The sequence below is a fragment of the Lentzea aerocolonigenes genome (assembly GCF_000974445.1).
In the GTDB taxonomy this organism is placed as follows: Bacteria; Actinomycetota; Actinomycetes; order Mycobacteriales; family Pseudonocardiaceae; genus Lentzea; species Lentzea aerocolonigenes.
On record NZ_BBOJ01000023.1, the window covers coordinates 1 to 111,866 of the forward strand.

The window sequence follows — 111,866 nt, forward strand, 5'->3', positions numbered from 1 at the left end:
ACGAGATTGAACAGATCATCGAACCGGCGACCAGGTTCCTCGGCCGCCCAACGGTGCAACTTGGCCTGGATCTCCAGTACCCGGCGCTCCGCCCTCAACAGGGTCAGCTCGTCCGGTTCACGGGTATTCACCCGCGCCCTCCCGGCATTCCAGCATCCTCCGATTGCAGAATCACTGGTCCCCTTCGCCATGTGCACGCCTCTCGCGTGCTCGGACTACTACGGAACCTCCGCCCCATCCGGTGACCCTCAGCCGGCAACGAGCCTGCCCCAGCCTCCAGGCTGGATACCTGAAGCCGGGGCGGCCACGGATGGTTCCCACGTTCACTCGATGTTCGATCAGCCCGGCAGGCACCCAGCTCTACCCCGGCAGCATCGCCACGCCTACGCCGCAGACCTTCAGCGAGGCCTCCACGCCGACCATGAGAAACGGCCATGGAGTCGGCTGTTTCACGAAACAACAGCCGCGCACTGCACCCCGGCCCATATCCGCCAGATTGGAGCCGGTTCCACTCTTACGGGGCGTCAACCACTGGTTCGCTCACGCTGCACCCTCGGGCCTCGCTAGCCGGACCCGCACCATCTGGCAGTGCTGGCACGTCCCGGCGTTGTCAGAGCTGCTTCCCGCCCTCCCCGGCGTTCCCCAGGTCAGACTGCTCCCAGCTTCACCCAGCCGCTGCGACGACCAGACGGCAAGGGCCTCTCACCCTCACTCGAACATCAAGCGCCTCGTGGCGCACTTCGTGGACGTAGAACAGACATTCCGGGCGAGCCGGACGGTTCATGATCGCCTGACGGTCGATCCGGAGCTGAACGTACTTCTCGATGTCCTCAGGGGCGGCATGCCCTCCCTCGGTGAACAGGGCCCGCGCGTACTCCGGAGTCTGGATGAGGCCAGGCATCGTCAAACCGTCGAAGCTGGTGATCTTCTTGGCTGTCGCTTCGGCCATGGCCACGGTGCGCAGGTTGTCGGACACCTGCACCACGTACGGGTCGAAGGCGTAGCGGTATCGCTCGCGGAACTGTTCGAAGTAGACGCTGTCGCGCCCGCACGTCATCAGGTAGTGCACGAGGTCGATCTCGCTCGCGCGCGCCTTGCCGTTCTCGATGTTGGAGACCTTGCTCGGGTCCCAGCCGAGTTGTTCCGCGAAGGCGAAGCCCGTCAGCCCGGTGAACTTCTCGCGGAGCCGGCGCAGTTCGTCGCCCAGGTCGCGGCTGTAGGCGGTGGAGGTGATCGCAGTCATTCGTCCGACGGTAGGCATTGGCCCTCCTCCACGAACCAGCTCATTGGGGTGAAAACGAGTGCCCGCAAGGCAGGCCGGACGGTGGCGGGCGAGCGAAGGGCAACGGGTAGGAGGTGCGCGCGGGACGGTGGGTGCACGGCGGCCAGACGCGTACCGGGTAGGGGGCGGATGCCGGACAGTGAGCCGACGCCTGGCAGCGACTCAGTGCGTGGGTGCGCAGCGCGGCGCGGGTTGAGGGGCGGGCGCAGGTTGGGAGCCGGGCGCGCGTTGGAGGCCGGGCGCGGGTTCGGGCGCGCGTTGGGGGCCGGGCGCGCGTTGGGGGCCGGGCGCGCGTTGGGGGCTGGGCTCGGGGTGGGGTCAGGCGGGGACTGGCCACCTGGTGTGGGGTGTGGGGTTGGTTCTTGGGGTTCGGGTTGGGTCCAGCCAGGTGGGCGGGGTGAAGGTCGGGGTGCCATGGTGGAGTTTCACCTCCCACTCGCTTTGGTGGATCAGGGTGTGGTGGTGGCGGCACAGGAGAGTCGCGTTGTCGATCGACGTCGGGCCGCCGTTGGCCCAATGTCTGATGTGGTGGGCGTCGCAGTGCTTGGGTGGGCGGTCGCAGCCCGGGAAGGTGCAGCCACCGTCTCTGGCGACCAGCAGGCGGCGGATCGCGGTGGGGAAGGTTCGGGTTTTGCGGCCTATGTCCATCTGCTCTGAGCGGCCGCTCAGGACCACCGGGATGACTCCGGCGTTGCAGGCCAGGCGGCGGACCAGCTTGGCGGGGACTGACTCGTGGGTGTCCAGCGTGGCCACGCCTGTCGCGGAGGCCAGGTCGGCGTAGGGCATCGTCAGCGTCAGGGTCACCGGCTCGCCGCCGTGTTCTGGGAGGCGGTCGGCGCGCAGCATCAGGTCGATCAGGTCGGCGAAGGCGTCGCCGTCGCGTTTGGGGCGGGTGCGCGGGTCGGGGCCTTCGGCCGGGGTGGTCGGGCGGGGTTTGGCCAGGGGGTCGATCATCGCCTCGAACTTCGCGCCGGTGATCTTGTCGAGGCTGGCGCGCACCTCCAGCTGGTCGCCCTTCCACTGCAGGCGCAGCCGGTTGACCGGGAGCTCCGGTTCGGCCTCGCCCGGCTCCGGGTCGTTCTGGAACAGCCGGTAGGCCAGGTCCCTCGCGAACGACTTCACCGCGCGGGGCTCGTGCTCGCGGGCGTACTCGACCAGGGGGCGCTCCGCTTCGGGCGGCAGGCTCTTCATCGCCTTGGCGACCGCCGAGACGTGCTCGCCGGACAAGGCTCCCTCTGCCACCGCGGCGGCGGTGACGGGCAGTTCGGGCTCCAGCACCGAGCCGGTCGGCGTGACCTCACGGGTCAGCAGCCCGGCTCGCGCGAGCCACTGCTGCGCGGTCGTCAGGTCCCAGCGCACGGCGTGGCGCAGCACGTCGGCCACATTCCGGTAGCCCAACTCGCTCGCGGCGCCGCGCCGTTCCAATTCGGCGATCTTCTGCATCATCGCGTTTTCGAGAACACGAATTTCCACCACGTCACCGACGACTGCACTCAGCAGTTCGTCGGTGCCCAGGAGGCGGAAGTCCGGTTCGCTCATGCGTTCGACATTACCGCAAGATCACGACTAAAACACACGTCAGGCGTCACACGATCGGGCGAACAAACGCGACAGGTGGCCATAGGGTCCGTTAGTACGCATCTCTCTAGACGTAACGCACAAACTAGCAACCGCGCACGGCACTAAAGCGCGAAGCACGCAAAGAAACCACACCCCGCAACCACCCAAGAAAAGGGACCACAGAAATCCGGGCCGGCACACGCCCGACGAAGGAGGGCATGTGCCAGGCCGGCGAAGCCGTCCAAGCACAACTTGAGACACTCACGCGCGTGAGGACACTCCTGTGGTGCGGCGCCATGAACGCCGTCTGGCTCGGCACCATGGCGTATCTCGCCCTCGACGATCCCACCAACTTCGACCTCAGAGCCCTCGCCGGCGCCGCCGCGGCCTGGCTGCTCGCCACCGCGGCGAGCTGGCTGCTGTTCCGGGGCGCCAAGGACGCGAAGTGGTGGCAGCTGGCCGTCTGGACGTTCCTGGTGTCGATCGTGGCGTTGGTCTTCGTCACGATCAGTGCCGGATTCGTGGCGCCGCCCCCGCCCAGCTGACATGATCTCGCGAAGCAACAAGGTCTGGGGGGACCAGAGATGCAGCCAACGCCTTTTGCGCCACCACCGTCGCCGCCCGCCAAGAAGGGCACGCCGCTCCTGCACTGCGCCGCTGGAGCTTCGATCTGGTACGTCGCCTGGATCGTGACGGTCGTCGTCGCCAACGTGAGAACCCAGTCGGAATGGGACAACCTGGTGCCCGCGCTCGTCATCGGCGGGGTGTTCTGGGTGATCACCACGGTCGTCACGTGGCTGATCCTGATGCGGGCGAAGCTCGCGCCGTGGGTGCTGATCCCGCTGACGATCCCGGTCTACCTCGTGGTGTGGATGGTGATCTACGGGATCATCGGCGCGATCAAGAACATCTACCTGATGCTCTTGTACAACAGCTGACGCGTCAGACCGCCAGCAGGGCGCTGACCTCGCGGCCCGCCAGACGGCTGCGTCCACCCAGGGCCGCGATCTCCAGCACCACCGACACACCCGTCACGATGCCGCCGGCTCGCTCCACGAGCGTGCAGGCGGCTTCGGCGGTGCCACCGGTGGCGAGCACGTCGTCCACCACGACGACGCGCTGGCCCGGCTGGATGGCGTCGGCGGGCAGCTCCAGCGACGCCGTGCCGTACTCCAGGTCGTACGCGACCGAGTCGGCGACGACCGGGAGTTTGCCCGGCTTACGCAGCGGCACCACGCCGTAGCGCCAGCCGTAGCCCAGGGCAGCACCCAGGAGGAAGCCGCGCGACTCGATGGCGGCGATCACCTGGGTGCTGTCGTCGATCTTGTCCTGCAGGGCGTCGACCACGGCGCGCAGGGCGTCGGGGTCGGCGAGAACCGGCGTGAAGTCCCGGAAGACGACCCCTGGCTTGGGGAAGTCCGGGACTTCACGCATCAGTCCCAGAGCACGATCCAATTTCAACGCTGGCGCTTTCCGGTCGGGCGGCGGCGCACGTCACCGGCCTTGGCGGTGCGGTGAGGCACCGACGCGGCGGCGGCGAGCGCCTCTTCCTTGCGCAGGTCGGCGGCGAGGGCGTCCTCGTCGACCGACTCGATGCCCTCGGCCACCTGCGGGCCGGAGGCCTTGGCGCGGCGGGCGGCCACGCGCTTGGCCTGCGCGATGTACTTCGGGTCGCGCATCTTCAGGTCCACCAGGACGGGCGTGGCGATGAAGATGGACGACAGGGCGCCGACGAACATGCCGACGAGCTGGACGAGCGCCAGGTCCTGGAGCGTGCCGACGCCCAGGATGCCGACGCCGACGACCAGCAGGCCGATGACCGGCAGCAGCGCGATCAGCGAGGTGTTGATCGAGCGCATCAGGGTCTGGTTGAGCGCCAGGTTGGCGGCCTCGCCGTACGTGCGGCGGGTCAGGCCCAGCAGGCCTCGGGTGTTCTCCTTGACCTTGTCGAACACGACGACCGTGTCGTACAGGGAGAAACCGAGGATGGTGAGCAGACCGATGACCGTCGCCGGCGTCACCTCGAACCCGATGAGCGAGTACACGCCCGCGGTGATGATGACGTCGTGGAAGACGGCGACGAGCGCGCCTACGGCCATGCGCCATTCGAAGTAGAACGCCAGGAACAACGTGACCGCGATGAAGAACCAGAACAGGGCCCACAGTGCCTTGCCGCTGATCTCACCGCCCCACGACGCGGAGACGGCGCTGTCGGAGATCGCCGTCTGACCGCCCTGCGGCGACGTGTCCTGCGCGAGGGCCGTCTTGAGCGTCGCGACCTCGGCGACGTTCAGCGCGGGCGACTTGATCTGGATGGTCGCGCTGCCACCGGAACCGACGGCCTGCACGGCGTTCGGCTTCTTGCCGGGCAGTGCCTTCGCGTACGAGTCCTCGACGGCCTTCGTCGAGATCACCTGGCCGGACTGCGAGACCGACGGCAGCGAGATCTTGGTGCCGCCCTCGAAGTCGATGCCGAGGTTGAACTGCTTGAAGACCATCGAGCCGATGCAGACCAGCAGGATGATGCCCGAGATGATGTACCAGCGGGTGCGCTTGCCGACGATGTCGAAAGCGCCGTTGCCCACGTAAAGGCGCGTGAACACGTTGCCCATGTCAGGCCTCCTTCACGGCGGCGGTCTTGCCGGTCACGGCGGCGCGGTGGGCCGCACCCTCGCGCGCGGCGCCGCCCAGGCCGGACAGGTTCGGGTTGGACAGGAACTTGGACTTCGACGCCATCGCGACCAGCGGGTGCGTCACGAGGAACACGACCACGAGGTCGAGGACCGTCGACATGCCCAGGGTGAACGCGAAGCCCTTCACCTGGCCGACCGCGATCACGTACAGCACGGCGGCGGCGATGAAGCTGACCGCGTCGGCGGAAAGGATCGTGCGGCGCGAACGGACCCATGCGCGCGGCACGGCCGAACGGAACGTGCGGCCCTCACGCACTTCGTCTTTCAGTCGTTCGAAGAAGACGATGAACGAGTCCGCGGTGATACCGATGGCGACGATGAAACCGGCGATGCCCGCGAGGTCGAGCGTGAACCCGATCCAGCGGCCCAGCAGCACCAGCACCGCGTAGATGATCACGGCCGACAGGCCGAGCGACAGGATCGTCAGCAGGCCCAGCAGGCGGTAGTAGAACATGCAGTAGACGAAGACCAGCGCGAGGCCGATGCCACCGGCGATCAGACCGGCCTTGAGCGACTGCAGGCCGAGCGTCGGGGAGATCGTCTGGGCCTCGGACGAGTCGAAGGACAGCGGCAGCGCGCCGTACTTCAGCGTGTTCGCGAGGTTCGTGGCTTCCTTCAGCGTGAACTTGCCGCTGATCTCGGTGGAACCGCCCGTGATGGCCGACTGGATGGTCGGCGCGGACATGACCTCACCGTCGAGCACGACCGCGACGGCCTGCTGGACGTTGGCGGAGGTGAACTTGGCCCACTTGGAGCCGCCGTCGCTCTTGAAGCTCAGGTTGACGACGTAGCCGGTGCCGTTCGGGTTGTTGTTCGCGGCGGCGTTGTCGATGTCCTCACCCGTGAGACGGGTGTAGTTCGTGTAGTCGTCAGCCTTGGTCTGCGTGTCTTCCTTGGGCTGCACGGCCGGTGCCAGCGTGTACTTGAACTCGCCCTTCTCGTCACAGGTGACGAGCGGCTTGTCCAGGTCGTCGTTGCCGCGCAGCGGGTCGGCCTTCGAGCAGTCGAGCAGGAGAGCGGCCTGCTGGAGGATCTGCGGGTCCGTGGCCTGGCGCAGGGCCTTGGCCTCCTGGATCTCCTTCGCGACCTTCGGGTCGACGTTGGAGGGGGCGGACGGGGTGGAAGTCGGAGCGCTGGAGGACGACGGCGCGGTGCTGCTCGACGGCGGCGTGCTGGACGGCTGCGCGGCCAGGTTCGGCGCGGGGCGGCCCTGCGGAGCGTTGCTCGACGAGGGGGTGCCCGCGCTCTGGCTCTGCGGCGTGGACGGCGGCGTGCTCGCACCGCTGGACGGCGCGGTGCTCGACGAAGTCTGCGGCTGGACGGGCGTGCCCGCCGGGACCGGCTGGCCGATGACCTTGCGGAACGCGAGGCGAGCGGTCTGGCCGAGGCCCTTCGCGCCTTCGCTGTCCGCGCCGGGCACGGTGATCGTCAGGTTGTTGCCGTCTCGCACGACCTCGGCACCGGACACACCGAGACCGTTGACGCGGACCTCGATGAGGTCACGCGCGCGGTTCAGCGAGTCCTCGCTGGGCTGCTTCCCGTCTTCCTGACGCGCGGTCAGCGTGACGATGGTGCCGCCCTGGAGGTCGATACCGAGCTTGGGTTTGGCCGAACCGTTCCCGGTGAAGAACACCAGGGCGTAAAGAGCGACCACGATGAGGACAAAACTCGCCAAGTACTTCGCGGGGCGAATTTGCCCGGCCGGAGGTGCCACGATCCGTCCGTCTCCTAGTAGCGATGGTTTCCGAGCGCGCAGCGTAACGCGCGCCGCGTGAGCTGCGCGTCACTACCTGGAGTTGGCGGATTTCACAGTTGCCAACTCCAGGTAGCCGAGCTTATGTGGTTACTTCTTGGCGTTGTGGTCCAGGGGCTCGGCGACCTGTGCGGTGGTCGCGGGCTCCTCGTCCTCCTCGACCTTGTCCTCGACGACGGCCTCGTCCGTGTCGACGACCTTCTCGCGGATCGCGGCGCGCAGCCAGCGCGTGACGACACCCTCGGAGATCTCGATGTCGATGGTGGTGTCGTGGCTCGCGTCGGCGACGGTGCCGTAGAGACCAGAAGTCGTCATGACCTTGTCCCCCGGCTCGAGCGAGCTCTGCAGCTGCTGCTGCTCGGCCATCGCCCGCTTCTGCTTGCGCGCGCTGAGGAACAGCGGCACGGCCAGCAGAACCAGAAGCAACGGGAACATCAAAGACGAAAGGTTGCCCATCATTCTCCGATCAAGTGGACATGCCTAGACGCACGTCCGATATGTCCAGGTGCTTTCACCGATTGTGCCAGGTCACCACAGTTGATCACCGGCGGGCGGTTCCAGCCCCAGGTGGTGCCACGCTGCGGGCGTCGCCACTCGGCCGCGTGGTGTCCGGGCCAGCATGCCAGCCCGCACCAAATACGGTTCGCACACCTCTTCCACGGTGGTCGGTTCCTCACCGACCGCGACCGCGAGCGTGGACACCCCGACCGGGCCGCCGTTGAAGCTCTTGACCAGCGCCGACAGCACCGCCCGGTCGAGCCGGTCGAGGCCGAGCTGGTCGACGTCGTAGACCTCCAGCGCCTGCTTGGCGATCTCCTCCGTGACCCGGCCGTCGGCCCTGACCTCGGCGAAGTCGCGGACGCGGCGCAGGAGGCGGTTCGCGATCCGTGGGGTGCCGCGGCTGCGTCCCGCGATCTCGATGGCGCCGTCGTCGTGGAGGTCGACGCCGAGGATCTTGGCGCTGCGCTTCACGATGAGGTCGAGCTCGTCGGCGCTGTAGAACTCCATGTGGCCGGTGAAGCCGAAGCGGTCGCGCAGCGGCCCGGTGAGCGCTCCGGACCTCGTCGTGGCTCCCACCAGCGTGAACGGTGCGATGTCGAGCGGGATGCTGGTCGCGCCGGGGCCCTTGCCGACGACGACGTCGACGCGGAAGTCCTCCATCGCGAGGTACAGCATCTCCTCGGCGGGGCGGGCCATGCGGTGGATCTCGTCGATGAACAGGACGTCGCCCTCGACCAGGTTGGACAGCATCGCGGCGAGGTCGCCCGCGCGTTCGAGGGCGGGGCCGCTGGTGATGCGGATGGCGCTGTTGAGCTCTTTCGCGATGATCATGGCCAGGCTGGTCTTGCCCAGGCCGGGAGGGCCGCTGAGCAGCACGTGGTCCGGGGCGGTACCTCGTCGCATGGCGCCGTGCAGGACGAGTTCGAGCTGCTCGCGCACCCGCTGCTGGCCGACGAACTCGTGCAGGTCGGCCGGTCGGAGGCTGGTCTCGACGTCGCGCTCGGCCGGCGCGGCGAAGGGGCTGAGCTCGTCCTCGGTCACTTTCGCCCCAGGGTCGCGAGCGCGCGGCGCAGGACGGCGGAGGTGGACTGGTCCGGGTTGTCGGCGAGGACGCCGTCGACGGTCTGCTCCGCGGCCTTGGCCGGGAAGCCGAGGCCGAGGAGCGCCTCGACGACGTGGTCGCGCGTCTGGCTGTGCGAGGGAGCGGCGGGTGCCGGGAGGGCGCCGACCTTGTCGCGGAGCTCGATGATGAGGCGTTCCGCGCCCTTCTTGCCGATGCCGGGAACCTGCGTGAGGACCGTGATGTTGCCTTCGGCGAGGGCGTGGCGGAGCTTGTCCGGTTCGAGGACCGCGAGCGTCGCGAGGGCGATCCGCGGGCCGATGCCGCTGACCGTCTGGAGCAGGCCGAACAGCTCGCGGGCCTCGGCGTCGGCGAACCCGAAGAGGGTGAGGCTGTCCTCGCGCACGACCAGCGTGGTGGCGAGGCTCGCCTCCTCGCCGCGGCGCAGCGTGGCGAGCGTGGTCGGGGTCATCTGGACGGCGAACCCGACGCCGCCCACCTCGACGACGGCGTGGTCGAGGCCGACGTGCTGCACCTGGCCGCGCAGTGACGAGATCACCTGGTTCCTCCGGGATTCACGGGCATCGACCCTAGTGAGTGCGGCCGACCAGGTCGGCGAGGGTGCGCGCTCGCGCAGGCGTCCCCTCGCAAGGGGGACCCCTTGCTTTCATTCTTCCAGCCGGCCCTGACAATTTCAGCGAGCGCTGAAGCCACCGCGCTCATCACGGCGCCGTCCGCCGCGCCGCTTCGGCCAGCTTGGCCTTGTGCACGCGGGCGAGCTCCGCCGCGCGTGCCTGCGCCTCCTCCATGCGGTTGCGCATCGGCGCGCGCCAGTGGTGGCAGATGGCCAGGGCCAGCGCGTCCGCCGCGTCCGCCGGCTTCGGCGCCACCTTCAGGCCGAGCAGTTTCGTCACCATCGCGGTCACCTGCGCCTTGTCCGCGCGGCCCGAGCCCGTGACGGCGGCCTTCACCTCGGACGGCGTGTGGAACTCGACGGGCAGGTTCCGTTGTGCGGCGGCCAGTGCGACAACGCCCGACGCCTGTGCGACGCCCATGGCCGTGCGGACGTTGTGCTGGGCGAAGACCCGTTCGATGGCGACGACCTGAGGCTCGTAGCGGTCGAGCCACTCGCAGACGCCGACGTACAGCTCGTGCAGGCGCACGGACAGAGGAGCGTCAACGGGTGTGCGCAGGACGTCGACGGCGACAGCGCGCACGGTCCGGCCCGGTCCGCCGTCGACCACGCCGAAGCCGCACCTGGTCAGACCGGGGTCGACCCCGAACACCCGCACAACAGCTCCCCGGATCGCTGAACGAACAACAGTTCGAACCATATCCGGTGCACGCACGGGCGACTCGCACCGACACGGTTCGACAAGTCCGCACCGCCGTCACTACGGTGATCGGGTTTCGATCACGGGAGTGCGCGGTGAAGAGGTTCTGGCTCGTGGCCGGGTGCGTCGGCACCTTCATGGTCATCACCATCCTCGCCGCTCTCACCGCGCCGCGTGAGGTCGGCGTCGCGATCGACAAGGTCGTGCAGCTCGTGTTCGCCGTGGCGGCTCTTCTGGCGTATGCGAAGAAGCGCGACGGCTGGATGACGGCGGCGATGACGAGCCTGACCGTCGGGCTGTCCGCGTGGATCTGGGGCCAGCAGATCCTGGGCGTGCAGCTGCCGACGTCGACGATCGCGCCGCTCGGGTTCACGCTCGTGCCGGTCCTGTGCCTGGCCGCGGTGGTGGTGAAGGCGCAGAAGCGCCGCGCGGACGACCTGTTGCCGAACTACCGCAGCCGCACCGTCGTCGTGCTCGACGGGTTGATCGTGATCGGGTCGCTGTTCGTGCTGACGTGGGTGTCGGCGCTGGAGTCGCTGACCCGCGCGTGGGCGACCGAAGGGCCCGGTTTCGCCACGGTCGTCGCGCATCCCGCCGCGTACCTCGTGCTGCTCGTGGCGATCGTCGTGCTGTCGTGGACGCATCAGCCCGTGCGTCAGTGGCCGATGCTCTTCATCGCACTGGCCGGTATCGCGCAGTCGTCGTCGGGCTGGGTATTCGCGTTCTACATCTCCAAGGGCATCACGGCGATCCCGGCGACCGCGGACATCGGGTTCATGCTGTGCCCGGCGTTCTTCTTCCTCAGTGCGCTGGCACCGGCCCGCAACCTCCAGGCGACGCCCGGCCGCATGCGGACCGCGGACCTGTTGCACCTGTTCGTGCCGTACGTGCCGCTCGCGATCACCGGACTCTTCGTCCTGTGGAACACCGCGACCGGCGGCCGCCTCAACCCGGTCGAGATCTACGTCGGGCTCGCCGTCGTGTGCTTCGTGATCGTGCGTCAGCTCGTCACGATGATGGACAACGTCCGTTTGATGGACCAGCTCCGCGTCTCTCGTGAGCAACTACGGCACGAGGCGACGCACGATCCGTTGACCGGTGTCGCGAACCGTTCCCTGTTCCGCGAACGGCTGGAGCGCGCGCTGGCGGTGCAAGACCGCGCACAGCCGTTGATCCTGTTGTTCATCGACGTCGACGGTTTCAAAGCGGTCAACGACAACAACGGGCACGCCGAGGGCGACATGGTCCTGCGCAACGTCGCCGCACGGCTGGAGAACAGCGTGCGCGCGGAGGACACAGTTGCGCGGCTCGGCGGTGACGAGTTCGGTGTGCTGATCGACGGCGGGGACGCCGAGGAGATCGGCGAACGGCTGCTCAAGGCGTTGGCTCATCCGCACGAGGTGCAGGGCAGGGTGCACCACGTGCATCGGTGTGGCACAACGGTTCTCGCACGACCCCGCGGTCACCGCCGACGACGTGCTCGGCGCCGCGGACGCCGCGATGTACACGGCGAAACGGCTCGGCAAGGGCATGGTCGTCGTGCACGGTTCACCGCTACCGGAGATGACGTGACACCAGAGCAGTTGATCAGCGAGCTCGGCCTGCAGGAGCTACCTGTCGAGGGCGGGTACTTCGCGCAGACGCACCGGTCGGACGAGGTGTCGGCGATCGCGTACCTGTTGCGCAGGCCCGACTTCTCCGGCATGCACGTGCTGAAGCACCTGGAGATCTACCACTTCCACGCCGGGTCGCCGTTGCGGATGGTGTTGCTGCACCCGGACGGTTCGGTGACGCAGCCGGTTCTGAGCGCGTCGAACCCGCAGGTCGTCGTGCCCGCGGAGGTGTGGCAGGGCAGCGCGCCGGATGGTGAGTGGTCGTTGGTCGGCACGGTGGTGGTGCCGCCGTACACCGACGACATCGTCTCCTTCGGGCAGGCGGACGACCTGTGCGCGCGTTATCCCTCTCACGCCGCGGAGATCAAGGCGTTGTGCCGCTTCTAGGCCGCGTCCTGCGAGTCCGTCCGGGGCTCGTAGGACGCGGCCTAGGATCTCTGGAATGGCGCTTGTCCCGCTCAACGGCATCGAGCTGAACGTCCAGACCGAGGGAGCCGGTGACCTCGTGGTGCTGATCATGGGCACCGGCAGTCCCGGCCGCGTCTGGCGCGCCTACCAGGTGCCCGCGCTGGTGAAGGCCGGCTACCGCGTCGCGTACTTCGACAACCGGGGCATCCGGCCGTCGTCGGAGTGCGCGGACGGCTTCACGGTCGACGACATGGTCGCCGACACCGCGGCGCTGATCGAGCACCTGGGCGGCCCGGCGCACGTGGTCGGCACCTCGCTCGGCGGCCGCATCGCCCAGGAGCTCGCGCTGGCCCACCCGGCGCTCGTTCGCTCGGTGGTGATGATGGCGACCACGGGCCGTCCCGAACCGGCGCAGCGGGCGTGGTCGCAGGCGTTGTGCGACCTGTACGACAAGGGCACCGAGGTGCCGGTGGCGTTCTACGCGGCGGCGTCGCTGATCCGCAACCTGTCGCCGGCGACGCTCGCGAACCCGGCCGCGACCCGCGACTGGTTGCAGCTGTACGAGTTCGCGGGGTCGTCGCTCAGCGGCGGTGAGCGCGCCCAGCTCGCGTTGCACGACTACGAACCGCGGCTGGACGCGTACCGGAAGATCTCGACGCCGGCGCTGGTGGTCGGGTTCGCCGACGACGTCGTCCTGCCACCCCGCCTGTCACGCGAGGTGGCGGACGCGATTCCGGGTGCCCGCTACGTCGAGGTCGACGGGTGCGGGCACATCGGGTACCTGGAGCGGCCGGAGGAGATCAACCGGCTGCTCGTCGAGTTCATCGGTCGAGGCTGAACTCGTCCGTCGTCCCGCCCGCCAGCAGCACGTCGAGGTGGCCGCTCACCACGTACGTGCCGTGCGGTGTGCGGGCCGCGGTGGTCGGCGCAGTCGGCCACGAACTCTCGGATTTCACCTGCCACGTGCGAGGGTCGAGCACGGTGACCGCGTTCTTCCCCGGCGCACCGAGGTTGTTGGTGACCACCACGAGACCCTCGCGGGTGAGCGTCAGGCCGTCCGCGCCCACGAGCTTCGGGGCGGGCAGTTGCTCGACGTGGCCGCGGGTGACCTTGAACAGGGTGCCGTTCGTGTAGTTGCCGGTGACGGCGAATCCCCTGGGGTCCCAGACGATTCCGTTGTTGCCGATGGCCGCTGCGAGCCGCGGGTCCGAAGCGAACGCCGAGACCTCGCCCGAGGGCGACACCTGCCAGATCGTGTCGCCCGCCGGGCCGGTGACGTAGGCGTTGCCGGACGGGTCGACCGCCACGTCGTTGGCGCCGCCCGGCACGTCCACGAACCGCAGGGCGCGGCCGGTGCGCAGGTCGAAGATCCCCAGCCCGGACTGGCCGGGTACCGACTTCTCGCCGAAGCCGATGTCCCCGTAGGCGACGAGCAGCCTGCCGCGGTCCACCTGGATGCCGAACGTCGACACCATGCGCGTGCCCGTGACCAACGGCCGGACGCGGCCGTTCGTGCCGACGAGCGACACCGTGCCGTGGCGCACTGAGCTGACGAGGAACTGTCCTCGGGTCGGATCCCACTGCACGCCTTCGGGGTGCAGCGACGGCGACGAGGCCTCGATGTGCCTCGGTGTGGCCGACGCCGTGCCCGTCAACAGCAACAACGCCGCCATGACGGCTAGCGCGATGCGCATTGCTTCCCTCCAGTAAGAGCACTGATTGCTATCAGAGTCCTGATATCTATCAGTAGTCTTACCACACTTCTACGATGGGTGGATGCGCAGCGGTGATCGGATCGGCGGAGACATCAAGCGCGCCGAGATGGAGCTGATCGCCGCGAAGTCGGCGGCGGTGAAGCCGGCGGGCCTGACCGCACCGCAGTACTCGGCGCTGCTCGCACTGAGCGAGCACCCCGGCGCGCCCGCGGCGGAGCTGGCGCGGTTGTGCCTGGTCACGCCGCAGACGATGACGACGATCCTGCAGAACCTGGTCGCGCTCGGGCTGGTCGAGCGGACGCCGCACCAGTGGCAGCGCAACGTCCTGGAGAACCGGCTGACCGAGGCGGGCCACGCGAAGTTCCGCGAGGCGGACCAGGACGCGGTCGCGGTGGAGCAGAAGCTCGCGGACGCGTTCACCGACGAGGAACGTGCGCAGCTGCGCACGCTGCTGCAACGGTGTTCAGAGGTCTTAAAAAGTTCTTACCGGACGAGCGGGTAGCGGCCGGATGGCGCAGTCTGAGTGACGCCAATCACTCAGGGAGGTCCCGTCATGACAGACCTAGGAAGCCTGCGCGCCGCCTTCTCCGGAACCCTGCTCACGGCGGACGACCCCGCGTACGAGGACGCGCGAGCCGTTTTCAACAGCGCCGTCGAGACGAGACCGGCGGTCATCGCCCAGTGCGGCAGCACCGACGACGTCAAGGAAGCACTCGCTTTCGCCCGGCGTGCGGGGATGCCGGTGGCGGTGCGCAGCGGCGGGCACAGCGTGGCGGGCGCGAGCCTCGTGCAGGACGGACTGGTGCTGGACATGCGCGGGATGAACGCCGTCTCGATCTCGCCCGACGGCCGCAGCGCCGTGGTGGGCGGCGGAGCCACGTGGGGCACGTTCGACCGCGTCGCGCAACGCGCCGGTGCCGCCACGACCGGCGGCAGGGTCTCGACCACGGGTGTCGGCGGGCTGACCCTCGGCGGCGGGTCCGGCTGGCTCGAGCGCAAACACGGACTGGCGTGCGACAACCTGCTCGCCGTCGACCTGGTGCTCGCCGACGGCAGGACGGTGACCGCGAGCGAGACCGAGCACCCCGACCTGTTCTGGGCGTTGCACGGCGGCGGTGGCAACTTCGGCGTGGCCACGTCGTTCACGTTCCGGCTGCACCCGCTGCCGGAGTTCTCCTTCGCGCTCATGCTGTGGCCGGCCGAGGAGGGCGAGGCCGCGACCCGTGCCTGGCGCGACTTCGCGGACACCGCCCCGGAGGAGATCGGCGGCGCCGCGCTGTTCATCACCGGGCCGCCGGAGGACTTCGTGCCGCCCGAGCTCGTCGGCAAGCCGTGCTGCGGCGTTCTCGTGACCTCGATGGGCACCGCCGCCGAGCTCGAAACCCTCATCGCCCCGCTGGCGGCGCTGGAGCCGCGCGCGCTGGTGCTGACCGACATCCCCTACGCCGACCTGCAGTCCATGTTGGACGATCCGCCCGGCTTCCGGAACTACTGGTCCGCCGAGTACCTGCGGTCGTTGCCCGACGAGGCGGTGCACGCGTTCTGCGCCGCCGCCGAACGGATGATCACCCCGTCGCCCTCCCAGCACATCATGCTGCCGTGGGGTGGCGCGGTCGCCCGCAACGCCGCCGACTGGCCGATGGCCAACCGCGACACGCCCTGGGTCGCACATCCGCTGGGACTGTGGGAGAACCCCGCGGACGACCAGCGGGCGCGGGACTGGGCACACCACCTGCGCGACGTGCTGGCGCCGTGGACCACGGGCGCGGTCTACCTCAACTTCATCGGCGACGAGGGCACGGACCGCGTCGTCGCCGGCTACGGCAGGCAGAACTACGACCGGCTCGCCGGGATCAAGGCCGAGTACGACCCCGGCAACACGTTCAACCGGTGGCACAACATCACGCCGGCCAAGGTCAGCAGCTGACGCTCAGCGGTGGGCGGCCTGACCGGTGGGCCTGATCAGGATCTCGTTGACGTCCACGGTGGACGGTTGCGAGACGGCGTAGAGCACCGCCCTCCCGACGTCCTCGGGCGCCAGCTTGGGATCGGCGGCCCTGGACGCGGGAACGGCGTCGGTGTCGACGAGTCCGGGCTGAACCACGGTGACCCGCACCCCGGTGCCCACCGCTTCGGCCCGGATCGCCTGCGCCAGCCCGGTGATCGCCCACTTGGTCGCCGAGTAGAGGTTGCCCGGCCGCACCCCGCGGCCGGCGGCGGACCCGGTCAGCACCAGGTGGCCGCCGGACCGCAGCAACGCGGGCATGGCCGCGCGGGCGGTGAACGCGGGCCCGCACACGTTGGTGACGACCATGTCCGTCCACTCCGCCGGCTTCGCGCCCGCCTCGGACACGAACGACGTGTCGAGGGAAACGCCCGCGTTCGCGAAGACAACGTCGATGCGCCCCCACCGCGATTCCACTCGGGACATCAACTCCTGCACGGAGTCCCACGAGGAAACGTCACACTTCGCGTCCCACCCGCGGTCTCCGACAGATTCTTCTGCCGAACGCGAGGCCCTGACCACGCGGTAGCCCGCGTCGGCCGCCAGCGAGGCGGTGGCCGCCCCGATGCCGCGGGACGCGCCGGTCACGACGAAGACCTGTTCCATGATCCAACCCTAGTCAGGGAAGTGTCAGTGCCGCCTGTTTTGATACCGCGCATGACTTTGAACCGCAGGTCCGTGTTCGGACTGGGTACCGTCGCGGCCGCGACGGCCGTGCTCGGCTCCAACGGTGCAGCACACGCACAGGAAGACGCGGAGGTCGAGATCGAACGCTCACCGACCACCGCGGACCGCTCGCGCAAGCGGGTGGCGCAGATCTACCGGCGGCAGACCCGCAAGGCGAAGGGCACGTGGTCGTCGCTGATCACCATCGCCGACCTCGACGGGACGACGAAGGCCGCCGTCGACGAGAACGCGGACAAGGTCGTCGAGGCCTACAGCGTGAACAAGATCGCCGTCGCGGTCGCCGTGCTGGACAAGGTGGACCGCGGCCTGATCAAGCTCGACCAGACGGTCACGGTGTCGGCCGCCATCGTCATCCAGGACACCGACGGCATCTTCGCGCTCGACGGCGCGTACCCGAGCGAGGTCACCGTCGGCCACGCGCTGGCGAACCTGCTCACCGTCTCGGACAACACCGCGGTCCGCCTGTGCGGCCTGGTCGTGCCGGCGCTGGAGCTCAACGAGATCCTGCGGTCCAAGGGCTTCGTGCACACCCAGGTCGTCCCGGTCGCGAACCCGAACCGGTTCTTCCTCGGCACCACCACCGCGCGCGAGACGCACACGCTGCTGCAGAAGCTGGTCGACGGCCAGCTGCTGTCCGCCGCGTCCACCGCGTACCTGCTGAACATCCTGCGCGCGACGGCGAGCTTCACCGACGGCGTCCGGCTGAACCTGACGACCAACGAGCGGCTGCGCGTCGCCACGAAGGCCGGCTGGTTCGACGACGGCCGCAACGAGGCCGGGATCATGTTCAGCGAGGACAACCGCGCGATCCTGGTGTACTCGATGTTCGCGTCCGGCGCGTTCGCCGGCGACAAGGCCACGAACGACGCCGACTTCAGCACCACGCACCCGGCCGTCGGGGCCCGCGCGGAGCTCGGCCGGTCCATGTTCGACGCCGTCATCAAGATCACGACCACGAAGCCGAAGCACCGTGCAAAGGTTTACAGGTCCGTCAACGGCGGCTGATTTCTGAGATTTATCTGAAATCTGGACCAAAGAGCACTGGTTTTCGGATATACAGGCACCAACGCCGGGGTCGGTCGTCGCCGCCGTCGACGACCGGCTTCCCCGCGTTCTCTACAGCGCCGGTTCCACAATGGCGTGGTACCTGCGTGAAACCTCCTCGATCACCTCGTCGAAGTCCGCCGCCCAGATGTCGGCGTTGAAGATCTCCACTTCGACGTCTTTCGAATATCCCGTCGCGGCGACCTGCCTGGTCAACCGGTCGAGGTCGATGTCGCCCTCTCCCGGATAACCGCGGCCCAGCAACACGTCCGCCGGCACCGGCGTGAGCCAGTCGCACACCTGGTACGACGCGATGCGCGGTCCCGCGCGCACGATCTGCGCGTCGAGGTCGGGGTCCCACCACACGTGCAGCGCGTCGACGACGACACCGACCGACTCGTGCCGCTCCGCGATGTCCAGCGCCTGCGACAACGTCGAGAGCACGCCCCGATCGGCACAGAACACGGGGTGCATGGGTTCCAGCGCCAGGGTCACGCCCGCTTCCGCCGCGTGCACCGACAGTTCGGCGATGGCGTCCGCAACGCGCTGACGTGCGCCGATGAGGTCCTTGTCGCCCGCCACTCCCCCGACGACCACGACGAGGGTGTCGGTGCGCAGCGCGGCGGCCTCGTCGATGGCGCGGCGGTTGTCGTCGAGCGCGGCACGGTTGTCGACGGCCGTGACGAACCCTCCGCGGCACAGCGACGACACGCGCAGACCGGCGTCCGCGACGAGTTTCGCCGTGCGGTCGAGACCGTGGTCCGCGACCGGTTCACGCCACAGCCCGATGGACTCGATGCCGTGCCGGACACAGCCCTCCACTGCCTCGACGACCGTTGCCCGTTTGATCGTGGCCTGGTTCAACGAGAGGCGAGCCATTGCCGCCACCGCCGTTCCGCGAACTCCGGTTCGATCACGCCGGCGATCTCCGCCAGTCGTTTCGCCTCGGCCAGGTGCTCGACGCTGCGAGCGGATTCCAGACCGTCGAGCAACGCGAACCGTTCCTGATGTCCCGCGAGCCACGCCAGGAACACCACACCGGTCTTGTAGTAATAGGTCGGCGCGCTGAACAGGTGCCGCGACAACGGAACCGTCGGCGCCATGATCCGGTGGAACTCCGCGGTGTCGCCCTCGGCGAGTTTCCCCAGGGCAATCGCTGCCACCGGCGCGATCGGGTCGAAGATCCCGAGCAAAGCGTGGCTGTAACCCTCGTCGTCGCCCGCGATCAGGTCCGGGTAGTTGAAGTCGTCGCCGGTGTAGCACTTCACGCCGGTGGGCAACGCGCGCCGCAGCCCGATCTCGTGGTCCGCGTCGAGCAGCGAGACCTTCACGCCGTCGACCTTGTCCGGCCGCGACGCGATGATCTCCAGGAAGTTCCGCGTGGCCTGCGGGATCTCCGCGGCACCCCAGTAGCCCTCCAGCGCCGGGTCGAACGCGGTGCCGAGCCAGTGCAGGATCACCGGTTCGCTGACGCGGTCGAGCAGGGTGCCGTAGACCTTCTCGTAGTCCTCCGGCCCGCGCGCCGCGGCCGCGAGCTGACGTGAGCACATCAGCACGGGCTGTGCGCCCGCCTCCTGCGCGACGTCGAGCTGCTCCAGGTACGCCTGCAGCACGTCGTCCAGGCCGGCCTCACCCGTGAGGTGGTCGGTGGCGACGCCCGCGCAGATCCGCCCGGTCTTCTCGGCGGCGCTGCGGCGGATCAGCTCGGCCGCGGCCGGCCAGTCCAGGCCCATGCCGCGCTGCGCGGTGTCCATCGCCTCCGCGACACCGAGGCCGTGCGACCACAGGTGGTGCCGGAACGCCAAAGTCGCGTCCCAGTCCACCGTGCGTTCGTCCTTCGCCACGACGTGTGCCGCCGCGAACACGATGCGACTAGACATCGGCGATCTCCACCCGGCGACCCTCCGAAGAGGACTGCAGACCCGCGGCGGCCAGCGCGACGCCCCGTGCGCCCGCGCGGAAGTCGTGCGGGAACGGCGCGCCCTGGTAGACGTGCCGCAGGAACTCCGCCCACTGCACCTTGAAGCCGTTGTCGAAGTCCTCGTTGTCTGGCACCTGCTGCCACTGGTCGCGGAACGGGTGCGTGACCGGGAGGTCCGGGTTCCAGACGGGCTTCGGCGTGACGGCGCGCGGCTGCACGAAGCACTCCCGCAGCCCCGCGACCGCGCTGCCCTCGGTGCCGTCCACTTGGAACTCGACGAGCTCGTCGCGGCGCACCCGCACGCACCAGGACGAGTTGATCTGGGCGATGACGCCGTTCTCGATCTCGAAGATCCCGTACGCGGCGTCGTCCGCGGTGGCCTCGTACGCGTTGTCCTGCTCGTCCCAGCGCGTGGGGATGTGCGTGACGGCCTTCGCCGTGACCGCCTCGACGCGGCCGAAGAGGTCGTGGAGCAGGTAGCTCCAGTGGCAGAACATGTCCGAGACGATGCCGCCGCCGTCCTGCGCCCGGTAGTTCCAGCTCGGGCGCTGCGCGGGCTGCCAGTCGCCCTCGAAGACCCAGTAGCCGAACTCGCCGCGCACGCTCAGGATCCGGCCGAAGAAGCCGCCGTCGATCAGCCGCTTGAGCTTGCGGATGCCCGGCAGGTAGAGCTTGTCCGCGACCACGCCGTGCCGCAGGCCCTTCTCGTCGGCCACGCGCGCGAGCTGCAACGCCTGCTCGACGGTCTCGCTGACCGGCTTCTCCGTGTAGACGTGCTTGCCTGCCTCCAGCGCCTTGGTGATCGACTCGACGTGCTTCGAGGTGACCTGCGAGTCGAAGTAGATCTCCACCGAGGGGTCCGCCAGCGCCGCGTCGAGGTCCGTGGTCCAGCGCGCGAGGTCGTGCCGTTCCGCGATCTCCTTGAGCTTGTCCGCGTTGCGCCCGACGAGCACCGGTTCCACCTTCAGCACGGTCCCGTCCCGCAGCCGCACGCCCTCGTCGCGCAACGGCAGCAGGGAGCGGACCAGGTGCTGGCGGTATCCCATCCGCCCCGTGACGCCGTTGACCGCCACTCCGATGGTCCGAACCGCCATCACACCTCCCTGGTAGCAGCGCTGGAAAGCGCTTTCCCGCCACGCTAATCGCGGTACTTGACGGCCGTCAACCTCCGCGCGAGTTAGTCTCAGCGCTCACATGCACGTTGACGGAGGTGGTCGTGTCCGCCCGACAGGTGACACTTGCCGAGGTGGCCAAGCAGGCAGGTGTGTCGCTGGCGACCGCCTCGCGCGTGCTCAACGGCAGCACGCGGCAGGTGAGCGAGGAGCTGAGCGAGCGCGTCCTGCGCACCGCCGAGGAGCTCGGCTACGTGCCGAACGCCTCCGCGCAGGCGCTGGCCCGCAACTCCAGCTCGCTCGTCGGACTGGTCGTCCACGACATCACCGACCCGTACTTCTCGTGCATCGCCGCGGGCGTGACGCGGGTGGCCGAGGAGGCCGGGCTCGTCGTCGTGCTGGGCACGACCGGCCGCAGGCCTGAGCGCGAGGTGGAGCTGCTCTCCACTCTCCGTGCGCATCGGGCCCGTGCGGTCGTGCTGGCCGGTTCACGGACCACGGACCGTGCGGCACAGTCGCGGCTGGCAGCGGAGATCGACGCGTTCACCGAGCAGGGCGGACGTGTCGCGTGCGTGTCGCAGGCGAAGCTCGGCACCGACACGGTCGTTCCCGGCAACCGCGCGGGAGGCCGGGCGCTGGCGCGGGAGCTCGCCGCGCTCGGGCACAAGAAGTTCGCCGTGCTGGGTGGTCCCGCCGACCTGGTCGTGGCACGGGACCGGCTCGCAGGGTTCAAGGCCGGGCTCGCCGACGCCGGCGTCGCGCCGCCACTGGTGATCAACGGCGCGTTCACGCGGGACGGCGGGTACGAGGCCGCGCTGGAGCTGCTGGCGTCGAAATCGCGCGCCACCTGCGTGTTCGCCGTGACCGACGTGATGGCGATGGGCGCGATGGCCGCGCTGCGCGAACGCGGCGTACGGGTGCCGGAGGACATGTCGATCGCCGGGTTCGACGACATCCCGACCCTGCGCGACACGGTTCCGGCGCTGTCGACCGTGCGGCTGCCGCTGGAGGAGATGGGCGAGATCGCCGCAGGTCTGGTGCTGGACGCGGGTGGTGACGAGGCCCGCACCGTCCGCGTGGCGGGCGAGGTGGTGCTGAGGGCGTCGACCGGTCACAATTAATCTGGCCAACAATTAGCACCGTCTGGCTGTTCACGTACTTAGTCATGAGGAGTTGAGCCGTCCCCATGGGGTCTGGCCCAGGCTGGCATACCAATCCGGTCCCTAGCTGCCACGTTCTTCGGGGAGCGCGCAGGTGACCGGAATCCTTCTGAGCGTGCTCGGTCTGCTCGCCGTCGTGGCGCTGACGGCCGGCACCTTCATCGCGGTGGCGGCGGAGTTCTCGCTGACCGCGCTGGAACGCAGCACCGTCGAACGCCACGTCGCCGAGGTCGGTGACGCGAAGGCGCGGACCATCGACCGGGCGCACCGGACGTTGTCGTTCCAGCTCTCCGGCGCCCAGCTCGCCATCACGCTGACCACGCTGATCACCGGTTACATCGCGGAACCGGCGATCGCGTCGCTGATCGAGCCGGGGCTGACCGCGGCCGGCGTGCCGCACGCCTTCGCGGTCGGCCTGTCGCTGGCGCTGGCGCTGGCGATCGCCACGGCGTTGTCGATGGTGTTCGGCGAGCTCGTGCCCAAGAACCTGGCGATCGCGAAGCCGCTGGAGACCGCGCGGGGCGTGGTGAGCTTCCAGGCGGCGTTCTCCACGGTCTTCCGCTGGTTGATCAACTGGATGAACAACTCGGCGAACTGGCTGGTCCGGCGCTTCGGGGTCGAACCGGTCGAGGAGCTCGCGTCCGCGCGGTCGCCGGAAGAGCTCGGCGCGCTGGTCCGCACCTCGGCCGAGCACGGCACGCTGGACCAGGGCACCGCGGTGCTGCTGGACCGGTCGCTGCGCTTCGGCGACCGGACGGCGGGCGAGCTGATGACCCCGCGCGTGCGGGTGGAGGCGCTGCGGGCCGACGCGACCGTCGCGGACCTCGTGCTGAAGGCGCGGGAGACCGGGTTCTCGCGGTTCCCGGTGCACGACGGGTCGCTGGACGACGTGCGCGGGATGGTGCACGTGAAGCAGGCGTTCGCGGTGCCTTCCGCGTTGCGCGGGTCGACGCCGCTGTCGGCCGTGACGCGCCCGGTGCACTCGGTGCCGGAGACGCTGGAGGGCGACGCGCTGCTGGACCGGCTGCGGGCCTCCGGGTTGCAGGCGGCGCTGGTCGTCGACGAGTACGGCGGCACGGCGGGGCTCGTGACGCTGGAGGACGTCGTCGAGGAGATCGTCGGCGACGTGCGCGACGAGCACGACCGCGGTGAGACGCCGCCGGTGCGGTCGCTGGGCAAGGACAGCTGGCTCGTGTCGGGTCTCCTGCGCGACGACGAGGTGGCCGAGGCGACCGGGTTCCACATGCCCGAGGGCGACTACGAGACGTTGGCGGGGCTGGTGCTGGCACGGCTGGGGCGGATTCCCGACGTCGGTGACGAGATCCGGGTCGACGGGTGGCGGGTGACCGTCATGCGGATGGACCGGCACCGCGTGGCCGAGCTGCGGGTGGTGGCGTCGTCGTGAACTTCCTCGTCGTCGTGTTGTTGCTGGCGGGCAACGCCTTCTTCGTCGGTGCCGAGTTCGCGGTGATCACCGCGCGCCGGGACCGGCTGGAGGCGTTGGCGGACAAGGGTTCCTCGCGGGCCCGGACCGCGATCAAGGCGTCGCAGCAGCTGCCGTTGCTGATCGCGGGCGCACAGCTGGGCATCACGTTGTGCTCGTTGGGGCTGGGTGCGATCGCCGAACCCGCGCTGGCTTCTGTGCTGGAGGGGCCCCTCGGCGCCGTTGGGCTGCCGTTGGCCGTGGTGCACGGTGTGGCGTTCGCGGTGGCGTTGGTCATCGTCGTCGCGTTGCACACGATCCTCGGCGAGATGGTGCCGAAGAACCTCGCCATCGCCGGTCCGGAACGGGCCGCGGTGTGGCTGGTGCCGGTGCACTACGGGTTCTCGCGGATGATCTCGCCGGTGCTGGCGCTGTTCACCGCCGCGGGCCGGTGGATCCTGCGCCGGTTCGGGGTGGAGCCAGTGGAGGAGCTGGAGTCGGCCTACACCCCGGACGAGCTGGCGCTGCTGATCGGCCAGTCGCGTTCGGAGGGGCTGCTGGAGGACTCCGAGCACCGGCGGCTCAGGCAGACGTTGTCGTCCGCCGAACGCACGGTGGCGGACGTGCTCGTGCCGCTGGACCGGCTGACGACGGTGTCCGCGTCGCCGACCGTGGGCGAGATCGAGGCGGCCGTCGCGGCGACCGGGTTCTCGCGCTTCCCGGTGCTGTCCGACGCTGGCCTGGTCGGGTATCTGCACGTCAAGGACGTGCTGGACCTGGAGGGCGCGTCGACGCCGGTGCCGAGGGCGCGGGTGCGCGGGTTGCCGGAGGTGCCCGCGGACGCCCGGCTCGACGAGGCGCTGGCGGCGTTGCGCCGGGCCCAGTCGCACCTGGCGCGCGCGGTCTCGGCCGACGGTGCCGTGCTGGGCGTGGTGGCGTTGGAGGACCTGCTGGAGGAGTACGTGGGCACCGTGCGAGACGGCACCCACGTCCGCTGGGTGTAGCCGGTGTGTGTGCCTGAGGCCCTGTCGACGGTCGGAGCGCGGCGCTGACCGTCTCAGGAGGACAGTGAGGCCTTCACGGCGCGGGTGCGCTCGTCGGCGAGCACCTCTTCGTCACCGTTCTCGATCGCTTGCAGCACCTGGGAAACGACGTCCTCTGGCGAGATCTTGGGTCCAGTCTGGGCGGCCGCCATGTCCGTGTCGATGAAGCCGGCGTGCACGGCGATGACGTTGGTTCCCTGCTCCCGCAACGCTTCCCTGGTCGACTTGGTCAACGACCAGGCCGCCGCCTTGGACGCCGCGTAGCCGCGCCAGGCCGGTCGTCCGAGGAACGACAGGATGCTCAGCACGTTGACGAGCGTGCCGCCGCCGTTGGCCTTCAGCACGGGTGCGAACGCGTCCGTCGTGCGGACGATCCCGAAGAAGTTGACCTCGAACTCCGCCTTGATGCTGTCGACGCCCTCGCCGGGGATGAGCACACCGGCGTTGTTGACCACGATCGAGACGTCGCCGAGCTCCTTGGCCGCGGCCGCGACGGACGCGTCGTCGGTCACGTCCAGCTGGACCGGGATGACGCCCTCGTCCACCACGGACGCCGGGTTGCGCGCACCGGCGTAGACCTTCGCGCCGCGCCTCGCGAACTCCAGCGCGAACGCCCGTCCGAGCCCGCGGTTGGCTCCCGTCACCAGCACCGCCGCACCGTTGAAGCTCATCGCTACCTCCTAGGTTGGATTTCCCAACCCACGTTAGCGAGGTAAGTTGGATTTGCCAACTCACTGCTAGGATTGGTCACATGGCACCTCGAACCTGCTCCGTGGCGAACGCGCTGGAGGTCGTGGGCGAGCGCTGGTCGCTGCTGGCGTTGCGCGAGGTCTTCTTCGGCAACACGCGCTTCGACCAGATCGCGGCGAACACCGGCGCGTCCCGCGACGTCCTCGCCGCGCGGCTGAAGAAGCTGGTCGCGGCAGGCGTGCTGGAGAAGCACCAGTACTCCGACCACCCGCCGCGGCACGAGTACCACCTGACGGACGCGGGCCGTGCGCTGCACCACGTGCTGTTGATGCTCAAGGAGTGGGGCGACGCCTACGTGACGGAGGGGCCCCTCCCGCTCGTATACGAGCACTCGTGCGGACACGTGCTGGAGCCACGCGTGGTGTGCGCCGCGTGCGGCGAGGAGGCGACGATCGAGTCGCTGAGCCGCGCACCTCAACCCACCCACTAGGTTGTGCACCATGAGTGAGGACGACGAGGACGAGTTCGCCGAGGACGACGACTTCGAGGACGAGGAAGACCCGGACGACCTCTTCGCCGTCACGCCCGAGCCGCGCACGGTCTGCCACCTGTGCGGGGGCGCGAGCTACATCGCGGCGCCGACGCTCGCGATCATCAGCGGTGCGGCGCGGACCGTCGACAACGGGCGGGAGTGCCCGCACTGCAACGGCGCGCGGACGTTCACCGGGCTGGTGCCGCCGCTCTAGCGCCTGTGGTCAGGCGGGCGGCCACCCCGTGGCACGAGCCTTGCGGTGCCACTCGACGAAGTCCTCGACGCTCAGGCGCGCCACCTCGTCGGCGATGACGTCCAGGGGCAGGTCGGCGGCCCGCTTGAAGCGCACGCAGGCCTTGCCCATGTCGAGCTTCTTGCCGGTCGCCGCCCACCTGGCGCGGAACGACTCCTCGCCGTCACCCATCACCGTCATCAGGTAGACGGCGCAGTAGTTCTTCTGGGCGGCCAGAGCCGCGTACATGAGCGGCTTCTTGTTGTAGGTGGGGCCGCTCACCTCCAGCGGCACCGAGTAGGTGATCAGTCCCCAGTCCATGACCTCCGCGTAGCCGTCGGGGAGGTTGGCGAGGATGACGTCGCGCACAGCCTCCACCTCCGCACGCCGCTCATCAGGCAGTTCGGCGAGGTACTCCGCGACCGTGGAAGCGTTGCTCTTCACCATGCGCGTACGGTAATCGCCCGTGGAGGTCCTGACCCGAGCCGAATGGCACCAATTGCGCGAAGATCACGTTGCGCGCATGCGCCGGTTCACCGGGCCGCACCAGGAGCGGAAGCTTCGCAAGGAGAAGCACCCGGTCATGGACTTCCTCTTCACGTACTACAGCCATCGGCCCGTGCGGCTCGAACGGTGGCACCCAGGACCAGGGATCGTTCTGGAGGATGCGGCGGAGTACCTGGAGTTTCCGCACTACAAGGCCACCCCCGACGGTGTGACGCTCGACGTCGAGAGCTTCCTGGAGCAGCGGGCGAAGACGCTCGAGTTCGTCCAGGCGCTGCTCACGGCCACGCTCAGCAGGCCGGCGCGGCTCGGGTGCTTCGGGCTGCACGAGTGGGCGATGGTCTACCGGCAGCAGCCCGACGAGGTCCGGCACAACGCCTGGCCGTTGCGCCTGGGCAGCGACGGGACCGACGCCGTGGTCGAGTCGAGCAGGATCCAGTGCGGGCACTTCGACGCCTTCCGGTTCTTCACGCAGCCCGCACGTCCGCGCAACACCCTCCAGCCCACGCGGGAGGACCAGGTGGCGAACGAGCAGCCGGGGTGCTTGCACGCGAACATGGACCTGTTCAAATGGGCGTACAAGCTGGAGCCCGCGACTCCGTCCGACCTGGTCGCCGACTGCTTCGAGCTGGCGGCGGACGTGCGGGAGCTGGACATGCGGGCCTCCCCCTACGACCTGGCGAAACTCGGCTACGGGCCGGTGCCGATCGAGACCCCGGAGGGCCGTTCGGAGTACGTGCGGCGGCAGGCGGCGTTCGCTGAGCGGGCACAACCGTTGCGAGAACGGCTCGTGTTCGTATGCCAGTCGATACTTACAGTGACTTCACTTCGCTGACCGAGTTCACCTGTTAGCGTGACTGGCGGTCGTCGGGGGCCGCTGAGTAGTTGTGAGGGATCGATGTCTCGACACCGCGCCCTGCGGGCGAAGGTGAAGCGTGGGATCGCCAAGTGGCCCGTGCTGATCGTCGTGTTCGTCGTGCTGATCGGCCTCGGCTGGCTCGCCCTGTCGTGGGCAGGTGGGGTGCTCGAGAGGCGTTCCCAGGCACTGGCGCAGAACTGCAGCGAGGGTGACTCGGTGCTGCGCGTCGCCGCGACGCCGAGCATCGCCGGCGCCGTTGCGGATGTGGCGCGCGCGTACAGCGCGACACGGCCCGTTGTGTACGACCACTGCATCGCGATCGAAGTGACGTCTCTGGACTCCTCCGCGGTGCTGGACGGCCTGACGACGACCTGGGACGAGTCGAAGCTCGGCAAGCGACCCCACGCGTGGCTCCCCGACTCGACGCTGTGGGCGAACCGGCTCACCGCGCTCAACGCCAAGCTGGTCGGCGCGGCACCCAAGTCCGTCGGCACCTCGCCGGTGCTGCTCGCGGCTCCCGAGGCCGCCGCGCCGGTGCTGAAGGACTTCCGCTGGTCGGACATGCCCGAGGTCACGGACTGGAGCAAGCTGGGCCAGTCCTGGGGCCGGTTCAGCGTCGCGATGCCCGACCCCGCCGCGAACACCGCCTCCGCGCTGGCGATCCAGGCGGCGCTCGCCGACGGCAAGGGCCCGGTCACGGCGGAGTCGCTCGGGTCGGAGGCGTCGAAGGCGAAGCTGACGAAGCTGGCGGCGACGGTGCCACCGGAGGTTCCGGCCACGACGCGCGACGCGTTGGGACGCCTCGGCGACACCGCGACGGTCAACGCGGCCGGGTTCTCCGTGACGCCGGTGTCCGAAGTGGACCTGTTCAAGCACAACACCGGCAAGGACGCGCCGTCCAAGCCGCTCGTGGGCGTGCTGCCGGCGGGCCCCGCCCCGATGGCGGACTTCCCGTACGTCGCACTGGGCGGCGCCGAGGTCGGTGAGGCGGAACAGCGTGCGGCGCAGGCGTTCCGCGAGTTCATGACCCAACCGGCGCAGCAGGCCATCCTCGCGCGCGGCGGGTTGCGCGTCGAGTCCACTCAGGACCGCCCGTCGCCCTCGCCGGGCGTGTCCTGGTCCGCCGTGACGGAGACCCTCGTGGCCGCGGACGCGACGACCGCGCAGCAGATCTCCTCGGCCTGGGCGTCGGCGGACCGCGGCGGTCAGGTCGTCACGGTGCTGACGGACGTCTCGACGTCGATGAAACCCAGGCTGGACAAGGTGAAGGCGGCCCTGCGCGGCCAGGTGGACAGATCGGTGTCGGGGTCGTTCGGGCTGTGGGAGTTCGCCCGCGACCTCGACGGGTCCAAGCCGTACAAGCAACTCGTCGCGACCGGACCGGTCGCGGACAAGCGCGAGGCGTTGCGCAAGTCCATCGACGGGCTCAAGACCACTGAGGGCTCACAGCTCTACAGCGCGCTGGCGGCGTGCTACGAGGCGGCGCACGACGGTTTCGTGGCCGGGCGGGTCAACCGGGTCGTGGTGATCACCGACGGCGCCCCGGACGGCGGGATCGATCTGGCCGCGCTGAAGTCGCAGCTGCACGGGACGGATCTCGCGATCAGCTTCATCGCCATCGGCAACGACGTGGACAAGGGCGCGCTGACCGACATCGCGGAGACCACGGGCGGCAGCGTGTCCGTCGTGGAGAACGCGGACGGGCTCGACGCCGCGCTGGGCCAGGTCCTGTCGACGAAGGCCTGACCCGGCGGATCCCTCTCAGGCGGCGTTGAAGCGGTCGGGGTCCGGGCCGGTGCGGGTGCCGTTGTCCAGCTCCGCGATGACCGTCATGTCGTCCTGCGCCAGCTCGAAGTCGAAGATGTCGATGTTCTCCTTGATCCGGTACGGCGTGACGGACTTCGGGATCACCACGTTGCCGAGCTGGACGTGCCAGCGCAGCACGATCTGGGCCGGGGTCTTGCCGTACTTCTCGGCGAGGCTCGTGATGTCGGGCTTGTTCAGCAACGCGCCCTGGGCCAGCGGTGACCACGCCTCGGTGACGATGCGGTGGGTGACGTGGACCTTGCGCATCTCCTCCTGCTGCAGCAACGGGTGCAGCTCGATCTGGTTCACCGCCGGGGTGGTCGGGAACTCGTCGAAGAGGCGCTGCAGGTGTCGCGTGTGGAAGTTCGAGACGCCGATCGCGCGGACCCGTCCGTCGGCGTAGAGCTGTTCGAACGCGCGCCAGGTCTCGGTGTAGAGCTCGCGTTCTGGGGTCGGCCAGTGGATGAGGTACAGGTCGAGCACGTCGCGGCGCAGGCGGCGCATGCTCGCGTCGAACGCGCGCAGCGTCGCGTCGTAGCCCTGGTCGGAGTTCCACAGCTTGGTCGTGATGAACAGGTCGGGGACGCCGGCGATCGCGTCGCCGACACCGGACTCGTTGCGGTAGGCGGCCGCCGTGTCGATGCTGCGGTAGCCGGCTTCGATCGCGGTCGTGACCGCACCGGCCACCTGGTCCTCCGGCACCTGGAAGACGCCGAAGCCGAGTTGAGGGATCCGTACTCCGTTGTTCAACGAGATCAGCGGAACCATGCGCGTAGCTTCGCACCGTTGTAGAGGTCTTGCATCGCCTTGACGGTCTCGACGAGTTCGTGTCTCACCTCATCAGGTGCCAGCACCTCCACGTCCGCGCCGAATTTGAGCAGGTCAGCGATGGCGTGCCGGGTCGACTCGGTCGGGAAACCGAACTCCTCGCCGGGCTCGGGTGCCGCGTCTCGAATGACGCGCGCCTGGTGACCGCTGAGCAGGTACTGGGTCTTGTCGAGCCCCGCGCGCGTCATGCGGACCGTGATGCGCTCGCCGTACATGCGGGCCTCGAACTGCTCCGACCACTCGGCCCAGAACGCGGCGAGGTCGAAGTCCGCCGGTCGTTCGAAGGTGTCCGGAAGCGCGTCGAGCGACAGCACGCGGGACACGCGGTAGGTGCGGCCGCTGCCGACGAAGTACCAGGTGCCGGCCTTGAGCACGAGGCCGTACGGGTCGACCTCGCGTTCGACGGTCTGGTTGCCCCACCGCTGGTACGTCATGCGCACCCGGCGCTGCTCCCACACGGCGTCGGCGATCGTGGCGAGGTGCTCGGCGGGCTCGTCGCCGCGGAACCACGTCGGGGTGTCGAGGTGGAACCGCCGACGGATCTGCTCGGCCCGCGTCCGCAGCTCGGTCGGCAGTGCGGCGAGGAGCTTGAGCTGGGCGGCGGCGGCGAACTCCTTGAGCCCCAGCTCCTCCGCGGGGCCGGGGAGGCCCGCGAGGAACAGCGACTGCGCCTCGCCGGTGGTGAGGCCGGTCAGGCGGGTGCGGTAGCCGTCGACGAGCTGGTAGCCGCCGGTGGGGCCGCGGTCGGCGTAGACGGGGATGCCGGCGGCGCCGAGGGACTCGATGTCGCGGTAGATCGTGCGGGGCGAGACCTCGAGCTCGGACGCCAGCTCGTCGGCCGTCATCCGGCCCCTCGCCTGGAGGAGCAGGAGCACCTGCATGAGACGACTCGACTTCATTCGTTAAACCTGACATGAACTGTCAGGAACTTCCAGCAGAGTGGTCCGCATGAAGGCAACCGGAACCATCGAGATGAAGAGCTGGGACGAGAACACCTGGGACGGCCGTCCCTACAAGGAGGTCGAGGGACGCAAGCTGACCGAGGCGCACGTCCAGTTCGCCTACACCGGCGACGTGACCGGCATCGGGAACTGCCGCTACCTCATGTCCTACGGGGACACCGTGTGCTGGACGACCGCGATCGAGGAGATCACGACCGACGACGGCACGCTGGTGCTGCGGCACGTCGGCGCGTACCGCGACGGCGTCGAGGGCGTGATCGAGATCCTGGACGGCACCGGCGCCTACGCGGGCGCGCGAGGTGCGGCGACGGTCGACTGGGCGGAGGATGGCAGCGCCACCTACACCCTGGAGTACGAGGTCTGACGATGACCAACGCCCCGCTCTACGACGCGGCCAAGCACCGGATCACCGAGCTGGTCCGGGGCAGCGACCCGCAGACGCCCGTGGCGGCGACGCCCGGCTGGTCGGTCAAGGACGTGGTAGCGCACCTGGCCGGGGGCCTGCGCGACTTCGTGGACCGCCGGTTCGACGGGGTCGAGTCGGGAGAGTGGGGCGAACGGCAGGTCCGCGACCGGCGCGACAACTCCCTGGACGACGCGTTCGCCGAGTGGGACGCGAACCGCTCGCTGGCCGAGCCGTTGTTCGACTCCCCCGTGGGGTCCGTGCTGATCTCGGAGGTCGTGCAGCACGAGCACGACCTCCGTGCCGCGCTCGGAGCTCCCGGCGACCGGGACGGCGTCGCCGTGCGGTCCGCGTTGACGAAACCGTTGCAGCAGCTCGACCAGCGGATGCGGGAGAACGACGTGCCGGCGTTGCGGATCACGCTGGAACACGGGGACCGCGTGCTCGGGCACGGCGAGCCCGCCGGGACGTTGCGGACCACGTCGTTCGAGCTGATGCGGGCGATCGGCGGTCGGCGGTCCGCGGACCAGATCAAGGCGCTCGACTGGGACGGGGATCCGGACGTGTGGATCTCCTCGCTGGCTTTGTTCGGACGGCACCGGCCGGAGCCGTTCGAGGAGTAACTTCCTGCGGCGTGAACGACTGGCTGACGGACACCCGCGATTCCTACGACACGGTGGCGGTCGACTACGCCGACCAGACTCGCGAACTGCTGGACGGGCTGCCGCACCTGCGGGCGGCGCTGCGGTTGTTCGCGGAGGAGGTGCGCGGGCCTGTCGCGGACGTCGGCTGTGGACCCGGCACCATCACCGCACGTCTGCACGAGCTCGGGGTGGACGCGTTCGGGATCGACCTCTCCCCCGCGATGATCGAACTCGCGCGGGAGGCCCATCCCGGCCTGCGGTTCGAGGTGGGGTCGATGACCGAGCCGCTCAACGTCTCCGTGGGAGGGATCATCGCGTGGTGGTCGTTGATCCACGTGCCGGACGAGCTCGTGCCGACGGTGCTGGGGCACTTCCGGGAGGCGTTGCGCCCGAACGGGTTGCTGCAGCTCGGCTTCCACGTCGGCGACCGGACGAACCTGAAGACGCGGGGCTACGGCGGGCACCCGATGCGCGTCCACGTCCACCTGCGACCGCCGGAGCGCGTGGCGCAGTGGCTGCGGGAAGCCGGCTTCACCGTGGAGGCGCAGTGGTTGCTCGGCGAGGACGGGGCCGTCCTCTTCGCACGGCGCGGGTGAGACCATCCGGCGGTGTCACAGGACCAGATCTGCCAGCGGTGCGGTGAAGCCGTCGAGCTGGCCGCCGAGGACTTCGAGCTGTTCGAGCGGATGCACCCGGACTGCTTCCACTACGCGTTCGAGCACGACCTGAACAAGCCGGGCCTCGCCGAGACCGAGGACTGCGGCGACCCCGCCTGCCCCGCCGCGCTCTGAAAACGCCACGCGGGGAGCTTTCGTACGCTCCTGGCGTACGAAAGGCCCCCGCGTACCGTCAAAACAGGGTCAGCTGTTGTAGGCCGAGAGCGGCGGGCAGGAGCAGACCAGGTTGCGGTCGCCCTTCGCGCCGTCGATTCGGCGGACCGGCGGCCAGATCTTCGGAGCAGCGGTACCGGCCGGGAACACGGCTTCCTCGCGGGTGTACGGGTGGTCCCAGGAGCCCGTGGTCACGCAGGCCGCTGTGTGCGGGGCGTTGCGCAGCGGGTTGTCCTCGACGGGCCACTCGCCCGCGCCCACGCGGTCGATCTCGCGCTTGATCGCGATCATGGCGTCGATGAACCTGTCGATCTCCGCCAGGTCCTCGGACTCGGTCGGCTCGACCATCAGGGTGCCGGCGACCGGGAACGACATCGTCGGGGCGTGCAGGCCGTAGTCGGCGAGACGCTTGGCGACGTCGTCCACCGTCACGCCGGTGGCCTTGGTGATCGGGCGCAGGTCCAGGATGCACTCGTGGGCGACGAAGCCGCCCTCGCCGGTGTAGAGGACCGGGTAGTGCTCGTCCAGCCTGCGTGCGACGTAGTTGGCGGCCGCCACGGCGGTCAGGGTGGCGCGGCGCAGGCCGTCGCCGCCCATCATGCGCACGTAGGCCCACGAGATCGGCAGGATCGACGCGGAACCCCACGGGGCCGCGGAGATCGGGCCCACGCCCGTGGCAGGCCCGGCGGTGGGCTGGAGCGGGTGGTTCGGCAGGAACGGCGCGAGGTGCGAGCGCACGCCGATCGGGCCGACACCGGGGCCGCCGCCACCGTGCGGGATGCAGAACGTCTTGTGCAGGTTCAGGTGCGAGACGTCCGAGCCGAACTTGCCGTAGCGCGCCAGGCCGATCAGGGCGTTGAGGTTCGCGCCGTCGACGTACACCTGGCCGCCCGCGTCGTGGACCAAGCCGCAGACCTCGCGGACGGTGTCCTCGTACACGCCGTGGGTCGACGGGTAGGTGATCATGATCGCGGCCAGGTCGTCCGCGTGCTCGGCGACCGTGGAACGCAGGTGGCCCATGTCGATGTTGCCCTTGTCGTCGCACTTCACGACGACGACGCGCATGCCGGCCATGACGGCGGACGCGGCGTTCGTGCCGTGGGCGGACGACGGGATCAGGCAGACGTCACGGTCGGCGTTGCCGTTCGCGCGGTGGTACGCGCGGATCGCCAGCAGACCGGCGAACTCGCCCTGCGAACCGGCGTTGGGCTGCAACGACACCGCGTCGTAGCCGGTGACCTCCGCCAGCCAGGCCTCCAGGTCGGAGACGATCTTCAGCAGACCCGCGGCGTCCTCGGCGGGCGCGAACGGGTGCAGCGTCGAGAACTCCGGCCAGGTGATGGACTCCATCTCCGCGGTCGCGTTCAGCTTCATCGTGCAGGAACCGAGCGGGATCATGCTCCGGTCGAGCGCGACGTCCTTGTCGGACAACGCGCGCAGGTAGCGCAGCAGGGCGGTCTCGGAGCGGTGCGCGTGGAAGACCGGGTGCGTCAGGTAGTCCGACGTGCGGCGCAGGTCGGCGGGGATGCCGTCGGCGGTGTCGGCGTCGATCGCGTCCACATCGGACCCGGTGACCCCGAACGCCTCCCACACCGCGACGAGGTGCGCCCGCGTCGTCTTCTCGTCGCAGGCGATGGCGACGACGTCTTCGTCGACCTTGCGGAGGTTGATGCCGGCCGCACGGGCCTTCTCGACGACCGCCGCGGCCTCACCGGGAACGCGGACCTGGACGGTGTCGAAGAACTCGCCGTGCACGACGTCGAGACCGGCCTCGCACAGGCCCGTGGCGAGCACGGTGGCCAGGCGGTGCACGCGGGTCGCGATGGCGCGCAGACCCTCGGGACCGTGGTAGACGGCGTACATGGACGCGATCACGGCCAGCAGCACCTGCGCGGTGCAGATGTTCGACGTGGCCTTCTCGCGGCGGATGTGCTGCTCGCGCGTCTGCAACGCCAAGCGGTAGGCCAGGGACCCGTCCGCGTCGACGGAGACGCCCACGAGACGGCCGGGCAGCTGACGCTCCAGGCCGGACCGGACGGCCATGTACCCGGCGTGCGGGCCGCCGAAGCCGATCGGCACGCCGAAGCGCTGGGTGGTGCCGATGACGACGTCCGCGCCGATCTCGCCCGGCGCGCGCAGCAGCGTCAGCGCGAGCAGGTCGGCGGCGACGACGGCCTGCGCACCGGCGGCGTGGATCTCCTCGATCAACGCGGCCTGGTCGCGCACCACACCGGACGCGCCGGGGTACGACAGCAGCACGCCGAAGAAGTCGCCGCCCAGGCCGAGGCCCTCGATGCCCTGCGAGAGGTCGGCGACGACGATCTCGATGCCCAGCGGCTCCGCGCGCGTCTCGATGACGGCGAGCGTCTGGGGCAGCGTGTCGGCGTCGATGACGAACTTGTTCGACTTGGACTTGCCGGCACGGCGCACCAGCGTCATCGCCTCGGCGGCGGCGGTCGACTCGTCCAGCATGGACGCGTTCGCGACCGGCAGGCCGGTCAGGTCGCCGACCATGGTCTGGAAGTTCAGCAGCGCCTCGAGACGGCCCTGCGAGATCTCCGGCTGGTACGGCGTGTACGCGGTGTACCAGGCGGGGCTTTCGAGGACGTTGCGCAGGATCACGCCCGGCGTGACGGTGTCGTAGTAGCCGAGACCGATCATCTGCGTCATCGGGCGGTTCCGCGCGGCCAGCTCACGCAGCTCGGCCAGCGCCTCGGTCTCGGTCGCCGGGACGGGCAGGTCCAGCACGAGGTCGCGCTCGTGGATGGACGACGGCACCGCGCGCTGCGCCAGCTCCTCCAGCGACCCGACGCCGATGACGTCGAGGATGCGCGCGAGTTCGGCGGGGCGCGGACCGACGTGGCGGTCGGCGAACGGGGTGCCGTGCTCGAGAGCGGCGAGCGGAATGCGGTCCTGCGTCATCAAACGCCTCCGGGGGCTGCGGGCACACGTGTCCTGGTGCCCTCCCCGCTCTGTCCGTACCCCGAAGGGCGCCTGAGAGGTTCACCCGCGACTGCACGGGCTTTCACCGTCGGCGGGATCCCACTTGCGGCGGGATCCACTTTCCAGAGGCGTCTCGCTCACGCGGTCCTGGATGCCTGAGAGGTTCCCGGGGAGGGACTTGCTCCTTCGGCGCCGGGCTTCACGAAATCCCGGTCTCTCCCGCCTGAGTTCAGCGACTACCCGCGAAGGATACCCGCAGGCAGCCCCACTAGTCCCCAGGGACGCGACCTACGTCTCAACGGCGAGATCCCGCAGCACCCGGCCGACGGGGTCCAGCAGGTCGTCGCGCACCGCGACCAGCAGGTGCGCGGTGCCCACCGCTTCCCCGCGCCGGGCCGCGACGAGCTTGGCACCCTCGATGAACCGCTCGATCCCGGCGCCGGTCGCGGCCGGCAACGTGGCCGGGTCCACCCCGGCCGCCCGCAGCGCCGCCGCCCCGCCGGAGGAGAACTCCGGACGGAGACGCCGCCCGGAAGCAGTCACTTGGTGGTCGACCACGAGCACCGCCGCCACCAGGTCCGCCGCCGTTTCCTGACGCCCAGCGGCCACCGCGAGCCTGGTCGCCTCCATTCGCACGACGTTCAGCACCGGTCCGCCCGTGCTCTGGCGACGCAGGACCAACCGCGCCAGCCACCGCATGGTGCCGCTACCGGACTCGCCCTCCAACGCCCCCGCCTGGCGCAGCAGCCACACCGCCGAACCGTCTTCCGGTTCCGCGGCCTTCCGCACGGCTTCGATCGTGGCCTCGACGTCCACCCGCAGAACGCCGAACAGCTCGGCGGCGCGTCCGGACGGCAGTGACAGCAACGCCACCGAGAGATGGGTCGTGGTCAGCACGCCGTCGCCGGCCTCTGCGATCGCCGCTCGCAAACACCCGTCCAAGGCACGACTCACCGGCAGCACGGACTCGCTGTGAGTCACGGACTCGGTGTGAGTGTGGTGGTGGGCAGTGCGCATCAGCGCGGTGACGTCCGGACCGGACACGGCCGCGCCACCGTCGTCACCGGTCCAGCCTCCGGCCATCGCCCGTGCCCGCACCGACTTGACCCCCAGCCTGCGGCCGCGGCCGATCGAGTCCGCCAGGGCGATCAGCAGGTGCTCGGTACCGACGAAGCCGGACTCCAGCCGCGACGCCTGCCGCACCGCGTCGGCCAGGACCTTCAAAACCTGCCAGGAGGGTGTGCACGTCATGTGCTCGACGCTAGGGAACAGCGCGATCCGCACGCTTCCGCCGACCGGCCACACGGGACGGCCGGTCGGCCATGATCCTTCAGCCGGTGGCGCGCTCGCGGCGGCGGCGGGTCAGCTCGTCCTCGGTCATCGGAGCGATCTCGACGCCGTCCGCACGTTCGGCCGGGAACTCGTGGATGGTGCCGCTGATCTCGCGCATCGCACCGCTCACGGCGATGCCGAACACGCCCTGACCGCCCTGCAGGAGGTCGACGACCTCTTCCGGCGAGGTGCACTCGTAGACGGTCGTGCCGTCCGAGAACAGGGTGATCTTCGCCAGGTCCTGCACGCCGCGCCGGCGCAGGTGGTCGACCGCGACCCGGATGTTCTGCAGCGAGACACCGGTGTCCAGCAGCCGCTTCACGACCTTGAGCACCAGGATGTCCTTGAAGGAGTACAACCGCTGGCTGCCGGAGCCGTGTGCCATCCGTATCGTCGGAGCGACGAGTCCGGTCCGGGCCCAGTAGTCGAGCTGCCGGTACGTGATGCCCGCGATCTGGCACGCCGCGGGCCCCCGGTAGCCGACGAGTTCGTCCGGCAGCGAGGAGTCCGGGAACAGCTCACCCTGCTGCCCGGATTCGGCCCGAACGGGCGCTTCCTCGACCACGCCTGCCTCCCCTCGGAACGGCCACGAAAGTCGAGGCCGTCAAGCCGCTGCGTCAGCTCGCGCGAACCAGCGACGTCCACTCGAGTTCGACGGTAAGACCGGTCCGAGGGCAGGTCAACGCGACGCGCGGGGAGTGTCGACCCTCAACCTCAGGTAGAGAGTCATACCGTCACCCGAAGTAGGACGTTCAGGTGACGTTTAGTGATCGTTTAGCGGCCGAACCGGACGGAAAGTAGCCCAAAGGAGCGACACTCGAGCGGAGTACTGCGGTTCCAAACAAGACGGACAGCGACACACCGCGAAACTCAGGTGTCAGCACCCCGGAAGTCCTCGGGTGAGACCGAGTCGAGGAACTCGCGGAACTTCTCGACCTCGTCCTCCTGCTCGTCCGGGATGATGAGGCCGGCCTCGGCCAGCACCGACTCCTCGGCGTGGATCGGCACCCCCACCCGCAACGCCAGCGCCACCGAGTCCGAGGGCCGCGCGGACACCCGCACGTCGCCGTCGAACACGAGCTCCGCGAAGAACGTGCCCTCCTGCAGGTCGGTGATCCGGACCTGTTCGAGGTTGCGCCCCAGTGCCCCGATGACGTCCTTCAGCAGGTCGTGCGTCAACGGGCGGGCAGGGCGGACACCCTGCTGTTCGAGCGCGATGGCCGTGGCCTCGACCGAGCCGATCCAGATCGGCAGGTACCGCTCGCCCTCGGTTTCACGCAGAAGAAGGATCGGCTGGTTCTGGGGCAGCTCCACCCGTACGCCGACGACGCGCATCTCGCTCATCGGGCCTCGCCTCCCTCTATGTCGTTCGGGAGTACCCGGATTCACACCCGAGCATCCCCCGGCGTACGTGTTCGACGCTACCCGCCAAGCGGGCCGTGTGCTCAATCGTTGCGGGCAGATCGTGATCAAGACTGCATCAGCCGCCGACAGGTCAGGACTGACGTAACCCCGCTTTTACCAACAACGTGTGCAACGAGGTGAACAGGTCGGCCAATTCCCGGACCGTCTCGGGATCTGAGAAGGATTTCAGCAGAACCACCTCGTGGTCCGCTGCCGCGCGAACCGCGCGCAGGTGTTCGCGCTCGACGCCGAGTCCGGTCATCGTCCGGATCGTGCGGAGCACGGTGATGTCGTCGGTGGTGAAACGGCCACCGGGGCCGGGGCGCAGCAGGCCGTCGCGTTCCAGCTGGGACAGCTGCTCGGCACTGATTCCGGCCTGGGCAAGCAGATCGATCCGGGACACCGAAGTGGAGTCGGCCCGGACCGTGTCGAGCTGCTCGCGGATCACCTTGAGCGGCAGGTACCTGTCGCGTTGTGCGGACAGCACGAACCGCAACCTCTCGACGTCCGCCACGCTGAACTGGCGGTAGCCGGAGGCGGTGCGTGCCGGGCGGACCAGCCCCTCCGCTTCCAGGAAGCGGATCTTGGAGATGGTGACCTCGGGGAACTCGGGGCGGAGCTGCGAGAGCACCGCCCCGATGCTCAGTCCCCCACGTTGTGGCCGCCCGGCCGTCACGCGTCAGGCTCCCGCGGAGCCAGGACCCGTCAGGAAGACGAGACGGAACTTGCCGATCTGGACCTCGTCGCCGTTCGCGAGGACGGCCTGGTCGACCGGCTCGCGGTTGACGTAGGTGCCGTTGAGGCTGCCGACGTCGATGACGACGAACTCGCCGCTCTCCCTGCGGAACTCGGCGTGGCGGCGCGAGACCGTCACGTCGTCGAGGAAGATGTCGCTGTCGGGGTGGCGCCCTGCGCTCGTCGTGTCGCGGTCCAGCAGGAACCGGGAACCGGCGTTCGGACCGCGCTTCACCACGAGCAGCGCGGAACCGGCGGGAAGGGCGTCGACGCCGGCAACGGCCGGCTCCTGTGCGGGCGCCTCGGCGCCTTCGACCTCTGCGAGGAAGTCCGCCCGGAAGACGGAGGTCCGCTCCGGGGACTGCTCCGGCGGAACGCCTGGGCCGTCGTTCGTGCTCACCTGAGCTCTCCTCCTGCTGCTGGATCCGTCACTTCCGGTAAAACCTATCGCGTTCGGGTCGCCACCCGAGGAGCGGCTCCCCTTCCGGCCGAAGATCCGGCGAAAGATCGACGTCACTCCTTCTCCACCAACGCCTTGTACCCGTCCGCGTCCAGCAGGCCTTCCAGCGCTTCGGGGTCGTTCAGCCGGATCTCGACCATCCAGCCCTCGCCGTACGGGTCGGTGTTCACCGAGTCCGGGGCCTGCACCAACGCGTCGTTGATGGCGACGACCTCACCGTCGAGCGGCGAGTAGAGGTCGGACACGCTCTTGGTGGACTCGACCTCACCGAACGTGTCGCCCGCGGAGACGGTGTGGCCGACCTCGGGCAGCTGGACGAAGACGACGTCGCCGAGCTGCTCCTGGGCGTAGTCGGTGATGCCGACGCGCACGGTGTTCTCGCCCGTGCTGGCGACCCACTCGTGCTCCTCGGTGTAGCGAAGCTCCTCGGGAATCAACTGACTGCGCTCCTCGTGCTGAACCTGTATGGAGTGATCTTTTCACGCGGCCTTGCCGGGAGTGACCCGCAGGGCCAGGAAGAACTGGTAGACGTACAGCAGCGCCGACCACAGGTAGAGCGCTCCGCCCCAGGCCGTGAACGCGTAGGCGAACGGCTGCGCGGCCTGCGCCCAGCCGGAGTCGCCCTGCGCGAGCAGCAGCAGGGGGAACGCGTACAGCAGGTTGAAGGTCGCGGCCTTGCCCAGGTACGTCACCTCGAACGGGCCCCAGCCCCGTCCGCGCAGGATCAGCAGGCAGATGCCGACGACGATCTCTCGCCCCACGAGCACGAGGGCGATCCACAGCGGAACGATGTCCCTGACCACGAACGCCACGAGCGTGCAGAACACGTAGAGGCGGTCGGCGGCGGGATCGAGCAGCGCGCCGAGCTTGCTCATCTGGTTGAGCCAGCGGGCGAGCTTGCCGTCCAGCCAGTCGGATAGCCCCGCGAAGACGAGGACGAGCAGCGCCCAGCCGTCCGCGCGGGGTCCGAGCAACAGGTACAGGAAGAGCGGAACACCGGCCAGCCGCAACACGCTGAGCAGGTTCGGAATCGTCAGCAGGCGATCAGCCGGATCACGCACACCCGCACTCTAAACGAGTGACTGCGCACGGGCTGCCGGATGGCGTCACGGCACGCGGTGCGACTGGTTGCGGGTCTGTGCGGGGCGTTCGTTTCTTACACGTGAAATCTCAGGCTGTGCGGGTGAGTGTCCAGCCCTGGCGCTGCATCTCGGCGCCGGTGATGGCGTGCGGGCGACCGCGGTCGTCACGTCCCACCCAGCGGGCGCGGAAACCCTCGAGCACGTAGGCGTGCCCCCGGCTCCAGACGACGCTGCAGGGCGTCGTGGGCAGCTCTTGTGCCTGCTGCGGCTGGGTTTCCATGGCGGTTCTCATTTCAGTCCCTCCGTGACATCAGGGATGTCGTGCACCGGGGCTCCGGCGTTATCCCTGGAAACGAATTCTGTCCGACTGTGGTTCAGAACACGTGTCCTGTTTGGGTCCTTAGCGTTAACTGGATCAAACCGCGCGCCGAGCTGATCGGCGGTGAAGCGCAGGGGATGAACGGGTCCTTGCCTGTGCAACCGTTCGTCGTACGCCGTCGACCGCACGGCGTCCTCCGGGGATCGGCAGGGCCTAACCTCGACGGGTGGACGAGGTGAAATTCGGTGGCGAGCTGATCACCCGGCTGATGGACCACCTGTGCGAACGGCTGCCGGGATGCCGGGGCGCCGGGCTCAGCGTGTGGCCGGACGGCGCGGTGATCAGGGCGGTCGGCGTGGCCCGCGAGCTGGACCAGGCCCAGGTCGACGGGCAGGAAGGACCGCTCGTCGAAGCCTCCCGCGACGAACGGCAGGTGACCGGTCAGGTCGGCGGCCTGGACGTGGTGGCCGTGCCGGGGAGCTGGGGCGACGGCGGTCCGGTGGTGCTCACCGTCTACCTCGACCATCCTCCGCACGTCGAGGACCTCAAGGCCATCGAGGAGATCGAGCCCCTCGTCGCGACCGCCGCCGCGGTGGTGGAGTTCTGCGCGGGCGAGGTGCTCAGGGCTGACCAGATGGTGCGGATGGTGCAGCACCGGCGCTACATCGAGCAGGCGAAGGGCCTGGTGATGGGGGCGAGGCCCTGCCCTCCAGGGGATGCCTTCGAGCTGCTCGTGCGGGCGAGTCAGCACGCCAACGTCAAGCTCCGGGACATCTCGATGGCGCTGGTGCTGGTGGCCAGCGGGGAGTTGGAAGACGCCGACGACGTGACGATGCCGCCGCAGATCGCCTTCGACACGGCGCGGCGGCTCTGGGGCGCGGTGAATTTGTGAGACCGCACGTTTGAGCCAACCATTGTTCGGGTACAGCCTGCTCGATCTGTCCTGTCGAGCGGTCTCTCCCGTACGGTGAGGCCGCAGCGGTTGAGCCAGCAGCCGCGTCGGGGCCGCTGCAGTGGCGGCTCCCTGTCGTGCGAGGGAGAACATCGGTGACTGTGCAGGACCCGCGAGCGGAGCAGACGATCGAGCTGTCGGTGCGGCAGCCGGCGCCCGGTGTCACGGTCCTCGCCGTGTCCGGTGAGGTCGACATGGTGTCCGCGCCCGCGCTGCGCGACGCCCTGGTGAACGGCCTGGGCGACGGTGGCACGTTCGTCGTGGACATGACCGGCGTGACCTTCCTCGGTTCCGCCGGGCTGGCCGTGCTGGTGGAGGCGGCGAGGCTGGCCCAGCAGGCGAACGCGACCCTCAAGGTCGTGGCGACCGCCCGGGCCGTCACGAGGCCGCTGGAGGCCACCGGGCTGGGCGAGGTGTTCAGCGTCCACGGATCCGTGGAGTCGGCCCTGGGCTAGCGCATCTTGACGGTGAGGCGGTTGCCTGCCGACCTGAGCGCGTCGGCGACGGCGAAGAGGGCGTCTTCCACTCCGCCCTTCTCCGCACCGAGCTGACTCAGATCGACGGTCAACGGCACCGTGCCGCCCCGCGCGGCCGTGGTGAGCGTGCGGCGCAGCGACGGACCGGCCTCGACCGGCACGTTCCCGCGCACGACCGCTACGACGCCGGAGGAGGTCTCGTGGACCCGCACGTCGCACTCGGGTGCCGCCCGGCTCGGGGGCACCACCGGCGAACGCGCCCTGCGCAGGCGGACGGTCGTGCCGCGTGCCCCGCGGTCGATCTCGACGGAGTCCACGCTCTCCCGCATGAGCAGGAGTCCCCGTCCGCGCATCGTGAGCGCGGGAGGCGGCACGCGCCACTGGCCGTGGTCGGTGACGTCGACGCTGACCGCGCCGTCGGGATCGAGGTGCGCGCTCACCTCGACGGTGCCGCGCGCCGGTCCGGGATAAGCGTGTTCGACGGAGTTGTTCACCGCTTCACTGACGGCCAGGACGAGGTCGCTCGCCTCGTCCTCGCCGAATCCGCTGTCCTGCAGCCATTCGCGCAACTGGTGCCGCACCGGCGCCACCTCGCGTGCGTCTGCGGGGAAGCGGAGGGCCAGGAAGTCTTCTCGCACCAGCACAGCGCTCCTCCCCTTTGGTTGCCTCTGACAGGTGACTTCCCGGGCCCACGAGCCAATACACGTGTGAAATGAGATCGATTCGGGTACGGCAATGACGTGCCGGCCTTCAGCAGAACGGACTACGAGGTGGGTGTGACGCAATTGTCAGGGGTCGAACTGCGGATGGCCGCGGATCCCACGCAGCTGTCCATCGTGCGCGCGGTCGCCGCGGACATCGCGATGCGGCAGGACTTCGACCTCGACTCGATCGAGGACCTGAAGCTCGCCGTGGACGAGACGTGCTCGACGTTGATCACGCTGGCGGCCGAGGACGCCATGCTCAGCTGTCACTTCGCGGTCGACGGCGCAGGAGCGGTCCACGTCCGCGCCAGAGTGCTCGCGAAGTCCGCGGCTGGTCCCGACGAGGGCAGCTTCGGCTGGCGCGTGCTGACCGCGCTCGTCGACTCCGTGCAGACCAGAGTCGAGGACGCCGAAGGGTTCGTGGTCCACATCGACCTCGTGAAGTCTTCGGCAGGGGCGGTGGATGCGTGACGGGCTCGGAGGAGGCGACCAAAACCTCCCCTGGCGAGGAGAAGAAGTCCTCGCAGGGCGGTGACTACGACCACCTGGCCCCGTTGTTCGCCGAGCTCGCGCAGACCCCTGCCGGTCCTGCGCGGGACACTCTGCGGGACCGGCTGGTCACCGAGCACCTCCCGGTCGCCCAGCACATCGCACGCCGGTTCGGCCACCGCGGCGAACCCCACGAGGACCTGGTGCAGGTCGCGACGGTCGGCCTGATCAACGCGGTCGACCGCTTCGACCCGGACCGCGGCAGCGACTTCCTGTCGTTCGCGGTACCGACGATCATGGGCGAGGTCCGGAAGTACTTCCGCGACTCCAGCTGGTCGGTCCGCATGCCCAGACGGCTCAAGGAGCTGCACCTGGCGATCAACGCGGGCACCTCGCGCCTGTCGCAGTCGCTCGGACGCGCGCCCACGCCGTCGGAACTGGCGGAGCACCTCGGGCTGTCGCGCGAGGAGATCCATGAAGGACTCGCGGCCGGAAACGCTTACCAGAGCGCGTCTTTGGACGACATGCTGATGTCGGAGGACTCGTCGATCTCGCTCGGGTCGACGATCGGCGAGGAAGATCCCGAGATCGCGATGATCGAGCAGCGGGAGGCGTTGCACCCGCTGCTGCAGAAGCTCCCCGAGCGGGAGCGCAAGATCGTGATCATGCGGTTCTTCGGCAACATGACGCAGACGCAGATCGCGCAGAAGGTCGGCATCTCGCAGATGCACGTCTCGCGGTTGCTCGCGAAGACGTTGCGGCAACTGCGAGACGTGCTCGAAGAGTAGTTCTACGACGCCACGCGGACGCGGCGCCGGGCAGCAGCGATGATCTGGCGCCGCTCGTCCTCCCCCATGCCGCCCCACACGCCGTACGGCTCCTGGGCCTCCAGCGCGTGGGCGCGGCACTGTTCCAGCACCGGGCAGTGCCCGCAGATCGCCTTCGCCTTCTCCTCCCGCGCGGCCCGCGCGTAGCCCCGTTCGTTGTCCGGGTGGAAGAAGATTGCGCTGTTGCGGCCTCGGCACAGACCGTGCATCTGCCAGTCCCACACGTCGGTGACCGGCTTGGGCAGACGGGTCGTGCAGGTCATCGCGACTCCCAAGAACGAGGGCGGAAGAGTTGCGATCACTGCGTACCCGTGGTCTGACCAGGGATAAACCTTCTACAACCGTTCAGGTGCCCCAATACCCAAAAGAGACAGGCCCAGGGTGAGCACTCGTGAGGTCAGGGTGAGCAGGTGCAGGCGCGAGTCCTGCAGCTCCTGCGACTCCGCGGTCGCCACCGGGCAGTTGTTGTAGAACGTCGAGAACGCCGTGGCCGTCTCGAACAGGTACGTCGTGAGCTTGTGCGGGGCCAGCTCGTCGATCGCGGCCTGGATCGCCGTGGGCAGCTGGAGCAGCTTCAGGGCGAGGTCGCGCTCGGCCTGTTCCTGGAGCACCAGGGGCGCGTCCGCCGGGGCCTCGCGGCCGACCTTGCGGCCGATCGAGAGGATGCGGGCGTTCGCGTACTGGATGTAGACGGACGTGTCGCCGGTGGTGGCGAGCATCTTCTCCCAGGTGAAGACGTAGTCCTTCTCCCGGTCGTTGGAGAGGTCCGCGTACTTCACCGCGCCGAGGCCGATGGTGCGGGCGAGCGCGTCCTTCTCCGCACCCTCCACTTCGGACGTTTCGGGCATCACCTTGTAGGAGTTCTCGACGGCCTCGTCGAGCAGCTCGATGAGCTTGATCGTGCCGCCCGCGCGGGTGCGGATCGTCTTGCCGTCCGAGCCGAGGATCGTGCCGAAACCGGTGTGCACGGCGGTGTGGGCGTCGTCGAGCCAGCCGGCCTGCTTCGACGTCGCGAAGATCATCTGGAAGTGCTGGGCCTGCGGCGTGCCGACCACGTAGATCAGCTGGTCCACCTTGCGGTCGCGCACCCAGTAGCGGACGGTCGCGAAGTCCGTGGTGGCGTAGCCGTAGCCGCCGTCGCTCTTGCGGATGATCAGCGGCAGCCGGTCGCCGTCGCGGTTGGTGAAGCCAGGCGGGAACACGCAGAGCGCGCCGTCGCTGGTCTCGACGAGGCCCTTCTGCTGCAGTTCGGTGATCGTGTCGGCGAGGTAGGGGTTGTAGAAGCTCTCGCCGTAGTTGTCGTCCGCGGACAGACCGATCTCGAGCAGCTCGTAGACCTGGTTGAAGTGCCGCTGCGACTCCCCCACCAGCTCGTGCCACAGCGCCAGGGTGTGCTCGTCGCCGCCCTGCAGCAGCACGACCCGGCGGCGCGCGCGGTCGGCGAAGCCCGGTTCGTTGTCGAACTTCTGGCGGGCCTGCTGGTAGAACGCGTTCAGGTCGCTGATCTCGTGGTCGGTGCCGTGGCCCTCGTCGGTGAGGTGCTCGATGAGCATGCCGAACGGGGTGCCCCAGTCACCGAGGTGGTTGTGCGGGATGACCTCGTGGCCCGCGAACGTCAGCAGGCGGCAGAACGCGTCACCGATGATCGTCGAGCGCAGGTGCCCGACGTGCATCTCCTTGGCGACGTTCGGGCTGCTGTAGTCGATCGCGATGCGCCGCGGCTCGTCCGTCGTCGGCACGCCGAGGCGGTCGTCGCCGAGCAGGGCGGCGGCCTGCTGCTCCAGCCACTCGCGGCGCAGCTTGAGGTTGATGAAGCCGGGGCCCGCGATCTCCGGGGTCTCCAGCGCGTCGGCCGCGTCGAGGTGCTCGACGATGAGCGCGGCGACCTCGCGCGGGTTGCGGCCGACCTTCTTGGCGAGGCTCATCGCCACGTTGCACTGGTAGTCGGCACCGTCTCGGTTGGACGGTCGGATCAGCGCTTCCTCGGCGGTGATGTCCACGTCCAGAGCGGCGCGCAACGCCCGCGCGACCCGCTGGCCCAGTTCGAGCCCGACATCCCCACGCAGCACTGAGCCCACCTTCCTGAAATCCGGCTGAAGAGTTCCAGTATCTCACCAGCGTCCGAGCAGCAACGCGCCCCCGCCCACGAGCGCCGCCGCGCTGACCACGCCGAAGAGCGTCACCCAGCCCAGGGCGGGCACGCCGGTGAGCCACGCGAGCTGGTCCGCGTCGCTGCGCGGGGCCTGCCTGCGCCAGCGCTTGACCTGGAGCTCCCACACCGGGCGCACGCCACCGAGCAGCAGGAACCACGCGAAGACGTACGCGGCGGTGTCCCTGACCTCAGGCGTCGCGTAGAAGGAGACGAAGAAGAACACGGCTCCGGTGACGATGATCGACAGGACGCCGAAGACGTTGCGGATCATGATCAGCATGGCCGCGAGGAAGCCGATGCTGATCCACAGCATCAGCTGGATGTGCTCGTTGGTGATGAGCACGGCGGCGCCGAAGCCGAGCAGGGACGGGGCGATGTAGCCGGCCAGCGCGGTGAGCACCATGCCGGGGCCGCGGGGCTTGCCGCGCGAGACGGTGAGGCCGCTGGTGTCGGAGTGCAGCTTGATGCCGCTGAGGCGGCGTCCGGTCAGCACCGCGACCAGGGCGTGGCCGCCCTCGTGAGCGATGGTGATGACGTTGCGGGTGACCCGCCAGATCCCGTGCAGGGCGACGGCCAGGAACGCGGCCAGCGCGGTGCCCCACGTGATCAGCACCTCGTGGGTCAGCAACTCGGAAGGCATCGAGACATCGAAACAGACGCGCCGTGAGAGCCGCATGTGGGCTCTCACGGCGCGTCCGGGAACACTCAGTGCTTGATCTTGTCCTTGCTCACGCGTTCGGTCTTCGGGTCGACGACCGCCTGTTCCTTGGTGATCGGCTGGGTCGTTCCGGTGCTCACCGTCGGATCCATCTGCTCGATCCGCCGGTCGTCGGAGTCGCGGAACGCCGCCGAGCGCTGTTCGGGCAGGACGGGCTCGTCCTCCTCCTCGATCAGCTTGCGGCGCGCGGGCAGCACCGCGAGCAGCAGGCCGAAGAGAGCGATACCGAGGTGCAGCCAGTTGTCGTTCGTGTTGACCGCCAGCGGGTTGCCCGCCCACTCGAACGGGTTGCGGGCGAGCACGCCGGTGATCATCAGACCCCACACGAAGAGCGCGCCGTAGCCCAGGAACAGCAGCCACCCGAACATCCGGGCGAGGCCCGAACCGAGAGCCATGAGCAGGCCGAGCACGCCGACGGCCACGTGCACCAGGTTGTGCAACGGGTTCACGGAGAACCCGAGCACGAACGAGTGGGTGGACCAGTCGCCCACCCCCGTGCGGGTGAAGCCCACGACGCCGAACACGATGAACGCGATGCCGGCCAGGGCGGCCAGCACCTGCACCGGTTGCAGACCGGCGACCTTGACAGTGACGCGGTGGGTCATGACGCCCTCCAGGCTCCGTTCTTGTCGCCCGGCTGACTACCCCGGCTCGGCCTGGGCCAAACCGTTCAGCGACACGTCGGGCATGCCGCTGCGCACCACCACGACGTTGCGCTTGCCGAGGTGCACGACGCGCGCCCGGGACGGGTTGACCAGGAGGGTCGTCTCGGCGTTCTGCTCGTTGTAGGCGCGGACCTCGACGTGCGTGCCGCGTGCGGCGGCGTTGCGCAGGGCCGCGGCGAGCGTGTCCAGGTTCCACGGCTTCACCAGCCGGAACTGGAACTCGTCGACGCCCAGCACCGCCCACACCTCGGTGGTGGTGGGTGGATCGGTCGGGTTCATGCGGACTCCTCGTGGTGGGCTCCGGGGCGCCGTGCCCACCGCTCGGCGCCCCGGAATTCTGTGGCGGGCTCGTTGCCCTTCAAGGAGAACTCAGGCGCATCCCCGCGCACATCTGTCGCAATACCTAGGTTTGGTCGCGGGCGATGCGTGCGGCCTCGGAGCGGTTGCCGGCGCCCAGCTTCGCCAGTACGTGGGAGACGTGCAGACCGACCGTGCGCACGCTCAGCACCAGCTCGCTGGCGATCTCCTTGTTGGTGCGGCCCCATCCCAGCAGTTCCAGGACCTCGCGCTCGCGCGGCGTCAGCGTGCCGAGACGGGGTTTGTCCTCGTGCAGCAACGGAATGCGCTGCCGGCGTGCCGTCCTGGCGATCATCCTCGTCAGCGGCAGTGCGCCGAGACGGTGCGCGGCCCGGTCGGCGTGGCGCAGCGCTTCCGGTTCGCCGCAACGGGTTCGCGCGTACGCGGCCTGGTACGGCATCTTCAGCCGGTCCCACTCGGCGGCGATCTCGCGCCACGAGTCCCGCCCGGCCTCCGCGAAGGCGACCCGGCGCCACACCTCGTCCTCCTGGCCGCGCGGCACGGGCAGGCGGGCCAGCAGTTCCTGTTCCGTCGCTCGCGGATCGTCGAGTCTGGTCACCCTGCCGGCCGCGGTCTGGAGGTCGTGTGCGGCGCCGAGACCTTCCGCGCACAGTCGCAGCACCTCGCCGTGGGTCAGCGCCTCCGGCGGGTCGTCAACGGCTTCCCTGCACAGTTCGACGGCGGCGCGGTGCTGCCCCTTCGCCCTGGCCGCGACTGCCCTGGTGTGGGCGCACTGGGCGGCGAACAGGGCGTCCGGCCCGTCGAAGGTCTTCTCGGCCTCCTCGATCAGGTCGTCCGGGTCCCTGCCGCGCAACGCCGCGGCTTCCGCCTTGCACAGCAGGATTCGCGCGGCCTTGTTGCCGGGGACGGCGTCCGGGACGTCGAGCGCGTCGAGCTCCCGCCACCGTCCGAGCGCGAGCAGGCTGGTCGCGAGGTTGTAGCGGATCACCGCGCTGAACGTCGGCGCGAGACCTTGGATCCTCAGCCGTGTCAACGCTTCCTTGCCGATGCGCGCGCTGCGTTCGTGTCGCCCTGCACTGCCGAGCACGTACGTCAGGTTCCCCACGGCTCTGGTGAGCTCACGGATGGAACCGCTGCGATGCGCGGCCGTGCGCGCGTCTTCCAGCGTCGCGATGCCACGGTCCACATCGCCGAGGAACGCCTCACACACACCTCGCACGCTCAACGCATACGCACGAACGGCGTCGTCGTCCGTCTCGATCGACTCGAGCTGCCGCACCGCCCGCGCGTGCTCGCCCTCCGACATGAGCCAGCTGGCCTCGGCGACGGCGATGCGCGCGACCATCGGCCCTTCGGCCAGTCCCTTGGCCTCCAGGAGGGTTTCGAACGCGGCGGCCCGGTCGCCCAGCACGAACTGGCAGTCCCACAACAGGTACAGCAGCTCGCACCGGTCGTCCGTGGTCGCGAGTGCCTTGCGCAGCTCCGAAGCAGCGTCCTGCGGCCTGCCCTCCCACCGCAACGCCTGCGCTCGTTCCAGCGCTTCCCGCACGTTCCGTTAGGAGGCACGGCGCGTGCGTCAGATACGGCCCTTGCGCCCGATGCTCGCGTACGCGCCCGGCACCATGCACGGCGCTTCGATCGACAAGCCCTCCATGAGCTGCTCGACGGGCGCCGGATGCGACACGACGAGGAACCCGCCGGCGGGCAACGCGTGCCGGTAGCGGCGCACGACCCGGCCCGGCCCGGTGGCGTCGTCGACGTACCTCAGGACGTCGACCATCAGCACCGCGTACGGCTCGCGCAGGTCGAGGTGGGACAGCACGCCCGGATGCCGCAGCACCTGCTCGGGCCGGCGCAGGTCGGCCTCCACCGCGCACGTCCGCGGCTCACCGCGCAGCAGCCCGCGCGCGAACGCCACCGTGACCGGGTCGCAGTCGACGTAGACGACACGGGCGTCGGGCAGCGTCTGGTGCGTGGCACCGCACGTCGGGATGCCCGAGCCGAGGTCGAGGAACTGGCGCACGCCCGCCGCCCAGCAGTGGCGGACGGCGTGGCGCAGGAACGTCCGCTGCGCCCGCGCCACGAGCGGCAGCTCCGGGTCGATCCGGACGGCCTGCTTGGCGAACGCCCGGTCGGCGGCGTAGTTGTGCGCGCCGCCCAGATAGAAGTCGTGGATCCGTGCGGCGTTCGGCCGACGTACGTCGACCTCGTAGCGTGCGAAGGCGGGGACCGCAGCCATTCGCAGAGCGTAACTGGCGCCTAGACCATTCGGGCGAAGTTTTGGGAAGATTCTTTGGGTCCGTCTGAGCTGGACCGTGGTGCGGGAGGGCCCGGTCCACCCCACTGAGACCGGGCCACGTAGCGCGTACGGGGATCGAACCCGTGTTTCCGGATTGAGAATCCGACGTCCTGACCACTAGACGAACACGCCGAGAACGAGCATTGAGACACAAATGCTCGCAGAAGAGAGAAGAAAGTGAACTAGCAGGTCACAGCTTTGAGGGCGCTCCGGCCCATTCCTCTGCAGCAATCATGGAACAATGATGACGGGCACTGCGGGAGTCGCGCAAAGGAATTAATCGAGCCACATCAGCGCGAACCACAGGGAAGCCCTCGCGTCGGCCGAACCAAGATCACGACTGAGCAGTCGTTCGGCGTGCGAGATTCGGTGCCGAACGCTGTTGCGGTGCACGCCGAGCACCGTCGCGGCCCGGTCCCAGCTGCCGTGCTGCCCCAGCCAGACCCGCACCGTCTCGACCAGCTCGGGGCGTCCGAGTAGCCCGGCGAGCTCGCGGCGGGCGAACGCGCGGGCGGCGACGGGATCCACGAGGGCGGCGAGTTCGGTCGCGGGGAAGGCGGGTTCGCCGGTGGCGAGGGCACGCCGCAGCAGCACCAGGGCTTCGGCCGCGGCGCTGTCGACCGCGGACTCGGGTACCGCCGACGAGACCCCGACCGGCCCGGACACCTCGACCCCCGCGGGCACCAGCGCCAGAAACCCGTCCCCCTCCTTCGACACCAGCGGCCCGTACCGCTGCGCCAGCACGTCGTAGTCCGCCCGCGACCGTCCCGCCACCACCCGGTACGGCCCCGGCCCCAGCACACCGCCCACCCCGGACACCTGCGACCGCAGCAATGCCGACGCCGCGAGCCGTGCGATCTGCCCGCGTTCGCTCTCCACGTCGCGCCGCAGCAGCCCGAGCAACGCGAGCGCGACCGCGACGACGGCCCGTTCGGCGGCCGACAACGGCGCCGGTCGCCGCACCACGAGGACCGCGGCCTCGACCGGATCGAGCGTCACGTGGTCTTCACCCACCTGGGCGGAAGCCGAACGAGGTCCCGACCCGGACGCCACCCGGCCCACGAGCGGGGCGACGTCCTCGGGTGCCGCCGCCTGGTCCACCAGGTCGGCGCGGCAGTTCAGCACCACCGCCAGCGTCGTCAGCACCGACTCGACGGGACGGACGCGGGTGGCGGCGCGGGTCAGGGCGCGCTGGCTGTCGGCGAGCATGCGCTGCTCCCGCACGGCGATCTCCGCGAGCAGTGCGCCGAGGGCCTGCGACACCGCGAGGAACGGCGTCGACGGCGGCACCTCCAGCAGCGGCATCCCCTGTGCCGCACAGGCTTCCACCAGCGACGACGGCACCGTCGGGAACTCCGGCTCCACCCCGAACCCGATCGCCGAGACACCCCTGGACATCAGTCCGGCGACGTAGGAGGGCACGTCGGCGGGGAACCGCACGCCGGCCGTGAGCAGCAGCTCCTCGCCGACCAGGTACGGCGTCGGGTCCTCCAGTTCGGACACGTGCGCCCAGCGGATCGGCCGGTCCAGCGCGTCGGCTCCACACAGGACGGTCAGCCCGAGATCGACTCGCGCGACGAGATCCCTCAGTGGGACGGTTTGCACAACCATGGCCCGCTGATTGTGCAGAACGACCACTTACCAGCGCCAGTGCGCGTTCCTACTGTGACCTGCAACCCAAGGAGGTCGCACAGTGGCTCTCGACTACGCGGTGATCGCCGCCTACGTGCTCGGCATGATCGGCATGGGCTGGTGGGGCATGCGCCGCGCCACCAGCAAGAGCGAGTACCTGGTCGCCGGACGCAGGCTCGGGTTCGGCATGTACTCCGGCACCATGTCGGCCGTGGTGCTCGGCGGCGCGTCGACCATCGGCGGTGTCGGGCTCGGCTACAAGTTCGGCATCTCCGGCGCCTGGATGGTGTTCGCGATCGGCCTCGGCATCCTGCTGCTGAGCGCGTTGTTCGCGCGCAGGATCGTGCGGCTCAAGGTCTACACCGTCTCGCAGATGCTCGACCTGCGCTACGGCGGCAACTCCAGCACGATCTCCGGCCTGGTGATGGCCGCGTACACCCTGATGCTGACGGTCACGTCCACGATCGCCTACTCGACCATCTTCAACGTCCTCTTCGGACTGCCGAAGAGCGTCGGCGTGATCATCGGCGGCAGCATCGTCGTGCTGTACAGCGTTCTCGGCGGCATGTGGTCGATCACGCTCACGGACATCGTGCAGTTCATCGTGAAGACCGTCGGCATCCTGTTCCTGCTGCTGCCGATCAGCCTGGCCACGGCGGGCGGGTTCGACGGCATCCAGCAGCGCCTGAACGACCCGGCGCTCTTCGAGGTCGGCAACATCGGCGTCGACACGATCGTCACCTACCTGCTGATCTACGTGTTCGGCCTGCTGATCGGCCAGGACATCTGGCAGCGGGTGTTCACCGCCAAGTCGCCGAAGGTCGCCACCTGGGGCGGCATCACGTCTGGTGTCTACTGCCTCGTCTACGCCGTCGCCGGTGCGCTCATCGGTCTCGCGGGCAAGGCGCTGTACCCGAACATCGCGAACAAGGACGAGGCCTTCGCGACGATCGTGGAGAACCTGCTGCCGACGGGTGTGCGCGGCCTCGTGCTCGCCGCCGCGCTGGCCGCGATGATGTCCACCTCGTCCGGCGCCCTCATCGCCTGCGCCACGGTGGCGTCCAACGACATCTGGCGCCGCAGGACCGATTCCGACGTGCACAACAACCGGATGTTCACGCTCGTGATCGGTGTCGTCGCGATCGCCATCGCGGTGGCGTTGAACGACGTCGTGGCCGCGTTGACCGTCGCCTACAACATCCTCGTCGGCGGCCTGCTGGTCGCGATCATCGGTGGCCTCGTGTGGAAGCGCGGCACCCGGCTCGGCGCGATGGTGTCGATGGCGGTCGGGTCGCTGACCGCGATCGGGTTCATGGTGTTCGTGGACGTGTACGCCAACGAAGCCATCTACTACAGCCTCGGCGCGTCCCTCGTGACGTACGTGGCGGTCAGCCTGGCGACGCCCGCCACGTCACCCGAGGTGCTGGCGAACTGGGACCGCAGGGTGGCAGGGGAATCCAGCGAAGAGGAACTGGTGAGCGCATGATCGGCCCCGTCGACTCCTCGCAGGTCCCGCGCTACGCGGGCCCGGCGACCTTCGCCCGGCTGCCGCGCCTCGACCAGGTGGCGCACGCGGACGTCGCGGTCGTGGGAGTCCCGTTCGACACCGGCGTCTCGTACCGGCCGGGCGCGCGGTTCGCGCCCTCGGCCGTGCGGGAGGCGTCCCGGCTGCTGCGTCCCTACCACCCCGGTCTGGACGTGTCGCCGTTCGAACGCGTGCAGGTCGCGGACGGCGGGGACGTCGCGGTCAACCCGTTCCACATCGGCGAGGCCATCGAGACGATCGAGGGTGCGGCGTCGGAGCTGCAGGCCGAGGGCACGCGGCTCGTCACGATCGGCGGTGACCACACGATCGCGCTGCCGTTGCTGCGGGCGGTCTCGCGGATCCACGGACCGGTGGCGCTGCTGCACTTCGACGCGCACCTCGACACGTGGGACACGTACTTCGGCGAGCCGTACACGCACGGCACCCCGTTCCGGCGCGCGGTCGAGGACGGCATCCTGGACACGGAGGCCATCTCGCACGTCGGCACGCGAGGTCCGTTGTACGGCAAGAAAGATCTCGAGGACGACCGGCGGCTCGGGTTCGGCATCGTGACGTCGTCGGACGTGATGCGGCGGGGCGTGGACGAGACGGTGGACGCGTTGCGGCAGCGGATCGGCGACCGGCCACTGTACGTGTCGATCGACATCGACGTTCTGGACCCCGCGCACGCTCCCGGCACCGGAACGCCCGAGGCGGGCGGGATGACCTCGCGCGAGCTGCTGGAGATCCTGCGGGGGTTGCGGGGGCTGAACCTGGTCGGCGCGGACGTGGTCGAGGTGGCACCGGCGTACGACCACGCGGACATCACGTCGGTCGCGGCCTCGCACGTGGCGTACGACCTGGTGAGCTTGATGGCTCTGAAGGAGGGCGTGTGACTCGCAACGGTGGCGACGTCGTCGTCGAGACGTTGGAAGCCCTTGGCGCGCACACCGTGTTCGGCATTCCCGGCCAGCACGCGCTGGGGCTCTTCGACGCGCTTCGCCGGTCGGACCTGAGGTACGTCGGGTCGCGGACCGAGGTGAACGCCGCGTTCGCCGCGGACGGCCACGCGCGGATCACCGGTTCCGCGACTCCGTTGCTGGTGTCGACCGGGCCCGGCGCGTTGCAGACGCTGGCGGGGTTGCAGGAGTCGGCCGCGGCTTCCGCGCCGGTGCTGGGGATCTCGTCGCAGATCCCGTCGGCCGGGCTCGGTGGCGTGCGCGGTGGGTACCTGCACGAGCTGACCGATCAGCTGGCGTCGTTCCGGGACGTCGTGAAGCACGCGCGGGTGGTGCGGCACGCGTCGCAGATCCCGTCCGCGCTGGCCGAGGCGTGGGAGATCGCGCTGACCGCGCCGTTCGGGCCGGTGTGGGTGGAGATCCCGCAGGACGTGCTGCTCGGGCCGGCCGGTGTTCCGCCGGTGACCTCGGTGTCGTGGTCGGTGCGCGAGCTGCACCCGCGGGTGGAGCTGGTCGAGGAGGCCGTCCGGTTGCTGGACGGCGCTTCCCGGCCCGTGATCCTGGCCGGCGGTGGTGCTTTGAGGGCTTCCGACGAACTGCGGGAGCTGGCGGAGAAGCTGCGGGCGCCGGTCGTGACCACGTTCGGCGGCAAGGGGAACTTCGGCTGGGACCACCCGCTGTCCGCGCAGTCGTGGCTGGAGGACTGGCACACCACGGAGTTCCTGGCCGACGCGGACGTGCTGCTGGTCGTCGGTTCGGGGCTCGGCGAGCTGTCGAGCAACTACCGGGCGTTCCGGCCGCGCGGTGCGGTGATCCAGGTCGAGGCCGATCTCGGCAAGCTGGAGTCCAACTACCCGGCCCTGGGCATTCACGCCGACGCGCGGCACGCGTTGCGCGCGTTGACCGCCGGGGTGACCGCTCGCGACGCGGACGGTGTCGCGGAAGAACGCGTGAAAGCGTTGCTGGGCAAGGTCCGCGAACGGCTGGCGGCGCAGGAGCTCGACCTGGAGCAGCAGGTTCTCGGCGCGCTGCGGTCGGCGGTTCCGGACGGCACACCGACCTGCTGGGACATGACGATCCTGGCGTACTGGGCCTGGTCGGCGTGGGATCCGCGCGGTGGCGCGCAGTTCTCCGCCCAGGGCGCGGGCGGTCTCGGCTACGGCTTCCCCGCCGCACTGGGCGTCGCGGCCGCCGTCGACGGACCGGTGCTCGCGGTGTCCGGTGACGGCGGCGCGATGTACGGCATCTCCGAGCTCGCCACGGCGGCTCAGCACGGTTCGCGGGTGGTGTGGCTGATCGTCGACGACGGCGGCTACGGCATCCTGCGCGAGTACATGACCGACGCGTTCGGCCAGGCCACCGCCACCGAGCTGGCGCGGCCGGACTTCGTGGCGCTCGCCGAGGCGTTCGGGGTGCCCGCCACCCGCAGCACGCCCGAGTCGCTGCGTGAAGACCTCGCCGAGGCCTTCGCCGGGGACGGACCGCACGTGGTCGTGCTTCCCGCCGTGTTGCGCATGTTCGCCCCCACGCACCTGGAGCACACGTGATCGTCGCGAACTTCATCAACGCCAAGTCTATTTCCGCTGGTGAAACCTCGCCGTTGGTCGATCCGGCGACCGGTGAGGAGTTCGGTCGCGCCGTCGTCTCCCGGACAGCAGAGGTCGACGCCGCGGTGCGCGCGGCCGAGGCCGCCTTCCCCGCGTGGTCCCGCACGACTCCCGGCGAACGCCAGCTGGCGTTGCTGAAGCTGGCCGATCTGCTGGAGGCCAACGCTTCGGAGATCGCCGACGCGGAGATCCGCGAGACCGGCAAGATCGCATCGGTCGTGTTCGGCGAGGAGATTCCGCAGTGCGTGGACCAGCTCCGGTTCTTCGCCGGTGCCGCCCGCGCGCTGGGCGCCGCCGCCGCGAGCGAGTACATCGCGGGCCACACGTCATACCAGCGTCGTGAGGCCGTCGGCGTGATCGCGCAGATCACGCCGTGGAACTACCCGCTGATGATGGCGGTGTGGAAGATCGCCCCGGCACTGGCGGCGGGCAACACCGTGGTGCTGAAGCCAGCCGACACCACGCCGTCGTCGTCCGTGCTGCTGGCGTCGCTCGCGGCCGAGGTCCTGCCGGCGGGCGTGTTCAACGTCGTGCTGGGCGACCGCGACACCGGCCGCCTGCTGGTGGAACACCCGGTTCCCGCCATGGTCTCGCTGACGGGCTCCACCCGTGCCGGTGTCGAGGTGGCCCGCAGCGCCGCCGCGACCGTGAAGCGCACGCACCTAGAACTCGGCGGCAACGCGCCGGTCCTGGTGTTCGACGACGTCGACGTGGCCGCGGCGGCGGAGGGCGTCGTCGGCGCCGCCTTCTACAACGCGGGCCAGGACTGCACGGCGGCCTCTCGCGTGCTCGTGCACTCGGCGGTGCACGACGAGTTCGTCGCGGCACTGGCGAAAGCGGCGTCCGCACAGGTGCCCGGCACGGACTTCGGCCCGCTGAACAGCCAGGCCCAGCTCGACCGCGTCCTCGGCCTGCTCGCGCGCTCCACCGCAACAGTCCACTGTGGAGGAAGGCAGCACGGGACTGCGGGTTTCTTCCTGGAGCCCACCGTGATCTCCGGGGTCGGGCAGGACGACGAGCTGGTCCAGGAGGAGGCGTTCGCGCCCGTGATCACCGTGCAGTCGTTCGCGGACGACGACGAGGCCGTCGCGCTGGCCAACGGTGTGCCGCAGGGGCTCGCGTCCTCGATCTGGACCCGTGACACGGGCCGGGTCGCGTCGCTGAGCGCCCGGCTCGACTTCGGCATCGTGTGGGTCAACACGCACGGGCTCGTGGCGTCCGAGATGCCGCACGGCGGGTTCGGCGCTTCCGGCTACGGCAAGGACCTGTCGCTGCACGGCCTGGAGGACTACACGCGCGTGAAGCACGTGATGATCGCGCACTACTGAGGTTGAACGTTCAGGGTGATGCGACGGACCGGTAGCCGGGACGACCGGACCGTTCCTGACCGTCCAACCTCAGTGGTGATCTGCACTTGAAGCTCGCGGTGTGCGCGGTGGACCGTCAGAGCTCGAACACCAGCCGTGCGGGCACTCGACCGTTGAGCACGTCGTCGAAGGACTCGTTGACCTCGTCCAGTGCGCGTGTCTGCGTGATCACCCTGGTGCGACCGGCCGCGTGCAGGGCGAACACCTCGGCGAGATCCGCGCGGGTACCCACGATCGAGCCGATGACCGAGATGCCGCCGAGCACGGTCTCGAAGATCGGGACCGTGATCGCGGCGTCGTCCGCGGGCAGCGCCACCATCACCAGCCGGCCGCCGCGGCGAAGTGACTGGAACGCCTGGGCGAACGGCTTCGGCGACGCCGCCAGCACCACGGCCACGTCGGCGCCGCCGACCTCGCGGATCGCCTCGACCGGGTCGGTCTCCGCCGCGTTCACCAGGTGGTCCGCGCCGAGTTCCGCGGCGAGGTCGAGCTTGCTCTGTTCGACGTCGACGGCGGTCACGAGGCCTCCGACGAGTCTCGCGTACTGCACCGCCATGTGCCCGAGGCCACCGATGCCGAACACCGCGACGCGCTCCGCGGGCACCACCCTCGCCACCTTGATGGCCTTGTAGGTGGTCACCCCCGCGCACGTCAGCGGCGCCGCGTCCACCGAGGACACCGCGTCCGGGACCTCCACGACGCCGCGGGCGTGCGCGAGGGCGTATTCGGCGTAGGCACCGTCGACGGAGTACCCGCTGTTGATCTGGCTCTCGCACAGCGTCTCCCAGCCGGACACGCAGTACCGGCAGTCCCCGCAGGCCGAACCGAGCCACGGAATGGCGACCCTCTTGCCCACCCAGTCGTCCCCGACACCGGCGCCGACGCTCTCGACGCGACCGATTCCCTCGTGACCGGGGATGAACGGGGGCTGCGGCTTGACCGGCCAGTCCCCGTGCGCCGCGTGGATGTCGGTGTGGCAGAGCCCTGACGTCTCGATCCGCACCAGCAGCTGGCCGGGACCGGGCTGGGGAATCGGCAACTCCTGGATCTCCAACGGCTTGCCGAAGGTGGTGACGACCGCTGCTTTCACCGCGGTTTCCTTTCCTCGAAGGGAAGTTCACGTTAGGCACGCGGAGGCTGCGAAGACGCTGCAACCGGCCGCGGTCGAGCGGGTTCGTCCACCAGGCCGCGGGCACGCGCCGCCGCGGCCCCGTGCGCGGCGGAGCCTCGCGGCAGCTGCGTGGCGAGGGCCTGCCACGCGGTGACGTCGGCGGCGCCCCAGCCGGCGCTCACCCAACGGCGCAACAGCCCCGCGTCGCCACTGGCCAGCACGGCACCGCGCAGCTGCTGCTCGAGCGCCGTGCGATGGTCCCGGACGAACGGAGCCTCCGACGAGGGCAGCAGAGGTCCGTCGTAGATCGCCATCGCGTCGTGCACGCTTCCCTCGGCCAGCAACGTGCTCATGACGGTGAAGTCCGCGCTCACCGGACGGCGCAGCGCGTAAGGACGTGAGTCGAGCAGCTCGTCACCGAGGACCGCCCGCAGTCGCGACATCTCGGCCCGCACGGTCGACATGCCGAGGTCCACTTCGGACAGATCGACGGCGAGGCGGCCCGCGGACCGGCCGCCCTGCGCCAGCGCGAGGACCACCAGGATCTCGCTGTGCCGCGGGCTGAGCGTCCGGACGTGTCCGTCGACCTCCAGCACGGCCTCGTCCCTGCCGAGTGCCCGGATCCGCACACCGGGCCGGGCCTTCCTCCCGCGGCCGATCAGCTCGGTCTCCGCGGCCCTGGCCGCCGCCCGCACCAGGGCCAGGGCGTAGGGGCTCGCGGCGCTCTCGTCACCGGTGATGTCCACGACACCGACGATCCGGCCGCTGCCGGGATCACGAATCGGTGCGGCGGAACACGACCACGGGTGCGCCACCTCGTTGTAGTGCTCGGCGGAGAAGACCTGCACCGGCTGCCGCAGGACGAGGGCGGTGCCCGGTGCGTTGGTGCCCGCCGAGGACTCCGACCAGCCCACTCCCTCGGCGAAGTTCATCCGCTCCGCCCGGTCGAGGGCACCGGTGCGCCCGCGGACCCACAGCAGCGTCCCGCCGGCGTCGCTGATCGCGAAGACGTGCCCGCAGTCGTCGGCCGGATCACGGAGCAACGCGTCGAACACCGGCAGCACCGGCGCCAGCGGATGCCGCGCGCGGTAGTCCGCCACCTCGTCGGCACCCATCCGCGCCGGAGGCAGCCGTCGGTCGTCACAACTCACGCGCGCCGTGGCGCACCGCCGCCACGAGCCGGCGATCATCGGGCGGACGAACGGGAGAACGGTCTTCGTGCACACGAACAGCTCGTGTGCCTTCCGCAGCGCCGACGTCGTGTCCACCCCTACATCCGACTCCTGGCGGGGCCCGTGCGCTCAGGGTCGAACGTCGCTCGCTGGATGACCGGAAGACCCTCTCGGCCACGGTGGAAGGCCGGGAAGTGACGGTCAGCCGAACCGTGACGCGCTCTTGACCTCAACTCAGGTTGAGCTCCTAGCGTCGATCGCATGTTCGCGATTCGGCAGTACGAGTTCGGTCCGGCGGAGAACCTGCGCTTCGAGGAGGTTCCCGACCCGGAACCCGCCGCCGGGCAGGTCCGCATCACCGTGGCGGCCGCCGGCGTCCACCTCGTCGACACCACGATCCGCAAGGGCGGGTTCGGGCCCGTCAACTTCCCGATGACGCCCGGACGTGAGGTCGCCGGCGTCGTCACGGCACTCGGCGGCGGCGTCGAGGCCGAGTGGCTGGGCCGCCGGGTCGTCGCGCACCTCGGCCAGGCCAACGGCGGTTACGCCGAGCTCGCCGTCGCGAACGTGGAGGCGTTGCACGCGCTGCCGGACGACGTGTCGTTCGAGGCCGCGGTCGCGATGATCGGCACCGGGCGGACCGTCGTGGCGGTCCTGGACACCGCGAAGCTCACCGCGGACGACGTCGTGCTCGTGACGTCGGCGGCGGGTGGCATGGGGGCGCTGTTCGTGCAGGAGGCGCGCAACGTCGGTGCGCGGGTGATCGGTCTCGCGAGCGGCGAGAAGCTCGACCACGTCGTGGACAACGGCGCGGACGCCGCCATCGACTACACCCGGCCGGGCTGGGCGTCCGGCCTCAAGGACATGACCGTCGTGCTCGACGCCGTCGGCGGTGAGGTCGGCGAAACAGCGTTGCGGACGCTCGGGCCCGGTGGGCGGCAGATCATCTACGGCTGGGCGTCCGGGGAGATGACGAAGATCAGCACGGAGGCGTTGTTCGCCAACAGCCTCACCGCGACCGTCGCGCTCGGGCCCGGCCTGCTGCGACGCGGGCTGCGGGTCCTGGAAGAGGAGTCGATGGCGGGCCTCGCGAGCGGGCGGTTCGTGCCGTCGATCAACCCGCCGTTCGCGCTCAGCGACGCAGCGAAGGCCCACGAGGCGCTCGAATCCCGTGCCACCGCGGGAAAAGTGGTGCTCAAGCCGTGAAGAAAGGGCCGCTTCCGCGCACGGAAGCGGCCCCTTCACCCCTCGGTCACGCCTGAACCGGCACCTCGACGAACTTCTTGCCCGCGAAGTTCTCGACCAGCACCGACTTGACGTCGTCCGGCGCCACCAGCGCGGCTCCGTCCAGGTTCGCACCCTCGGCGGCGCCCTTCTTGGACACCACCCAGGAACCGGCCTCCTGACGGCTGCCGTCCTTCGCCACGACGAAGATCCGGCACTTCTCGCCTTCGGGAATGCCGTTGACCGCGATGTTCGTCCGCACCCAGCCCGCCGCGGGGATGACCTTCACGGTCATCGACGCCTTGGTCACCGGGTCGGTGAACGTGGCGAGCTTGGTCCCGGCCGGATCCGGCGCCACCGTCGGTGTGGGAAGGGCCGTCACATCGGGTGACGTGGCCTTGCCGACGAAGACACCGGCGCCGAGCACCAGAGCGGCCACCACGGCCGCCGCGGCACCGAGAGCGAACTGACGACGCCGTGCGACGCCGCCTCGTTCGGCACGCACCTGGCGCAAGGTGCGCTGCAACAACAGATCGCCGCCCTCGGGCGGCCCGTCCAGCATCGCCTCCGGCGGCACCTCGCCGAGGTAGGCCTCCATCGCGCGGAGTTCCTCGAGCTCACGCGTGCAGTCGGGGCAGGACGCCAGGTGCTGGTCCATCTCGCGCACCTCCTGCTCGTCCATCGCTCCGAGAACGTAGGCACCGAGCAGCTGCGGGTCGTGCTGCGTGGTCATCCGGTCACCCCCTTCAGTGCGACCTGTTGACCGACGAACGTCTCCCTCAGGGCTCGCAACGCGTAATACGATCTTGATTTCACCGTGCCCGGTGGTACCCCGAGCGCTTCCGCCGCCTCCGTCACGCTGCGGCCGCGGAAGTAGATCTCCATGAGCACGTCCCGGTGGTCGCTCGACAACCGGTCCAGCGCCTCCAGCACCACCACCGAGTCGACGACCTGGTCGGCGTGGTCGCGCTCGATCGGTGGCGTCGCCGGTGACTCGGCCACCTCCTGAGGACGCGCGGCCTTCGCACGCACCCGGTCCGTGACGATGTTGCGCGCCACCGTGAGCAACCAGCCGCGCACCGATCCCTTGCCGTTCACGAGGGCGTCGGGATGGCGCCACGCTCGGACGAGGGTCTCCTGGACCACGTCCTCGGCAGCCGCCCGATCGCCGGTCAACCGCGTCGCGTACGCCAGCAGAGCCCGACCGTGCTCCTCGTAGAGCGATCGGATCAGCGCCTCGTCGGCCGCGGTCTCCCGTTTGCGGGAGAACAAAGCCGCCATCCACCCACTCCTCCCCGCCCGCGAAACCACCTGCGAGCGTCCTGTTCAAGACCTCAGCCGACACACGAGCAAAAGCGGGCTTCGGTTCAACGAGGTTTCGACGAAAAAAGATTGGAGGATGTTACTGCCGTCAGCGGGACCGGTTGAGCTGCCCGACCAGTTCGGCCATCAACGTCTCCGGCATCACGTTGATGAACATCGCGTGGTCGGTCGCCGGGTCGCGCATCTCCTCGGGGAAGCTGTCGATCGCGAACGGCCGGCCTGCGGGAACGTCGTAGCCGACGATGACGTGCAGGCGCGGGATCGGGAACGTCTTCGGCGGGCAGATGCCATCGGCCGACGGAAAAACCACGTGCGTGCGGTGGGACGCGCTGTCCGTGTTGTTGCCGTCCCAGCAGCTGCCGAACTCGAAGCTGCGCAACGTGGTGGCGCGCCCGCACAACGGATATTTCGTCGTGTAGCGACCCGGTTTGTCCGTGCAGCCCCACCGCGCGCGAACGTTCGGGCCGTAGTCGTTCGTGAACGCCGCCGGATCGCCGGTGATCATGCGCAGGAACCGCGGCATCGGCAGCACTGCGCTCACCGGGCTGCCCTCGTACCGGATCTCGACGCTCTTCGGTTGCAGCACCACGCCCGTGTTGCCGTGGACGCCGCCGCCTGGGGCGTGCGCGTCGTGGCCCGTGCCGTCGGTCAGGCGCAGCACCGGCCAGTAGTAGGTGGAGCGGTCGTTTTTCTCGCACGTCGTGGGCGCGGCCGCGAGAGAGTCGTTCGTCGAGTTCGCGTCTGCCGACTTGTTGCCCACGTACTCGTGTGTGTGGTGCGCGCCGAACGGGAGGCCCGGTGAGACGACCGGGTTGTCCGCGTTGAGGTGCCGTTCCTCGTTCGTGCCGCAGCGGATGACGAAGCTCGGCGTCACCGGATCGGTTCGCACCTGATCGAGCTCGCTGACGTACTGGTCGGCGCTGGACGTGCTGCCGCAGAGCACGACTACCGAGGCCACGAGCACGAGAACCGCGACCGCCGCGACTGCGAGCGTCAGCGGTTTGGTCTTGGCCACGGCTACAGCTTGCCAAGCGGGCCAGGCGGGCAACAGGTGGCACGTCTCAGTTCGAGCGTTCGAGGTTGCTGATCGGAGGGTCAGAATTCCACCGTCGAGTGGAAGGATGTCGTCAATGACCAACACCATTCCCCGCTTCCACCTGGCGGTGCCGGTCACCGACCTGGGGAAGGCCCGCGCGTTCTACGGAGGTGTGCTCGGCTGCCCGGAAGGCCGGTCGAGCGACCGCTGGATCGACTGGAACCTCTACGGCCACCAGTTCGTCACGCACCTGGTCGACGGGCCCGGCCCCGAGGTGGCGCACAACCCGGTCGACGGTCACGACGTGCCGGTGCCGCACTTCGGCGTGCTGCTCACCGAGGAGGCGTTCCTGCTGCTCGCGGACAAGCTGCAGGCGGCGGGCACGGAGTTCGTGATCGCGCCGTACCGGCGGTTCGCCGGGCAGCCCGGCGAGCAGTGGACGATGTTCTTCCGCGACCCGTCGGGGAACGCCATCGAGGTGAAGGCGTTCGCCGACGACTCACAGGTCTTCGCCACCTAGCTGGCCGTCACCAGCGGCCGGCGGTCGTGGTCGACCACGCTGACCCGGGCCACGTCCCCCGCCCGCACCATCGCGGACCCGGCCAGCGTCACCTCACCGTCGTGCGCCCTCCACGAGCCGGCGGTGAAGTTCCTCCCGTCCTTCGTGTGCACGACGAGCCAGCAGGCTTCCCCGTCCTGCATGCCGTCGACGGTGGCCACGAGTCTCAGGCCGCTCTCGGTGTCGGTGACCTGCACGGCCAGGTGGGCGCCGGCCGACGAGGTCCCCTGCAGCAGCGCGTCGGCGGTCTCGCCGACGCCCAGGCCCTGTCCCAGCCAGACGCCCCCGGCGAGCACGCCGGCGACCACGAAGGTCGACGTCACGGCCGTGATGCGCCCTCGGCGTCGCACGGCCTGATGTCTTTCCTCGCGAACCGTGCCCAGCGTGCGCAGGAGCAGGTGGTCCGCGTTCTGCGGAGGGCCGTTCAGCGCGGCCTCCGGTGGCAGTTCTTCCATCAGCATGGTGTCGATCTCGTTCAACTCGTTGGTGTCCAGGACGTTCGGTGCCATGCGCTGGCGGACGCGGCAATGGACACGGTCACGCGGAACGATGCACTCATTTTCCCCTTCTTCAGTCCCGCGCCAGTTGCGGTGACCGACACCCTCAAAACGAGCCTGCGAGGAAGTTGGTTCAACGCAGATACAACGACGTTGCTCAACCCACAGGAGACGGTTGACCTGGGCCTCCGACAGCTTCTAGGGTCTCGTATATGATGTATGACCGGGCGGAAGCGCCTCCCGCCTCTCGCACGGACTTCGTTCTGGAATCGATCAAAGAAGCGATTCTCAACGGAAAGCTGAAGCCCGGTCAGGCGCTCGTGGAAACAGATCTCGCGGCCGCGTTGAAGGTCTCGAAGACTCCGGTGCGCGAGGCGCTCAAGACGCTCGCCGGATCGGGGCTCGTCGTGATGAGCCCGTACAAGGGCGCCGCGGTCCGCACGGTCGACGCCGCCATGGCCGCCTCCGTCTACGACGTGCGCATGCTGATGGAGCCGGAGGCGTTGCGCCGCGCGATCGGGCTGGGCGCCTCCTTCGACGACGCCGCGCTGGCGCTGGAGGACGTCTCCGACCTGGCGCGGCGGTCCCTGGCCAACCGCCGCTTCCACCGCGCGCTGTACGCCGGGTGCGGCAACCCGTTGATGATCGAGATCCTGGACGGTCTGCGCGACCAGGCCGCGCTGATCACCGTCGCCGGGTGGGGCATCTGCCCGACCTGGGACGACGAGGCCGCCGAGCACCGCGCGATCCTCGCCGCCGCCGTGCGGGGCGAGGCCGGCCACGCCAGCGAACTACTCCGCCGCCACATCCAGACCTTCGCCGACCGAGTAGTTGAGGAGCTTCCCGATGGCGTTCGATGACCTCTCCGAACAGCTCGCGTCCGTCGTGGCGATCACCGTCACACCGTTCGACGCCGACGGCGCGATCGACGAGAAGAACTACGCCGCGGTCGTGGACCGGATGGTCGAGGGTGGCGTTTCGGTCGTGACGCCGAACGGCAACACGAGCGAGTTCTACACGTTGTCCGCTCTTGAGACCGAGCGCGCGCTTTCCATCACCGTGGACACCGTCGGCGATCGTGCCGCGATCATCGCCGGGGTCGGGCACGATCTCGCGAGTGCGGTGACCGCCGCGAAGTTCGCCGATCGCGCCGGTGCTCAGGGCGTCATGATCCACCAGCCCGTGCACCCGTACGTGTCGCTGGACGGGTGGGTCGACTACCACCGGGCGATCGCGTCCTCCGTGCCCGAGCTGAGCGTGATCCTGTACGTGCGGAACCCGCGGATCGGCGGCGCGCAGATCGCCGCGCTGGCGGACGCGTGCCCGAACGTGGTGGGCGTGAAGTACGCGGTGCCGGACCCGGTGCGGTTCGCGTCCGTCGCGCGCGATGCCGGGCTGGACCGGCTGACGTGGGTCGCGGGGCTGGCCGAGCTGTCGGCGCCGGGGTACTTCGCGGTCGGGGCGACGGGGTTCACGTCCGGGCTGGCGAACGTGGCGCCGCAACTGTCGGTGCAGTTCTTCCGCTGTCTTCAGGCCGGCGAGTTCGGTGCGGCGATGGAGATCTGGGAGTTCATCCGCGGGTTCGAGGAGCTGCGGGCGTTGAACGAGTCGGCGAACAACGTGTCGGTGGTGAAGGAAGCGTTGGCACAGCTCGGGTTGTGCCGGCGGGACGTGCGTCCGCCCGCTTCGGTTCTGTCGGAGGCCGACCGTTCTGCCGTTGGTGTGTTGCTGAACTCGTGGAGCCTGCTGTGACGTTGCGCAGCAGCGAGTGGTTCGACGGCGAGGGGTTGCGGGCGTTCTCGCACAACGCCCGGATGCGCCAGCTGGGCATGAACCCGTCCGAGCACCTCGGCAAGCCGGTCATCGCGATCCTCAACACGTGGAGCGGCATCAACCCGTGCCACATGCACCTGCGGGAGCGGGCCAAGCAGGTCGAGCGCGGTGTGTGGGAGGCCGGCGGTTATCCGTTGGAGTTCCCGGTTTCCACGTTGTCGGAGACGTACCAGAAGCCGACTCCCATGCTGTACCGGAACATGCTGTCGATGGAGACCGAGGAGATCCTGCGGTCGTACCCCGTCGACGGCTGCGTTCTGATGGGCGGCTGCGACAAGACCACGCCCGCGTTGCTGATGGGTGCCGCTTCCGCCGGTCTGCCCACGGTTTTCGTTCCCGCGGGACCGATGCTGCGGGGCAACTGGCGTGGCGAGAAGCTCGCGTCGGGCACGGACATGTGGCGGTACTGGGACGAGAAGCGCGCGGGGACGATCTCTTCTTCGGACTGGGCAGAGATCCAGTCCGGGCTGGCCCGCTCCCCCGGCACGTGCATGACGATGGGCACGGCGTCGACGATGACCGCCGCCGCCGAGGCGCTGGGACTCACTTTGCCCGGTGCGTCGTCGATTCCGGCGGTCGACTCGGCCCACCACCGGATGGCGGCGGCGTCCGGCCTGCGGATCGTCGAGATGGTGCGCGAAGGTCTGACGATCGGCGACGTGCTGTCCGCCGAGGCGTACGAGGACGCGATCCGGACCGTGCTGGCGCTGGGCGGCTCGACGAACTCGTACATCCACCTGATCGCGATGGCCGGGCGGTCGCAGATCCCGTTGTCGCTGGACGACTTCGACCGGTTGTCCCGCGAAGTCCCCGTGCTGGCCTCGGTTCAGCCCGCCGGATCGTTCCTGATGGAGGACTTCTACTACGCCGGCGGGCTGCGCGGATTGCTGTCGAGGTTGCGGGACTCGTTGCACCTCAAGCGGATCACGGTGACCGGGCGGACGTTCGGCGAGGACCTCGACGGCGCCGAGGTGTACGACTCGGCGGTGATCCGGACTCTGGACGACCCGATCTCGGCCGAGGGCGGACTGGCTGTGCTGCGCGGCAACCTGGCTCCTGACGGTGCGGTGATCAAGTACGTGGCGGCAGATCCGTCGTTGTGGCGGCACACCGGGCCCGCCGTGGTCTTCCACGGCTACAAGGACTTGCAGGCACGGATCAACTCACCTCTGCTGGAGGTGACTCGTGACTCGGTGATCGTGCTGGCCGGGGGCGGCCCCAAGGGCGGGCCCGGCATGCCGGAGTACGGGATGCTGCCGATCCCGGACAAGCTGCTTCGAGAGGGAGTCCGGGACATGGTGCGCGTGTCAGACGCGCGGATGAGCGGAACTTCTTACGGCGCTTGCGTTCTGCACGTGGCACCGGAGGCGCACGTCGGTGGGCCGTTGGCGCTCGTGCGTGACGGCGACCTGGTGACGTTGGACGTCGAGGCGCGCGTGTTGCGCGTGGAGATCTCCGACGAGGAGATGGAACGGCGTCGTGCCGTGTGGACCGCACCGCCGCCGAAGTTCGAACGCGGCTACGGTGCCTTGTACTACGAGCACATCACGCAGGCCAACGAGGGCTGCGACTTCGAGTTCCTGTCACGCCCGGGAGTGAACCCCGAACCCAACGCCCACTAGCGCCTCCCGCTGCCAGTCGTCCGTCCCGTTCAGCTGACTGCGCAGATACGCCGTGGTGAGCCGCTGCACGGTCGCGACCCGCTCGGGGCTCTCGTCCGTGGTCTCGGCGACGTCGTACCCGGAGACGCCGCCGAGCCCGTGCTCGCCGCCTTCGAGGATCAGCAGCTCCTTCGGGCCGGGCGACAGGTGGAACGGGTCGGTGTGCCACTCCGGGCCGTTGGTCGTGAGGTGCTCGGAGCCGTCCTTGTCGCCCGCCACGACGAGGGCCGGGGTCGTCATGGCACTGAAGTCCGAGGTCAGCATGAACGAGTAGTTCTCCTTGACGACGTCGGTCAACCCTTCGCCGCCGCCGGTGGAGCCGAGCAGCACGCCCGTCCTGATGCGTTCGTCCTTCAGGCTGGTCTTGTCGGTCGTCATGCCCAGCAGCAGGCTCGCGGTGTGCCCGCCCATCGAGTGGCCGGCGACCGCGATCTTCGTGCGGTCGAGCCGGCCCTGCAGCTGCGGCACGGCCTTCTCGATCTCGTCGAGGCGGTCGATGACGTGCGACATGTCCTCGGCGCGTTCCTTCCAGAACATCGGCGCGCCGGGGGTGTCCACGGGCAGGTTCAGGGTCCTGCTGCTCAGGTGCGTGGGCTGGAGGACGACGAAGCCCTGCTCGGCCCAGTGGTTCGCGAGCGGCGCGTAGCCGTTGAGCGAGGACAGGTGGTTCGAGTAGCCCTGCCCGTGGGACAGCAGGATGATCGGCAGCCCGCTTCCCTCGGTCGGCGCGGAGACCTTCAACTGCAGGTCAACGGGCCTGCCGGGGATTTCGAGCACGACAGGGCTCACCGTGAAGACGGTCATTGGTTCCCCTTCGAGTAGTCTGTCGCCTTAAGTGGAGCGATGTTCCGGAACGATACGGAGCGCTGTTCCGCTTTGTCAACCGCGTCGGGATTCGAGGGGAGTGCGCGTGCCACCACGCAAGCGGGCAGACGCCGTGCGCAACGAGCAGACGCTGCTCGCGGCCGCGGCCGAGGTGTTCGTCAGGTCCGGCGTAGACGCCCCGATCCGCGAGATCGCGGCGGAGGCGGGCGTCGGCATGGGCACGATCTACCGCCACTTCCCCACCCGCGCGGACCTCGTCGTGGCGGTCTACCGGCACCAGGTCGAGGCGTGCGCTTCCGCCGGACCCTCGCTGTTGTCCACTTCGGACTCACCGTTTTCGGCTTTGCGGGCGTGGATCGACCTGTTCGTGGACTTCCTGGTGACCAAGCACGGGCTGGCCGGGGCGATGCAGTCGGACAGCAGCGGGTTCGAGGCGCTGCACGGGTACTTCCTCGACCGGCTCGGGCCGGTGTGCGAGTCGCTGCTGCGGGCCGCGGCCGAAGCCGGGGAGATCCGTGGAGATGTGCGGCCGTACGAGCTGATGCGCGGGATCGGGAACCTGTGCATCGGGCGCGACGACGACGAGCGTTACGACCCGCGGCGGCTGATCTCTTTGCTGCTGGACGGACTCCGGCTCTGAACAAGGGATTGCCCCCGGACGAGATGTCCGAGGGCAACCGGTAGTGGTGCAGCTAGTTCAGCGCCACCTTGAGAATCTTCGTGTTGCTGTTGCCGGCCGTGGAGTCCTTGTCACCATTGGACGTCGTCACCCACAACGACCCGTCCGGCGCCGGTTCCGGGGTGCGGAGCCGCCCGTACGTCCCCTGGAAGTGCGACGTCGTGGCGCCGACCGACGAGCCGTTGATCTGCATGCGGTACAGGCGTTCGCCGCGCAGCGCGGCGAGGAACAGCACGTCGTTCACGATCGCCAGGCCCGACGGGGACGCGGAGCCGACCGAGAAGGTCTTCTTCGGCGCCACGTAGCCGCCGCACGAGCCGCTGGTGCCCTCACAGGCCGGCCAGCCGTAGTTGCCGCCCTTCTGCAGCAGGTTGACCTCGTCCATGTTCGAGTTGCCGAGCTCTGCCTGCCACATGCGGCCCTGCGAGTCCACGGCGAGGCCCTGGACGTTGCGGTGGCCGTAGGTCCAGACGTAGCGCGCGTTGCCGCCCTCGCTGACGAACGGGTTGTCCGAAGGCGCTGAGCCGTCCGGGTTGAGGCGCAGCACCTTGCCGCCCAGGTTCTGCTTGTTCTGGGCGTTGTTGCCGTTCTGGCCGTCGCCGGTGCCCGCGTAGAGCTTGCCGTCGGCGCCGAAGCGCAGGCGGCCGCCGTTGTGGAACTTGTTGCGGGGGATGCCGGTCAGCAGCGTCTGCCAGCCGGTGAGGGTGTTGCCCTCGATCTTGGCGCGCACGATCCGGTTGTCCGAAGAGGACGTGTGGTAGACGTAGATCAGGCCGTCCGCGGAGAACGTCGGCGACAGTTCGATGCCGAGCAGGCCACCCTCGCCGTTGGTGCCGGACACACCCGGAACCTTGCCCAGCGTCGTTTTGGTGCCCGACGGCGTGATCCGCACGATGTCCTGCGCGTCGCGGCGCGAGTAGAGGCCGTCGCCGTTCGGCAGGAACGCGAGGCCCCACGGGACGTCGTTGTCGGCCGCGATCTGCGTGACGGCGCCGACCTGGTCGCCGCCGGAGCGGGTCTTGACGGTCACCGCGTTGGAGGCGGGCGAGACGTTGCCGACGGCGTCGAAGGCCTTGACCGTGAAGGTGTACTCGGTGTTCGCGGTGCGGCCGCCGATCGTCGCGGACGTGCCGGTCGCGTCACCGACCTTGGTGGCGCCGGTGTAGATCTCGTAGCGCGTCACGCCCACGTTGTCGGTGGCCGGGTCCCAGGCCAGCGAGACCGAGTTCGCCGTGGCGCCCGTCGAACGCAGGTTCTTCGGCGCGGTCGGCGGGATCGGGTCGTCCTGCGCGGGTGGTGTCTTGAACTCCGCGGTGTTGGACGCCTGCGACACGTTGCCCGCCGCGTCCCGCGCGTTGACGTAGAAGCCGTAGCTCACGTTCGGCTTGAGGCCGGTCATGACCGTCGTCAAAGTGTTGGCCGGCACCGTTTTCTGGAACTGGCCGAGGTTGTAGATGTCGTACGAGGTGACCGCGACGTTGTCGGCCGCGGCCTTCCACGTCAGCTTCGCCGAGTCGGACTTGATCTCCGACGCCACGAGGTCGGACGGCGGTGACGGCGGCTCCACGTCGGCGGGGCCGGAGTTGCCGAAGACCTGGAACTCCTGCAACGAATAGCCGTACGACGTGCCGGTGCGGCAACGGGTCGTGCCGTACATCCGGACGTACCGCCCGCGGCCGGTGACCGTGAGGTCCTCCACGCCGCCCTTGCCGTCGGCGGTGCTGTGGATCGACGTCCACGTCGAGTCGTTCTCCGAGGTCTCGACGCGGTAGGCCTTGGCGCAGGAGAGATCCCACTGCAACCGGACGCGGCTGATGTTCGCGGACGCGCCGAGGTCGACGCGGACCCAGGCCGGGTCGGTGTTCGACTTGCTGGCCCAGCGGGTGCCCGCGTTGCCGTCGAAGGCGTTGGCCGGGGCGTAGTTCGCGCCGCCGGACGCCGACTCGGTCGCGGGTTTGCCTTGGGACAGCAGGACATCCGCGGCGGCTGCCTGAGGCGCAGCGGAAACGAGCGAGGTCACCGCCACTGCGAGCGCAGTGGCCAGGATGCCGGTCTTGCCCGGCAACCGCCGTGAACGGGGTGCCACAGGAGCCTCCCACTTTCGTAAGGGAACGGGTCGGGCGGCGGCATTGCGTTCGGCACGGCGGCGGGTGTACGAGTGTTACAGAAAAACCGTAAACGTTTTCGAGCGCCAGGTCCAGAGTCAGTTAGGGAGCCCGAGATGCGCTGGACAAGGAAGTTACGGCTCGTCGTCCCCGCCCTGCTGGTCGTCACCGCGTGCGGTGCGCCGGAGATGCCGCAGACGCAGAACGCACCCGCCACAGTCCCGGACAAGCCGGCGAAACCGGTCGAGCTCAACGTGCTCGACGTCGCCGGCAACCTGCAGCTCACCCAAGGCATGATCGACGAGTTCGTGAAGGCGAACCCCGACTTCGTCAGCAAGGTCAACTACACCAAGGCGACCGCGCCGGACATGCCGGGCAAGCTCAAGGCCGAGCAGAACTCCGGCACCTCCCAGACCCACCTCGTGCTCACCGGTACCGACGGATTGTCGTCCGTCGTCGAGCAGAAGCTCGTCTACGAACTGCTCCCCGGATTTTCGGCGAAGCTGCCCGACCTCGAGAAGACCTACCTGCCGCCCGCCTGGGAGATGCAGAAACTCGCGCAGGGCCAGGGTGTCGCCGTCACCTACTACCCCGCCGGCCCACTGCTCGAGTACGACCCGGCCAAGGTCCCCACGCCCCCGTCGTCCCCCGCCGAACTGCTGGAGTGGGCCAAGGCGCACCCCGGCAAGTTCCAGTACGCACGGCCGGCGAACTCCGGTCCCGGCAGGACGTTCCTGATGGGACTGCCGTACCTGCTCGGCGACTCCGACCCCAAGGACCCGGAGAAGGGCTGGGACAAGACCTGGGCGTACCTCAAGGATCTCGGCCAGTACGTGGACAGCTACCCCGGCGGCACGACCGACGTCATGAAGAACCTCGCGAACGGCACGTCGTGGATGGTCGCCTCCACCACCGGCTGGGACATCAACCCGCGCGTGCTCGGCTCGGTGCCGGAGGGCATGAAGATCGCGACGTTCAAGGGTTTCCACTGGGTCACCGACGCGCACTACGCCGTGGTGCCCAAGGGTGTCTCGCAGGACGTGCTGTCGGCGAACCTGGCTCTGATCAAGTTCATGCTGGACCCCAAGCAGCAGGCGAAGGCGTACGACAAGGGGTACTTCTACCCCGGCCCGGCGGTCAAGGACGTCACGCTCGACATGGCACCGCAGGAGTCGAAGGACGCGATCGCGAAGTTCGGGCGAGCCGAGTACGACAAGCTGATCGCCGACAACCCTAAGGAGACCTCGCTCCCAGCCGCGCAGCAGGTCAAGGCGTTCCAGCGGTGGGACCGAGAGATCGGGAAGAAGTAGTGGCGGGGCAACGCTTCGCGGAGCTGCACCTCGACCGCGTGCAGCGCGCGTTCGGCGACACCGTTGCCCTCAAGGGCATGGACCTGACGATCAAGGGCGGCGAGTTCGTCGCCCTGCTCGGCCCGTCCGGCTGCGGGAAGTCGACCGCGCTCAACTGCCTCGCGGGCCTGCTGCCGTTGACCGGCGGGCGGATCACGCTGGACGGCAAGCGCATCGACGACCTGCCGCCCGAGAAGCGCGGGTTCGGCATGGTGTTCCAGAACTACGCGTTGTTCCCGCACATGTCGGTGCGGCGCAACATCGGGTTCGGCCTGTCCATGCGCAAGACGCCGAAGCAGGAGCTCGCCCGGCGGGTGGACGAGGCCGTCCGGCTGGTCCAGCTGGAGGAGCACCAGCACAAGTTCCCCGCCCAGCTCTCCGGCGGCCAGCAGCAACGGGTGGCGATCGCGCGCGCCATCGTGCTCGAACCACCGCTGGTGCTGATGGACGAGCCACTGTCCAATCTGGACGCTGCCCTGCGCCTGGAGATGCGCACGGAGATCCGCAGACTGCACCAGTCGCTCGGGCTCACCACGGTCTACGTGACGCACGACCAGGAGGAGGCACTGGCACTCGCCGACCGGCTCGTGGTGCTGCGGCTGGGCGAGGTGCAGCAGGTCGGTTCACCGGAGGAGGTCTACGCGCACCCCGTCAACCGGTACGTGGCGGGGTTCATGGGCTACCGCAACATGATCCCGGTGACGGTGACGGCGCAGGACGACGAGCACGCGACCGTGCGGGCTGACGGCGTCGAACTCGTTGGTGTCAAACGGGAAGAACTCGGGGCGCAGGCCGTGGCGGCGGTGCGGCCGGAGGACTTCACGGTTGTCGCGGAGGTCGGCGCCAACACGCTCGAAGCGGTCGTCGAGATCGTCGAGTACCACGGCCGCGAGCAGGCGGTCGAGGCACGGCTGGGAGACGGCTCGCAGCTGCACGTCCGCACCACCTCGCGGCTGGCTCCCGGCGACGCCATCAGGTTGAGGGTGCCGGTCGAACGTGTGCTGGTGTTCGCATGACGACGGTCGTGGAGCGTGCGTCGCTCAAGCACCGGCTCGCCGAGAAGGGCGTCGACCGGGTGCTGTGGCTGCTCGTGCCGGGCGCGGTGTTCGTGGTGCTGCTGTTCGTCTACCCGTTCCTGTACGGGCTGCAACTCTCGTTCCAGCCGAAGGGCGGCGGCAGCCCGTTCCAGAACTACGTCACGTTCTTCTCCGACGACTACCTCGCCGAGACCGTCTGGATCACGCTGCGGCTCGGGTTGCCGGCCGCGTTGTTCAACGTGCTGGCGTCCATCCCGATCGCGTTCCGGATGCGCGGCCGGTTCCGGGGCAAGCGGGCGCTCACGACCCTGCTGGTCGTCCCGATCACGCTCGGCACCGTGCTGACGGCCGAAGGGCTGCTCGCGTTCTTCGGGCCCACGGGGTGGTTCAACCGCATCTGGATCGCACTGGGCGCGGACGAACCGGCGAAGCTCACGCACAACTACTGGGGCGTGCTGTTCAGCCTGATCATCACCGGGTTCCCGTTCGCGTTCCTGCTGACGCTGTCGTACCTGTCCGGCATCGACCCGACGCTGGAACAGGCGGCCGCGACGCTGGGAGCGTCGAAACGGCAACGGTTCCGGACCATCACGATGCCGTTGCTGGCACCCGGTCTCGCCGTCACGTTCTGCCTCTCGTTCGTGCTCGCGTTCTCGGTGTTCCCGTCGGCGGTGATGGTCGGCAACCCGGCGGGCGAGACGCACGTGATGTCGATCGCCGCGTACGAGACGGCTTTGCGGGACAACGACTTCGCGCTGGGCTCGGCGATCGCGATGCTGATGGCACTGGTGATGCTGGTCGTGATCGGCGTGGTGCTGATCTGGCGCACGACCCTGTACCGCGGCGCGACGGGAGGCAAGGGATGAAGGCACGTCCGGTCACGTGGCTGACCTGGGGCGCTCTGGCGTTCTTCATGCTGAACCTCGCCGGGATCGTCGGCGCCGTCGTCACGAACTCGTTCGCCGAGTCGTGGTTCGGCACCTGGCTGCCGAACGGGTACACGGGCAAGTGGTACGGCGAGGCGTGGCGCGACTACCGGCTGCTGGACGTGCTGGTGGTGACGTTCCAGGTCGCGATCGCGGTCGTCGTCATCTCCGTCCTGATCGGAGTCCCGACGGCCTACGCCCTGGCGCGCCGCACGTTCCCCGGCAAGAAGCTGCTCAACGTGCTGTTCCTGCTGCCGATCCTGATGCCGCCGATGACGTACGGCATCCCGCTCGCGACGGTGCTGTACAAGTTCCACCTGGCGGGCAGCATGGCGGGCGTGATCGCGGCGAACCTCGTGCCCGCGGTGCCGTTCGTCGTGCTGACGATGACGCCGTTCATCGAGCAGATCGATACGAAGATCGAGTCGGCGGCACGCATGTGCGGCGCGAACACCTTCGCCATCTTCACGCGTGTGCTGGCCCCTTTGCTGGTGCCCGGCATCCTCGCGGCGTCGATCCTGGTGCTCGTGCGGACGGTGGGCATGTTCGAGCTGACGTTCCTCACCGCGGGCCCGACCAGCCAGACCCTGGTCGTGTCGCTGTACGAGGCGATGTCGTCGGCGGGCATCCGGCCACAACAGATGGTCGACTCGATGGCGGTGATCTACACAGGATCGATGCTCGTGCTGCTCGTGATCGCACTGCGGTTCGTGAACCCGACACAGCTCGTGACCAGACTCAAGGATCCTTCCTGACGCCTGACCCGTCATGATTGTTTCAACCGGCACGAGGGTGAGGTACAAGTGGCAGTCACCATCCGCGACGTGGCACGCAGGGCGCACGTATCGGTCGCCACCGTTTCGCGTGCGCTGACATCCCCCGAGCTGGTCCGTCCGGAGACCAGGTCACGGGTGCTGGCCGCCGCGACGGAGCTCGGCTACCAGCCCAACAGGGCGGCTCGGGGGCTGATCACGGGCAAGACCGGCAACATCGGCATCGTCGTGCCCGACCTCGACAACCCGTTCTTCACGGGCGTGCTCAAGGCCGTGCAGGCGCGGGCGATGCAGGCCGACTACGCGGTGTTCGTGGCGGACAGCGACGAGGACCCGGTCACCGAGGCCAAGCTCGTGCACGCGATGGCCAAACAGGTCGACGGCGTGGTGCTGTGCGCGCCGGGTCTGGAGGACTCGCAGATCTACGAGGTGGCGGGCGCGACGTCGCTGGTGCTGCTGAACCGGCGCCTGCCCGGCGTGCCCGCCGCGTTGATGGACTCGGCGGGTGGGATGCACGCCGTCATCGACCACCTCGTCGCATTGGGACACCGGCGGATCGCTTATCTCAACGGCCCTCGCACGTCCTGGTCCAACCAGGAGCGTCGCCGCGGGCTCCTGTCGGCCGTCGCCCAGCACGACGTGGACCTGGTGGACCTCGGCCCGTTCGCGCCGCGCTACGAGGGCGGACTGCAGGCGGCTGATCTCGCCGTGGCGGCCGACACGACGGCGATCGTGGCCTACAACGACATCATGGCGCTCGGCGTGCTGGCGCGGCTGCGGGACCGCGGCATCACGGTGCCCGGTGACGTGTCGGTGACGGGTTTCGACGACCTCACGTACGCGGCGCTGTGCTCGCCCGCGCTGACGACGGTGGCGATGCCGGTGGCGCAGGCGGGGCGGACGGCGGTGAACCTGTTGCTCGACTGGCTGGACTCCGACAACACGGAGGTGCCGCAGATCGTGGCGGAGACGCAACTCATCGTGCGCGGAACCACGACACCACCACGGCGGTAGATACAAGGCGGCCCCGGCAAGGCGTCTGGGGGGAGTACGCCGTGAGCCGGGGCCGCGAAAGCGGCTGGGCCCGAGGGGGGAGGGGGCCAAGCGCCGCTGGTGCCCCACTCTGCCCTGAGCGGAGAGAAACCGCCAGGGTGGATGTACCTGTTTTTGGATTTCTCGTACGTACGGGTTACTCGTAGAGCCCTTCGTACAACCCAGAGTGAAGGCGGTGCACCACGTTGCGCTTGACCTTCAACGTCGGGGTGAGCTCACCTTCCTCCTGGGACAGATCGCGGGTGAGCAGCACGAACTTCTTCACCTGCGACACGCTCGCGAAGTGCGAGTTCGCCTCGTCGACGACTTCCTGCACCAGCGCTCGCACTTCCGGGTGACCCACCAATGATTCGACGTCGGTCGGCAAGCCCTTCGCCGACGCCCACGGCACGATCTCGTCCGCGTCGAGTGTGATCAGAGCCACACAGTAGGGTTTGCGGTCCCCGTACAGGACGGCGTGCGAGATCCACCGGGACTGGCGCAGGACGTTCTCCACGTTCGCCGGCGCGATGTTCTTGCCGCCCGCGGTGATGATGATGTCCTTCTTGCGCCCCGTGATCGTGACGAAACCGTCCGCGTCGATCTCGCCGAGGTCGCCGGTGTGCAGCCAGCCGTCCTGGATCGTGGCAGCCGTCGCCTCGTCGTTGCGCCAGTAGCCCGCGAAGACGTGCGGGCCGCGCATCAGCAGTTCGCCGTCCTCCCCCACGCTCATCTCGAGGCCCGCCACGCCGGACGCGCCGACCGAGCCGAGCTTGAAACGATCCAACGTGTTGATGGTGCCGACAGCGGTGGACTCCGTCATGCCGTAGCCCTCCAGCACCGGCACACCGGCCGCGTGGAAGAACTGCAGCACCTCGCGGGAGATCGGCGCGGCACCCGACAGCGCCTGCACGAGCCGGCCTCCGAACACCCCGCGCACCTTGGCGAACAGGGCGTCGACCTGCTCGAACGCCGCCGCCATCTCCGGCGGCACCGGCTCACCGGCCGCACGCCTGCGCCGCACCTCCAGGCCCAGCGTCACCGCCTGCGCGAGCTGCTCGGCGGGCACGGCGGAGGTGACGAACGTGTAGATCTTCTCGAAGATCCGGGGCACGGAAGGCAGGAAGGTCGGCTTCACCTCGGCGAGCTCCGGCACGATCTGCGCCATGTCGCCGCCGAAGTACGCCAGCGCGCCGCCGCGGTACATGGTGCCGAACATGATGATCTGCGCGAAGACGTGCGCCAGCGGCAGGAACAGGTAGACCGTGCCGGTCATCGCGTCGATGCGGGCTTTCTCCGCGACCCGGCACAACGCGACCCAGTTCGCGTTGGTCAGCACGCAGCCCTTGGGCGGGCCGGTGGTGCCCGACGTGTAGATGATCAGGCTCGGGTCCTCCGGCCTGATCGCGGCACGGCGGACGTCGAGCTCGTCGGCCAGCGGCGAGGTGCGGCCGGTGTCCTGCAGCTCGGCCAGCGTCGGGCGGTCACCGGCGGGCTCGATCGTGAAAATCGTTCGGAGCTCAGGGAGTTCGGCGCGCACCGACTCGACCTTGACGCACTGGGCCTCGGTCTCGGCCACCACGATCGACGCGCCGGAGTCGCCGACCACCCAGGCGATCTCCTCCGGCGCGCTCGACGGGTAGATCGGCACGACGATGCCGCCCGCCGCGAGCACGGCCAGCTCGACCGCCGTCCACTCGGGACGGGTGTTCGCGAGCACGCAGACCCGGTCGCCCGCCTTCAGTCCGGCGTGGACGAACCCGGACGCGAGGTCCAGCACCAGCTCGGAGACCTCGGCGTAGGTGTGCTCGGCCCACACCCCGTCCTGCTTGAACCGCCACGCCACCGCGTCCCCGTACGCCTGCTCCGCGAGGAACGGCAGGTCGGCTATCCGGCGGACGGCTTGCACCGCGTTCGGGCTGGTGACTCCTGCGGTCATGGCGGCTCCTGCTCGTCGGGGGCGGAGGGATCCTTCAGGCGGGCACGACCTGCACGCGGGTGCCGTTGAGGACGGCGGTGCCCGAGAGCGGGTCGATGCGGAGGTCGTCGGTGAGGAGGTTGACGTTCACGCCGGCGTGCTCGCGCGCGACGGTCAACCGGGTCCCCGGTTGGTCGTGGCCCCAGCCGTGCGGCATCGAGACGACGCCGGGCGCGATGTCGGCGGTGACCTCGACCAGCACCTCGATCTTGCCGACGCGCGAGGTGACCTGGGCGGACCCGCCGTCGTGCAGGCCGAGGCGGCCGGCGTCACCGGGGTTCACGAGCAGCGTGCACAACGGCTTGCCCTTCACCAGCGCGGGCACGTTGTGCATCCAGGAGTTGTTGGTGCGCAGGTGCCTGCGGCCGACGAGCACCAGCTCGGTCTCGGGGCTGTGCAACGCGCTGAGCACGCGCGGGAGGTCGTCCACGATCGGCTGCGGGGTGAGCTCGATCTTCCCGGACGGCGTGCGCAGGATCTCCGGCAGGCGCGAGGTGAGCGGGCCGAGGTCGATGCCGTGCGGGTGGTCGAGCAGCTGCCGCAGCGAGACCCCGTACGCGCCGGTGCGGAGTTTCAGGTCCAGCAGGCGTTCCTCGCGCGTCTCGCCCTCGGGTTCGAAGTCGGCGCCGAGCTTCTGCTGGAGCCCCTTGAGCTGGAACGCGGCGATGGCGTCGAGGTCGGCGTCGGGCCCGAGCCCGCTGAAGATCGTCGCGAGCCGGAAGAAGATGTCGGTCTCGTCGACCCTGCCTTCCTCCAACGGGATCGCCGCGCGCGAGTACTTCACGACGTTGCGCACGGAGTTGTTGAGGAACGCGATGTCGTAGTGGTCGCGGCGGGACGGCGGCGGTGTCGGCAGGATGACGTCGGCGTGCCTGGTCGTCTCGTTGAGGTACGGGTCGACGCTGACCATGAAGTCCAACGAGGACAGTGCGTCGTTCACGCGGGCGGAGTTCGGCAGCGACAGCGCGGGGTTGCCGCCGATCGTGAACAGGGCCCTGACCTGCCCCTCGCCGGGTGTCTCGATCTCGTCGGCCATCGTGACGGCCGGGAACTCCCCCATCACCTCGGGGTGTCCCTTGACCCGGCTGTGCCAGCGCCCGATGCCGAACCCGTTGCCGCGACCGGAGCCGCGCCTGCTGTGCGCGGGCAGCGGCCACATCACGCCGCCGGGGCGGTCCAGGTTGCCGGTGAGGACGTTGAGGGTGTCCACGGCCCACGAGGCGACCGTGCCGAACTCAACCGTCGTCGTGCCGATGCGGCCGTAGACGGCGGCGCGGTCGGCGGCCGCGAGAGTGCGGGCGAGCTCGCGGATCGTCTCCGGCTCCACACCGGTCCTGGCGCTGACGGCGTCCGGGCCGAACGGCGCGACGTGCTCGCGGATCGCCAGGTGGTCGGTGACGTGTCCGGCGAGGTCCTTGAGGTCGACCAGGTCCTGCGCGAACAGCTCGTGGATCAACGCCAGCAGCAGGAACACGTCCGTGCCCGGCCGGATCACGACGTGCTGGTCGGCCGCCTGCGCGGTGCGGCTGCGGCGCGGGTCGACGACGACGAACCGGCCACCGCGCTTCCGCAGCTCCTTGAACCGGCCCGGCGCGTCCGGGACCGTCCACAGGCTGCCGTTGGACGAGAACGGGTCGGCGCCCAGCACCAGCATGAAGTCGGTGCGGTCGATGTCGGGCACCGGGATCGAGAAGATGCTGCCGAACATGTAGCCGCACTGGACGTGCTTGGGCATCTGGTCGACGGTGCTCGCGGTGAAGACGTTGCGGCTGCCCAGCGCCTTGCGCAGCGGGCCGGCGTAGAGGCCGCCGGCGAGCGAGTGGACGACCGGGTTGCCCAGGTACATGCCGACCGCGTTCCGGTCGGGGAAGTCCTTCAGGCGCTCGTCGATGTACGCGAACGCCTCGTCCCAGGAGGCCTCGTGGAACTCGCCGTCGCGCTTGATCAGCGGAGTGCTCAGCCGGTCGGGATCGGCGTCGAGCGTGCCCAGCGAGGCGCCCTTGGGGCAGATGAAGCCCCTGCTGAACTCGTCCTCGCGGTCGCCGCGCACCTTGGTGATGCGGTCGCCCTCGACCGTCAGCTCGAGCCCGCACGTCGCTTCGCAGAGCGGGCAGGTCGTGAATACGGTCCTCATGCGTCCCCTTATTCGGCTTGCTACTGCCTACTGGTCGTCTGCCATCGGGCGCAATCGCCCAGCCGAGGTCAACCCGAACAGCTCGCTGACCGCTCTCGCGATCATGTCCGGTCGTTCGAGGGTGTGCTCGAAGCGGAACCCGATGATCGCGCGCGACCCGCGGAGCAGACCGGTCAGCATGACGGATTCGTCCTGGTCAGCGCCGTAGCAGACGATCCGGCCGAACGGCGCGAGCGCGTCCAGGGAGTCCTTCAGGGTGCCTCCTGGATCGAGTACGACGTCGACCTGTTTGCCGTCGTTGGCCTCGATCAGGCGATCGGCGAGGCCGTCCGGATCGGAGTCCACGGCGACGTCGGCGCCGAGCCGGCACGCCCTGCGGCGGCGGGCCTGGCTGGAGCCGGTCGCGATGACCCGGCCGGCGGCGAAGCTCCGCGCGAGCTGGACCGCGATCGCGCCCGTTTCGCTCGTGGCGTCGTGCACGACGATCGACTCGTCCGGCCGGAGGTGCGCACACGTGCGGAGGAGGTGCCACGCCGTGGTGCCCGCTCTGGCCAGTGTCAGCGCTTCGTCGTCGGTGACACCAGCGGAGACCGGGAGGTGCAGACGGCCGGCGACCACCACTACGCGCCGTCCGCCTTCCTCCACCCGTATCTCGTCCACCACCGCGGCTGTGCGCATGGAGTCCATCTCACGGTTTGCGGTTCACGGGCTGTAGTGCGGCTTCCACAACAGCTAAGGATTCACCGTTTCGCGCGTACCTACCTACGGAGTGAGTCCAGGTGGGTACGCCCTGTCTCGAGGTCTGGCGGTCGCGTGTGCACAGGTGCAGCATGTGCCGGTGAACGCCGCATTGCGCACCACCATCACGATTCTCGCGGTTGCGGTCGCCTACTACGCGACCGCGAAGGTGGGATTGGTCCTGGCACTGGTCAACGACCAGGTCACTCCACTGTGGCTACCGACGGGAATCTCGGTCGCGGCGCTGCTGATGTCGGGCCGAAAAGTCTTGCCCGGCATCGCACTCGGTGCGTTGACCGCCAACATCGCGCTCGGCGCGGGGCCCGGTCCGACCCTGCTGATCACCATCGGCAACACCGCGGCTCCGCTGGCCGCCTGGTACCTGCTGACCCGGTTCGGTTTCCAGCCGCGGCTGGAGCGGTTGAAGGACGCGCTGCTGCTCGTCTTCGCGGGCGCGCTGGGCGCGATGCTGATCAGCGCGGTGATCGGCACGACGGCGTTGAGGCTCGGCGGCGTGATCACGTGGCACGAGGTGCCGTCGGTGGTGTCGGTGTGGTGGACCGGTGACGCGATGGGCGTGCTGGTGTTCACGCCGTTGCTGCTCACGCTTCCCCGGCACTGGCGGACCTCACCGCGCAGGCTCGTGGAGGGCGGCGTGCTGCTGATCGCCACCGCGATGCTCGCGGCGTTCGTGACGACGACCCAGTTGCGGCTGTTGTTCCTGGTGTTCCCGATGCTGATCTGGGCGGCGCTGCGGTTCCAGCACGCGATCGCCGCCCCGTGCGCCGCGCTCATCTCCGTGGCGGCGGTGATGTCGGCCGCCAGCGGGCACTTCGCCGCGAGCGACCTGCTGACCACGATGATCGTGCTGCAGGCGTTCAACGGGTCGGTGGCGCTGACCGGGCTGATCCTGAGCGCGATCACGAGCGAGCGCAACCAGGCCCGGCAGGCCATCGAGCGCGCGTGCGAGCAGCTGGCGGCGACCGTGACGCGGTACCAGGAAGAGGGTGTGCGGAAACGGCTCGGGCGCGTGGTGCCGCCGGGTTCACCGGCTTCTTAGCGCGGCTTGGCGTCCAGCACGCGGGCCAGCTCCAGTCTGGACGAGACGTGCAGCTTCGCGTAGATCCGCGACAGGTACACCTCGATGGTTCGCGGGCTGTAGTGCAGCGCGGCGGCGATGTCGCGGTTGCGCATGCCCTGCTGCACGAGCCGTGCCACGTTCTCCTCGGCCTCGGTGAGCAGTCCCGGCGCTTTCGACCGCGCCCGCGGCACCTTCGCGCCCAGCGCGCGCAGCCTGTTCCCCGCCTGGCGCCGCAGCCCGTGCGCGCCGAGTCGCTGGAACGCCGTGTAGGCCTCGACCAGCACCGGCACCTCGTCGTCGGAGATCTCGCCCAGGGCGAGCTGGGCGAGGGCCTTCTCGAACTCCAGCCCGCCCAGCGCGGCTTCGGAGACGGCTTCTTTGAGCACCTCCGGGTCGCGCCGCACCACGCCGCCGATGCGCCGGATCGTGGTCCGCGACCACGGCGACACCCTCGTGGAGGACACATCGGACAGCCGGTCGAGTGCTTTCTGGGCTTCGTGCGAACGTCCGCGCTCCAGGTCGAGCTCGATCATCCGTGCGACGAGCAGGCACGAATAGGCGCTCTCCAGCCGTGCGCCGACATTGGCCGCGAGCAACGCGTACGCCTCGTCGACTTCGCCGCGCGCGATCAGGTATTCGGCCAGAGTCACCGCGTGCAGGCGTGAGACGTTCACGGACTGCGGCGCGGGCAGGGAGGCCAGCCGGGCGGCCACGTCGAGCTCGCCGCGCCAGGTCCTGATCGACAGCTCGATCGTCTGGAGAACGCCGAGTGCCTGGTCGGCCTGCGCGGCCTCGACGTCGGGCAGCCACCGGCCGATGCCGTCCAGCGCGGTGTCCCACCGGCCGCCCAGCCAGTCCAGCGCGATCCGGGACGCGGCCCGCTCCGCCCGGAACCCGTGCGCGCCGACCTGGCCGGCCAGTTCCTCCGCCCTGCGGACGCGCCAGGACGCGTCGTGCACCAGACCGGCCAGCGCGGTGATCGAGGCGCACACCGACAGCGCCTGCAGCTCCAGCATCGGCTGGCCGTCGCTGCACGCGAGCGCCCTGTTCGCGTACTCGACGGTCCGGTCGTGCTGGAACAGCAGGGAGGTGAGCATCGCGAGGTGCTCGAAGACGATCACGCCCTCAGCCGGGGAAGTGAGCGGTAGTGCCTCAACGCGCGCTACTTCGGCCACCGCGTCTTCGTGGCGGTTGTTGTAGACGAGCAGCACGGCCCGTTGGGCTTGCAGTGACGCAGGCGCTCCACCGCGCGCAACTTCCTCGTCTGCCAGTTCGATGGCTTCTGCCGTACGTCCAACTGAGAACAACGACGACACCACGGCCGTGGCGACACGGGTGCGTTCCTGTCCCGGTTCGAGGGACTCAAGGGCGGCCAGGCCGGGGTCGATCGCGGACGCCGGACGTGAGGCGCGGGCGAGCACCCGGCACTGCAGCGCGAGCAGCTCGGCACGTTCGGGAGCGTTGCGCGGCAACAACTGCAGGGCGCGGGCACACAGGGCGGCGGCGGTTTCGGGAGCGGAGGCGCGGGCCTGCGCGGCGGCCTCGGCGAGGACGGAGACGGCCGCGCGATCGCCCGGTGCGGCGGACTCGGCGAGGTGCCAGGCGAGTTGGAGGAGGTCCACGGGCAGGCCCTGGGTGCGATCGTCCAGCAACCGCGCGGAGATCAGCGAGTGCAGGTGACGACGCTGGGCGGGACCGACCTCGTGGTAGAGCGCCTCGCCGACCAGTGCGTGGGAGAAGCGATAGCCGCGGTCGTCGTCGTGCACCACGATGTGCGCGCGCAGCAGTTCGTCGAACGCGGCTACAACGGTCTCTTCGGGCAGTGAAGCAACACGAGCGAGGAGAGAGATCTGGTCCAGCCGGACTCTCCGGAACACCGCGACAGCGCGCGCTACGAGCCGTGTGTCGTTCTCCAGCGGTGCGACGCGTCGGAGGAGAGCCTCGCGCCGAGTCAGCCGGATCGCGTCCGGTGACACGGCGAGACGGGCACGGTTGCCGTCGAGGGTCACCAGATCGAGCTCTCTGAGCGACCGCGCGATCTCCGTGACGAAGAAGGGGTTGCCGTCGGACCGTTGCCGGACTTCGCGCGCGAGTCCTTCGTCAACGGGAGTCTGGAGGACGGCCTCGACGATGCGGGTGACGTCGGAGCCCGACAGCGGGGCCAGGTCGATGCGGACGACCTCCGCGTGCTGCTCGACGCGGTCCAGCAGGCTCTCCGCACCGGGTTCGCTGGTGTGCGAACGGCTCGTGGTGATCAGCACGAGAGGCGCGGCCGACACGCGGCGCAGCACGAGGGTGAGCAGGGCCAGGGAGTCGTCGTCGACGTGGTCGAGGTCGTCGATCAGCAACGCCGCGGGGCGCGTCGCCGTGAGTTCGGTGAGCAGCCGCACGACCCGGTCGCAGGCGCGGCCGAACCACGCCCCGGAGTCCTCGGTCACCGAGATCTCGAGCGCCGCCAACGTCTCGGCGCGGGTCTTGTCCGGCGGGAGCGACCTGATCAACGCGACCACCGCGCCGTACGGGATGCGCTTGCCGAGCACGTCCGAAGCCGAGGCCAGCACCCCGACGTGGCGTTCCCTGAGCCGTCGCGCGATCTCCGCGAGCAGCGACGTCTTGCCGATCCCCGGCTCACCGGTCACCTGGACGACGACGAGCCCGGTCGCGGGCGCGTGGTCGGCGCAGTCGAGCACGGCGCGCAGTTCCGGTTCCCTGCCCACGAGGGCGGAGCGGGTGTCGACGATGACGGCCTCCCGGCGGACTTTCCACTGAGTCTTCCACGCGGGTGACGCGGCGCGGCAAGGTCCGGTTTCCGTACCGGATCAGTCACTCACAGTAAGATTGTTGGTCCATGCGCGTTAGTCGCTGAGTCTTCCCTACTGATACGTGGTGGCTCTCGGTGATGCCCTGGAAGTCCACCGCCTGAGGAGGGTCGATGTTGATCCAGGGAACGTGCGCCTCGCAGTTCGCGGAAGTGCGCACCGAGTTCGAACGCAACTTCGCCGAGCGGGGCGAGGTCGGCGCCTCCGTCCACGTGACCCTCGACGGCGAGCCCGTCGTCGACCTCTGGGGCGGTGTCGCCGACCCGGTCACGGGCAGGGAATGGTCCGAGGAGACCATCGTCCACGTGTGGTCGTGCACCAAGGCCGCCACGGCGTTGTGCGCGCACATCCTCGCGTCCAGGGGCGAGCTGGACCTGAACGCGCCGGTCGTCCGGTACTGGCCCGAGTACGGCGCCGAGGGCAAGGACGCGACGCTCGTCCGCCACGTGCTGTCGCACCAGGCAGGCCTGCCCGCCGTCACCTCGGCGCTGCCCGCGGGCGCCTTCTACGACTGGGAACTGGTCACCTCGACGCTCGCCGCGCAGAAACCGTTGTGGGAACCCGGCACGCGGCACGGCTACCACGGCCTGACGTTCGGCTTCCTCGTCGGCGAGATCGTCCGCCGCGTCACGGGCCTGACGCTCGGCCAGTTCTTCGAGAAGGAGGTCTCGGGCCCGCTCGGCCTGGACTTCTGGATGGGCCTGCCGGAAGACCTCGAAACCCACGTCGCCCACACGATCCCGGTCGACCCGACCCAGCCCGGCGTGCTGCTGCCGTCGCTGTTCGTCACCGCCCTGACGCAACCCGAGTCGCTGCCGGGCCTGATGCTGCTCAACAACGGCGGTTACATGGCACCGGGCGAGTCCGACTCCCGCGCCGCGCACGCCGCGGAGATGGGCGCGATCGGCGGCATCTCGAACGCCCGCGGCCTGGCCGGCCTGTACCGGCCTCTGGCGCTCGGCGGCGCCTACAACGGCGTGCGGCTGGTGGACGAGTCCCAGCTCCCGCAGATGTCTTCGGTCGTGGTGGCCGGGCTGGACGCGGTGGTGGGCGTGCCGTCGCGGTTCGCGCTCGGGTTCCAGAAGGCCACGGACAACACGTACCTGCCTGAGAACGACCGCGAAGGCCTGCTGGTCGCCGAGGAAGCGTTCGGGCACAACGGGATGGGCGGTTCGCTCGGGTTCGCCGACCCTCGGGCGCGGATGTCGTTCGGCTACGCGATGAACCGGCAGGGACCGGGGCTCGGGGTCAACTCACGCGGGCAGTCGCTGGTGGACGCGGTGTACCGGGCGTTGGGGTACCGGCAGAGCGGTGGCGGCACCTGGTTCGCCTGAGAACGCGCTGACGCAGGGGTACCCCCGAGCTGGGAACCCCTGCGTCACAACGTACTCAGCAGGTCCGACAAGATCGTTCAGACGAGCGGACCCGCCACGGTCAGAACGGCTTCGTCTCCGCCGCGATCTCGCCCAGGATCTCGCTCAACGGCCGCGACGACTGCACCGACAACGCGGCCGCACCCGGCGGCACGTTCTCCGCGATGTCCGTGCCGGCGCAGGTCACGCGCGAGGCCGGTAGGATTCCCGACACCAGGTACTTGTTCACCAGTGCGTCCACGCAGGCGTTGCGGCGCAACGCGTAGTGGCCGTGCTGGCCGTCGTTCGACACGCTGATCAGCGGCTCGTTCAGGTGCTCCGCCATGACCCTGCCGTTGGCGAGCGGGGTCTGGGTGTCGCCGTCGGAGTTCACCACGACGCCGGCCGGGTACTTGCGGGTGATGGCCGGAATCTTCTCCGGGCGCTGGAACGCGCGGAACGTGCAGTTGGTCGGTCCCATGTAGTCGACCGTGCCGCCGTAGGGGTTGGTGTCCCGCCAACGCTTCATGTCGTTGTAGTAGGTGTTCACGTCGGTGAACCAGTCCCACTCGCAGGTGACGGCCTGGTACGTGCCGGGTGAGGTGGGCTCGATGTCGCTCTTCTTCAACGCCGCCACGATCGCGGACGCCTCGGCGGGGTTGACCGTGCCCGCCTTGATCGAGGCGATGTGGCGGGAGAACGCCGCCCACGAGCGGCGGTAGCGGGTCGCGCCCACGGCGTAGTCGAAGGACGAGACGTCCGCGTAGCCGCCGTACGGGCCGGCCTTCAACTTCGAAGCGATCGCGTCCAGCTCACCGCGGACGGCCTCCGGGGTCGTGCCGAGGCCGTACGTGGCGTTGCGCGCGGCGGTCCACTCGGTCCACTTCTTCATGTTGTCGGTGATGGCGTCCACCACGTCGACGTCCTGCTCGTGCCACGTCTTCAGCGGGTCCAGCGCCGAGTCCAACACGCTGCGGTCGAGCGACTTCGGGAACATGGAGCCGAAAACGGCGCCGAGCTGCGTGCCGTAGGAGTAGCCGACGTAGGAGACCTTCTTCTCCCCCAACGCTCCGCGGATGACGTCCATGTCGCGGGCCGTGTTCATGGTCGAGACGAACCGGCGCATCTCGCCGCCGCCGCGCTCGCAGTTCGCCTCCACGGCGCGGGCGTAGTCCGACCACCGCGAGAGCTGCGCGTCCGTTGGGCGCGTGGGAAATTCCTGATCGGAGGACGTCGAGATGCACCGCAGCTGCGTGGAACGGCCCACGCCGCGCGGGTCCATGCCGATGACGTCGTAGATCTTCAGGACCTCGGTCTGCGCGTTGAACCAGTGCACGGCGCCGAGACCGGAACCGCCCGGCCCGCCCGGGTTGGTCAGCAGCACGCCTCTGCGGCGCGCGGGATCCGTCGCCTTCTTGCGCGAGATGGCGATTTCCAGGTTGCCGTTGCCGGGGTTCTTGTAGTCCATCGGCACGATCACCGTGGCGCACTCGACCCCCGTCGAAGGCGACACCCAGCCCGCCGGGCACTCGCCCCACGCCACGGTCTGCGTGTAGTACTCGTCCAACGGGCCAGGCGCCGCCTGGGCCGTTCCCACCAGGGACATGAACAGCGGGGCGGCCAAAGCCGCCGCGCCCCAACGCTTGCTCACCGCGTACCCCTCCCGGTCATCGATCAGCGACTGACGCTTCCGCAGTCGCGGACCCGATCGACACCCCCGAAGGTCGGGTGAAATTCACCTCACCTCGCACACCTCGTAGGTCAGCTCCAGGCCGTTGAGGACTCCCTTCGCGACGGCCTGGACGCGGTTCAACCAGCGGTAGCGGTCGTCGCCGGCGTCGAACAGAGGGGCCGCGAACAGCGGGGCACCGGGGCCATTCGAGACGTCAACCCGTCCTGAGTAGTGCAGGAACACGAACGCGTCGTCGTGGGTGCGCAGCACGGAGCGCACGTCGAGGGTCGCGGTGCCGTCCGGGCCGATGGTCAGCCAGTCGGCGCTCGATGTGCCGTGCATGACGCCGCGCAGGCGTTCGCCGACGAACTCCCCCGACGCCACCTCGTAGATCAACCGGTCGCCCACGGGCGTTTTCGGGAGCCGGTAAGGCTTTCGCAGCTGGGCGGTCATGGTTCCGAGAGGCACGAGCTCCATCATGCGCAGAAGCTAGGTGCCACCCGCCCAGTGGGCAACGACCTGCGCTTATCCGCCGTGGAATCCCAGCAGAAGGCGTGCGGATGGGGTAGGAACGAGGTATGGATCCGGTCAAGGCGTTGAAGCAGGTGGCCTTCCACCTCGAACGGGCAGGCGAGCCGACCTACCGCGTCCAGGCGTTCCGCAACGCGGCCGCCGTCCTCGCCGACCTCGACCCGGCCGAGGTCGAGAAGCGGGCCGAGCTCGGCACGCTCACCGACCTGAAGGGCGTCGGGAAGGCCACGGCGGGTGTCGTCCTGGACGCGCTCGCGAACCGCGAACCCGGCTACCTCGCGAAGCTGCGGCACGTCGACCTCAGCGGCGGCGAGGAACTGCGCGCGAAGCTCAAGGGCGACTGCCACGTCCACTCCGACTGGTCCGACGGCGGCAGCCCGATCAAGGACATGGCGGAGGCGGCCCGCGACCTCGGCCACGAGTACATGGTGCTCACGGACCACTCCCCGCGGCTGACCGTCGCGAATGGACTCTCCCGCGAACGGCTGGAGAAGCAGCTCGACGTCGTCGCCGAGCTGAACGTGGAACTGGCGCCGTTCCTGATCCTGACCGGCATCGAGGTCGACATCCTCGACGACGGCTCGGTCGACCAGGACGAGGACCTGCTGGCACGGCTCGACGTCGTGGTCGCGAGCGTCCACTCGAAACTGAAGATGCCCAGGGCCGAGATGACGCAACGGATGCTGACCGCGGTGGCGAACCCGCACGTCGACATCCTCGGCCACTGCACGGGCCGTCTGGTCGTCGGCAAGGGCCGCCCCGAGTCGCAGTTCGACGCCGAGCGCGTCTTCGAGGCCTGTGCCGAGCACGGCACGGCGGTGGAGATCAACTCACGGCCGGAGCGGCTCGACCCGCCGCGCAGGCTGCTGTCGCTCGCCGTCGACGCCGGCTGCACGTTCTCGATCGACAGCGACGCGCACGCGCCCGGCCAGCTGGACTGGCTGAACTACGGCTGCGCGCGGGCGGAGGAGTGCGGTGTCCCGGCGGACCGTGTGATCAACACCCGGCCCGCATCTCGGCTGCTGTCCGGGTGAGGTGCTCGTACCAGGAGACCAGCGGACCGGTGTCGGCCAGTGCGCGGATCAGCGCGACCTCGCACAGGTCCCGGACCGGCCGCGGATCCCACCGGGCCAGCAGGTCGTCCAGCGACCCCAGCGTGCCGAGCGCGTACGCCTCCAGTCCCGCGCAGATCGGCACGACCGTCCCGTCCCGCTTCACCACCAGCGGATCGACCCGCACGAACGCCGCGGGATCCGTCCGCAGCAGCGCGGCGGACGTGACGTCGAACTGGACCTCGACGGCGTCCTCCTCCGCGACCCGGTTCAGCTCCACGGCCGCGTGGACGAGGTCGACGCGATCGACACCGTGCGGACGCACCCGCACCTTGCGCGCGCCCTCCCCCACCGCCTCGGTGGCCAGGTCCCGCAGCCTCAGCACGGTGCTCGGCACGAGGTCGATCAACACCGTCACGCGGTGACCGTCGGCGGCGCACTCACCCACTTCGTCCAGCCCGACCACGAGCTCGGCTCCCGGCACGACGGTGAGCCAGCGAGGGTCGTGGACCTCGACTCCCATGCCTTCTAGGAGCATCCATTCGCCGTGGAAATACCTCCGCGGCGATTCCACCCCTGAGGGGGATTTCCCAGCCGTTCACCGAACTGCTGCCGAACGATCACCGCACGCGGCGCTCCTGGCCCCTACCCTTCGCGACGGTCCATGTCCGCCAACAAGGAAGTGCGCTGGCATGTCACGTCGCAGGGCTCCGTTAGCCGTGCTGTCCACGGTCGTCGTCACGGCGGCCACCCTCACCGCCTCCACGACGGCTCAAGCAGCCACCACCACGTTCACCCCGACCGCCGACACCTACGTCGACAGCGCCGCCACCGGCACCAACTACGGCACGTCCGGCCAGCTCGGCGTCGACAACTCGTCGACCAAGCGGACGTTCCTCAAGTTCACGGTGTCGAACATCAGCGGCGCGGTCACCAACGCCAAGCTGCGCATCCACACCGACGACGTCGCCGACGCGCAGAGTCCGAACGGCGGCACGTTCCGGTCCATGACCAACGTCAGCTGGACCGAGACCGGCGTCACCTGGAACAACCAGCCCGCCATCGACGGCGCCACGCTCGGCTCCCTCGGGGCGGTCGTGCGCAACGCCTGGTACGAGGTCGACGTGACGAGCTACGTCACGGGCAACGGCACGTTCAGCATCGGCGTCACGTCCAGCAACTCGGACGGCGCCGACTACGACTCGCGGGAGAGCGGTTCGACCACCGCGCCGCAGCTCGTGGTCACCAGCGGCACGACACAGCCGCCCGGCGACCCGGTGTGGGTCGGCGCGGGTGACATCGCGGACTCCGGTTCCGGTGACACCGCCACGGCCGCGCTGCTGGACAACATCCAGGGCACCGTGTGGACGACGGGCGACAACGTCTACCCGGACGGCACCGCGTCGCAGTTCAGCACCTACTACGAGCCCACCTGGGGCCGGCACAAGGCACGCACGCGGCCGGTGCCGGGCAACCACGACTACCACACCAGTGGCGCGACGGGGTACTACAACTACTTCGGGGCGCAGGCCGGGCCGTCAGGACAGGGCTACTACTCCTACGACCTCGGCAACTGGCACATCGTGGCGCTGAACTCGAACATCGCCATGTCCGCGGGCAGCGCGCAGGAGCAGTGGCTGCGGCAGGACCTCGCGGCGAGCACGAAGCCGTGCACGGCGGCGTACTGGCACCACCCGCTGTTCACCAGCGGCGCCAACCACGCGCCGGACGCATCGACGAAACCGTTGTTCCAGGCCCTTTACGACGCCAACGCGGACTTGGTGCTCTTCGGGCACAACCACCAGTACGAGCGGTTCGCCCCGCAGAACCCCAACGGCGCGTTGGACAACGCCCGCGGCATCCGCACGTTCGTCGCGGGCATGGGCGGCGCGGGCGCCTACGGGTTCGGCACGATCAAGCCGAACAGCGAGGCCCGCAACACCGGCACCCGCGGCGTGCTGAAGCTGACGTTGCACAGCAACAGCTTCGACTGGCAGTTCGTGCCGGAGGCGGGCAAGACCTACACCGACAGCGGCACGACGAACTGTCACTGACGGGCTGCTGGAGGCCGATGTGTATCTGTCCACAATAGACAAGCCCAGGGCGGCGAACTGGAAAGGGCTGAGCGGCAACGTCTTCGCGCTCGGCACGGTCAGCCTGATCACCGACGTGTCGTCGGAGATGGTGGCCGCGATCCTGCCGCTGTACCTGGTGATCGGCCTCCAGCTCAGCCCGGCCGCGTACGGGCTGATCGACGGCGTCTACACCGGCGCCACCACGCTTCTCCGGCTCGCCGGCGGCTACCTGGCCGACCGGACCAACAGGCGCAAGGCGGTCGCGGGCTTCGGCTACGGCCTCTCCGCCGCGGCCAAGCTCGGGCTGCTCGCCGCGGGAAACTCCTTGACGGCACTGGGTTTCGTGATCACCGCGGACCGTGCGGGCAAAGGTCTGCGCACGGCACCACGGGACGCGCTGATCACCCTCTCGACGCCGAGCGGTGACCTCGGGCGGGCGTTCGGCGTGCACCGGGCGATGGACGGCATCGGCGCGTTCGCCGGACCTCTCGTGGCGATGGCCGTCCTCGCGGCGTCGGCGCAGTCGTTCGACGCCGTGTTCGTCACGAGCTTCTGCATCGCCGCGTTCGGCGTGCTGGTCCTCGTTCTCTACGTGCGTGACCGGCCGGAACCCGTCGAGCGCAAGGAACCTCTGCAGCTCGCGCTCCTCAAGGACCCGGCCGTCCGCAGGATCGTGCTGGCCGCGTCGCTGCTCGGCCTGGTCACCATCGGCGACGGGTTCGTGTACCTGCTGCTGCAGAAGCGGGAAGGGCTGGCGTTCGGCTGGTTCCCGCTGCTCGCCGTCGGCACGAGCCTGGTCTACCTGTTGCTCGCCGCGCCGCTGGGCGCGCTCGCCGACCGGGTCGGCAGGCTCAAGGTCATGCTGGGTGGGTACGTCGCCCTGACACTCGTGTACCTGCTGCTCCACGGCCCGCTCGGCGGCTGGCCGCTGCTGGTCACCGTTGTGCTGCTCTACGGCGTCTTCTACGCCGCCACGGACGGCGTGCTGATGGCGCTCGCCGGCCCCGTCCTGCCGGAACGCCTGCGCACCACCGGCATCGCGCTGATCCAGAGCGGCCAGGCGCTCGCCTATCTCGGCTCCTCGGTGCTGTTCGGCCTCGCCTGGCAGTTCTGGAGCCCGGAAGCAGCCACCAGGACCGCCGCCGTCGCGGTCGTCCTCGCCCTGATCACCACCGCCGCACTGCTGGGACGCCGCCGCTCATGAAGAACCGCCTGCTCGTCACGCTCGTCGCCGCCGTGCTGCTCGGCGGTGTCGCCGTCGGCTACACCGTGCTGTCCGGCACACCGCCGCAGGAAGCCGCGCACTCCGTCCCGACCACCGGCGGCCCGCGGCTGGTGGTGCTCAGCAACGGCAAGCTCTCCACCGTGTCCCGCACCGACCCTGCCGGATCGCGCGAGGTCACCGAACAACGCTGCGATCGCGTCTACTCAGCCGCGGGCACGATCTCCTGCCTGCGCCCGGTCGGCGCGTTGAAAGCGGGCGAGCTCGCCGTGCTGAACAGCGATCTCGAGGAGCTGAAGACGGTTCCGCTGACCGGGTTCCCCAACCGCACGCGGGTGTCGGCGAGCGGCCGGATGGTGGCGTGGACGTTGTTCGTCGACGGGCACTCCTACGCCGCCAACGGTTTCTCGACGGCCACCGGCATCCTCGACACCAAGACCGGCACGCTGGTGCAGTCGCTGGAGGAGTTCGCCGTCGAGGGCCTGCCACAACGGCCGGTCGACACGAACTTCTGGGGCGTCACGTTCACCGCCGACGACAACCGCTTCTACGCCACCATGTCCACCGGCGGCCACCGCTACCTCCTCGAAGGCGACTTCGCGGCCCGCAAGGTCCGCCCGCTGACGGACGCGGACAACGTCGAATGCCCGTCGCTGTCCCCGGACGGCACCCGCATCGCCTACAAGAAGGCGGTCGACGGCGACCCGCAGAAGGGCTGGCGCGTCTCCGTGCTCGACCTGGCGACGCGCCGGATCACCGAGCTCGCCGAGACCCGCAGCGTCGACGACCAACCGGCCTGGATCGACGACAGGACCGTCGCGTACGGCCTTCAGCGCGACGACGGCCTCAACGACGTGTGGTCCGTGCCCGCCGACGGCACCGGCACGCCCGCGATCCTGGTTCCCGAGGCGAGCTCCCCAGCGCCGATCTAGGCCGGAAGGGGTCGCATCCGGTCCGGCATGTGCGCCCGCAACGTGTCGTGCAGCGCGGACACGGCGTCGGCGTCCAGGACGACGGACCCCGTCGCGCACGCCAGCACCGCCTCACCAGTGCGCTGGTCGGGCACGTACCGGAGTGTCCAATCCTTCTGGGCAACGTCCGGCACAGAGCACGACTCGGCCTGACGAATCGCGGTCAGCAGCTCCGACACCCGCTCGTACCCCAGCCGCGCGCTCCAGCGCAGCGCGGCAGGGGGACGGACGAATAACCGGAGGCCTCCGGCGGCTCGGCGAACCTCGACGCACGACAACACCGCTCAACCTCCTACACCAGCTTCACCAGCGAGACTAGCCAGAAAGGACGGGTGACAGGATCGCCTGTCACCCGTTCGGTTCACTGATAACAGGGCTTCTCGAACTTGAAATCTTTTGCGGTCTGACCGGTGAAGAACTCCTCTACCAGCGTCACTCCGGTCGGAGCGGCGTCGTCCGGGCGGTAGATGAGCGTCTGACGGAACAGTGCGTCCTGGGGCGAAGCGGAGAAATTACCTGCACCCGAAGGAAGCATGCCCTCGTAGTCCACGGAGTTGAGCTGACGCACCGCGGCGAGCAGCCCGGCCCGCGTCAGGTCCTTGTTCGCGGCCGCCTTCTCCAGCGCGGCCTTCAGCGGGTACGCCCACACCCACCCGGCGGTGTAGCCGTCGTTCGGGGTGACGCCGGGCAGCGCCGCCCGCATCGCGGTGTGGCCGACGGACTCGGTCGCCCACGCCTTCCACGGCGCCGACTGCAGGTACAGGGCCTTGATCGCGGGCGCGGCCGGCGACTTCAGCAGACCGGGGTTCCACGTCGGCGAGGTGCCGATGAACTTGCCCTTGTAGCCGCGGGCGGCGGCCTGACCGATGATCACGGCGGCGTCGGTCGGGCCGGTGGTCAGCACGACCAGGTCCGGCTTCTTCGACACCACGGCGTCGATCGCGCCGCCCTGGTTGTCCTGGCCGCTCTGCGTGGTCACGTTCTCGAACGACAGACCGCGCTTCTCGGCGGCCATCTTCGCGCCTGCCGCCGCGTCGTCGCCGTAGTCACCGGCGAGGTGCACGGCCATCACGGACTTCACGCCCAGCTTGTCGGTGGCGTAGTCGACGGTGTTCATCGACTCGACGCAGTAGTTCGCGCCGGACTCCAGCACGACCTCCTCGAAGCCCCACAACGACGTCCACGACGCGGGCACCGACACCATCTGGCTGTTCTCGAGGTCCGGCAGGATCGCCGCGGTCGTGGGAGAGCCCAACGTCTGCGTGAGCGCCAGGATGTTGCCCTTGATCTCCTGGTAGACCTGGTTGTGGATCTGCGGGTTGTACTTGTTGTCCTTGACGTACTTGGTCACGTCGATCTCGTAGCCGCCGATGCCGCCCTTGTCGTTGACGCGCTTCCAGAACGCCTTCTGCGCGTCCGTGATCGGCACGGCCAGCGTCTTGAACGGGCCTTCGGTGAGGTCCGAGATCGTGCCCAGGTAGATGCAGCCCTTGGACTTGTCGACGGCGTTCGGGCACGCCTCCTTCGTCACGCCGATGTCGACCTTGATGCCACCGGCGCCCTCCTGCGGCGCGGCGCCGTCCCCGCCACGGCAGGCCGCGAGAGCGAGCGCTCCGACGAATACGACTGCCAATCTCTTACCAGACATCGGGAATCTCTCCTCAGTACGAGAACGGCCAGGTGCGCCAGTAGTTGCGGACGCGGACCCAGATGCCGAACAACCCGCGTGGCTCGACGATGAGGAACACGATGATGAGCACGCCGTACAGCACGGCCTCGACCTGGAAGACCGTGACCGCGCCGGTCGCGTCACCACTGATGAACGGCAGCACCGCGGGCAGTTCCCTGGTGATGCGTGGCAGCAACGTGATGAAGAGCGCGCCCATGATCGCGCCCGAAATGGTGCCCGCGCCGCCGATGAGCACCATCGCGATGTACTGCACTGACAACAGGAGGCTGAACGAGCCGGGGTCGAAGAACCCGTTGATCACGAACAGCAACGCGCCCGCGACGCCCGCGTAGAACGAGGACACCGCGAACGCCAGGACCTTGTACTTCGTCAGGTCCACGCCGATCACCGACGCGGCCAGGTCGCGGTCGCGCACCGCGGCGAACGCCCGCCCGACCCGCGAGCGCACCAGGTTCCGCGCCAGCACCCCGAAGATCACCAGCAGCACGAACATGACCAGGTACAGCTGTTGTGCCGCGGTGAACACGGCGTTGTCCCTGTCCAGCCGCACGCCGAACAGCTCGGGGATCGCCGCCGGCCGCCCGACCCCGGGCCCGCCGGTCAGCGACGTCCACTCCCGGAACACGTGCTCTCCCAGGAAGACCAGTCCCAGCGTCACGATCGCGAGGTAGAGCCCGCGCAACCGCACCGCCACCGGCGCCACCAGCACGCCGAAGAACGCGGCCACCAATCCCGAGGCCAGCAGCCAGATCGGCAGCGACGTGATGCCGAACCCGATCACCCGCCCGGTCTCGGAACCGCTCAGAGCCGCACCCGTGTACGCGCCGATCGCGAGGAAGAACGCGTGGCCCAGCGACACCTGGCCCGCGTAGCCCGTGACGATGTTCAGCCCGATCGCGCCGATCGCCGCCACGAACCCGGTCGCGAGCAGCTGCAGCAGGTCGTCCGTGATGAGGAACGGCACGAGCAGGGCGAGCACGACGAGTCCCAGCGACCACGCGCGTTTCGGACGCGTGTTCAGGAACGCCATGTCCTGCGCGTAGGAGGTGTACAGCTCAGGCCTGCCCTTCACAGCCGCTCCACCTCCCTCTTGCCGAACAACCCGTACGGTCTGACGAGCAACACGAGCAGCATCAACGCGTACGGCGCGACGAGCGCGAAGTTCGGCCCGAGCCACGGCGCGAAGTCGCCCTGGTACGTCCCGAAGAGCGACTCGACGATCCCCACCGCGAGCCCGCCGACGACCGCGCCGCCCAACGACTCCAGCCCGCCGAGGATGATCGCGGGCAACGCCTTCAGCGCCACGATCCACAGCTGCTGGTCGACGCCGGCGCCGGTCGCCACGAACACGCCGGCCAGCGCGGCGAGCCCGCCCGCCAGCGCCCACGACAGCGCGAACACCGACCCGACCGAGATCCCTTGCGCCAGCGCCACTTCCTGGTCGTAGGCGACCGCCCGCATCGCGAGCCCGATGCGCGAGTACCGGAAGAACGCGAACAGCGCGACCGTCACGACGGCGGTGGTCCCGATCATCACCAGGTACCGCTGCTGCACCTCCGCGCCCAGGAAGTTCATCGTCGTGAGGCCCCACGGGTCGCCGACCTGGCGCACGTCCAGGCCGATGAACGCGTTCGTGACGACCCTGACCACGACGTCCACGCCGATGGTGATGATCGCGACGACGAACACCGGTTTGCCGACCATCGGCCGCAGGACCGTGCGTTCGACTCCCAGCGCCAGCACCGCGATCACCAGAGCCGCCACCAGCACGGCGCCGAAGAACGACACCTGCGGCGCGAGGTACGAGACCAGCACCGCGCCCGCCAGCATGAACGCGGGCTGCGCGAAGCTGATCACCTGCGTCGACTTGTAGATGATCACGAAGCCGAGCGCGAGCAACGAGTAGATGGACCCGGTGCCGAGGCCGCGGATCAACGACTGCAGGAACTCATCCATGCCGTGTTCCCCCGGCTCCGTCGTACATCGACTCCACGAGGTCGCCGAACATCTTGCCCAGCGCGGATCTCTTCACCTTCTGCGTCGCGGTCAGCTCGCCGTCCTCGTGGTCGAGCTCCTTGGGGAACATCCGGAACTTCTTGATCTGCTCGACCGAGGCGAAGCGAGAGTTCACCTCGGTCACGATCGACTGCACCAGCTCCAGGACCTCGGGCTTCTCCGACAGGTCCCGGTAGGTGGTGTAAGGGATTTTGCGTTGCTGAGCCCAGTGGCCGACCGTCTCGTACTCGATGCCGATCAACGCGACGAGGTAGGCCCGCTGGTCGCCGACCACCACGGCTTCCTTGATGTACGGGGAGGTCTTGAGCGCGTTCTCCAGCTCGGACGGCGCGATGTTCTTGCCGCCCGCGGTGATGATGATGTCCTTCATCCGGTCGGTGATCTTCACGTGCGTGTCGTCGACCCACTCGCCGACGTCGCCGGTGTGCAGCCAGCCGTCGGTGACCACCTGGGAAGTGGCGTCGGGATCACGCCAGTAGCCCGCGAACGTGCCGCCGTGCCGCGTGAGGATCTCGCCGGTCTCGGCGTCGATCCGCAGCTCGATGCCGGGCTGCGGCTCGCCGACGGTGCCGACCTTGACCCGTCCCGGCCGGTTTCCCGTTGCCACGGCGGTGTTCTCGGTCATGCCGTAGACCTCGTGCATCGGGACCCCGATGCCCATGAAGAACTTCAGCACGTCCGGGGCGATCGGCGCGGCACCGGACGCGGCGTACCGGACGTACCGCATGCCGATCCTGGCTTTCAGGGCGCGGAAGCAGAACAGCCAGCCCAGCGCGTAGATCAACCTGCTCTGCGCGGTGTGCTTCCCGCCGGTCCGCACGAGCGTTTCGCCGATGCCGTCCGCTCTGTGCAACCAGAACCGCGTGACGGAACGTTTGAGCCAGGAAGCCGACGACACGCCGATCGTGACGCCCGCCAGCACCTTCTCCCAGATGCGCGGCACGCCGAACAGGATCGTCGGCTGCACCTCGCGCAGGTTCGCCTGCACGGTCTCGATCGACTCGGCGAAGTGCACCTGCACGCCGCTCGCCGCGCTGAACCACGTCGTGAAGATGCGTTCGGCGACGTGGCACAGCGGCAGGTACGACAGCGTGACATCGGTGGAGGACGGCGGTGGCGAAGTGAAACCGCCGCCCTCCACCAGCACGTGGACGGCGAACTCGACGTTCGCCACGGTGAGCATCGCGCCCTTGGGTGGCCCGGTCGTTCCGGACGTGTAAATCAACGTCATCACGTCGTCCGGCTCGGTCTGAGCCATGCGTTCGGCCAGCTCGTCGCCGTGCTCGTCCCGGTACCGCGCGCCCAGCGCCAGGAAGTCGTCCCAGGCGAGCAGCTTCGGGTGGTCGTAACGGCCCTTGATGCCGCGCGGCTCGAGGTACACGATCCGTTCGAGGTCGGGCGTGTCCTCCAGCACCGCCAGTGCCTTGTCGACCTGTTCCTGGTCCTCCGCGATGAGGATCCGCGCGCCGGAGTGCGCCAGGAGGTACGCGACCTCGGACGGCGGGTTCGTCGGGTAGAGCCCGACCGTGATGCCGCGCGCGGCGACGATGCCGAGGTCGGCGTAGAGCCATTCGCGCCGGTTCTCGGAGTGGATCGCCACCCGGTCGCCGGGCTGCACGCCGAGTGCGAGCAGCGCGTCGCCGACGAGTTCGACGTTCGCCCAGTACTGCGCCCAGGAGACTTCCTGCCAGATGCCGAAGTCCTTGGCGCGCAACGCGATCCGGTCCGGCGTCTGAGCCGCCCTGTCCCGCACGCGAGTCACCACGGTCGTCGTCATGACGCCACGCTCCGGTGCTGCTCGCCGAGGTACGCGCGGATGACGTCGGGGTCCTCCTGGACCTCGGCGGGCGTGCCGGTGCGGATCGGGCGGCCGAAGTCCATCACCATCACGCGATCGGCCAGGTCCATCACGAGACCCATGTCGTGCTCCACCATGATCATGGGGATGTTCAGCTCCTCGCGGACGTCGAGGACGAACCGGGCCATGTCCTCGGTCTCCTCGACGTTCATGCCCGCGACCGGCTCGTCGAGCAGGAGCAACCGGGGTTCCATGGCGAGCGCCCTGCCCAGCTCGACGCGCTTCTGCACGCCGTACGGCAACAGCCCGACCGGGAACCGGCGCCACTGCTCCAGCTCCAGGAAGTCGATCACGTCCTCGACGGCCGACCGGTTCTTCAGCTCCTCGTTCCGGGCTTTCCCGAGCCAGAAGAACGCCGACAACGCTCCGTAGTTCATGTGGTTGTGGCGGCCGAGCATCAGGTTGTCGACGACGGTGAGGTGGGAGAACAGCTCGATGTTCTGGAACGTGCGGGCCATGCCCAGCGCGGCGATGCGGTGCGGCCGCATGCCGATGAGGTCCTGGCCGGCGAACCGCACGGTGCCCTGCTGCGGCCGGTAGACGCCGCTCAGGACGTTGAAGATGGAGGTCTTGCCGGCACCGTTCGGGCCGATGATGGCGAACAGCTCGCCTTCGCCGACCTCGAACGACACCCCGTCGACGGCGATCACCCCGTCGAACGCGAGCCGCACGTCGGTGACCTGCAGGACGCTCATGACAGCCACCGCTTCCTGCGCTTGTAGTGCTTGACCGCACGGAACGAGGAGGTGCCGAGACCGAGGTAGAACTCGCGGATGTCGTCGTCGGCGAGCAGCGCCGCCGCCGGCTTGTCCATGACGACCTTGCCGGTCTCCAGCACGTACCCGTGGTCGGCGATGGAGAGCGCCATGCTGGCGTTCTGCTCGACCAGCAGGACCGTGGTGCCCTGTTCGTTGATCTTCACGACGAGGTCGCGGATCTGCTGCACGAGCAGCGGCGCGAGGCCGAGGCTGGGCTCGTCTAGCAGCAGGTAGGAGGGCTCGGACATGAGCGCCCGGCCGATCGAGAGCATCTGCTGCTCGCCGCCGGACAGGTAGCCGGCGCTCTGTCTTCGCCGCTCCAGCAGCCGCGGGAAGAGCTCGTAGCAGCGGTCGAGGTTGTGCTTGAGGGTTCTGGGTCTCGCGTGGCCGCCGACCTTGAGGTTCTCCTCGACGGTGAGCTCGGCGAGGATCCTGCGGCCTTCGAGCGCCTGTTTGATGCCCCGGTCCGCGATTTTCGCCGGTGACAGACGGTGGATCGGTTCACCGTCGAGCGTGATGGAGCCCTTGGTGACCTTGCCGTCGTGCACGTCCAGCAGCCCGCTGAACGCTCTCATCAGCGTCGTCTTCCCGGCGCCGTTGGCCCCGAGCAGGGCCACGACCTGGCCTTTCGGCACCCTGAGGCTCACGCCGCGGAGCACCAGCATCACGTCGTCGTAGACAACCTCAAGGTTGTTCGCCTCGAGCACCGGCGCCTCCTAGGGCGTGTGATGCCGATCAGTATGACGTGGATCACAGCCGGTTTGCCCACTGTGGGCGATTTCGTGATGCGCAGATCGCGAGTGGTTCACCACTCTCCGTGACAGTCCGGTGTGGACAGGTAGGCGATGTGTAACAGCGCGTGACGCGGGTACTCACCCATCGACGACTAGTGAAAGAGGAGGAGGTTTCGTGACCACCATTGAGAAGTCGGTGGACGTCCACGTGCCGGTGAGCACGGCCTACAACCAGTGGACCCAGTTCGAATCCTTCCCGGCGTTCATGGACGGCGTCGAGAAGATCGACCAGCTCACGCCGACCCGGACCCACTGGACCACGAAGATCGGCGGGGTCGTCCGGGAGTTCGACGCGGAGATCACCGAGCAGCACCCGGACGAGCGCGTCGCGTGGACCACGGTCGACGGACCGCCGCAGGGTGGCGTGGTCACCTTCCACCGGCTCGACAACGACACGACGCGGGTCCACCTCCAGATGGAGTACGACCCGGAGACCTTCACCGAGAAGGCGGGCGCCGCACTGGGCGTCGTCGGCCACCGGGTCGAGGGCGACCTGAAGCGGTTCAAGGAGTTCATCGAGAACCGCGGCACCGAGACCGGCGCGTGGCGCGGCGACGTGACGCCGCCGCCCCAGGTCTGATCGCGGTGCGCCTTGACGCCAGACCAGCACGCGGCGTTCGAGGAACTCGGGCGCACCTGCCGTGACTCGCCGCGCTACTACGCGCTGCGGGACCGGCTGGTGCGCGAGTACCTCCCGCTCGCCCGGCACATCGCCCGCCGCTTCAGCGAACGCGGCGAGCCCATGGAAGACCTCGCTCAGGTGGCCGCGGTCGGACTGATCAACGCCATCGACCGGTTCGACGTGAGCAGGCAGACGGACTTCCTGTCCTACGCCGTGCCCACGATCACCGGCGAGGTGCGGCGTCACTTCCGGGACCAGTGCTGGGCGGTGCGCGTGCCCCGCAGGTTGAAAGAGCTGTGTGACTCCATCGACGGCGCGACCGCCGAGCTGTCGCACAAGACCGGGCGATCTCCCACTCCCTCCGAGATCGCCCGGCACCTGGGGGTGTCGCTGACCGACGTCTACGAGGGCCTGCGCGTGGAGAAGAACGTCTCGTTCGCTCCCCTCGACGCGCTGGAGAGCTCGACGGTCGACGACCCCGCGCTGGAGGGAGTCGAGATCCACGAGGCCCTGCAACCGATGTTGCGGGGCCTGCCCCGGCGCGAGCGGACCATCGTGGTCCTGAGGTTCTTCGGCCGGCTGACCCAGACGGAGATCGCCCGCCGCGTCGGGATCTCCCAGATGCACGTCTCGCGCCTGCTCACCAAGTCGCTGGAGCAGCTGCGGCACGACCTGCTGGCGGAGGAGTGAAATGACCGAGCGCGAATGTCCGGTTTTCGCGATACTGGCGGCATGAACCGGTTGCGGTGGCCCCAGAAGCTGGCGATCAGCACTGGCGCCCTGCTCGCGCTCTGGGGAGTCGCCGGTTTCTTCGTGACGGGTTTCGGCTCCTTCGCGGGCGAGTCCGAGACCTGGGTGCTCGGACTGCGCGTGAACCCGTTGCAGAACACCATCCACCTCGTGTTCGGCGCCGCGCTGATCGTCGCGGCTCCGCGACTCAAGGCGCTGAGCGGAACCGCGCTGCTGGTGGCGGTGCTGTTCCTCGTGCTGTTCGGCCTCGGGCTCGCCCGGTACGACGACCAGGTCGTCAACTTCCTCAACGTGAACCCCGGCAGCAACGCGCTGCACCTGTTCGCCGGCTTCGCCTCGCTGGCGGCGGCGCAGGGTGCCGCGTGGTGCCGGCAGTGCGACCGGGCGGCGCTGCTCAGGACGACCTGAGCAGCCTGCTCACCGCGCGTTCCGGATCGCCGTTCCCGATGACCTCACCACCTTCGAACGCCTCGACCAGGCGCGGGTCGACGTAGGACTTCCGCGCCACGGCGGGCGTGTTGCCCAGGTGTTCCGCGACCTCCTTCATGACCGCGCTGACCGCTCGTTTGGACGGCTTGCCGCGTTCTTTCAAGGCGTCGGCGAACGCCTGGGCGGCGTGGACCGTGGCGTGCCAGGTGCGGAGGTCCTTCACGCTGAACTCGTCACCGACCAGTTCGCGGAACCGTTCGTTGATGTCGTCGGCGGTGAGGTCGAAGACCCGGCAGTCAGGGGTCTGGTCCTTCAGCAACGAACGGACGGCGCGCGCGAGCATCGGGTCTTCGATCTCCTCGTCGACCTCGACGCCGTGCTTGGCGGGAAAGCGGAACCTCACGCGGTCCCCGCGCACGCTGAGGTGTTCACAAAGGAGGGTCGCGACACCGTGGGTGCCGTTGTCCTCCGCGTACTGCTCGTGGCCGACGCGGAAGACACCGAGGTCGAGCATCCGCAGCGCGATGGCCAGCAATCGCTTGCGACCGCGGGACTTCATGTCCTTCTCGATCTGCTCGCGGAACTTCCGCAGGCGCGGTGCGAGCCTCAGCACGCGGTCGAACTTCTCCGCGTCCCGGTCGGTCCGCCACTTCTCGTGGTAGAGGTACTGGCGGCGGCCCGCCTCGTCGTAACCGAGGGCCTGGATGTGGCCGTTCGGGTGCGGGGAGATCCACACGTCCCGCCACGCCGGCGGGATGACCAGCGCTTTCACCCGTGCGACGTCGTCGGCGCCCAGGCGCCGGCCCGTCGCGTCGAGGTAGCGGAACCCGCTGCCGTGCCGGCGGCGGGTCCAGCCCGGCCGGGCCGGGTCGCTGCGGCGCAGTCTCATTCGGGCACCTCGTGGTTGATCAGCACGAGACGCGGGTACCCGCTCGCCGATGAATCACTACACGGTCGGTGTGGAACAAGAGTTCCTTCTTGTTGATCCCGAGTCGCGGCGGCCGGTAGCACTGGCGCCCCGAGTCAGGGAGATCTCGCGCGCGCCCGGTGACCTCGACGTCCAGGGCGAGCTGACGCCGTTCCAGATCGAGATCGCGACCGGCGTCACGCACTCCTTCGAAGAGCTGGACGAGCAGGTGCGCGCCGCCAGGAAGGTGCTGGTCGAGGCCGCCGACGCCGCCGGGTGCCGGCTGGTCGCCACAGGCATGCCGCCGATCGGCAAGGCAGGTCCTCCGCCGGGATCGGACGACCCCAGATATCACCAGATCGAGTACTCGCACCGAAGACTCGTGATCGGGCAGGGTGCCTGCGGGCTGCACGTGCACGTGGGCGTCGAGGACAAGGCGGAGGCGCTGCGGGCGTCGAACAAGCTGCGGGCCTGGCTGCCGACACTGCTCGCGCTGAGCGCGAACTCCCCCGTCTACGAGGGAGAGGACACCGGGTACGCGAGCTGGCGGTCGATGGTGTGGTCGCGCTGGCCGGTGAGCGGGCCACCGCCGGAGTGGGACGGTCCCGAGCACTACGACCGGACCGTCGACTCGATCATCTCCACGCAGGCGTTGCTGGACAGGGCGATGGTGTACTGGGACGTCCGCCCGTCGGCGAACCACCCGACGGTCGAGGTGCGCGTCGCGGACATTCCGCAACTGGCAACGGAAGTGGTCGTTCTCGCCGAACTGATCCGAGCCCTCGTCGTATCGGAACCCTCCGAACAGCGGGTGGACGACTCCGTGCTGCGAGCGGCATATTGGCGGGCGTCGCGCGACGGGGTCGACGGACTGGCCGCCGATCCACACACCGGAAAACTCTCCCCCGCGTTCGACCGGGCAGAAGAGCTCGCCGAGCACGTTTCGGTCGCGCTGCGCGATCGCGGCACTCTGTCTACTGTGGAGCGGCAGATCGACTGGTTGCGCCACAACGGCAGCGGTGCCGCTCGGCAACGACGCTGCCCGGACCCCGAGTCCCTTGTGGACATGCTGATCGCCCGAACGCGTGAGGACATCTGATGCGACTCCCCGCTCCCCGCGGCCACATGAGCGCTGCGCTGGTCGCCGCGCTGCGCTCGCAACCATCGCCGCGACCCGCACTGCTCGTCAGCGGCGGGACCAGGGAGACCTGTCTCGACGACGATCTCCAGCTGTCGCTGTGGATCTGCTACGAACTGCGGATGCGCGGGTTCGACGACGTGCACCCGCAGTGGGAGGACCACCCGGCACTGGCGCAGTTCCACGCGGCTTTGGAATCGCGCTGGGAGGAAGGGCTGCGGTCGCTGGGTGAGACGACACAACCGGCGGTGCTTTCGGAGGACGGGCTGGCCGAGCTGCGCCGGCACCACGCGTTCTGGCAGCCGCGCAGGGAGATGCGTTCGGTGCTGCGCGACATCCAGGGCGACGCGTACGGAGCGCGGTCGGAGCGGACGCACTCGGTGCTGTTCACCGTGACGTTGCGCGACCTCGACGTCTGCGCGAGCGTCGACGAGATGCCCGCGCCGACCCTCGCGCTCGCGAACGCGCTGTCGTTGTTCGGCCTGCACCAGCGTCTGGTGGGCGCTCTGGTCGGGTTCCTGTCCGCCGTGGACACGATCGGCGGCGACCCGTTCGCGCAGCTCCTGCCCGTGCAGTGCCCGCCGGACGACGTCCGCCTCGGCTTCACCGCGTGCCACGAACTGCACGCCCGCCTGACGCAGCACGTCGACGCGAGCCTGCGGGCCGGACGCACCTCGCTGAGGGGTCGCTGGCTGGTCTCGCAGGGCCGCGTTAACGTGGGGTGCTGACCGCACTGAAGGGAGACAGCGTGCCCGACCCCACAGCTCTGGCCTCCGTGGTCGTCGACCGGATCGCACCCGACGTCGTCGTGCTGCACGTGTCCGGAGAACTCGACACCACGAGCAGCGGCGAGCTGACCACACCGTTGGACAGTCACGTGGTGGAGGCGAACCGGGCGGTCGTCGTCGATCTCGGCGGCGTGAAGTTCCTGGGCTCAGCCGGACTGGAGGCGCTCGTGCTCGGGCAGCAGCGCGCTACCGGCACCGGCGTCGAGTTCGTCGTGGTCGCTTCGACCAGAGCGGCGTTGCGCCCGATCGAAGCGACAGGGCTGGACTCGGTGTTCACGATCCTGCGCTCGCTGGACGAGGCCGTGGAGCGCTACTCGTCCTGAGTCACCACGGCAGGGGGCCGTCGGCGTCGAAGTAGCCGCCGGTCGGCCCGTCCTGGCCGATCTGCGCCATCCGCACGACGGACGCGGCGCCCGGCTCGACCGCGTTGATCCGCACGTTCGGGAACGCCTTGGCGTACTGCACCGCGACGATGTTGGCTGCGGCGGCGGACAGCGAGGCAGGGCCGCCGCCGACGTTCACGACGACCGGTGCGGACGACCGCTCCAGCAGCGGCAGGAACGCCTGCAGCACGCGGACCAGTCCGGCGAGGTCGTCCTCGAACGTCTCCTGCTCGAGGTCGGCGGTGGCGTTGACCAGCACGTCCAGCTCACCCACGGCCTCGGCCGCGGCAGCCAGGGACTCGTCGGACGTGACGTCGAGCTGCACGGGCCGGGCGCCGATCTCGGAGGCCGCCAGGTCATGGCTGTCCAACCAGACGGTGTGACCGGCGCGCACCAGCTCACGAGCGGTCTCGAGGCCGAGGTTCGCGCTCGCGCCGGTGATCAGCACAGCAGCCACACCTGGACGCTAGTCCTGGCCGATGTCCTCGTACCAGAGCTCGGGGCGTTCGGCGATGAACGTCGTCATCAGCTCGATCAGCGAGGGATCGTCGACGACCGTGATGCCGACGCCGTGCTCGGCCAGCCAGTCGTGACCGCCGTGGAACGTGGTGGCCTCGCCGATCAGCACGTTCGAGATGCCGAACTGGCGGACCAGGCCGCTGCAGTACCAGCACGGCGACAGGGTCGTGACCATGGTCGTGCCGCGGTAGCTGCGCTGACGGCCGGCGTTGCGGAAGGCCGAGGTTTCCGCGTGCATGGAGGCGTCGCCGTCCTGCACGCGGCGGTTGTGGCCCCGGCCCAGCAGACGGCCGTCGCCGTCGAAGAGCGCCGCGCCGATGGGGATTCCGCCCTCGGCGAGTCCCATCCGCGCCTCTTCGACGGCGACGGCCAGCATGTCAGCAGAGGTCATGCGACCCAAGCTACTTCGTCTTGAACAACTTCACCGTCATCGACGTGCCGCTCTGACGGAGAACCTTCAGGCCGACACCGACCGCCGGCAGCTTCACGCCCGCGTTGGGCTGTTCCGCGTACCAGTACTGCTTGGTGTCGTCGAACGTCGGCTGGGCCGCCGCACCGCGGACGTAGGACGCCTTGCCGTTGACGTGCAACGTGAAGGAGTCCGACTTCTGCAGCCCGAACGGCGCGTCGTAGCCGCCGATCGAAGGAGACCAGCGCTGGCCCTCCAGGTTGTACAGCGGGGCCGGGTTGGCGTCGATCGGCAGGATCAGGCCCTCACCGGGGTGCTCCCTGACGTTGTTGTCGAGGAAGCTCGTGTTCCACAACGACACCAGCAGGCCGTCCTGGTACGGGAAGTGCTCCACGAAGTCCGGCTTGTCCGGGAAGCTGAAGCGGTACGGGCCGGTCTTGTTGTACTTGCCGTACGACTCGTAGGTGCGGTTCGACGCGATGTAGAACTGGTCGAACGCCTTGGTCTCCTTGCCCTCGGTCGTGCGGAAGCCACGGGTGGTCCACACGCCGGTGGTCTCGCCGCCGTCGGTCAGCACCGGTGCGCCGTCGGCGGTCACAGTGATCTGGTCGGCGAAGAAGCCCTGCAGCGCAAGGGCACCGTCGGTCCGGTAGGCCAGGCGCAGCTTGGTGTTCTTGCCGGCGTAGGCGTTCAGGTCGACGGTGAGGTCCACCCACTGGCCACCGGAGGAAGCGCTCAACGCGGGTGCGTCGGCCGAGTCGCGCTGGAACGGTGCCCCGTTCGCGACGCCGTCGAGCTGGGTCCAGCTGCCGTCGGCGTTGGCCGCTTCGACGTAGAGGTAGTCGTAGTCCGCCTCGATGTCGTAGCGGGCCTTCATCGTGAGCGACGCGGACGTCTTGCCGCGCAGGTCGAGCGGGACGGTCATGGAGTTGTCGAGGTCGTTGCCCTTCTCGCTCCACCACATCTTGCTGCCCGCGAACGGCGCGCCGTAGTCGAAGGACTTGGAGATGTCCGGCAGCACGACGACGAGACCCTGGGCCTTCGCGGTGTTGTACTCGTGCGGGCCGAGCTCGAAGACGCGTTCCTGCCCCGCGACGGCGACCTCGTAGTCGAGCCAGCCGAGCTGGAGCTTGTCCCACGCGGAGAACTCGGGTGCGCGCTCGCCGGGCACCTCTCCGGGTCCGGAAGTCCTGCTCTGACCCATGACCGACCACCAGTTGACGCCGTTCGAACCGCCGGCGGTGTCGTAGTGGTCCGGCAGGCCGAGGTCGTGGCCGAACTCGTGCGCGAAGACGCTGACGCCGCCGTTCTCGGGCTGCACGGTGTAGTCGCCGACCCAGATGCCGGTGTCACCGATCTGCGCGCCGCCGAGCTTGTTGGTGCCGGGGCCGGTCGAGTAGTTCTTGAACGCGTAACCGCGGTGGCTCCAGAGCGCGTCCTCACCCTGCCACGGGTCGCCGTCGGCCTGGTCACCACCGGCGTGCACGATCTGGAAGTGGTCGATGTAGCCGTCGGCCTCGTTGAAGTCGCCGTCGGCGTCGTAGTCGTAGCGGTCCCACTGGTCGTACTCGGCCAGCGCCGCCTTGATCTGCTCGGTGGTCTTTCCCGCGGCCTTCTGGTCCGCGACCCACTGCGTGACGGCGTCCTTGATGAGCTCACGCGAGTTGTTGCAGATGTTGTCGCCGCACGGGTAACCGTTGCTGCGGCCGTAGCGGGCCTCGTTGTAGCGGACCTTCACCCAGTCCGTAACGGTGCCGTTGACCGTGTACCTGCCGCTCGACTGCTTGTCGTAGAAGTTCGCGACCGAGTTCGCGTCCTTCTTGCGGGAGAAGTACAGGTCCTGGAAGTACTGCCGGCTGAAGTCCGGCTGCCAGATCGTCGTGTTGTCGACCGCCCGGTTCGGCTCCGGGATCTGGTTGTGCAGCGGGCCGTCGAAGCGCTGCGGGCCGGGCGTGTTCGGGTTGGTGTCGCGGTCCGGGTAGTCCGGGTGCCGCTCGTTGCCGAACTCCGCGAGGATCACGAAGATCTTGTCGGTCTTCTCGCGCTTCAGCTCGACGTACTGGTCCTTGTTCTGCTTCTTGCCGACCTTCGCGACGGTGCTGCTGCCGCGCTTCTCCGTCTTCGCCTCACCGGTCAGCACGTCGGCGAGCGCCTGCTGCTTGAGCGCCCGGCGCTTGAGCTCCAGCTCGTGCGGCTGCTCGTCGGACTGCCGCACCTCCTGGACCTCCGGCTGCGCGGGCGGTGTGGCCGCCGCGGGCGTGACGAGTCCCGCCGTGATGAGCGCGAGTGACGCTGCCCCCGCCAATGCTCTTCGCACGTTCGTTCCCCTCTCGGATCCGAGAGCGGACGCTACGTAGCGCGGCGGTGACTCGACACGTCCGAAAGTCGGTTGTCGCCACGACTGTCCGACTGGACCTTTCGGCGGACGCGGTCAGCCGGGCTCACTTCGGCGGCAACGCTTCCACGAACTCGCGCGCCCGCCCGATCCAGTCCTCCAGCACGTCGTCCTCCGACACCGCGCCCCCGTCCACGATCACCCAGCCCTTCATGGGCCGCCCCGTGAAGTCGAAGACGCGCGCCCCGGGCTGGGCGAGCGCGTCCTCCTGCGCGTCCGGGCCGATGCGGGCGATCAGGTCGTCGCCGATCACACCCACCAGCATGTTCCCGTTCCAGAGGAACGCGATGCCGCCGAACATCTTCTTCGCCGTGATGCCGGGCAGTGCGCCCAGCGCCTCGCCCAGGCGGTGTGCCAGGCCCTCGTCGTACGCCACACGCTGAATACTGTCTCAGCGAGTTGCCAGGCGCCTCTCAGATTCGTGTGGCTTCATGGACATACAGGACATTCGAGGAGGCCATCTTGTTCGGCTTGGTCGGCTTTGTGCTCGGCTGGCTCTTGACGCTGTTCATCCTGGTGATGATCGGGCGGATGATCGTGGACTGGGCGGTCACGTTCCAGGCGCGCGGTGACTGGGTGTGGAAGGTGCGCCGCGTGACGCACGGCGTGACCGAGCCGGTGCTGGCGCCGGTGCGCCGGGTGTTGCCGCCGGTGCGGTTCGGCGGGTTCGGGCTGGACCTGGCGTTCACGGTGGTGTTCATCGCGGCGCTGATCCTGCGGTCGATCGTGTGGTGAGGACGCCGGGGTTCAGCAACCCGGCGGGGTCCAGCGCGGCCTTGGCTCCGGACAGGGCCGCGGCGAAGACGTCCGGACGTTGCCGCGTGTACCAGGGCATGTGGTCGCGGCCGACGGCGTGGTGGTGGGTGATGGTGCCGCCCGCCGCCAGCAACGCCTCCGACACGGCGGCCTTGATCTCGTCCCACTGCGAGGTCAGGCTGCCCCACCGGCCCGGCGCGTAGATGCCGTAGTACGGCGCGGGGCCGTCCGGGTAGACGTGGGTGAAGCGGCACGTGACGATGCCGATCCCGCAGACCTCGCGCAACGCCGCGGTCCCGGCCTCCACCACGGCCGCGTGCAGGTCGGCGAACCTGTCCCAGGTGCAGGCCGTCTCGAACGTCTCGGTGATCATCGCGTGCTGGGCCATGGCGTCGCGTTGGTAGGGCATGCGCAGGAACGACTTCCGCCACTGCTGCGCCGCCCCCTCGACGACCTCCCCGTCACCGCACAGCTCCAGCGCCTGCGCCAGCAACCCGTCGACCGGGTGCGACGCGGACTCGAAGGCCAGCACCAGTACTGCCTGGGACGACCCGGCGTTGAGGAACGCCTCCGCCGGGTCCAGCAGACGGCAGTTCGCCGGGTGCAGCCCGGACTGCGCGATCGCCCGGGTCGCGTCCACGGCACGGTCCCAGGACGCGAACCGCACCGACGCACCCGCTCGGTGCAGCGGCGGGGACTGCAGGCGCATCCACGCCTCGGTGATCACGCCCAGAGCGCCTTCCGAGCCCAGGAACAGCCGGTCCGGTGACGGTCCCGCGCCCGAACCGGGCAACCGCCGCGACTCGCTGACCCCCTGTGGCGTCACGACCCTGAGCGACTCGGTCAGGTCGTCGATGTGCGTGTAGAGCGTGGCGTAGTGGCCGCCGGCGCGGGTCGCGAGCCAGCCGCCGAGGGTCGAGAACTCGAACGACTGCGGGAAGTGCCGCAGCGTCAACCCGTGCTCCTTGAGCTGCGCCTCCAACGACGGCCCCAGCACGCCCGCCTGGATCCGGGCAGCCCGGCTCGTCGGGTCGACCTCCAGCACCCGGTCCAGCGCACCCAGATCCAGGGTCACCACCCGGTCCAGCTCGCGCGGCTCAACACCACCGACGACGGAAGTGCCACCACCGAACGGGATCACGGCGACGTCGTTCGACCCGCACCAGTCGAGCACGTCGACGACGTCCTGCTCGGTGCGCGGGCGGGCGACGGCGTCCGGCAGCGGGCCGACGTCCCCGGCGAGGTTGCGGGTGACGTCGCGGTAGGCCTGGCCGCGGGCGTGTGTGAGCCGGTCGACAACGTCGGTCGAGTACACCTC

General features: G+C 69.2%; 114 protein-coding genes, 1 tRNA gene and 1 riboswitch (1 of these 116 running past the window's edge). Of the genes, 50 read left to right on the forward strand and 65 right to left on the reverse strand.

The window, feature by feature from the left end:
• Nucleotides 1–664 precede the first annotated feature (664 nt).
• Both AOM45_RS37920 and AOM45_RS37925 read right to left on the reverse strand, forming a co-directional pair.
• The gene (locus AOM45_RS37920; RefSeq protein ID WP_030468998.1) at nt 665–1,243 is read right to left on the reverse strand and encodes a Scr1 family TA system antitoxin-like transcriptional regulator; all 579 of its coding nucleotides are present in this window, start codon (nt 1,241–1,243) and stop codon (nt 665–667) included.
• A 357-nt stretch (nt 1,244–1,600) separates the two neighbouring features.
• Nucleotides 1,601–2,821 carry an HNH endonuclease signature motif containing protein gene (locus tag AOM45_RS37925; protein ID WP_051783867.1) on the reverse strand — a complete coding sequence of 407 codons (1,221 nt, stop codon included), beginning with the start codon at nt 2,819–2,821 and terminating at the stop codon, nt 1,601–1,603.
• Between the two features lie 290 nt (nt 2,822–3,111).
• Between AOM45_RS37925 and AOM45_RS37930 the strand changes: the two genes are divergently transcribed.
• The gene (locus AOM45_RS37930; RefSeq protein ID WP_156093943.1) at nt 3,112–3,387 is read left to right on the forward strand and encodes a hypothetical protein; all 276 of its coding nucleotides are present in this window, start codon (nt 3,112–3,114) and stop codon (nt 3,385–3,387) included.
• A 39-nt stretch (nt 3,388–3,426) separates the two neighbouring features.
• Nucleotides 3,427–3,780, forward strand: coding sequence for a hypothetical protein (locus tag AOM45_RS37935; RefSeq protein WP_030468995.1), 354 nt, complete (start codon nt 3,427–3,429; stop codon nt 3,778–3,780).
• 4 nt (nt 3,781–3,784) lie between these two features.
• Here the strand turns inward: AOM45_RS37935 and AOM45_RS37940 are convergent, their stop codons facing one another.
• From AOM45_RS37940 to ruvC, 7 genes are all read right to left on the reverse strand, one after another.
• Complete coding sequence (locus AOM45_RS37940) at nt 3,785–4,276, reverse strand: adenine phosphoribosyltransferase (RefSeq protein ID WP_156093942.1); 492 nt, start codon at nt 4,274–4,276, stop codon at nt 3,785–3,787.
• Between the two features lie 23 nt (nt 4,277–4,299).
• The gene (gene secF, locus AOM45_RS37945) at nt 4,300–5,454 is read right to left on the reverse strand and encodes a protein translocase subunit SecF (protein WP_030468993.1); all 1,155 of its coding nucleotides are present in this window, start codon (nt 5,452–5,454) and stop codon (nt 4,300–4,302) included.
• 1 nt (nt 5,455) lies between these two features.
• The gene (gene secD, locus AOM45_RS37950) at nt 5,456–7,249 is read right to left on the reverse strand and encodes a protein translocase subunit SecD (RefSeq protein WP_030468992.1); all 1,794 of its coding nucleotides are present in this window, start codon (nt 7,247–7,249) and stop codon (nt 5,456–5,458) included.
• Nucleotides 7,250–7,378: 129 nt separating this feature from the next.
• Nucleotides 7,379–7,723 carry a preprotein translocase subunit YajC gene (gene yajC, locus AOM45_RS37955; RefSeq protein WP_030468991.1) on the reverse strand — a complete coding sequence of 115 codons (345 nt, stop codon included), beginning with the start codon at nt 7,721–7,723 and terminating at the stop codon, nt 7,379–7,381.
• A gap of 93 nt (nt 7,724–7,816) precedes the next feature.
• Nucleotides 7,817–8,830 (reverse strand): Holliday junction branch migration DNA helicase RuvB, encoded by a 1,014-nt coding sequence (gene ruvB / locus AOM45_RS37960; protein WP_030468990.1) that lies wholly within the window; start codon nt 8,828–8,830, stop codon nt 7,817–7,819.
• A complete protein-coding gene (ruvA, locus tag AOM45_RS37965) occupies nt 8,827–9,408 on the reverse strand; it encodes a Holliday junction branch migration protein RuvA (protein WP_030468989.1) in 582 nt (193 codons plus the stop codon). The genes ruvB and ruvA overlap by 4 nt, the downstream gene beginning before the upstream one ends.
• A gap of 163 nt (nt 9,409–9,571) precedes the next feature.
• The gene (gene ruvC, locus AOM45_RS37970; RefSeq protein ID WP_030468988.1) at nt 9,572–10,141 is read right to left on the reverse strand and encodes a crossover junction endodeoxyribonuclease RuvC; all 570 of its coding nucleotides are present in this window, start codon (nt 10,139–10,141) and stop codon (nt 9,572–9,574) included.
• A gap of 137 nt (nt 10,142–10,278) precedes the next feature.
• On the opposite strand from ruvC, the gene AOM45_RS53900 reads away from it, so the two are divergent.
• Together AOM45_RS53900 and AOM45_RS37985 are read left to right on the forward strand one after the other, a co-directional pair.
• Nucleotides 10,279–12,183 carry a cupin domain-containing protein gene (locus AOM45_RS53900; RefSeq protein ID WP_308202616.1) on the forward strand — a complete coding sequence of 635 codons (1,905 nt, stop codon included), beginning with the start codon at nt 10,279–10,281 and terminating at the stop codon, nt 12,181–12,183.
• Nucleotides 12,184–12,238: 55 nt separating this feature from the next.
• Entirely contained in the window at nt 12,239–13,042 is an 804-nt protein-coding gene (locus tag AOM45_RS37985) for an alpha/beta fold hydrolase (protein ID WP_030468986.1), read from the forward strand.
• Here the strand turns inward: AOM45_RS37985 and AOM45_RS37990 are convergent.
• Nucleotides 13,026–13,898, reverse strand: a complete 873-nt coding sequence (locus tag AOM45_RS37990; RefSeq protein ID WP_051783866.1) for a hypothetical protein — start codon at nt 13,896–13,898, stop codon at nt 13,026–13,028. The two genes, AOM45_RS37985 and AOM45_RS37990, sit on opposite strands and share 17 nt — an antisense overlap.
• Before the next feature lie 82 nt (nt 13,899–13,980).
• Here AOM45_RS37990 and AOM45_RS37995 point away from each other — a divergent pair, with 82 nt between their 5' ends.
• A complete protein-coding gene (locus AOM45_RS37995) occupies nt 13,981–14,421 on the forward strand; it encodes a MarR family winged helix-turn-helix transcriptional regulator (protein WP_030468984.1) in 441 nt (146 codons plus the stop codon).
• Nucleotides 14,422–14,472: 51 nt separating this feature from the next.
• Nucleotides 14,473–15,846, forward strand: coding sequence for an FAD-binding oxidoreductase (locus AOM45_RS38000; protein WP_030468983.1), 1,374 nt, complete (start codon nt 14,473–14,475; stop codon nt 15,844–15,846).
• A gap of 3 nt (nt 15,847–15,849) precedes the next feature.
• Here AOM45_RS38000 and AOM45_RS38005 read toward each other — a convergent pair whose 3' ends face one another.
• Nucleotides 15,850–16,533 carry an SDR family oxidoreductase gene (locus tag AOM45_RS38005; protein ID WP_030468982.1) on the reverse strand — a complete coding sequence of 228 codons (684 nt, stop codon included), beginning with the start codon at nt 16,531–16,533 and terminating at the stop codon, nt 15,850–15,852.
• A 48-nt stretch (nt 16,534–16,581) separates the two neighbouring features.
• Between AOM45_RS38005 and AOM45_RS38010 the strand changes: the two genes are divergently transcribed.
• Nucleotides 16,582–17,616 carry a serine hydrolase gene (locus AOM45_RS38010; RefSeq protein ID WP_030468981.1) on the forward strand — a complete coding sequence of 345 codons (1,035 nt, stop codon included), beginning with the start codon at nt 16,582–16,584 and terminating at the stop codon, nt 17,614–17,616.
• 111 nt (nt 17,617–17,727) lie between these two features.
• Here the strand turns inward: AOM45_RS38010 and AOM45_RS38015 are convergent, their stop codons facing one another.
• From AOM45_RS38015 to AOM45_RS38025, 3 genes are read right to left on the reverse strand one after another with little or no spacing between them, the layout of a single operon-like run.
• The gene (locus AOM45_RS38015; RefSeq protein WP_030468980.1) at nt 17,728–18,534 is read right to left on the reverse strand and encodes a sugar phosphate isomerase/epimerase family protein; all 807 of its coding nucleotides are present in this window, start codon (nt 18,532–18,534) and stop codon (nt 17,728–17,730) included.
• A complete protein-coding gene (locus AOM45_RS38020; protein ID WP_081902255.1) occupies nt 18,516–19,535 on the reverse strand; it encodes a dihydrodipicolinate synthase family protein in 1,020 nt (339 codons plus the stop codon). The genes AOM45_RS38015 and AOM45_RS38020 overlap by 19 nt, the downstream gene beginning before the upstream one ends.
• Nucleotides 19,528–20,670 (reverse strand): Gfo/Idh/MocA family protein, encoded by a 1,143-nt coding sequence (locus tag AOM45_RS38025; RefSeq protein ID WP_030468978.1) that lies wholly within the window; start codon nt 20,668–20,670, stop codon nt 19,528–19,530. The genes AOM45_RS38020 and AOM45_RS38025 overlap by 8 nt, the downstream gene beginning before the upstream one ends.
• A 122-nt stretch (nt 20,671–20,792) precedes the next feature.
• Between AOM45_RS38025 and AOM45_RS38030 the strand changes: the two genes are divergently transcribed.
• From AOM45_RS38030 to AOM45_RS38040, 3 genes are all read left to right on the forward strand, one after another.
• Entirely contained in the window at nt 20,793–21,809 is a 1,017-nt protein-coding gene (locus tag AOM45_RS38030) for a LacI family DNA-binding transcriptional regulator (protein ID WP_030468977.1), read from the forward strand.
• A 133-nt stretch (nt 21,810–21,942) separates the two neighbouring features.
• A complete protein-coding gene (locus AOM45_RS38035) occupies nt 21,943–23,253 on the forward strand; it encodes a hemolysin family protein (protein ID WP_030468976.1) in 1,311 nt (436 codons plus the stop codon).
• Nucleotides 23,250–24,275, forward strand: coding sequence for a hemolysin family protein (locus tag AOM45_RS38040; protein WP_030468975.1), 1,026 nt, complete (start codon nt 23,250–23,252; stop codon nt 24,273–24,275). Before AOM45_RS38035 ends, AOM45_RS38040 begins: the two co-directional genes overlap by 4 nt.
• A gap of 53 nt (nt 24,276–24,328) precedes the next feature.
• On the opposite strand, the gene AOM45_RS38045 is transcribed toward AOM45_RS38040, so the two are convergent.
• Nucleotides 24,329–24,985 (reverse strand): SDR family oxidoreductase, encoded by a 657-nt coding sequence (locus AOM45_RS38045; RefSeq protein ID WP_030468974.1) that lies wholly within the window; start codon nt 24,983–24,985, stop codon nt 24,329–24,331.
• An 80-nt stretch (nt 24,986–25,065) separates the two neighbouring features.
• Between AOM45_RS38045 and AOM45_RS38050 the strand changes: the two genes are divergently transcribed.
• Both AOM45_RS38050 and AOM45_RS38055 read left to right on the forward strand, forming a co-directional pair.
• Complete coding sequence (locus tag AOM45_RS38050) at nt 25,066–25,494, forward strand: winged helix-turn-helix transcriptional regulator (RefSeq protein WP_156093940.1); 429 nt, start codon at nt 25,066–25,068, stop codon at nt 25,492–25,494.
• A gap of 10 nt (nt 25,495–25,504) precedes the next feature.
• Nucleotides 25,505–25,750, forward strand: a complete 246-nt coding sequence (locus AOM45_RS38055; protein ID WP_030468972.1) for a hypothetical protein — start codon at nt 25,505–25,507, stop codon at nt 25,748–25,750.
• Between the two features lie 9 nt (nt 25,751–25,759).
• Here the strand turns inward: AOM45_RS38055 and AOM45_RS38060 are convergent, their stop codons facing one another.
• Nucleotides 25,760–26,215, reverse strand: coding sequence for a DUF1801 domain-containing protein (locus AOM45_RS38060; protein ID WP_051783865.1), 456 nt, complete (start codon nt 26,213–26,215; stop codon nt 25,760–25,762).
• Nucleotides 26,216–26,291: 76 nt separating this feature from the next.
• On the opposite strand from AOM45_RS38060, the gene AOM45_RS38065 reads away from it, so the two are divergent.
• Entirely contained in the window at nt 26,292–27,107 is an 816-nt protein-coding gene (locus AOM45_RS38065; protein ID WP_236703976.1) for a 3-methyladenine DNA glycosylase, read from the forward strand.
• A 63-nt stretch (nt 27,108–27,170) separates the two neighbouring features.
• Nucleotides 27,171–28,877, forward strand: a complete 1,707-nt coding sequence (locus AOM45_RS38070) for a substrate-binding domain-containing protein (protein ID WP_030468969.1) — start codon at nt 27,171–27,173, stop codon at nt 28,875–28,877.
• A 15-nt stretch (nt 28,878–28,892) separates the two neighbouring features.
• Here AOM45_RS38070 and AOM45_RS38075 read toward each other — a convergent pair whose 3' ends face one another.
• On the reverse strand, nt 28,893–29,705 hold the full coding sequence (locus AOM45_RS38075) for an aldo/keto reductase (protein ID WP_030468968.1): 813 nt from the start codon (nt 29,703–29,705) through the stop codon (nt 28,893–28,895).
• The gene (locus AOM45_RS38080) at nt 29,693–30,664 is read right to left on the reverse strand and encodes a helix-turn-helix transcriptional regulator (RefSeq protein ID WP_030468967.1); all 972 of its coding nucleotides are present in this window, start codon (nt 30,662–30,664) and stop codon (nt 29,693–29,695) included. The genes AOM45_RS38075 and AOM45_RS38080 overlap by 13 nt, the downstream gene beginning before the upstream one ends.
• A gap of 49 nt (nt 30,665–30,713) precedes the next feature.
• On the opposite strand from AOM45_RS38080, the gene AOM45_RS38085 reads away from it, so the two are divergent.
• Genes AOM45_RS38085 through AOM45_RS38100 form a run of 4 tightly spaced genes read left to right on the forward strand, consistent with a single transcriptional unit; the run spans nt 30,714 to nt 32,565 of the window.
• Complete coding sequence (locus AOM45_RS38085) at nt 30,714–31,091, forward strand: DUF3224 domain-containing protein (protein WP_059362916.1); 378 nt, start codon at nt 30,714–30,716, stop codon at nt 31,089–31,091.
• Nucleotides 31,092–31,093: 2 nt separating this feature from the next.
• Nucleotides 31,094–31,753 (forward strand): maleylpyruvate isomerase family mycothiol-dependent enzyme, encoded by a 660-nt coding sequence (locus AOM45_RS38090; RefSeq protein WP_030468965.1) that lies wholly within the window; start codon nt 31,094–31,096, stop codon nt 31,751–31,753.
• An 11-nt stretch (nt 31,754–31,764) separates the two neighbouring features.
• Nucleotides 31,765–32,370, forward strand: coding sequence for a class I SAM-dependent methyltransferase (locus AOM45_RS38095; RefSeq protein WP_030468964.1), 606 nt, complete (start codon nt 31,765–31,767; stop codon nt 32,368–32,370).
• 12 nt (nt 32,371–32,382) lie between these two features.
• Nucleotides 32,383–32,565 (forward strand): hypothetical protein, encoded by a 183-nt coding sequence (locus AOM45_RS38100; protein WP_030468963.1) that lies wholly within the window; start codon nt 32,383–32,385, stop codon nt 32,563–32,565.
• A gap of 69 nt (nt 32,566–32,634) precedes the next feature.
• Here the strand turns inward: AOM45_RS38100 and gcvP are convergent, their stop codons facing one another.
• The 9 genes from gcvP to AOM45_RS38145 form a co-directional block, all read right to left on the reverse strand.
• Nucleotides 32,635–35,526 carry an aminomethyl-transferring glycine dehydrogenase gene (gene gcvP, locus AOM45_RS38105; protein WP_030468962.1) on the reverse strand — a complete coding sequence of 964 codons (2,892 nt, stop codon included), beginning with the start codon at nt 35,524–35,526 and terminating at the stop codon, nt 32,635–32,637.
• 153 nt (nt 35,527–35,679) lie between these two features.
• Nucleotides 35,680–35,779: riboswitch (glycine riboswitch) on the reverse strand.
• Between the two features lie 56 nt (nt 35,780–35,835).
• Nucleotides 35,836–36,798 (reverse strand): Clp protease N-terminal domain-containing protein, encoded by a 963-nt coding sequence (locus AOM45_RS38110; RefSeq protein WP_156093939.1) that lies wholly within the window; start codon nt 36,796–36,798, stop codon nt 35,836–35,838.
• A gap of 79 nt (nt 36,799–36,877) precedes the next feature.
• A complete protein-coding gene (locus AOM45_RS38115; protein ID WP_030468960.1) occupies nt 36,878–37,444 on the reverse strand; it encodes a MerR family transcriptional regulator in 567 nt (188 codons plus the stop codon).
• A 305-nt stretch (nt 37,445–37,749) separates the two neighbouring features.
• Nucleotides 37,750–38,223, reverse strand: a complete 474-nt coding sequence (locus AOM45_RS38120; RefSeq protein WP_030468959.1) for a bifunctional nuclease family protein — start codon at nt 38,221–38,223, stop codon at nt 37,750–37,752.
• Nucleotides 38,224–38,374: 151 nt separating this feature from the next.
• Nucleotides 38,375–38,929, reverse strand: a complete 555-nt coding sequence (locus AOM45_RS38125) for a MerR family transcriptional regulator (protein WP_051783875.1) — start codon at nt 38,927–38,929, stop codon at nt 38,375–38,377.
• Between the two features lie 33 nt (nt 38,930–38,962).
• Nucleotides 38,963–39,418 carry a glycogen accumulation regulator GarA gene (garA, locus tag AOM45_RS38130; RefSeq protein WP_030468957.1) on the reverse strand — a complete coding sequence of 152 codons (456 nt, stop codon included), beginning with the start codon at nt 39,416–39,418 and terminating at the stop codon, nt 38,963–38,965.
• Between the two features lie 113 nt (nt 39,419–39,531).
• Nucleotides 39,532–39,915: a glycine cleavage system protein GcvH gene (gene gcvH / locus AOM45_RS38135; protein WP_030468956.1), complete on the reverse strand. Its 384-nt coding sequence runs from the start codon at nt 39,913–39,915 to the stop codon at nt 39,532–39,534.
• 42 nt (nt 39,916–39,957) lie between these two features.
• Complete coding sequence (gene clsA / locus AOM45_RS38140; RefSeq protein ID WP_030468955.1) at nt 39,958–40,539, reverse strand: cardiolipin synthase ClsA; 582 nt, start codon at nt 40,537–40,539, stop codon at nt 39,958–39,960.
• 109 nt (nt 40,540–40,648) lie between these two features.
• Nucleotides 40,649–40,852, reverse strand: coding sequence for a hypothetical protein (locus AOM45_RS38145; RefSeq protein ID WP_030468954.1), 204 nt, complete (start codon nt 40,850–40,852; stop codon nt 40,649–40,651).
• 253 nt (nt 40,853–41,105) lie between these two features.
• Between AOM45_RS38145 and AOM45_RS38150 the strand changes: the two genes are divergently transcribed.
• The gene (locus AOM45_RS38150; protein WP_030468953.1) at nt 41,106–41,771 is read left to right on the forward strand and encodes an ANTAR domain-containing protein; all 666 of its coding nucleotides are present in this window, start codon (nt 41,106–41,108) and stop codon (nt 41,769–41,771) included.
• 155 nt (nt 41,772–41,926) lie between these two features.
• Nucleotides 41,927–42,286, forward strand: a complete 360-nt coding sequence (locus tag AOM45_RS38155; RefSeq protein WP_236703977.1) for an STAS domain-containing protein — start codon at nt 41,927–41,929, stop codon at nt 42,284–42,286.
• On the opposite strand, the gene AOM45_RS38160 is transcribed toward AOM45_RS38155, so the two are convergent.
• The gene (locus AOM45_RS38160; protein ID WP_051783862.1) at nt 42,283–42,951 is read right to left on the reverse strand and encodes an ATP-binding protein; all 669 of its coding nucleotides are present in this window, start codon (nt 42,949–42,951) and stop codon (nt 42,283–42,285) included. The two genes, AOM45_RS38155 and AOM45_RS38160, sit on opposite strands and share 4 nt — an antisense overlap.
• A gap of 132 nt (nt 42,952–43,083) precedes the next feature.
• Between AOM45_RS38160 and AOM45_RS38165 the strand changes: the two genes are divergently transcribed.
• A complete protein-coding gene (locus AOM45_RS38165) occupies nt 43,084–43,482 on the forward strand; it encodes an ATP-binding protein (protein WP_236703978.1) in 399 nt (132 codons plus the stop codon).
• Nucleotides 43,483–43,556: 74 nt separating this feature from the next.
• A complete protein-coding gene (locus AOM45_RS38170; protein ID WP_051783874.1) occupies nt 43,557–44,288 on the forward strand; it encodes a SigB/SigF/SigG family RNA polymerase sigma factor in 732 nt (243 codons plus the stop codon).
• A gap of 2 nt (nt 44,289–44,290) precedes the next feature.
• On the opposite strand, the gene AOM45_RS38175 is transcribed toward AOM45_RS38170, so the two are convergent.
• From AOM45_RS38175 to AOM45_RS38215, 9 genes are all read right to left on the reverse strand, one after another.
• The gene (locus AOM45_RS38175) at nt 44,291–44,590 is read right to left on the reverse strand and encodes a WhiB family transcriptional regulator (protein WP_030468948.1); all 300 of its coding nucleotides are present in this window, start codon (nt 44,588–44,590) and stop codon (nt 44,291–44,293) included.
• 72 nt (nt 44,591–44,662) lie between these two features.
• A complete protein-coding gene (gene argS / locus AOM45_RS38180) occupies nt 44,663–46,396 on the reverse strand; it encodes an arginine--tRNA ligase (protein ID WP_030468947.1) in 1,734 nt (577 codons plus the stop codon).
• A 42-nt stretch (nt 46,397–46,438) separates the two neighbouring features.
• Complete coding sequence (locus AOM45_RS38185; protein WP_201780152.1) at nt 46,439–47,119, reverse strand: M50 family metallopeptidase; 681 nt, start codon at nt 47,117–47,119, stop codon at nt 46,439–46,441.
• 65 nt (nt 47,120–47,184) lie between these two features.
• Nucleotides 47,185–47,802 carry a DUF4383 domain-containing protein gene (locus AOM45_RS38190; protein WP_051783859.1) on the reverse strand — a complete coding sequence of 206 codons (618 nt, stop codon included), beginning with the start codon at nt 47,800–47,802 and terminating at the stop codon, nt 47,185–47,187.
• A 36-nt stretch (nt 47,803–47,838) separates the two neighbouring features.
• Nucleotides 47,839–48,141: a hypothetical protein gene (locus AOM45_RS38195; protein ID WP_030468944.1), complete on the reverse strand. Its 303-nt coding sequence runs from the start codon at nt 48,139–48,141 to the stop codon at nt 47,839–47,841.
• A 124-nt stretch (nt 48,142–48,265) separates the two neighbouring features.
• Nucleotides 48,266–49,729 (reverse strand): LuxR C-terminal-related transcriptional regulator, encoded by a 1,464-nt coding sequence (locus AOM45_RS53195; RefSeq protein WP_030468943.1) that lies wholly within the window; start codon nt 49,727–49,729, stop codon nt 48,266–48,268.
• Between the two features lie 27 nt (nt 49,730–49,756).
• On the reverse strand, nt 49,757–50,419 hold the full coding sequence (locus tag AOM45_RS38205) for an SAM-dependent methyltransferase (protein WP_051783858.1): 663 nt from the start codon (nt 50,417–50,419) through the stop codon (nt 49,757–49,759).
• Between the two features lie 120 nt (nt 50,420–50,539).
• Nucleotides 50,540–50,611: transfer RNA gene (locus AOM45_RS38210), tRNA-Glu, on the reverse strand.
• 144 nt (nt 50,612–50,755) lie between these two features.
• Nucleotides 50,756–52,090, reverse strand: coding sequence for a PucR family transcriptional regulator (locus AOM45_RS38215; protein WP_030468941.1), 1,335 nt, complete (start codon nt 52,088–52,090; stop codon nt 50,756–50,758).
• An 82-nt stretch (nt 52,091–52,172) separates the two neighbouring features.
• Between AOM45_RS38215 and AOM45_RS38220 the strand changes: the two genes are divergently transcribed.
• From AOM45_RS38220 to AOM45_RS38235, 4 genes are read left to right on the forward strand one after another with little or no spacing between them, the layout of a single operon-like run.
• Nucleotides 52,173–53,597, forward strand: coding sequence for a sodium:solute symporter family protein (locus AOM45_RS38220; protein WP_030468940.1), 1,425 nt, complete (start codon nt 52,173–52,175; stop codon nt 53,595–53,597).
• On the forward strand, nt 53,594–54,532 hold the full coding sequence (speB, locus tag AOM45_RS38225) for an agmatinase (protein WP_030468939.1): 939 nt from the start codon (nt 53,594–53,596) through the stop codon (nt 54,530–54,532). Before AOM45_RS38220 ends, speB begins: the two co-directional genes overlap by 4 nt.
• A complete protein-coding gene (locus AOM45_RS38230) occupies nt 54,529–56,142 on the forward strand; it encodes a thiamine pyrophosphate-binding protein (RefSeq protein WP_030468938.1) in 1,614 nt (537 codons plus the stop codon). The genes speB and AOM45_RS38230 overlap by 4 nt, the downstream gene beginning before the upstream one ends.
• Nucleotides 56,139–57,530: an aminobutyraldehyde dehydrogenase gene (locus AOM45_RS38235; RefSeq protein ID WP_030468937.1), complete on the forward strand. Its 1,392-nt coding sequence runs from the start codon at nt 56,139–56,141 to the stop codon at nt 57,528–57,530. The genes AOM45_RS38230 and AOM45_RS38235 overlap by 4 nt, the downstream gene beginning before the upstream one ends.
• A 115-nt stretch (nt 57,531–57,645) precedes the next feature.
• On the opposite strand, the gene AOM45_RS38240 is transcribed toward AOM45_RS38235, so the two are convergent.
• Both AOM45_RS38240 and AOM45_RS38245 read right to left on the reverse strand, forming a co-directional pair.
• On the reverse strand, nt 57,646–58,659 hold the full coding sequence (locus tag AOM45_RS38240) for a zinc-dependent alcohol dehydrogenase (protein WP_030468936.1): 1,014 nt from the start codon (nt 58,657–58,659) through the stop codon (nt 57,646–57,648).
• 32 nt (nt 58,660–58,691) lie between these two features.
• Nucleotides 58,692–59,948: a GAF domain-containing protein gene (locus AOM45_RS38245; RefSeq protein WP_051783857.1), complete on the reverse strand. Its 1,257-nt coding sequence runs from the start codon at nt 59,946–59,948 to the stop codon at nt 58,692–58,694.
• Between the two features lie 165 nt (nt 59,949–60,113).
• Here AOM45_RS38245 and AOM45_RS38250 point away from each other — a divergent pair, with 165 nt between their 5' ends.
• A complete protein-coding gene (locus AOM45_RS38250; RefSeq protein ID WP_030468934.1) occupies nt 60,114–61,058 on the forward strand; it encodes a zinc-binding dehydrogenase in 945 nt (314 codons plus the stop codon).
• Between the two features lie 46 nt (nt 61,059–61,104).
• Here AOM45_RS38250 and AOM45_RS38255 read toward each other — a convergent pair whose 3' ends face one another.
• The 3 genes from AOM45_RS38255 to AOM45_RS38265 all read right to left on the reverse strand — a co-directional run bounded on the left by AOM45_RS38255 (nt 61,105) and on the right by AOM45_RS38265 (nt 63,414).
• Nucleotides 61,105–61,809: an anti-sigma factor family protein gene (locus tag AOM45_RS38255; RefSeq protein ID WP_030468933.1), complete on the reverse strand. Its 705-nt coding sequence runs from the start codon at nt 61,807–61,809 to the stop codon at nt 61,105–61,107.
• A complete protein-coding gene (locus AOM45_RS38260; RefSeq protein ID WP_030468932.1) occupies nt 61,806–62,357 on the reverse strand; it encodes a sigma-70 family RNA polymerase sigma factor in 552 nt (183 codons plus the stop codon). Before AOM45_RS38260 ends, AOM45_RS38255 begins: the two co-directional genes overlap by 4 nt.
• 130 nt (nt 62,358–62,487) lie before the next feature.
• A complete protein-coding gene (locus AOM45_RS38265; protein ID WP_236703979.1) occupies nt 62,488–63,414 on the reverse strand; it encodes a DUF1996 domain-containing protein in 927 nt (308 codons plus the stop codon).
• A 115-nt stretch (nt 63,415–63,529) separates the two neighbouring features.
• On the opposite strand from AOM45_RS38265, the gene AOM45_RS38270 reads away from it, so the two are divergent.
• Nucleotides 63,530–63,955: a VOC family protein gene (locus tag AOM45_RS38270; protein ID WP_372497469.1), complete on the forward strand. Its 426-nt coding sequence runs from the start codon at nt 63,530–63,532 to the stop codon at nt 63,953–63,955.
• On the opposite strand, the gene AOM45_RS38275 is transcribed toward AOM45_RS38270, so the two are convergent.
• Entirely contained in the window at nt 63,952–64,503 is a 552-nt protein-coding gene (locus tag AOM45_RS38275) for a hypothetical protein (protein ID WP_051783855.1), read from the reverse strand. The two genes, AOM45_RS38270 and AOM45_RS38275, sit on opposite strands and share 4 nt — an antisense overlap.
• Nucleotides 64,504–64,703: 200 nt before the next feature.
• On the opposite strand from AOM45_RS38275, the gene AOM45_RS38280 reads away from it, so the two are divergent.
• Genes AOM45_RS38280 through araD form a run of 3 tightly spaced genes read left to right on the forward strand, consistent with a single transcriptional unit; the run spans nt 64,704 to nt 67,946 of the window.
• Nucleotides 64,704–65,351 carry a GntR family transcriptional regulator gene (locus AOM45_RS38280; RefSeq protein WP_236703980.1) on the forward strand — a complete coding sequence of 216 codons (648 nt, stop codon included), beginning with the start codon at nt 64,704–64,706 and terminating at the stop codon, nt 65,349–65,351.
• Nucleotides 65,338–66,243: a dihydrodipicolinate synthase family protein gene (locus AOM45_RS38285; protein ID WP_030468927.1), complete on the forward strand. Its 906-nt coding sequence runs from the start codon at nt 65,338–65,340 to the stop codon at nt 66,241–66,243. The genes AOM45_RS38280 and AOM45_RS38285 overlap by 14 nt, the downstream gene beginning before the upstream one ends.
• A complete protein-coding gene (gene araD / locus AOM45_RS38290; protein ID WP_201780153.1) occupies nt 66,240–67,946 on the forward strand; it encodes an L-arabinonate dehydratase in 1,707 nt (568 codons plus the stop codon). The genes AOM45_RS38285 and araD overlap by 4 nt, the downstream gene beginning before the upstream one ends.
• On the opposite strand, the gene AOM45_RS38295 is transcribed toward araD, so the two are convergent.
• Nucleotides 67,908–68,789 carry an alpha/beta hydrolase family protein gene (locus AOM45_RS38295; RefSeq protein WP_051783853.1) on the reverse strand — a complete coding sequence of 294 codons (882 nt, stop codon included), beginning with the start codon at nt 68,787–68,789 and terminating at the stop codon, nt 67,908–67,910. The genes araD and AOM45_RS38295 overlap by 39 nt on opposite strands.
• Before the next feature lie 106 nt (nt 68,790–68,895).
• Here AOM45_RS38295 and AOM45_RS38300 point away from each other — a divergent pair, with 106 nt between their 5' ends.
• Nucleotides 68,896–69,450 carry a TetR/AcrR family transcriptional regulator gene (locus AOM45_RS38300; protein ID WP_201780154.1) on the forward strand — a complete coding sequence of 185 codons (555 nt, stop codon included), beginning with the start codon at nt 68,896–68,898 and terminating at the stop codon, nt 69,448–69,450.
• Nucleotides 69,451–69,502: 52 nt separating this feature from the next.
• Here AOM45_RS38300 and AOM45_RS38305 read toward each other — a convergent pair whose 3' ends face one another.
• Nucleotides 69,503–71,575: a PQQ-dependent sugar dehydrogenase gene (locus AOM45_RS38305; protein ID WP_236703981.1), complete on the reverse strand. Its 2,073-nt coding sequence runs from the start codon at nt 71,573–71,575 to the stop codon at nt 69,503–69,505.
• 135 nt (nt 71,576–71,710) lie between these two features.
• Between AOM45_RS38305 and AOM45_RS38310 the strand changes: the two genes are divergently transcribed.
• From AOM45_RS38310 to AOM45_RS38330, 5 genes are read left to right on the forward strand one after another with little or no spacing between them, the layout of a single operon-like run.
• Nucleotides 71,711–72,904 (forward strand): extracellular solute-binding protein, encoded by a 1,194-nt coding sequence (locus AOM45_RS38310; protein ID WP_030468922.1) that lies wholly within the window; start codon nt 71,711–71,713, stop codon nt 72,902–72,904.
• Nucleotides 72,904–73,959, forward strand: a complete 1,056-nt coding sequence (locus AOM45_RS38315; protein ID WP_030468921.1) for an ABC transporter ATP-binding protein — start codon at nt 72,904–72,906, stop codon at nt 73,957–73,959. The genes AOM45_RS38310 and AOM45_RS38315 overlap by 1 nt, the downstream gene beginning before the upstream one ends.
• Nucleotides 73,956–74,846: an ABC transporter permease gene (locus AOM45_RS38320; protein WP_030468920.1), complete on the forward strand. Its 891-nt coding sequence runs from the start codon at nt 73,956–73,958 to the stop codon at nt 74,844–74,846. The genes AOM45_RS38315 and AOM45_RS38320 overlap by 4 nt, the downstream gene beginning before the upstream one ends.
• A complete protein-coding gene (locus tag AOM45_RS38325) occupies nt 74,843–75,661 on the forward strand; it encodes an ABC transporter permease (RefSeq protein WP_035910945.1) in 819 nt (272 codons plus the stop codon). The genes AOM45_RS38320 and AOM45_RS38325 overlap by 4 nt, the downstream gene beginning before the upstream one ends.
• A 48-nt stretch (nt 75,662–75,709) precedes the next feature.
• A complete protein-coding gene (locus tag AOM45_RS38330; protein WP_030468919.1) occupies nt 75,710–76,693 on the forward strand; it encodes a LacI family DNA-binding transcriptional regulator in 984 nt (327 codons plus the stop codon).
• A 175-nt stretch (nt 76,694–76,868) separates the two neighbouring features.
• Here AOM45_RS38330 and AOM45_RS38335 read toward each other — a convergent pair whose 3' ends face one another.
• From AOM45_RS38335 to AOM45_RS38345, 3 genes are read right to left on the reverse strand one after another with little or no spacing between them, the layout of a single operon-like run.
• The gene (locus AOM45_RS38335) at nt 76,869–78,650 is read right to left on the reverse strand and encodes an AMP-dependent synthetase/ligase (protein WP_030468918.1); all 1,782 of its coding nucleotides are present in this window, start codon (nt 78,648–78,650) and stop codon (nt 76,869–76,871) included.
• Between the two features lie 34 nt (nt 78,651–78,684).
• The gene (locus tag AOM45_RS38340; protein WP_030468917.1) at nt 78,685–80,823 is read right to left on the reverse strand and encodes a molybdopterin oxidoreductase family protein; all 2,139 of its coding nucleotides are present in this window, start codon (nt 80,821–80,823) and stop codon (nt 78,685–78,687) included.
• Between the two features lie 27 nt (nt 80,824–80,850).
• Nucleotides 80,851–81,501: a quinone oxidoreductase family protein gene (locus AOM45_RS38345; RefSeq protein ID WP_162185680.1), complete on the reverse strand. Its 651-nt coding sequence runs from the start codon at nt 81,499–81,501 to the stop codon at nt 80,851–80,853.
• Between the two features lie 160 nt (nt 81,502–81,661).
• Here AOM45_RS38345 and AOM45_RS38350 point away from each other — a divergent pair, with 160 nt between their 5' ends.
• Entirely contained in the window at nt 81,662–82,621 is a 960-nt protein-coding gene (locus AOM45_RS38350) for an MASE1 domain-containing protein (RefSeq protein WP_201780155.1), read from the forward strand.
• Here the strand turns inward: AOM45_RS38350 and AOM45_RS38355 are convergent.
• Nucleotides 82,618–85,359, reverse strand: a complete 2,742-nt coding sequence (locus AOM45_RS38355) for a helix-turn-helix transcriptional regulator (RefSeq protein ID WP_030468914.1) — start codon at nt 85,357–85,359, stop codon at nt 82,618–82,620. The two genes, AOM45_RS38350 and AOM45_RS38355, sit on opposite strands and share 4 nt — an antisense overlap.
• 215 nt (nt 85,360–85,574) lie before the next feature.
• On the opposite strand from AOM45_RS38355, the gene AOM45_RS38360 reads away from it, so the two are divergent.
• On the forward strand, nt 85,575–86,795 hold the full coding sequence (locus tag AOM45_RS38360) for a serine hydrolase domain-containing protein (protein WP_030468913.1): 1,221 nt from the start codon (nt 85,575–85,577) through the stop codon (nt 86,793–86,795).
• Between the two features lie 100 nt (nt 86,796–86,895).
• Here AOM45_RS38360 and AOM45_RS38365 read toward each other — a convergent pair whose 3' ends face one another.
• Nucleotides 86,896–88,464, reverse strand: a complete 1,569-nt coding sequence (locus AOM45_RS38365) for an alpha/beta fold hydrolase (RefSeq protein ID WP_081902251.1) — start codon at nt 88,462–88,464, stop codon at nt 86,896–86,898.
• A gap of 84 nt (nt 88,465–88,548) precedes the next feature.
• A complete protein-coding gene (locus tag AOM45_RS38370; protein ID WP_030468911.1) occupies nt 88,549–88,965 on the reverse strand; it encodes a DUF3237 domain-containing protein in 417 nt (138 codons plus the stop codon).
• A 98-nt stretch (nt 88,966–89,063) separates the two neighbouring features.
• On the opposite strand from AOM45_RS38370, the gene AOM45_RS38375 reads away from it, so the two are divergent.
• Complete coding sequence (locus AOM45_RS38375; protein WP_030468910.1) at nt 89,064–90,050, forward strand: PHP domain-containing protein; 987 nt, start codon at nt 89,064–89,066, stop codon at nt 90,048–90,050.
• Here the strand turns inward: AOM45_RS38375 and AOM45_RS38380 are convergent.
• Nucleotides 90,013–90,591 (reverse strand): hypothetical protein, encoded by a 579-nt coding sequence (locus AOM45_RS38380; protein ID WP_030468909.1) that lies wholly within the window; start codon nt 90,589–90,591, stop codon nt 90,013–90,015. The two genes, AOM45_RS38375 and AOM45_RS38380, sit on opposite strands and share 38 nt — an antisense overlap.
• Before the next feature lie 169 nt (nt 90,592–90,760).
• Between AOM45_RS38380 and AOM45_RS38385 the strand changes: the two genes are divergently transcribed.
• From AOM45_RS38385 to AOM45_RS38395, 3 genes are read left to right on the forward strand one after another with little or no spacing between them, the layout of a single operon-like run.
• The gene (locus tag AOM45_RS38385; protein WP_030468908.1) at nt 90,761–92,122 is read left to right on the forward strand and encodes a CBM96 family carbohydrate-binding protein; all 1,362 of its coding nucleotides are present in this window, start codon (nt 90,761–90,763) and stop codon (nt 92,120–92,122) included.
• A 19-nt stretch (nt 92,123–92,141) separates the two neighbouring features.
• On the forward strand, nt 92,142–93,347 hold the full coding sequence (locus AOM45_RS38390) for an MFS transporter (protein WP_030468907.1): 1,206 nt from the start codon (nt 92,142–92,144) through the stop codon (nt 93,345–93,347).
• Nucleotides 93,344–94,297, forward strand: coding sequence for a TolB family protein (locus AOM45_RS38395; RefSeq protein ID WP_030468906.1), 954 nt, complete (start codon nt 93,344–93,346; stop codon nt 94,295–94,297). The genes AOM45_RS38390 and AOM45_RS38395 overlap by 4 nt, the downstream gene beginning before the upstream one ends.
• Here AOM45_RS38395 and AOM45_RS51365 read toward each other — a convergent pair.
• From AOM45_RS51365 to AOM45_RS38430, 7 genes are all read right to left on the reverse strand, one after another.
• Nucleotides 94,294–94,431 (reverse strand): hypothetical protein, encoded by a 138-nt coding sequence (locus tag AOM45_RS51365; RefSeq protein ID WP_156249761.1) that lies wholly within the window; start codon nt 94,429–94,431, stop codon nt 94,294–94,296. The two genes, AOM45_RS38395 and AOM45_RS51365, sit on opposite strands and share 4 nt — an antisense overlap.
• Before the next feature lie 266 nt (nt 94,432–94,697).
• Nucleotides 94,698–95,969, reverse strand: coding sequence for an ABC transporter substrate-binding protein (locus AOM45_RS38405; RefSeq protein WP_236703982.1), 1,272 nt, complete (start codon nt 95,967–95,969; stop codon nt 94,698–94,700).
• Between the two features lie 28 nt (nt 95,970–95,997).
• Nucleotides 95,998–97,098, reverse strand: coding sequence for a branched-chain amino acid ABC transporter permease (locus AOM45_RS38410; RefSeq protein WP_030468903.1), 1,101 nt, complete (start codon nt 97,096–97,098; stop codon nt 95,998–96,000).
• Entirely contained in the window at nt 97,095–97,982 is an 888-nt protein-coding gene (locus AOM45_RS38415) for a branched-chain amino acid ABC transporter permease (RefSeq protein WP_030468902.1), read from the reverse strand. Before AOM45_RS38415 ends, AOM45_RS38410 begins: the two co-directional genes overlap by 4 nt.
• Complete coding sequence (locus AOM45_RS38420) at nt 97,975–99,819, reverse strand: AMP-dependent synthetase/ligase (protein WP_030468901.1); 1,845 nt, start codon at nt 99,817–99,819, stop codon at nt 97,975–97,977. Before AOM45_RS38420 ends, AOM45_RS38415 begins: the two co-directional genes overlap by 8 nt.
• The gene (locus AOM45_RS38425; RefSeq protein WP_030468900.1) at nt 99,816–100,595 is read right to left on the reverse strand and encodes an ABC transporter ATP-binding protein; all 780 of its coding nucleotides are present in this window, start codon (nt 100,593–100,595) and stop codon (nt 99,816–99,818) included. The genes AOM45_RS38420 and AOM45_RS38425 overlap by 4 nt, the downstream gene beginning before the upstream one ends.
• On the reverse strand, nt 100,592–101,365 hold the full coding sequence (locus AOM45_RS38430) for an ABC transporter ATP-binding protein (RefSeq protein WP_030468899.1): 774 nt from the start codon (nt 101,363–101,365) through the stop codon (nt 100,592–100,594). Before AOM45_RS38430 ends, AOM45_RS38425 begins: the two co-directional genes overlap by 4 nt.
• Nucleotides 101,366–101,567: 202 nt before the next feature.
• Between AOM45_RS38430 and AOM45_RS38435 the strand changes: the two genes are divergently transcribed.
• Genes AOM45_RS38435 through AOM45_RS38445 form a run of 3 tightly spaced genes read left to right on the forward strand, consistent with a single transcriptional unit; the run spans nt 101,568 to nt 103,232 of the window.
• On the forward strand, nt 101,568–102,032 hold the full coding sequence (locus AOM45_RS38435) for an SRPBCC family protein (protein ID WP_030468898.1): 465 nt from the start codon (nt 101,568–101,570) through the stop codon (nt 102,030–102,032).
• A 12-nt stretch (nt 102,033–102,044) separates the two neighbouring features.
• Nucleotides 102,045–102,764 carry a SigB/SigF/SigG family RNA polymerase sigma factor gene (locus AOM45_RS38440; protein WP_030468897.1) on the forward strand — a complete coding sequence of 240 codons (720 nt, stop codon included), beginning with the start codon at nt 102,045–102,047 and terminating at the stop codon, nt 102,762–102,764.
• A gap of 42 nt (nt 102,765–102,806) precedes the next feature.
• Nucleotides 102,807–103,232, forward strand: coding sequence for a DUF4383 domain-containing protein (locus AOM45_RS38445; protein ID WP_051783850.1), 426 nt, complete (start codon nt 102,807–102,809; stop codon nt 103,230–103,232).
• Here AOM45_RS38445 and AOM45_RS38450 read toward each other — a convergent pair.
• On the reverse strand, nt 103,219–104,142 hold the full coding sequence (locus AOM45_RS38450) for a DNA topoisomerase IB (protein ID WP_030468895.1): 924 nt from the start codon (nt 104,140–104,142) through the stop codon (nt 103,219–103,221). The genes AOM45_RS38445 and AOM45_RS38450 overlap by 14 nt on opposite strands.
• Nucleotides 104,143–104,191: 49 nt before the next feature.
• Here AOM45_RS38450 and AOM45_RS38455 point away from each other — a divergent pair, with 49 nt between their 5' ends.
• The 3 genes from AOM45_RS38455 to AOM45_RS38465 are packed head-to-tail and all read left to right on the forward strand — an operon-like array spanning nt 104,192 to nt 106,409.
• Nucleotides 104,192–105,259 (forward strand): carboxylate-amine ligase, encoded by a 1,068-nt coding sequence (locus tag AOM45_RS38455; RefSeq protein WP_030468894.1) that lies wholly within the window; start codon nt 104,192–104,194, stop codon nt 105,257–105,259.
• Nucleotides 105,259–106,026: an iron-containing redox enzyme family protein gene (locus AOM45_RS38460; RefSeq protein ID WP_156093938.1), complete on the forward strand. Its 768-nt coding sequence runs from the start codon at nt 105,259–105,261 to the stop codon at nt 106,024–106,026. Before AOM45_RS38455 ends, AOM45_RS38460 begins: the two co-directional genes overlap by 1 nt.
• A 20-nt stretch (nt 106,027–106,046) precedes the next feature.
• Nucleotides 106,047–106,409, forward strand: a complete 363-nt coding sequence (locus tag AOM45_RS38465; protein WP_162185679.1) for an STAS domain-containing protein — start codon at nt 106,047–106,049, stop codon at nt 106,407–106,409.
• Nucleotide 106,410: 1 nt separating this feature from the next.
• Here AOM45_RS38465 and AOM45_RS38470 read toward each other — a convergent pair whose 3' ends face one another.
• The 4 genes from AOM45_RS38470 to AOM45_RS38485 all read right to left on the reverse strand — a co-directional run bounded on the left by AOM45_RS38470 (nt 106,411) and on the right by AOM45_RS38485 (nt 110,168).
• Entirely contained in the window at nt 106,411–106,926 is a 516-nt protein-coding gene (locus AOM45_RS38470) for an SDR family NAD(P)-dependent oxidoreductase (RefSeq protein WP_030468891.1), read from the reverse strand.
• Between the two features lie 9 nt (nt 106,927–106,935).
• Nucleotides 106,936–107,379: a nucleoside deaminase gene (locus tag AOM45_RS38475; protein WP_030468890.1), complete on the reverse strand. Its 444-nt coding sequence runs from the start codon at nt 107,377–107,379 to the stop codon at nt 106,936–106,938.
• A 10-nt stretch (nt 107,380–107,389) separates the two neighbouring features.
• Nucleotides 107,390–109,714, reverse strand: coding sequence for an immune inhibitor A domain-containing protein (locus tag AOM45_RS38480; protein WP_030468889.1), 2,325 nt, complete (start codon nt 109,712–109,714; stop codon nt 107,390–107,392).
• Nucleotides 109,715–109,838: 124 nt separating this feature from the next.
• Nucleotides 109,839–110,168, reverse strand: coding sequence for a TfoX/Sxy family protein (locus AOM45_RS38485; protein WP_030468888.1), 330 nt, complete (start codon nt 110,166–110,168; stop codon nt 109,839–109,841).
• An 86-nt stretch (nt 110,169–110,254) separates the two neighbouring features.
• On the opposite strand from AOM45_RS38485, the gene AOM45_RS38490 reads away from it, so the two are divergent.
• Nucleotides 110,255–110,527, forward strand: coding sequence for a YggT family protein (locus tag AOM45_RS38490; RefSeq protein ID WP_030468887.1), 273 nt, complete (start codon nt 110,255–110,257; stop codon nt 110,525–110,527).
• On the opposite strand, the gene AOM45_RS38495 is transcribed toward AOM45_RS38490, so the two are convergent.
• Nucleotides 110,490–111,866: the 3' portion of an FAD-binding oxidoreductase gene (locus AOM45_RS38495; RefSeq protein WP_035910983.1), read on the reverse strand. Its footprint extends 177 nt past the window's final position; 1,377 of the gene's 1,554 nt are visible here — the last part of the coding sequence; its start codon lies beyond the right edge, outside the window; its stop codon occupies nt 110,490–110,492. The two genes, AOM45_RS38490 and AOM45_RS38495, sit on opposite strands and share 38 nt — an antisense overlap.

Coding starts and splice junctions, on each gene's coding strand:
- AOM45_RS38310 (WP_030468922.1), top strand. CDS start 71,711: ATGCGCTGGACAAGGAAGTTACGGCTCGTCGTCCCCGCCCTGCTGGTC.
- AOM45_RS38295 (WP_051783853.1), bottom strand. CDS start 68,789: ATGACCGTCTTCACGGTGAGCCCTGTCGTGCTCGAAATCCCCGGCAGG.
- AOM45_RS38425 (WP_030468900.1), bottom strand. CDS start 100,595: ATGAGCGTCCTGCAGGTCACCGACGTGCGGCTCGCGTTCGACGGGGTG.
- AOM45_RS38320 (WP_030468920.1), top strand. CDS start 73,956: ATGACGACGGTCGTGGAGCGTGCGTCGCTCAAGCACCGGCTCGCCGAG.
- AOM45_RS38065 (WP_236703976.1), top strand. CDS start 26,292: ATGCGCCGGTTCACCGGGCCGCACCAGGAGCGGAAGCTTCGCAAGGAG.
- AOM45_RS38455 (WP_030468894.1), top strand. CDS start 104,192: ATGAATCACTACACGGTCGGTGTGGAACAAGAGTTCCTTCTTGTTGAT.
- AOM45_RS38205 (WP_051783858.1), bottom strand. CDS start 50,419: ATGGCTGCGGTCCCCGCCTTCGCACGCTACGAGGTCGACGTACGTCGG.
- AOM45_RS38090 (WP_030468965.1), top strand. CDS start 31,094: ATGACCAACGCCCCGCTCTACGACGCGGCCAAGCACCGGATCACCGAG.
- AOM45_RS37995 (WP_030468984.1), top strand. CDS start 13,981: ATGCGCAGCGGTGATCGGATCGGCGGAGACATCAAGCGCGCCGAGATG.
- AOM45_RS38050 (WP_156093940.1), top strand. CDS start 25,066: ATGGCACCTCGAACCTGCTCCGTGGCGAACGCGCTGGAGGTCGTGGGC.
- AOM45_RS38255 (WP_030468933.1), bottom strand. CDS start 61,809: ATGACCACGCAGCACGACCCGCAGCTGCTCGGTGCCTACGTTCTCGGA.
- secF (WP_030468993.1), bottom strand. CDS start 5,454: ATGGGCAACGTGTTCACGCGCCTTTACGTGGGCAACGGCGCTTTCGAC.
- gcvP (WP_030468962.1), bottom strand. CDS start 35,526: ATGACGCAGGACCGCATTCCGCTCGCCGCTCTCGAGCACGGCACCCCG.
- AOM45_RS37990 (WP_051783866.1), bottom strand. CDS start 13,898: ATGCGCATCGCGCTAGCCGTCATGGCGGCGTTGTTGCTGTTGACGGGC.
- AOM45_RS38260 (WP_030468932.1), bottom strand. CDS start 62,357: ATGGCGGCTTTGTTCTCCCGCAAACGGGAGACCGCGGCCGACGAGGCG.
- AOM45_RS38380 (WP_030468909.1), bottom strand. CDS start 90,591: ATGGGAGTCGAGGTCCACGACCCTCGCTGGCTCACCGTCGTGCCGGGA.
- AOM45_RS38420 (WP_030468901.1), bottom strand. CDS start 99,819: ATGACGACGACCGTGGTGACTCGCGTGCGGGACAGGGCGGCTCAGACG.
- AOM45_RS38395 (WP_030468906.1), top strand. CDS start 93,344: ATGAAGAACCGCCTGCTCGTCACGCTCGTCGCCGCCGTGCTGCTCGGC.
- AOM45_RS38475 (WP_030468890.1), bottom strand. CDS start 107,379: ATGACCTCTGCTGACATGCTGGCCGTCGCCGTCGAAGAGGCGCGGATG.
- AOM45_RS38360 (WP_030468913.1), top strand. CDS start 85,575: ATGTTGATCCAGGGAACGTGCGCCTCGCAGTTCGCGGAAGTGCGCACC.
- AOM45_RS38145 (WP_030468954.1), bottom strand. CDS start 40,852: ATGAGAACCGCCATGGAAACCCAGCCGCAGCAGGCACAAGAGCTGCCC.
- AOM45_RS38215 (WP_030468941.1), bottom strand. CDS start 52,090: ATGGTTGTGCAAACCGTCCCACTGAGGGATCTCGTCGCGCGAGTCGAT.
- AOM45_RS38280 (WP_236703980.1), top strand. CDS start 64,704: ATGATGTATGACCGGGCGGAAGCGCCTCCCGCCTCTCGCACGGACTTC.
- AOM45_RS38285 (WP_030468927.1), top strand. CDS start 65,338: ATGGCGTTCGATGACCTCTCCGAACAGCTCGCGTCCGTCGTGGCGATC.
- AOM45_RS38175 (WP_030468948.1), bottom strand. CDS start 44,590: ATGACCTGCACGACCCGTCTGCCCAAGCCGGTCACCGACGTGTGGGAC.
- AOM45_RS38025 (WP_030468978.1), bottom strand. CDS start 20,670: ATGGCGGTTCGGACCATCGGAGTGGCGGTCAACGGCGTCACGGGGCGG.
- AOM45_RS38195 (WP_030468944.1), bottom strand. CDS start 48,141: ATGAACCCGACCGATCCACCCACCACCACCGAGGTGTGGGCGGTGCTG.
- AOM45_RS38340 (WP_030468917.1), bottom strand. CDS start 80,823: ATGAGGACCGTATTCACGACCTGCCCGCTCTGCGAAGCGACGTGCGGG.
- AOM45_RS38015 (WP_030468980.1), bottom strand. CDS start 18,534: ATGGCTCGCCTCTCGTTGAACCAGGCCACGATCAAACGGGCAACGGTC.
- AOM45_RS37935 (WP_030468995.1), top strand. CDS start 3,427: ATGCAGCCAACGCCTTTTGCGCCACCACCGTCGCCGCCCGCCAAGAAG.
- AOM45_RS38110 (WP_156093939.1), bottom strand. CDS start 36,798: ATGACGTGCACACCCTCCTGGCAGGTTTTGAAGGTCCTGGCCGACGCG.
- AOM45_RS38020 (WP_081902255.1), bottom strand. CDS start 19,535: ATGTCTAGTCGCATCGTGTTCGCGGCGGCACACGTCGTGGCGAAGGAC.
- AOM45_RS37925 (WP_051783867.1), bottom strand. CDS start 2,821: ATGAGCGAACCGGACTTCCGCCTCCTGGGCACCGACGAACTGCTGAGT.
- AOM45_RS38445 (WP_051783850.1), top strand. CDS start 102,807: ATGAACCGGTTGCGGTGGCCCCAGAAGCTGGCGATCAGCACTGGCGCC.
- AOM45_RS38450 (WP_030468895.1), bottom strand. CDS start 104,142: ATGAGACTGCGCCGCAGCGACCCGGCCCGGCCGGGCTGGACCCGCCGC.
- AOM45_RS38085 (WP_059362916.1), top strand. CDS start 30,714: ATGAAGGCAACCGGAACCATCGAGATGAAGAGCTGGGACGAGAACACC.
- AOM45_RS38055 (WP_030468972.1), top strand. CDS start 25,505: ATGAGTGAGGACGACGAGGACGAGTTCGCCGAGGACGACGACTTCGAG.
- AOM45_RS38080 (WP_030468967.1), bottom strand. CDS start 30,664: ATGAAGTCGAGTCGTCTCATGCAGGTGCTCCTGCTCCTCCAGGCGAGG.
- AOM45_RS38190 (WP_051783859.1), bottom strand. CDS start 47,802: ATGACCCACCGCGTCACTGTCAAGGTCGCCGGTCTGCAACCGGTGCAG.
- AOM45_RS38070 (WP_030468969.1), top strand. CDS start 27,171: ATGTCTCGACACCGCGCCCTGCGGGCGAAGGTGAAGCGTGGGATCGCC.
- AOM45_RS38185 (WP_201780152.1), bottom strand. CDS start 47,119: ATGCCTTCCGAGTTGCTGACCCACGAGGTGCTGATCACGTGGGGCACC.
- AOM45_RS38345 (WP_162185680.1), bottom strand. CDS start 81,501: ATGCGCACAGCCGCGGTGGTGGACGAGATACGGGTGGAGGAAGGCGGA.
- yajC (WP_030468991.1), bottom strand. CDS start 7,723: ATGTTCCCGTTGCTTCTGGTTCTGCTGGCCGTGCCGCTGTTCCTCAGC.
- AOM45_RS38000 (WP_030468983.1), top strand. CDS start 14,473: ATGACAGACCTAGGAAGCCTGCGCGCCGCCTTCTCCGGAACCCTGCTC.
- AOM45_RS38045 (WP_030468974.1), bottom strand. CDS start 24,985: ATGAGCTTCAACGGTGCGGCGGTGCTGGTGACGGGAGCCAACCGCGGG.
- AOM45_RS38270 (WP_372497469.1), top strand. CDS start 63,530: ATGACCAACACCATTCCCCGCTTCCACCTGGCGGTGCCGGTCACCGAC.
- AOM45_RS37920 (WP_030468998.1), bottom strand. CDS start 1,243: ATGACTGCGATCACCTCCACCGCCTACAGCCGCGACCTGGGCGACGAA.
- AOM45_RS38335 (WP_030468918.1), bottom strand. CDS start 78,650: ATGACCGCAGGAGTCACCAGCCCGAACGCGGTGCAAGCCGTCCGCCGG.
- AOM45_RS38275 (WP_051783855.1), bottom strand. CDS start 64,503: ATGGCACCGAACGTCCTGGACACCAACGAGTTGAACGAGATCGACACC.
- AOM45_RS38010 (WP_030468981.1), top strand. CDS start 16,582: ATGACTTTGAACCGCAGGTCCGTGTTCGGACTGGGTACCGTCGCGGCC.
- AOM45_RS38415 (WP_030468902.1), bottom strand. CDS start 97,982: ATGGATGAGTTCCTGCAGTCGTTGATCCGCGGCCTCGGCACCGGGTCC.
- AOM45_RS38460 (WP_156093938.1), top strand. CDS start 105,259: ATGCGACTCCCCGCTCCCCGCGGCCACATGAGCGCTGCGCTGGTCGCC.
- AOM45_RS38120 (WP_030468959.1), bottom strand. CDS start 38,223: ATGAGCGAGATGCGCGTCGTCGGCGTACGGGTGGAGCTGCCCCAGAAC.
- AOM45_RS37940 (WP_156093942.1), bottom strand. CDS start 4,276: ATGCGTGAAGTCCCGGACTTCCCCAAGCCAGGGGTCGTCTTCCGGGAC.
- AOM45_RS38075 (WP_030468968.1), bottom strand. CDS start 29,705: ATGGTTCCGCTGATCTCGTTGAACAACGGAGTACGGATCCCTCAACTC.
- AOM45_RS38060 (WP_051783865.1), bottom strand. CDS start 26,215: ATGGTGAAGAGCAACGCTTCCACGGTCGCGGAGTACCTCGCCGAACTG.
- AOM45_RS38325 (WP_035910945.1), top strand. CDS start 74,843: ATGAAGGCACGTCCGGTCACGTGGCTGACCTGGGGCGCTCTGGCGTTC.
- AOM45_RS38385 (WP_030468908.1), top strand. CDS start 90,761: ATGTCACGTCGCAGGGCTCCGTTAGCCGTGCTGTCCACGGTCGTCGTC.
- AOM45_RS38375 (WP_030468910.1), top strand. CDS start 89,064: ATGGATCCGGTCAAGGCGTTGAAGCAGGTGGCCTTCCACCTCGAACGG.
- speB (WP_030468939.1), top strand. CDS start 53,594: ATGATCGGCCCCGTCGACTCCTCGCAGGTCCCGCGCTACGCGGGCCCG.
- AOM45_RS38370 (WP_030468911.1), bottom strand. CDS start 88,965: ATGATGGAGCTCGTGCCTCTCGGAACCATGACCGCCCAGCTGCGAAAG.
- AOM45_RS37985 (WP_030468986.1), top strand. CDS start 12,239: ATGGCGCTTGTCCCGCTCAACGGCATCGAGCTGAACGTCCAGACCGAG.
- AOM45_RS38250 (WP_030468934.1), top strand. CDS start 60,114: ATGTTCGCGATTCGGCAGTACGAGTTCGGTCCGGCGGAGAACCTGCGC.